The following is a 113545-nucleotide window of genomic DNA, read 5'->3' on the forward strand; positions in this document are numbered from 1 at the left end:
TGACGCTCGAGGCGCTGCTCGAGTACGGGTACCGGGAGGAGGCCAACGAGTGGCGGCAGTGGCTGCTCCGCGCCGTGGCCGGCTCCCCCGCCGACCTGCAGATCATGTACGGCGTCGACGGACGCCGGGACCTGCCCGAGCGAGAGCTCACGCACCTGCCCGGGTACGGCGGCTCACGACCGGTCCGGATCGGCAACGGCGCCGTCGACCAGGTCCAGCACGACGTCCTCGGCGAGGTGATGTGCGCGCTCGCCCTGGCCCGCTCGGTCGGGCTCAAGGACCGCGCACCGGGCTGGGCGCTGCAGCGGGCGCTCGTGGACGACCTCGCCGAGCACTGGCGTGAGCCGGACCGCGGCATCTGGGAGGTCCGCGGCGAGCTGCAGCACTTCACGCACTCGAAGGTGATGGCGTGGGCGGCGCTGGACCGGGCCGTGCACGCCGTGGAGGACCACGGGCTGGAGGGTCCGCTCGAGCGGTGGCGTGCCGAGCGCGACGCGATCCGCGAGGACGTCCTCGCGCACGGCTACGACGCCGAGCGCAACACGTTCGTCCAGACCTACGGCGCCACGAACACCGACGCCTCGCTGCTGCAGATGGTGCAGGTCGGCTTCCTGCCGGCCGACGACCCGCGGTTCGTCGGGACCGTCCGGGCGATCCGGGAGGAGCTCGAGGTCGCCGACGGGCTCGTGCACCGGTACCACACGCAGGCCACCGACGACGGGCTGGCCGGCGGGGAGCACCCGTTCCTGGCGTGCAGCTTCTGGCTGGCGGACGCGCTGGCCCGGATGGGCGACACCGACGAGTCCGGCCGCCTGCTGGACCGGCTGATCGGCCTGTCGAACGACCTCGGGCTGCTGGCGGAGGAGTACGACGTCGACCGCGGGCAGATGATGGGGAACGTCCCGCAGGCGCTGTCGCACCTGGCCCTCGTGCGCGCCGTCTTCAGCCACGACCAGGCCGTGCAGCGCCGCGACGGGGGCGACGGGACGGCGGAGGACGCGAGGGACACCCGTGCCGTACACCGGTGACGTCGTCCCGGGCGGGCCGACGGCCGTCCGGGAGCTCGACGAGGTCGTCATCCGCAAGGCGTCCGTCGGCGCCACGGACAACAACGCCTACCTGGTGACCTGCCGGGCCAGCGGCGCGCAGCTGCTGGTCGACGCGGCCGACGACCCGGACCGGCTCCTCGAGCTGGTCCGGGAGGGCTCGCGCGGCGCGCGCCTGGACCTGGTGGTGACCACGCACCGCCACGCCGACCACCACCGCGCCCTGGAGTCGGTCGTCGCGGTCACCGGAGCCACGACGGCGGCCGGCGCCGACGACGCGGCCGGCATCCCGGTGCCCACCCGCCGCCGGCTGCACCACGGCGACGTCCTGACGGTCGGGCACGTGACCCTGGAGGTCGTCGCGCTGCGCGGGCACACGCCCGGCTCCGTCGCGCTGGTCTACCGGGAGCCCGCCGGGCCGCCGGCCGGTGGCCACCGCGGCGCCGACGGCGCCGTGCCGGGCCGGGTCCACCTGTTCACCGGCGACAGCCTGTTCCCCGGCGGGGTCGGGAACACGGGCGAGGACGCGGAGCGCTTCACCCAGCTGCTCACGGACGTCACCGAGCGCCTGTTCGACCCGTTCGACGACGCCGGCTGGGTGTACCCGGGGCACGGCGCCGACACCACGCTGGGCGCCGAGCGCCCGCACCTGCCGGAGTGGCGCGACCGGGGCTGGTGAGCCGCGCCGACCGGCCGCGCCGCGTCCCCGCGCGGGTCCGCGCGCGTCCTCGCCCGCCCGCCCGTCGGGCGGGGCTGCGGCGGCGCGGCCGGGCCGGGTCGCCGCGGCGGCCCGGCCGGGCGCGGTCAGGTGGGGTCGACCGGGCCCAGCCAGGCGTTCGCCACGGTCGCGTGCGCGGACTCGGGGTCGGAGGGGTGGAAGATCCCGGCGAGCACGTCGCGGTAGAGGCGGCCGAGCTCGCTGCCGGCGAAGTAGGACGACCCGCCCGCGACCCGGATCGCCTGGTCCACGACGAACCGCGCGTTCTCGGTGGCCCGGTGCTTGAGCCCGACGACCTTGGCGAACCACAGCGCGCCGTGGTCGACGCCCTCGTCGACGTCCCGGGCCAGCGAGTCCACCTGCGGCTCGATGCCGTCCTGCGCGAGCGCGGCCTCGGCGACCCGCCACCGGATGTCCGGGTCCTGGGCGAGCGTGCGGCCGCCGTTCTTCATCGACGTGCGCCGGTGCGCCGCCGCGACCGCGAGGTCGACCGCCCGGCGTCCGATGCCGGTGTAGACCGCGGCGAGGAGCACCTCGAAGACGGCGAACAGCGCGAAGACGAACGGGTCACGGCTCGGCCCGACGGGCAGGCGGCGGTGCACCCAGGCGGCCGGCGCCACCGCGCCGTCGAGCACGGTGGTGCGGCTCTGGGTGGCGCGCATGCCGAGGGTGTCCCAGTCGTCGCGGACCTCGATGCCGCCGCCGTCCCGCCGGACCACCCCGTGCACCAGCACGGGCGCCGTCGGGTCGGTGTCGTCGCGCCCGAAGGTCGCCAGCCGCGTCCACACCGGCGACAGCGACGTGAAGATCTTCGTCCCGGTGTACCGGTACCCGCCGTCGGGATGCGGCTCGGCGCGCGTGCGCGAGTCGAACATCACCAGGTCGTTGCCGGCCTCGGAGTTGCCGAAGGCGAACACCTCGCCGCGCGCCGCCTCCTCGAGCACGAACGCCAGCGAGTCGTCGCCCCGGTCGGCGAGCAGCCGCGCGATCCCGGTGACGACGAGGTGCATGTTGACGGCCAGCGCCGTGGCGGGCGCCGCGGCGCCGAGCCGGACCTGCTCGGCCGCCACCTGCCGCAGGGTCAGGCCCGACCCGCCCAGCGCGACCGGCACGAACGCACGCAGGTACCCCGCGGCGGTGAGGTCGGCGAGGTCGTCGTGCGGGAACGTGTTGTCCCGGTCGTGCCCGGCGGCCCGGGACCGGATCGCCTGGAGGAGCTCGTCGGTCAGCAGGGTCGCCGGCCGGGGGTCGGACGACTCAGGCACCGAACTCCTCCGGGTCGGGCCCGATGCGCTCACCCCGGTCCATGCCGGCCAGCGCCTGGTGGTCCTCGTCCTGGAGGCCGAAGCCGAACACGTCGAAGTTCTCCGCGATGCGGGCCGGGGTCACCGACTTCGGGATGACGACGTTGCCGAGGTCGAGGTGCCAGCGGAGCACCACCTGGGCCGGCGTCACGCCGCGCGCCTCGGCGATCGACTGCACGACCGGGTCGTCCAGCAGGCCGGAGTCGCGTCCCAGCGGCGACCAGGCCTCGGTGACGATCCCGGTGCTGCGGTGGAACTCGCGCAGCTCGGGCTGCTGCAGCCGGGGGTGCAGCTCCACCTGGTTGACCACCGGCACCACGCCGGTCTCGCCGATGATGCGCTCGAGGTGCGCCGGAACGAAGTTGGAGACGCCGACGGAGCGGATCGCGCCCTGCTCCTTGAGGAGCAGCAGCGCGCGCCAGGTGTCGAGGTAGAGGTCCTGCCCGGGGAACGGCCAGTGGATGAGGTAGAGGTCGACGGTGCCCACGTCGAGCCGGGAGGTGGACGCGTCGAACGCGCGCAGGGTGGCGTCGTAGCCCTGGTCGTCGTTCCACACCTTGGTGGTCACGTAGACGTCCTCGCGCGGCAGTCCGGACGCGCGGATCGCCCGCCCGACGCCGGCCTCGTTCCCGTACAGCTTCGCGGTGTCGATGAGCCGGTAGCCGGTCTCCAGGGCGGCGCTGACGGCGCGCTCGGCACCGTCGTCGTCCACCTTGAAGACGCCGAACCCGAGCTGAGGGATCGAGGTGCCGTCGAGCAGGTCGACGCGCGGCACCGAGGAGAGAGAGGGAGTGGTCATGGCTCCACCCTCTCCCACGGCGGCGTCGCACCGCGACTCGCGACGCGCTGGGGCAAGATGCGTCCATGACCGTCTTCGCCGTCCAGTACATCTACGACGAGCAGGCCCGGCGGCGGGACAAGGTGCGCCCGGAGCACCGCACGTTCCTCTCCGACCTCCTGCACCAGGGGGCCCTGCTGGCGTCCGGCCCCTTGGCCGACGACGGCGCCCCCGGCGCCCTGCTCATCATGTCCGCCGCGTCCGCCCGCGAGGTCGCCACCTTCCTCGACGACGACCCTTTCAACCGCGAGGGCCTGATCAAGGCGCGGGTGGTCCGGCAGTGGACGCCGGTGTTCGGGCCGTGGACCGCGCAGTGACCGCCCGGTCCGGCGGGACGCGCTGACCGGCTGCGCCTCCCCTCCCGCCCTCAGGCGGTCGCGGCGTGCATCTGCCGCAGCTCCTTCTTCAGCCCCGAGATCTCGTCGCGCAGCCGTGCCGCCAGCTCGAACTGCAGCTCTGCCGCAGCGGCGTGCATCTGGTCGTTGAGCTCCTGGATGAGGTCGGCCAGCTCGCCGGACGCCGCACCGACGAGCTTGGTGCGGGCGTTCGGCGCGCCCTTGGCCCCCGGCGTCGGCGCCTTGCCACGGGAGGAGTTGCGGTACCCACCGGCGAGCAGCTCGGCGGTGTCGACGTCCTCGCGGGCGAGCATGTCGGTGATGTCGCCGATCTTCTTGCGCAGCGGGGTCGGGTCGATGCCGTTCGCGAGGTTATAGGCGACCTGCTTCTCGCGACGCCGCGTCGTCTCCTCGATGGCCGTGGACATGGCAGCCGTGACCTTGTCGGCGTACATGTGGACCTCGCCGGAGACGTTGCGCGCGGCGCGCCCGATCGTCTGGATGAGCGACGTGCCGGAGCGCAGGAAGCCCTCCTTGTCGGCGTCGAGGATCGCGACCAGCGACACCTCGGGCAGGTCGAGCCCCTCCCGCAGCAGGTTGATGCCGACCAGGACGTCGAACTGGCCCAGGCGCAGCTCGCGCAGCAGCTCCACGCGCCGCAGGGTGTCGACCTCCGAGTGCAGGTAGCGCACCCGGACGTCCTTCTCCAGCAGGTAGTCGGTGAGGTCCTCGGACATCTTCTTCGTCAGCGTCGTGACGAGCACGCGCTCGTCCCGCTCCACCCGCAGCCGGATCTCCTCGAGCAGGTCGTCGATCTGGCCCGTGGTCGGCTTGACCACGATCTGCGGGTCGACGAGCCCCGTGGGCCGGATGATCTGCTCCACCACGCCGTCGGCCATGGACAGCTCGTAGGTCCCCGGCGTCGCGGACAGGTACACCGTCTGCCCGATGCGGTCGGCGAACTCCTCCCACCGCAGCGGCCGGTTGTCCATCGCGCTCGGGAGCCGGAAGCCGTGGTCCACCAGGGCGCGCTTGCGCGACATGTCGCCCTCGAACATCGCCCCGATCTGCGGGACGGTGACGTGCGACTCGTCGATGACCAGGAGGAAGTCCTCCGGGAAGTAGTCCAGCAGCGTGTTCGGCGCGGTGCCGGCGACCCGGCCGTCGATGTGCCGGGAGTAGTTCTCGATCCCCGAGCACGAGCCGATCTGGCGCATCATCTCGATGTCGTAGGTGGTGCGCATGCGCAGCCGCTGGGCCTCGAGCAGCTTGCTCTGCCGCTCCAGGTCCTTCAGCCGCTCCTCGAGCTCGTGCTCGATGGTCGCGATCGCGCGCTCCATGCGCTCGGGCCCGGCGACGTAGTGGGTCGCCGGGAACACGTGGATGTCCTGCTCGTTGCGCACCACGTCCCCGGTGAGGGGGTGCAGGGTCTGGATCGCCTCGATCTCGTCGCCGAAGAACTCGATCCGGATCGCGAGCTCCTCGTACACCGGGATGATCTCGACCGTGTCGCCACGCACCCGGAACGTCCCGCGGGTGAACGCCAGGTCGTTGCGGCTGTACTGCATGGACACGAACTGGCGCAGCAGCGCGTCGCGCTCCACCTGGTCCCCGACCGACAGCCGGACCATCCGGTCCACGTACTCCTGCGGGGTGCCCAGGCCGTAGATGCAGGACACGGAGGCGACCACCACGACGTCCCTGCGGGTGAGCAGGGAGCTCGTCGCCGAGTGCCGCAGCCGCTCGACCTCGTCGTTGATGGACGAGTCCTTCTCGATGAAGGTGTCCGTCTGCGCGATGTACGCCTCGGGCTGGTAGTAGTCGTAGTACGACACGAAGTACTCGACCGCGTTGTTGGGCAGCAGCTCGCGGAACTCGGTGGCGAGCTGGGCGGCGAGCGTCTTGTTGGGCGCCATCACCAGCGTCGGCCGCTGCAGCTTCTCGATGAGCCAGGCGGTGGTCGCCGACTTGCCGGTGCCGGTGGCACCGAGCAGCACGACGTCCTTCTCGCCGGCGGTGATCCGACGGGAGAGGTCCTCGATGGCGGTGGGCTGGTCACCCGAGGGCGTGTACTCCGAGATGACCTCGAACGGGGCCACGGTCCGCTGCAGATCGGTCACTGGGCGCATGGGTCAACGGTACGACGCACCACCGACACGCCCGGTGCCGCGAGCCGCCCGGCAGCCACCCGGCGCGCCGCCGGACGCCGTGTCGCTGGTCACAGCCCTGCGTCGGCCTCCGCCAGGCGCTCCTCGTCGATGCGCTGCCACAGCGCGTCGACCTGCGCGCGCAGGTGCTCCACGGTCCCGGTCCCGTCCAGGACGACGTCCGCGACCGCACGACGGGCCTCGTCCGGCGCCTGGGCCGCGACTCGGCGCTCCGCCTCCTCGACGGTCAGCCCACGCCCCTCGACCAGGCGCCGGACGCGCTGCTCGGGCGGCGCGTCGACCACCACGAGCATGCCGAACGCCTCTGCCTGACCCGTCTCGACGAGCAGCGGGATGTCGTGGACGACGACCGCGCCCGGGCCGGCGGCCGCTGCGGCCGCGTCGTGCTCGGCCGAGAGCCGGCGGATCTCGGGGTGCAGGATCGCGTTGAGCCGCTCCCGCTGCGCCGCGTCGGCGAAGACCAGGGCCCCGAGCGCGGCCCGGTCGAGCGTGCCGTCCGCGGCCAGCACGCCCGGGCCGAACGCGTCAGCCACCGCGTCGAGCCCGGCGGATCCCGGCCGGACGGCGTCGCGGGCCAGCACGTCGTGGTCGATGACGGTCGCGCCCAGCTCGGCCAGCCGGCCGGCCACGACCGACTTGCCGGAGGCGATCCCACCCGTGAGCCCGATCCGCTGCATCGCGCCACTCTGCCGCACGTCGCGTCCGGGCCGCGACCCCCGGACCACGGCGCGGGACCGGGACCACGCCGGCACGTGCCGGACGGCACCGGGCGGTGTCACGGGCACCGCCGCACCGCCGCACGCAGCACCGACCACCACGCACGACGGCCACGGGCCGGCCACCCGAGGGTGACCGGCCCGTGGCCGTGGCGTGGAGCTCGATCGGGCGCCCTGAGGGGCGCGGACGATCAGGCGCCGGTGAGCTTCTCCCGCAGCGCGGCGAGCGCCTCGTCGGACGCGAGCGTGCCCGCGGCCTCCTCGGTCGCCGGAGCCGACGAGTAGGACGAGGCGGTCGGGGCGGCCCCAGCCGTGTCGCCGCCACCGTTCGCGGCCTCGAGGTCCGCACGGGCGGCCTCGGCGACCTGCTTGCGGTGCGCCTCCCAGCGCTCGTGGGCCTGCGCGTACTGCGCCTCCCACACCTCGCGCTGGGCCTCGAAGCCCTCGAGCCACTCGTTCGTGGTCGAGTCGAAGCCCTCGGGGTACTTGTAGTTGCCCTGCTCGTCGTACTCGGCGGCCATGCCGTACAGCGCCGGGTCGAAGTCGTCGCTGGCGGGGTCGACGCCCTCGTTGGCCTGCTTGAGCGACAGCGAGATGCGCCGACGCTCCAGGTCGATGTCGATGACCTTGACGAAGACGTCGTCGCCGACCTGGACGACCTGCTCCGGGATCTCGACGTGGCGCACGGCCAGCTCCGAGATGTGCACGAGGCCCTCGATGCCGTCCTCGACGCGCACGAACGCACCGAACGGGACGAGCTTGGTGACCTTGCCGGGGACGACCTGGCCGATGGCGTGCGTCCGGGCGAAGGCCTGCCACGGGTCCTCCTGCGTCGCCTTCAGCGACAGGGAGACACGCTCGCGGTCGAAGTCGACGTCGAGCACCTCGACGGTGACCTCCTGGCCGACCTCGACGACCTCGGACGGGTGGTCGATGTGCTTCCAGGACAGCTCGGAGACGTGCACGAGCCCGTCGACGCCGCCGAGGTCCACGAACGCACCGAAGTTGACGATCGAGGAGACGACACCGGGGCGGACCTGGCCCTTCTGCAGGGTCTGCAGGAAGGTCGAGCGCACCTCGGACTGCGTCTGCTCGAGCCAGGCACGGCGGGACAGGACCACGTTGTTGCGGTTCTTGTCGAGCTCGATGATCTTGGCCTCGATCTCCTTGCCGACGTACGGCTGGAGGTCGCGGACGCGACGCATCTCCACCAGCGAGGCGGGCAGGAAGCCGCGCAGGCCGATGTCGAGGATGAGGCCGCCCTTGACGACCTCGATGACGGTGCCGGTGACGACGCCGTCCTCCTCCTTGATCCTCTCGATCGTGCCCCACGCGCGCTCGTACTGCGCACGCTTCTTGGACAGGATCAGCCGGCCTTCCTTGTCCTCCTTCTGGAGGACCAGGGCCTCGACCGCGTCGCCGACCTTGACGACCTCACCGGGGTCCACGTCGTGCTTGATGGACAGCTCACGGGAGGGGATGACGCCCTCGGTCTTGTAGCCGATGTCGAGCAGGACCTCGTCGCGGTCGACCTTGACGATGACGCCCTCGACGATGTCGCCATCGTTGAAGTACTTGATGGTGGCGTCGATGGCGGCCATGAAGTCCTCGGCCGAACCGATGTCGTTGATCGCGACCTGCGGCGTGGCGGGCTTCGCGGGGGTGGAGATGGTCATTGAGTGATGTGCTCCGATGCGGACAAGGAGTAGTCGGATTGGGATCTCGTGCGGGATTGCTGGTGCGGTGCTCTCGCACGGTCGCGGCCTGCGACCGGCGCGACGAACGCCCTCGGGCGCGCCACACCGCGTGCAATCGTACCGTCCCGCGGAGCGTGCGTGAACCGCGGCGTCCGGCGCCGCCCGGCGCGCCGCCCCGGACCCGCCGGGGCTTGGCCGGACGGTCGGCCGGGACCCGCGATCAACCGGCGAGCCCGAGCTCCAGACCGGCCCCGGGGATCGCGTCGATGAGCATCTGCGTGTACTCCTGCTGCGGCTGGTCGAAGACGTCGTCGGCCGGCCCCTGCTCCACGATGCGCCCGTTCTCCATCACGCACACGTGGTCCGCGATCTGCCGGACCACGGCCAGGTCGTGGCTGATGAACAGGTAGCTCAGGCCCAGCCGGTGCTGCAGGTCGGCGAGCAGGTGCAGGATCTGGGACTGCACGATGACGTCGAGCGCGGAGACCGCCTCGTCGCAGACCACCAGGTCCGGGTTCAGGGCGAGCGCCCGGGCGATGGCCACGCGCTGGCGCTGCCCGCCGGACAGCTCGGCGGGGTAGCGACGCAGCAGGTTCGACGGCAGCGCGACGTCGTCCATGAGCTGGTGCACGCGCTCACGACGCTCCGCCGCCGAGGCGCTGCCGTGCGCGCGCAGCGGCTCCTCGATCGTGCGGTAGATCGTGTAGAGCGGGTCCAGCGACGCGTACGGGTCCTGGAAGATCGGCTGCACCTGCCGGCGGAACCGGGTCTCCGCCGCCCGGTCGGCGCCGCCGACGGGCTGCCCGTTGAACCGGATCTCGCCGGACGTCGGCTTGACCAGGTCCAGCATCATCCGCGCGACGGTCGACTTGCCCGACCCGGACTCCCCCACGATCGCGACCGTCTGCCCGCGCGGGATGACGAAGCTGACGTCGTCCACCGCGGTGAAGTCGGTGCTCCTCGAGAAGAGCCCCTTGCCGCGGATCGGGAACACCTTGCTGACGTGCGCGACCTCGATGATGTGGTCCGGCAGGCCGCCCGCGTCGCCGGGCGAGCCGGCCGCGGACGCTCCGGAGGGCCCGGACGACGTCACCGTCCCGTCACCGGCCCCGACGACGCTCAGCGCGGGCGTCGTGGTCGTCCCCGGGTCGCCGCCGGAGACGGCGAGCAGGTCGTCCACGTCGTCGGTGCCGTGCTGCTTGGCGAGCTGGATGCGGCGGGACGCCAGCGACGGTGCGGCTGCGAGCAGCCGGCGGGTGTACTCGTGCTGCGGCGTGCGCAGGATCTCCAGCGCGGGCCCGGTCTCCACCACCTCGCCGCGGTACATCACCACGATCCGGTCGGCGCGCTCGGCCGCCAGCCCCAGGTCGTGGGTGATGAGCAGGACGGCCGTGCCGAGCTGGTCGGTCAGCACGTCGAGCCGGTCGAGGATGGTGCGCTGCACCGTGACGTCCAGCGCCGACGTCGGCTCGTCGGCGATGAGCAGCCGCGGCCGGCAGGCCAGCCCCATGGCGATCAGCGCCCGCTGACGCATGCCGCCGGAGAACTCGTGCGGGTACTGCTGCGCGCGGCGCGCGGCGTCCGGCAGGCCGGCCTCCTCGAGCAGCTCGACCGCGCGGCGGCGGGCCGCGTCACCCCTGGCGACCCCGTTGTCCTCCAGGGCCTCGACGATCTGCGCCCCCACCCGCAGCACCGGGTTGAGGTTGGACATCGGGTCCTGCGGGACCAGGCCGATCTCGCGCCCGCGGAGGGCGGCCGCCGCCCGGGTCCCCTGCCCGACGAGCTCCTGCCCGTCGAAGACGATCCGGCCGGCGGTCACCCGGCCGTTCTCGGCCAGCAGCCCGATGACCGCGGCCGCCGTCGTGGACTTGCCGGACCCGGACTCGCCGACGATCGCGACCGTCTCCCCCGGCATCACGTCGAAGGTCACGCCGCGGGCCGCGGTGGCCGGCCCGGCCTCGGTCGTGAAGGTGACCTCCACGTCACGCAGGCTCAGCAGCGGCGTCGCACCTGTGCTCACCACCGGGGTCACCTCTTCCTCGTCTTGGGGTCCAGCGCCTCGCGCAGCGCCTCGCCGAACAGGGTGAAGCCCAGCGCGGTGACCGCGATGCAGACGCCCGGCCACATCGCCAGCCGCGGGGCCACCTCGAGCTCGTTCTGGGCCGCGGTCAGCATGCGGCCCCACTCCGCGCTCGTCGGCGAGCCGCCACCGAGCCCCAGGAAGGACAACGCCGCGGCCTCGATCACCGCGGTCGCCAGCATGAGGGTGGCCTGCACGATCACCGGGCTGAGGCTGTTCGGCAGGATGTGGCTCATCACGACCGTGCGGCGCCCCAGCCCCAGCGACGACGCCGCGAGGACGTAGTCCTGGTCGCGCTGCGCCAGCATCGACCCGCGCAGCAGCCGCGCGAAGATCGGGACCTGCACCACGCCGATCGCGATGATGATCGCGCTCGGCGTCTGACCGATGACCGCGGCGACGGACACGGCCAGCAGCAGGGACGGCACCGACAGCATGAGGTCCACGAGCCGCATCGTCACCGTGTCGACCCAGCCGCCGAACGCCCCGGCCAGCAGGCCCAGCAGCGCCCCGCCGAGCAGGCCGAGCACCGTGGAGAGGATGCCGATGAGCAGGGACGCGCGCGCCCCCCAGATGAGTTGGCTGAGCAGGTCGGCCCCGTAGCGGTCCAGCCCGAGCGGGAAGGCGTCGGACGGTCCGGGGATGACGGTGGGCCGGATCTCGGCGCGTCCCGGCAGGGCGCCCGCGCCGTACGGGGCGAGCACGGGCGCGAGCAGCGCCACCAGGACGAAGAGCAGCACGATGACGGCGCCGACGATCGCGCCGGGGTTGCGACGCAGGCGACGCGCCGCCACCCGCCAGAGGCTGGCGCCGGCGTCGTCGGGCTCGCGCGGCGTGCGGGGGCCGCGGGGCACGGTCTGCCGCACCACGTCCTGGGCGGCCGGTTCGGTGGTCATCGCGCGCGCATCCTCGGGTCGATGAGGCCGTAGGACACGTCCACCGCCAGGTTGGCGAGCGCGTAGACGACGGCGACGAACAGGATGAAGCCCTGCAGGACGGCGTAGTCGAGGGCGAAGATCGCCTCCGCCAGGAAGCTGCCGATGCCGTTGAACGCGAACACGGTCTCGGTCAGGACCGCGCCGGACAGCAGCAGCCCGACCTGCAGCCCGATGGTCGTGGCCACCGGCAGCATCGCGTTGCGGATCACGACCCGGCGGCGCAGCCGCGGCGGCCGCAGCCCCTTGGCGCGGGCGGTCCGGACGTAGTCGGCGCCCTGGACCTCGATCACCGAGGCGCGGGTGATGCGCGCGATGATCGCCAGCGGGATCGACCCGAGCGCCACCGCCGGGAGGACCAGGTGCAGCAGCGCGTCCCAGGACGCGTCCCACTCCCGGGTCAGCAGACCGTCCAGGACGTAGAAGCCGGTGGGGTGGGTGGCGATCATCGACGGGTCGATCCGGCCCGCGGACGGGAACCAGCCGAGCTGCACCGCGAAGAGGTACTTCAGCAGGAACGCCAGGAAGAACACCGGGATGGTGACGCCCAGCAGGGACAGGACGACCGTCCCGTGGTCGAGCGCGCGTCCCTGGTGGCGGGCGGCGACGTAGCCGAGCGGGATGCCGACACCGATCGCGATGAGCAGCGCGACGACCGTCAGCTCGATGGTCGCGGGGAACCGCGCGAGGAACTCCTCCATCACCGGCACCCCGGTGCGGGTCGACACCCCGAAGTTGCCGCGGACGAGCTCACCGATCCAGGTGACGTACTGCTCGAGGATCGGCCGGTCGAAGCCGTACAGCTCGTTGATGCGCGCGACCGCCTCGGGGGTGGCGCGCTCCCCCAGGAGGGCCGTTGCCGGCCCTCCCGGGAGGGCGCGCACCCACAGGAACAGCAGGATCGACAGTCCGAGCAGGGTCGGGATCAGCAGCGCCAGGCGGCGCAGGACAAGTCGGGCCATCGATCCGATCTACCCTCAGCCGTCGATCGTGACGACGTTGTAGACCTCGTCCTGCACCGGCGACGCCGGGTAGTTCTTGACCTCGGGCCGGAAGGCCAGCGACGGCACCGGGTGGGCCAGCGGCACGCCGGGCAGCTTCTCGAGGAGCAGCTCGTTCGCCGCCTCGTAGGCCGCGACCTGCTCGTCCTGGCTCGTCTTGTACCGGGCGTCGTTGACGGCCTGGAAGATCGCCGGGTCGTTGAAGCCCCACTCGTTGGACGGCGCACCGAAGAAGACGCCGATGAAGTTGTAGGTGTCGTTGTAGTCCCCGGTCCAGCCCAGCAGGTGCAGGCCGTGGGCGCTGGTGCCCTGGATCTTGTCCAGGTAGTCCGGGTTCCAGACGTCGGGGACGGCGTTGACGGTGATGCCGACCTCCTCGAGGTCCGCGGCGATCGCCTGGAACGTCTGCTCAGGCGACGGCATGTACGGCCGCGACACGTTGGTCGGGTAGTTGAAGTCGATGGTCAGGTTCGACTTGCCGACCGACGCCAGCAGGTCGCGGGCGGCCTGCGGGTCGTAGTCGTACGTCGCGACCTCGTCGCTCCACCCGGCCACCGACGGCGGGACGAAGTTGGTGGCGATCTCGGTGCCCTCGGGCAGCGTCGAGGCGACCAGCGCCTCCTTGTTGATCGCGTGCGCGATGGCCTGGCGCACCTCGGGGATCGCCAGGTCGGGGTTCGCCTGGTTCATCGCGAGGTAGAGGATGTTGAACGGGTCGCGGTTGACGATCTCGAACCCGGCCTCCTCCAGGGCGGCGACGTCGGCGGGCCCGACGAGGTCGTAGCCGTCGATGTCACCGGCCTGCAGCGCCTGCCGCCGCGCGGTCGGGTCGGAGATGATCGGGAAGACGATCCGCCGGATCTGACCCTGCTCGCCCCAGTAGTCGTCGTAGGCGGTGAGGGTGACCTCCTGGTCACGCGTCCACCCCTCGAACTGGTACGGGCCGGTGCCCGTCGGGTGCGACGTGGCGTACTCGGTCAGGACGGGTGCCTCCGCGTCACCGCCGACCTCGTCGGCCGCGAACTCCTCCAACGCGGCGGGCGACTGCATGGACAGCGCGGGCAGCGACAGGGCCGAGATGAGCTCGGGCAGCGGGCTCTTGAGGTGGATCACGGCGGTCGCGTCGTCCGGCGCCTCGCAGCTGTCGTACTTGCCGGTGCCGTTGAGGGTCTCGACGTCGCTGGTGGCGAAGCCGCCGTTCACCTTCGCGTAGTAGTAGGCGAGGCTGTCGGACTGCAGGATCCCGGTGAAGTTGTCCCACCGCTCGAAGTTGAAGCAGACGGCGTCGGCGTTGAACGGCGTGCCGTCGTGGAAAGTCACGCCCTCCTTCAGGGCGAAGGTGTAGGTCAGGCCGTCGTCGCTGATCTCCCACGACTCGGCGAGCAGCGGTGCGGGGTCGGGGGTGCCCGGCTCCGTGCCGACCAGGCCCTCGAAGATCTGCCGCGCGACACGGAAGGTCTCCCCGTCGTTCGCCAGCGCGGGGTCGAGCCCGGCGGGGTCGCCCGAGGCCGCGAAGATGAAGCTGTCCGGCCCTTCACTGGTCGCCGCGTCCGTGGCGTCGTCGCCACCGGAGTCGCGCTCGCTCGCGGCGCACGCCGTCAGCGCCAGCGCCAGTGCGACGCTCGCGCCGCCTACCCTCACCCAATTCTTCACCGGGATCACCCTCCGTTGACGCGCCCATGGGGCGCGTGCCAGCAGCAGAAGTCGAAGGCTAGACCATTCAGGTCACGCAGCCGTTACGGGACAAAATGGACGCATGTCGCCCTCCGAGCTCTCCTCCGCCGGCTTCCACGACGTCCCTGCCGAGGCCGGCGGACGGGCCGGCCGGGCGTGGTGGGACGCCAATGCCGAGGAGTACCTGGCGGAGCACGGGGAGTTCCTCGGGCCGGCCGACTTCTGCTGGTGCCCGGAGGGTCTGCGCGAGGCCGACGCCCGGCTGCTGGGCGACGTCGTCGGGCGGGACGTCCTGGAGGTCGGCGCGGGCGCCGCGCAGTGCTCGCGGTGGCTGGTCGCCCAGGGGGCCCGGGCGGTGGCGACCGACGTGTCCGCCGGCATGCTCCACGCGGGGCGCCTGCTGGACCTGCGGACCGGCGTCGTGACGCCCGCGCTGCAGTCCGACGCCCGCGCCCTGCCGTTCGCCGACGGCTCCTTCGACACCGCGTTCACCGCCTTCGGCGCGCTGCCGTTCGTCCCCGACACCGCCCGCGTGCACGCCGAGGTGGCCCGGGTCCTGCGGCCGGGGGGTCGGTGGGTGTTCGCGGTGACCCACCCGATCCGCTGGGCGTTCCCGGACGACCCGACCGAGCGTGGCCTGACCGCCGTCCGCTCCTACTTCGACCGCCGCCCGTACGTGGAGACCGGCGACGACGGTGCGGTGCTGTACGCCGAGTACCACCGGACCCTCGGGGACCACGTGGCCGACGTGGTGGCGGCCGGGCTCCTGCTGGAGCGGCTCGTGGAGCCCGAGTGGCCGGCCGGGCACACCCGGACCTGGGGCGGCTGGGGCCCGGTCCGGGGGGCGCTCCTGCCCGGGACCGCGATCCTGGTCACGCGCCGGCCCTAGGTCCCGCGTCGCAGCCCGCCCGCCCGTCCCCCCGCCGCCGCCGCCCGCCCCGCCTCGTCCTCGCAGGGACGGGGCGGGGCGGGCGCAGGGGGGCACGACCGGACGGCCGGGCCACGCGTCAGTGCGCGACGGTGGCCTTCTCCGAGCCGGCGCCGGTGAGGGACCGGACCTCCATCTCGGCGAACTTCTCGGGCGACTCGTCCTTCTTCCCCAGGTGCGTCCCGATGAAGCCGAGCAGGAACGCCAGCGGGATGGAGACGATGCCGGGGTTCTCCAGCGGGAAGATCGCGAAGTCGACCGACGTGTTCTTGATCATCGACAGGCTCGCCCCGGTGACTGGGTCGACCTTGCCCGACACGACCGGCGAGAACGCGATGAGCACGATGCACGAGATCAGCCCGCCGTACATGCTCCACAGCGCCCCGGTGGTGTTGAACTTCTTCCAGAACAGCGAGTAGAGGATGGTCGGCAGGTTCGCGCTGGCAGCCACCGCGAAGGCGAGGGCGACCAGGAACGCGATGTTCTGGCCCTGGGCGAAGATCCCGCCGATGATCGCCAGGACCCCGATCACCACGACGGTGATCCGCGCGACCCGGACCTCCCCATCGGGGTTCACCTCGCCGTGCTTGATGACCGACGCGTAGATGTCGTGGGCGAAGGTGGCTGCCGCGGTGATCGTCAACCCGGCGACCACCGCGAGGATCGTCGCGAACGCGACGGCTGCGATGATCCCGAGCAGGATCTCCCCGCCGAGCGCGAACGCGAGCAGCGGTGCGGCGGAGTTCACACCGCCGGGTGCGGCCAGGATCGTGTCCGTGCCGACCAGGGCGCCGGCGCCGTAGCCCAGCACCAGCGTGAACAGGTAGAAGATGCCGATGAGCCAGATGGCCCAGACCACCGAGCGACGGGCCTCCTTGGCGGTCGGCACGGTGTAGAAGCGCATGAGCACGTGCGGCAGGCCGGCCGTCCCGAGGACGAGCGCCAGGCCGAGCGACAGGAAGTTCAGCTTGCTCGTCGCGGTGGCGCCGTACTGCTTGCCGGGCTCGATCAGCGCCTCGCCGCCCTCGCCGAAGCGGTCGACCGCGCCCTGGATGACGTCGGACAGGTTGAACCCGAACTTCGCCAAGACCCAGATCGTCATCACCGCGGCGCCCGCGATGAGCAGCACCGCCTTGATGATCTGGACCCAGGTGGTGCCCTTCATCCCGCCGACGAGGACGTAGAGGATCATCAGCGCGCCGACCACGACGACGACCAGGCTCTGGCCCGCCGACGACGAGATCCCGAGCAGCAGCGCGACGAGGCCGCCGGCGCCCGCCATCTGGGCGAGCAGGTAGAAGAAGATCACCGCGAGCGTGGCGATCGCCGCCGCCATGCGCACCGGGCGCTGCTTGAGGCGGAACGACAGCACGTCGGCCATCGTGAACTTGCCGGTGTTGCGCAGCAGCTCGGCGACCAGGAGCAGCGCAACGAGCCACGCCACCAGGAAGCCGATCGAGTACATGAACCCGTCGTAGCCGTTGACGGCGATCGCACCGGCGATGCCGAGGAAGCTCGCGGCCGACAGGTAGTCGCCCGCGATCGCCGTGCCGTTCTGCGGTCCGGTGAAGGACCGCCCCCCGGCGTAGTAGTCGGCCGCCGTCCGGTTGTTCTTCGACGCGCGGAACACGATCACGAGCGTGACCGCGACGAAGAGCCCGAAGATGCCGATGTTCACGGCCGGGTTGCCGACCTCGGTCGCCTCGGCGGCGAGCAGGGTGCCGTTCACAGGTCACGCCCCTCGATGCGCTGGCGGAGCTCGTCCGCGATGGGGTCCTGGTGGGTGTTGGCCCAGCGGGCGTAGAGCATCGTGATGACGAACGTCGACACGAACTGCCCGAGGCCGAACACCAGCCCGACGGTGATGTTGCCGGCCAGCCGCGTGCTCATGAAGTCCGTGGCGTACGCGGCGAGCAGCACGTAGACGAGGTACCAGGCCAGGAACAGCCCGGTCATGGGGAACACGAAGGTGCGGAACCTGCGGCGCAGGGCCTGGAACTCCGCGGAGCGCTGCACGCGTTCGTAGTCGGTCTCGGCGCGGTCGGCGCCGGGCGGGTGGGTCAGCTCGGACATGCTGTCTCCGGTTCGCGGGTGGGTGGCAGCGTTGCCACCGGGCCCACTGTGACGCACCGCCGCGGGCGAGCCCCGGCGAACCGCCGCGGCACGCCGGAGACCTCACGTCCCCGGCGCCCGTGCGGTCAGTGACCGGCTTCGTGCCAGCTCGAGCCGGTCCCGACGGACACGTCCAGCGGCACCGACAGGTCGCCGCCCGCCGACCCCATCTGCTCGCGGACCAGTGCCTCGACCTCCGCCCGCTCCCCCGGCGCGACCTCCAGCACGAGCTCGTCGTGGACCTGGAGCAGCAGCCTCGAGCCGAGGCCGCGGGTGGTCAGCTCGCGGTCGACGCCGAGCATCGCGACCTTGATGAGGTCCGCCGCGCTGCCCTGGATCGGGGCGTTGAGGGCCATCCGCTCGGCGGTGTCCCGCCGCTGCCGGTTGTCGCTGGTGAGGTCGGGCAGGTAGCGGCGGCGGCCGAGGATCGTCGCGGTGTACCCCGTGGCCCGGGCCTCGTCCACGACCCCGGTGAGGTAGTCGCGCACGCCGCCGAACCGCCCGAAGTAGTCCTCCATGAGCCCCGCGGCCTCGCCCACGGCGATGTCGAGCTGCTTGGACAGCCCGAAGGACGACAGCCCGTACGCCAGGCCGTAGGACATCGCCTTGATCTTGGAGCGCATCTCGCTCGTGACGTCCTCGGTCGCGACGCCGAACACCCGCGACCCGACGTAGCGGTGCAGGTCCTCCCCCGACCGGAACGCCTCGATGAGGCCCTCGTCGCCGGACAGGTGCGCCATGATCCGCATCTCGATCTGGCTGTAGTCCGCGGTGAGCAGCGTCTCGTAGCCGGGGCCGACGACGAAGGCGCGGCGGATCCGGCGACCGTCCTCGGTGCGGATCGGGATGTTCTGCAGGTTGGGGTCCGTCGACGACAGGCGCCCGGTCGCGGCGATCGTCTGCATGAACGTCGTGTGGATGCGACCGTCGTCGGCGACCGACCTCAGCAGCCCCTCGACCGTCTGCCGCAGCCGGATCGCGTCCCGGTGCGCGAGCAGGTGCTGCAGGAACGGGTGCTCCGTCCGCGCGTACAGGTCGGTGAGGGCGGCCGCGTCGGTGGTCCAGCCGGACTTGATCTTCTTGGTCTTCGGCATGCCGAGCTGGTCGAAGAGGACCTCCTGCAGCTGCTTCGGCGAGCCGAGGTTCACCTCCCGGCCGATCGCGGCGTAGGCGTCGGCGGCCTCGCTGGTGACGATGCCGTCGAAGTACCGCTCGAGCTCCACGAGGTGCTCGCGGTCCGCCGCGATGCCGGTGCGCTCCAGGCGTCCGAGCACGTCCACCAGCGGCAGCTCGACCTCGGTGAGCAGCCGGGCGGCACCCCGCTTGCCGAGCTCGGAGGACAGCACGTCGGTGAGGTCGGCGACGGCCGCGGCCCGTACCGCCGCCCGTCGGGCGTCGTCGCTGCCGTCCAGCTCCAGGTCCAGCGCGCCCTGCGCGCCGGACCCCGCGTCGGCCGTGAGCTCGCGGCGCAGGTAGGAGAAGGTCAGCTCCGCCAGGTCGTAGGCGCGCCGGTCCGGCTCGCAGAGGTAGGCCGCGAGCTCGACGTCGAAGGTCACGCCGGCCAGCAGCAAGCCGCGCCCCGCGAGCGCGTGCCCCGCCGCCTTGGCGCCGTGCACCGTCTTCGCCGCCGCCGGGTCGGCCAGCCACTCGGCGAGGGCCTTCTCGTCCGCGGGGGACACCTCCGCGAGGTCGACGACGGTCGCCTCCCCGCCGTCGTCCACCACCGCGACGGACCACGCGTCCGCGCCGACCGGCGTCCCCTTGCCCCGGACGTCGAGGGCGAGCCGGCGCCCGGCGCGTTCGCGCAGCCAGTCGCCCAGCGTCCCCTCCGCGGGCGTGACGAGCGTGAGCTCACCGGCCTCGACCGGCTCGGGGGGCGACGCCTCCGCGGCGACCATGGCGAACATCCGCTCGCGCAGGACCCGGAACTCCAGCGCGTCGAAGACGGTGAGCATCTCCTCGCGGTCCCAGGGCTGGACGGTGAGGTCGGCGGGCGTCAGCGGCAGCTCCACGTCGGTGAGCAGGCGGTTGAGCCGACGGTTGAGCAGCACCTGGTCGAGGTTGGCGCGCAGGGCCTCCCCCGCCTTCCCGGTGATCCGGTCCACGTGCGCGACGACGCCCTCCAGGCCGCCGTACGTGGTGATCCACTTCGCCGCGGTCTTCGGCCCGACGCCCGGGATGCCGGGGAGGTTGTCGCTGGACTCCCCGACCAGCGCGGCGAGGTCGGAGTAGCGCTCCGGCCCGACGCCGTAGCGCTCGGTGACGGCCTCCGGCGTCATGCGCCAGAGATCGCTCACCCCGCGGACCGGGTACAGGATCGTGACCTGGTCGTTCACGAGCTGGAACATGTCCCGGTCGCCCGAGCTGATCAGGACGTCCATCCCGGCGGCCTGGGCCTGGACCGACAGCGTGGCGAGGATGTCGTCGGCCTCGATGTTCGGCTTCTCCAGGACGGCGATGCGCATCGCGGCGAGCACCTTGCGGATGAGTGCCACCTGCCCGCGGAACGGCTCCGGCGTCGCGTCCCGGGTGCCCTTGTACTCGGCGTACTGCTCGGTGCGGAAGGTCGACCGGCCGGCGTCGAACGCGACGGCGACGTGCGTCGGCGACTCGTCCCGCAGGAGGTTGGCGAGCATGGACGTGAAGCCGTACACCGCGTTCGTCGGCTCGCCGTTCACCGTGGAGAACTTGTCGACCGGCAGGGCGAAGAACGCCCGGAACGCCATGGAGTGCCCGTCGACGAGGAGCAGACGCGGTCGGGGACCGGTCGGGGCGGTCGCGGCAGGGGCGGCGTCTGGCTGGTTGTCGCTCACGGGTGCCAACCTATCCGCCATGACCGACACCGACGTCCTCGCCCGCCTCGCCACGGAGGCGGCCGGGTCCCTGCTCGAGCGGATGGGCATCAGGCTGCTGGAGGTGGGCGCGCAGCGGACGGTGGGGACCATGCCCGTGGCGGGCAACACCACGCCGTACGGGCTGCTGCACGGCGGCGCTTCGGTCGTGCTGGCCGAGACGCTCGGCTCCTACGCCGCCGGGGCGCACGCCGGGCCCGGCCGGGTGGCCGTCGGGATCGAGGTCGGCGCGACGCACCACCGGTCCGCCCGGGAGGGTCTGGTCACCGGGACCGCGACCGCACTCCACCTGGGCCGGACGACGGCGTCCTACGAGATCGTGGTCGAGGACTCCACGTCCCGGCGGCTGGCCACCGCACGCCTGACGTGCATGCTGATCGAGGACCGGCGCGGCTCCTGACCGGCCGTGCCGTCCGCGCGCGTCCCCTCCGCCAGGGCCGTCGCCTCGGCCTGCGCCCGCGCTGCGGCCAGCTGCTCCGGGAGCCCGCGCAGGTCGACCGGACCGCTGACGGTGGCCGACCGCACCTGGCGGCGACGCGCGATCAGGTCCTCCAGGCCGCGGCCCGAGCCGCGGCGCGCGACGCCGGCGCCGACGGGGTCGCTCGCGAGCCGGCGCTGGAGCGCCTCGGTGGACACCACGCGGTGCGCCGCGGCGGGGGCGAACCCGAGCCGGGCGAGGAACCGCTGGACGCCGCGCGAGCCGGGCAGCGGGACGGCGAAGACCTGGGTGGCGCCGGTCTCGTCGGCGATGCCGAGCGCGCCGGACAGCAGGGCGTGCCCCAGCCCGCGGCGGCGGTCCCGCGGCCGCACGAACAGCGCCTCGACATGCAGGCTGACGTCCTCGGTGAAAGGGCTCGGCCCGACGACCCGCGCGAGCAGCAGGCCGGCGACGTCGCCGTCGAGCAGGCCGACGAGGGCGCGGCCACCGGGGGCCGCGAGCAGCGTCCCGAGCTGGTGCCGGAGCCGGTCGGCGTCGTTGCTGCACAGCTGTGCCCCGACCGCCGCCTCCGCGCGCGCCTGGAGGCACAGGTCGACGAGACCGTCGAGGTCCTCCGGGACCGCCACGCGCACCTGCACACCGGGACGCACGTCAGCGAGCCTCCTTCGTTCGGGTATCACGGTCGGGCCGACCGCAGAAGGTCCGCCACGCGGGTCGATCATGACAAATGCATAACGGTTCCGCACGGTGGGCTCGACGAGCCTAGAGCCTCGCAGACCCCGGACCATCACTCCACCAGGTGACACGGGCGCGCGAGGGCACGACGCCGGCCGCGTGGCAGGTGACATCCGCGACACAATCCGCACCTATGCTCCGTGTCCTCGACGGCCACGGCTGCTCGGCAACGGCGTCGAGACCCCTGTCAACCGATGGCCCCCATGACCGGACGGAGGTCCCAGGTGCGCCCACCCGCGACCATGGACCGATCCCGCGCTGCCCGTCAGGGCCTGCTCGCGCTGCTCCTCGCGCTCCTGGCGTGCCTGCCCCTGGTGCTCGGTTCCGCGTCCCCGGCCGGCGCGACCACGACGCCGTGCGCCGCCGACCCGGAGACCGCGTGCATCAACGGGACCCTGCGCACCGCCGCCGGTGCCCCGGCCGTCGGCGTCACGCTGACCGTCGAGGGGCCGGCCGGCGCCTCCACCGTCACCAGCGGGCCGGACGGCCGCTGGTCGGCAGCGGTCACCGAGGCCGGCGACTACACCGTCACCCTGCAGGAGGAGTCGCTGCCGGCCGGGGAGACGCTGCGCGACCCGGCGAACAACCCCCGCACCGTGACCGTCGAGCTGGGCAGCAGCGGCGCCGCGCTGTTCCCGCTGGGCACGCCGACCGCAGGCGGCTCCGGCGGCTCGGGCGGCTCGGGACCTGCGGCCACCCCGGCCCCGGGCGACAGCTCGGCCGATCCCGAGGGCGCCGAGCCCGGCGTGGACACCACCGCCACCGGCTCCTCCAGCGGCGGCAGCATCACGTGGGGCCGCGTCGCGCAGCAGGCGACCGCCGGCCTGGTGTTCGGCAGCCTGCTCGCCCTGGCGTCCATCGGGCTCTCGCTCATCTTCGGCACCACCGGGCTGAGCAATTTCGCCCACGGCGAGCAGGTGACCCTCGGCGGGATCCTGGCCTACGTCGGCGTGCAGACCCTGCACCTGCCGCTGCTCGTCGCCGGCGCGCTCGCGGTCGCGCTGGCGGGCCTGTCCGGCTACGTGCAGGACCGGTTCCTGTGGCACCCGCTGCGCCGGCGACGGGTCGGCATGACCCAGCAGCTCATCGTCACGATCGGGCTCGCGATCGCCCTGCAGTACACCTACCAGTTCTTCTTCGGCGCCAGTTCGCTGCGCATCGTCACGACGTCCCCGGAGACGGTCCGACTCGGGCCGGTGTTCCTCACCCAGCAGTCCGTCATCTCGATGGTCATCGCCGCGCTCGTGCTCGGCGGGGTCGCGTACTTCCTGGTCGGCACCCGCACCGGACGTGCGACGCGGGCCGTGTCGGACAACCCCGCGCTCGCCGCGGCGTCCGGCATCTCGGTGGACCGCATCATCCGGCTGGTCTGGACGGTCGGCGCGGCCCTGGCAGGCCTGGGCGGGGTCCTCATGGGCCTGTACCTCAACGCCACCGCCTGGAACATGGGCGGCACGCTGCTGCTGCTCATGTTCGCGGCGGTCACCCTCGGCGGTCTGGGCACCGCGTTCGGCGCGCTCGTCGGGTCGCTGGTGATCGGGCTGGTCGTGGAGATGTCCAACCTGGTGATCCCGTCGGACATGCGGTACGCCGGCGCGCTCGTCATCCTCATCGTCATCCTGCTGTTCCGTCCACAAGGCATCCTCGGCCGCGCCGAGCGCATCGGTTAAGCGGAGGTCGTCACCATGGACTGGACCCGGATCCTCACCAACGTCTTCGGCGAGCTGCTCGCGCCGACGACCGCCGCCTACGCGCTCGCCGCCGTCGGCCTCAACATCCACTTCGGCCTCACCGGGCTGCTCAACTTCGGCCAGGCCGGCTTCATGCTCCTGGGGGCGTACGGGTTCGCGATCTCCACGATCGCGGGCCTCCCGATCTGGGCGGCGCTGCTCGTCGCGATCGCGTGCTCGGTCGTCTTCGCCCTGATCCTCGGCATCCCCACGCTGAAGCTGCGGGGCGACTACCTCGCGATCGTCACCATCGCCGCGGCGGAGATCGTCCGCATCGTCGGCCGGTCCACCGCGCTGACGGACCTGACCGGGGCGTCCTCGGGCCTGCGCGGCAACAGCTACAAGGAGTCCTTCCAAGCGCTGTCGCCGTTCCCCGACGGCACCACCGACATCGGGCCGCTGTCGTACTCCAACAACGCCTCGAACAGCTGGTGGATCCGCCTGGTCGGCTGGGCGCTGGTCGCCCTGGCGTGCCTGCTGGTGTGGCGGCTGACCAACAGCCCGTGGGGTCGCGTGCTCAAGGGCATCCGCGAGGACGAGGACGCCGTCCGCTCGCTCGGCAAGAACGTCTACGCCTACAAGATGCAGGCGCTGGTGCTCGGCGGCGTGATCGGCGCGGTGGCTGGGATCGTCTACGTCCTGCCACGAGCGGTCCAGCCGGACTCCATGGGCCGGCCGATGACCTTCTTCGTGTGGACCATCCTGCTGCTCGGGGGCGCGGCGACGGTGTGGGGCCCCGTGCTCGGGTCGATGATCTTCTGGGCCGCGCTCATGCTGATCAAGTCCGTCATGCGCTCCACCGTCCCGGACACCGTCATGCGCACCGAGCAGATCGAGCAGTTCGGCTGGATCGTCGTGGGCGTCACGCTGATGATGCTGGTGATCTTCCGACCACAGGGGCTGCTCGGCGACAAGAAGGAGCTGGCGATCAATGTCCGCTGACCCGACCGTCCCGGTCACCCACGGCGCGACGGCCCTCGCGGCGCCGTCGTCCCCCTCGCGCGCGGCCGACCTGCGCACCCGGTTCGCCGCCGTCGAGCAGGCGCCCGGCGCACCCAAGCCGGACCCGATCGTCGTCGCCGACGGCGTCACGCGGCACTTCGGAGGGATGACCGCCGTCGACGTCGACCACCTCGAGGTCGAGCGCGGGGCGATCACCGCCCTGATCGGCCCCAACGGCGCCGGCAAGACGACGCTGTTCAACCTGCTCACCGGGTTCGACAAGCCCAGCACCGGCACCTGGACGTTCGAGGGCCGGTCGCTGTCGGGTGTGCCCGCGGCCAAGGTGGCACGGTCCGGCATGGTGCGGACCTTCCAGCTGACCAAGGCGCTGAGCCGCATGACGGTCATCGAGAACATGCGGCTGGGTGCCGCCGCGCAGCCCGGGGAGAACCTCGGCCGCGCCCTACTGCCGGGGCTGTGGCGCTCGCGCGAGCGGGAGATCACCGAGCAGGCCGAGGAGCTCCTCGCCCGGTTCAAGCTCGACGCCAAGCGCGACGACTTCGCCGGCAGCCTGTCCGGCGGGCAGCGCAAGCTGCTGGAGATGGCGCGCGCGCTCATGAGCAAGCCGACGATGGTCATGCTGGACGAGCCGATGGCCGGGGTGAACCCGGCGCTGACGCAGTCCCTGCTGGGCCACATCCAGGCCCTGCGCGACGACGGCACCACCGTGCTGTTCGTCGAGCACGACATGCACATGGTCCGGCACATCTCCGACTGGGTCGTGGTGATGGCCGAGGGCCGCATCGTGGCCGAGGGGCCGCCGGAGTCCGTGATGAGCGACCAGGCCGTCATCGACGCGTACCTCGGTGCGCACCACGACACGGACCTGGGCGACGACTCCCTGCTCACCGACGACGTCACCACCGCCCTGGAGGGGAAGCCGTGACCGCTCCCGTGACCAGCACCGCCGACCGCGACTCCACGCACCGTGGGGCGCCCGCCGGTGAGCCGCTGCTGGCCGCCACCGACCTGGTGGCGGGGTACCTGCCCGGCGTCGACATCCTCGGCGGCTGCGACCTCGTGGTGCACCCCGGGGAGCTCGTCGGCATCATCGGGCCCAACGGGGCGGGCAAGTCCACGCTGCTCAAGGCGCTGTTCGGGCTGGTGACCGTGCGCTCCGGCTCGGTCACGCTCAAGGGCGAGGACATCACCAACCACCGCGCCGACTCCCTCGTGCGCCGCGGCGTCGGCTTCGTGCCGCAGAACAACAACGTGTTCCCCTCGCTCAGCATCGAGGAGAACCTGCAGATGGGCCTGTACCAGGCCCCCAAGCGGTTCGACGAGCGGTTCGACTTCATCGTCGACCTGTTCCCCACACTCGGGGAGCGTCGCAAGCAGCGTGCCGGGTCGCTGTCCGGCGGCGAGCGGCAGATGGTCGCGATGGCGCGTGCGCTGATGATGGACCCGTCCGTGCTGCTCCTCGACGAGCCGTCGGCGGGCCTGTCCCCCGTCCGGCAGGACGAGACGTTCATCCGCACCCGCAAGATCAACAAGGCGGGCGTCTCGATCGTCATCGTCGAGCAGAACGCCCGCCGGTGCCTGCAGATCTGCGACCGCGCCTACGTCCTGGACCAGGGCCGCAACGCCTACTCCGGGCCGGGCCGCGAGCTGATGAACGACCCCAAGGTCATCGAGCTGTACCTGGGGACGCTGGCGACCGACGTCGAGGCGGCCACCGGAGGTCACTGACCTGGCCGTGCGGCGGACGCGACGAAGGGCCCGGTGGACGTCCACCGGGCCCTTCGTCATGCGCCCCGCCGGCCGCCGGGTGCCCTCACCCGGCGGCCGACCGCGCAGATCACGCCGCGGCTTCGCCCTCCTCGGCCTTCACCCAGGCGTTCTTGTTGTCCGGGCCGAACTGGTAGATCCCGATGAACGCCGACGACGGGTCGTTGCTGTCGTTGAACGCCCCGGCACCGGAGACGGTCTCGTAGTCGATCTCCTCGCCGTCCTCGAGCAGCTGCGCGCACTCCTCGAACGTCGAGCAGGCCGTGCCGCCCTCCGCACCGGACACCGCGGCCATGTTCTCCTGGATCGTCGGGCCGTCGGTGCCCTCGCCGCGGATCGCGGCCAGCGCGGACAGGATCACGGCGTCGTAGGACTCGGCCGCGTAGGAGTAGTCCGTCAGGTCCGGGTTGACGCCGAGCAGGCGCTCCTGGAAGTCCTCGCTCGGGAACGCGCCCGGCAGCGTGCCCTGCGCGCCCTCCAGCGTGCCGGGCTCGAAGTCCGCGCTGTAGTCGGCCAGGTTGCCGTCGACGAAGTAGAGCTTCGACGTGTCGAACCCGGCGGTCTGCAGCGCCGGGACGATGAGCTTGGTCTGGTCGAACGCGATGACGACGATCGCCTCGGGGCTGGTCGCCATGGCCGCCGTGACGGCGGACGGGATGACGTCGTCCGACGCGGGGTCGAACTCCTCACCCGGGTTGCCGTAGCTGACCTCGACGCCGGCCTCCTCCAGCGTGGCCGACGCGACGTCGCGCAGGCTCGTGCCGTAGTCGTCGTTGAAGACCAGGAACGCCACGCGGGTGTGGCCGTCGCCGATGATGAGGTTCGCCAGCGCGTTGCCCTGGACGATGTCCGACGGCGCCGTGCGGAAGTAGAACGGCGAGTAGCCGGACAGGTCGGTGGCGGTGTTGGCCGGCGAGATCTGCACGATCTCGGCGCCCGTGATGTCGTCGATGACGTTCCGGGTGACCGAGGAGGACGCCGCGCCGACGATGACGGAGACGTCCTGGCTGATGAGGTCGGTGACCGACTGGGTGGCGACCTCGGCGTTATCGGCGTCGGAGGAGTCGGTGTGCACGACCTCGACGTCCTGGCCCAGGACGCCGCCGGCTGCGTTGATCTCCTCCTTGGCGAGGTCCACGCCGGCGATCTCGGGCGGGCCGAGGAACGCGAGCGAACCGGTCTGCGGCAGGAGGGAGCCGACCTTGAGGGGTGCCGAGCCGGCCGCGGCGTCCTCGGTCTCGGTGCTGCCGGCGTCGTCGGTGCCGCCGCTCGAGCATGCGGTCAGCACCAGCGCGACGGTGCCCGCCAGGGCGGCCGCGCGCACTGCGTGGGTGGATCGGAACATAGAAGTGGTACTCCTCTGCTGAGCACTGCCGGGCGCGAGGCGGTCAGGGGGGACCGCCTCGGACTGTGCCGAGAAGGTACCTGGTGGATGTGTCCACCCTGTGACGCTTCTCATCTCACGGTGCGTCGTTGCGCAGTTGTGACCAAATGCCGCGGGCCCGGTCCCCCGCATGGGTGACCGGGCCCGGGTGTGCTCAGCCGCAGGTCAGCTCCCGCCGCCGACCTGCTCGATGACGGCGTCCGCGACCTCACGCATCGTGAGGCGGCGGTCCATCGACGTCTTCTGGATCCACCGGAACGACTCGGGCTCGGACAGGCCCATCTTGGTCATGAGCAGGCCCTTGGCCCGGTCCACGCGCTTGCGGGTCTCGAACCGCTCGGTCAGGTCGGCGACCTCGGACTCGAGCGCCGAGATCTGCGAGTACCGCGAGATCGCGATCTCCAGGGCCGGCAGCAGGTCCGCGGGGCTGAACGGCTTGACGACGTACGCCATGGCGCCCGCGTCGCGCGCCCGCTCGACGAGCTCGGTCTGCGAGAACGCGGTGAGCAGGACGACCGGGGCGACGTGGGCCTTGCCGATCCGCTCCGCCGCCGAGATGCCGTCCAGGACGGGCATCTTCACGTCCATGACGACGACGTCCGGCCGCAGCTCGGTGGCGAGCCGGACGGCGGTCTCGCCGTCGCCGGCCTCCCCCACGACGTCGAAACCCGCCTCGCGCAACGTCTCCACGACGTCCATGCGGATGAGGGCCTCGTCCTCGGCGACGACGGCGCGTCGGGCGGGCCGCTTGGGTGCGGCGGGCTCCGCCTGCTCCTCCAGGAGCGGCGGGAGGTCGAGCGGGACAGGCGTCGTCGCGTCCGGGTTCGAATCGCTGGTGGTCACGGGCACACCTTAGCGGCGGGCGGGACGCCAGGCCCCGAACCCCCGCGTCGCGTGGCGCACACGGTGCGCCGGACGCGGTGCGCCGGGGCGCGTCCGGCATTCGGTAACGTGGTCCGCGCGCGCCGCCCGCGGTGCGCGTGCCCCGATAGCCCAACCGGCAGAGGCGTTCGGCTCAAACCCGATCCAGTGTGGGTTCGAATCCCACTCGGGGCACCCCGCTCCGCACGGACCCTGCGGCCGGTGGCGGCCGAGCGCCGGCCTCCGTCAGTGGAGCGGTTGCACACCGATGACGGAGAGCAGCTGGAGCTTCTCGTAGCTCTCGGTACCCGGAGCGGCGGTGTAGACCAGCAGCGAGTGCGACCCGGCAGGGTCGATCAGGGTCTGGCAGGTGAGGTCGAGCGACCCGAGCTCGCGGTGGACGAAGTGCTTGACCTCGGGGGGCCGGACGCCGACCTCGTGCAGGTCCCAGATGTCGCGGAACTCCGCGCTGCGGGCGAGGAGGTCGTCGGCGAGCGCGGCCGCCCGCGAGGGCCGGCCGCGCAGCGTGATCACACCGCGAAGCCCGGAGACCCACAGCCGTGAGAGGAAGGCATGGTCCTCCCCGGCGTAGAGGTCGCGGCTGGACGGGTCGGTGAACCACCGGTACCCGATGCTGCGGGCGGGACCGGTCAGGCCGGCGGTGTCCCCGGTGAGTGCGACACCGAGCGGGGTCTGGCGCAGGGTCTCACCGAGCTCGGTGACGATCTCGGCGGGCGTGTCCTCCAGGCGGTCGAGGATGCGCAGCAGGCCGGGGCTGATGTGGTCGCCAGGCGTGCCCCGGTCGGGCGGGCGGTGCCCCGCCAACCGGTACAGGTGGTCACGCTCGGCGACCGACAGGCGCAGGCCCTGGGCGATCGACGCGATCATCTGCTCCGAGGGCTGGGGCCCGGCGCCACGCTCGAGGCGGGCGTAGTAGTCGGGCGACATGTGGCAGAGCACGGCGACCTCTTCGCGGCGCAGGCCGTCGGTCCGACGACGTCGACCGCGCAGCAGGCCCACGTCCTCGGGCTGCAGCGCGTGGCGGCGGTGGCGCAGGAACTGCGCCACTCCCGGTCGGTCGATCGCCATGCATCCTCCTGGGGTCGTCGTGACCGTTCTACGCCCCGGCCCTCGCCGGTAACCACTGACCGACCGGTCCTGGTTAACGCTCGCCATCGGGGCGAGTGTCGTCGTGTCATCACCACGACCCGGGAGCACACCCATGGCACGCAGACCTCTCGACATCACCGTCCCCACCCTGACCGGCAAGCGGGCGGTCGTGACGGGGGCCAGCGACGGCATCGGCCTGCGCATCGCCACCGCGCTGGCCGCCGCGGGCGCCGAGCTCGTGCTGCCCGTCCGCGACCTCGGCAAGGGCGGGGCGGCCCTCACGGCCATCCGCGCGACGGCGCCGGCCGCCACCGTGTCGCTGCACCCGATGGACCTCGCGTCCCTGGAGTCCGTCGCCACGTTCGGTGACGCGCTGCGAAGGGAGGGAGACCCCGTCCACCTGCTGATCAACAACGCCGGCGTCATGACCCCACCCGACAGGCGGACCACGGTCGACGGCTTCGAGCTCCAGCTCGGCACCAACCACCTCGGACACGTCGCCCTCGTCGCGCACCTCCTGCCCCTGCTCCGCGCCGGGCGTGCGCGCGTCACGTCCCAGGTCAGCGTCGCGGCGAACCAGGGCTCCATCAATTGGGACGACCTCAACTGGGAGCGCTCGTACGACGGCATGCGCGCCTACAGCCAGTCGAAGATCGCCTTCGGGCTCTTCGGGGTCGAGCTCGCCCGACGGAGCGCGACCGACGGGTGGGGAATCACCAGCAACCTGTCGCACCCCGGTGTCGCGCCCACGAGCCTGCTGTCCGCCCGCCCCGAGCTCGGACGCGCCGGGGACACCCGCAGCGTGCGCGTGATCCGCTGGCTGTCCGCCCGCGGCATCCTCGTCGGCACCCCGGAGACCGCCGCGCTCCCCGCGCTCTACGCGGCGACCTCGCCGGACGCGAAGGACGGCCACCTCTACGGACCCCGCGGTCCCGGCCACCTCGGCGGCGCACCTGCCGAGCAGTCGCTCTACACCCGCCTCCGCGATCAGGACGAGGCGCGCCGGGTCTGGCAGGTGTCCGAGAGGCTGACGACGACAAGCCTCACCCTCGGCTGAGGGTCGCCGGTGTGCGGCGACGCGTCCCTGATCCCGACGTGGGTCGCCCTGACGATCGCCTGCGCGGGCAGAGGCTCTCAGCGGTGCGGCACCGCGGCCCGGCTCTCGGCGGGCACGGGAGGCGAGGGGTGGTCGCGCTCGAGCTGCGCGCCCTCGACGTCGACGTCCGGGAGCACGCGGTCGAGCCAGCGCGGCAGCCACCACGCCTTCTCCCCCACCAGGTGCAGGAACGCCGGCACGAGCATCATGCGGACGACGAAGGCGTCGACGAGCACGCCGAACGCGAGCGCGAAGCCCATGGGCCGGATGACCGCGATGTGCGAGAAGACGAAGCCGGCGAACACGGAGACCATGATGATCGCCGCGGCGGTGACGACGGCCCGGCCGGCCCGGACACCCTCGGCCACCGACTGCCGTGCGGTCGCCCCGTGTGCGTACGCCTCGCGCACGCCGGAGGTCAGGAATAGCTGGTAGTCCATCGCGAGGCCGAAGAGGATGCCGATCACGATCGTCGGCAGGAAGCTCAGCACAGGACCCGGGTCGTGCACCCCGAACAGGTCACCCAACCAGCCCCACTGGAACACCGCCGTGACGGCACCGAACGTCGCCTGCAGCGACAGCACGAACCCGAGGGTCGCGACCACGGGCACGAGGATCGAGCGGAACACCATGACGAGGATGAGCATCGACAGGCCGACGACCAGTGCGAGGTAGCCCGGCAGCGCGTCGCTGAGCTTCTCGGAGATGTCGATGTTCGCGCTCGCGACGCCGGCGACGGAGAACGTCGCCTCCGGCTCGTCGACGGTCGTGGCGCGCAGCGTGTGGACGAGGTCCTCGGTCGACGGATCGTTGGGGCCGTCCTCCGGCAGCACCTGGAACGCCAGGACGGTCCCGTCCTCGTTCGCGCCGATCGGCGCCACCCCGCGCACGGTGTCCTGCTGCAGGAGCGCCGTGCCGAGCGCCGCCTGCGCGGTCGTGAGCTCCTGCTCGCTGACCCCGGCCGGCACGTCCGCGACGACGAGCAGCGGACCGTTGGCCCCTTCTCCGAACTCGTCGGCGGTCGTCCTGTACGCGGCGTACTGGGTGCTGTCGGTCGCCTCCTGGGACCCGTCCGGCAGGCCGAGGCGCATCGAGGAGGCGGGCAGGGCCGCGACGAGCAGCACCGCGACGCCCGCGACCAGCGAGAGCACCGCGCGCGGCGTCGACATCGGCCGGGCCGGTGCGCGCTTCCCGGCGACGGTCGCGGCACGCACCCGGCGCGGCAGCACGCGGTCGCCCGCGAGGCGCAGCAGCGCCGGGGTGAGGGTCACGGCGAGCAGCACCGCGACCGCGACGCTCGCCGCGGCCGCCGTGCCCATGAGCCCGAGGAAGGGAATCCCCGTGACGTTGAGGGCGAGGAGCGCGATGAGGACCGTGCTGCCGGCGAAGACGACGGCGTTGCCGGACGTCCCGGTGGCCAGTCCGATCGACTCCTCGACGGGCACGCCGCGGCCCAGCTGCCGGCGGTGGCGGTTCAGCAGGAACAGCGAGTAGTCGATGCCCACCGCCAGCCCGAGCATGAGCCCCAGGACCGGCGTCACGGACGACATCTCCACGACGCTGGAGAAGGTCAGGGTGGCCAGGGCGGCGACGCCGACGCCGAGGAGCGCGTTGAGCAGCGGCAGACCGGCCGCGACGACCGATCCGAGCATGACGAGCAGCACCACCACCGCGACAGCGACACCGATCACCTCGGACGCGCCACCCAGCACCGGCACGCCCGACGCCAGCTCGTTGGAGAAGGCGACGTCGACACCGTCGGGGGCGGCGGCCTCGACCGCCGCCATCACCGCGTCCTTGGTCTCCGGCGTGACGTCGAACTGCGGGTCCTCGAACACGACGGTGGCCAGAGCCGCCGAACCGTCGGGCGAGACCTGACGGATCTCGGCCGCCATCTCGAGCAGTGTCCGCCCCGCCTCGAGCTGCGGCTCCTGCGCCCGGAGCTGCGTGCGCCCCGCCTCCAGCTCGGTGAGCCCGGCCTCGATCTGGGCACGGCCCGCGTCCACCTGCGCCTGCTGCGCCTCCAGCTGGGCGCGCGCAGCCTCGAGGGCAGCCTCCGGAGTCCCCTGGGCCGAGCTCGCCTCGAGCTGCGCGCGGGCGGCGTCGATCTGCGCCTGCGCAGAGTCGAGCTGCGCGCCGCTCGCGTCGAGCTGCGCCTGCCCCGCATCGAGCTCCGAGCGCCCCTGCTCGAGCTGCCCCGCTCCCTCGACGAGCTGCGCTGCCTGCTGCCCGCGCTGGGCCTCCGTCGCGAGCGGGTCCACCACCGTCTCCACGCCGTCGACCCCGGCCGCGTCGGCGAGGGCCGCCGTGATGCCGGCGCGCTGGGCATCGTCGAGCGCCACGCCGCTCGCGGAGGAGAAGACGACGGTCCCGGTGCCACCGCTGCTGTCCGGCAGCTCGTCCTGGAGCCGCTGCGTCAGCCGGTCGGTCGCGGTGCCGGGGATGCTCACCGTCGACACGAGCGCCCCGCCGAAGCCGAGGAACGCCGCACCGGCGATCAGTAGGGCGACGAGCCACGCCCCGATCACGCGCCCGGGGTGGCGTGCCGAGGACCGGCCGAGTCGGTAGAGCAGTCGTGCCATGGCGGTCTCCGCGGGATTCGTCGGGCTCACACGACGCTGCGACGTCGAGATGGATCCCCACGATCGTAGGACGCTAAGTTGATACGTGACATCAGGTCGCTGCGCCCGCGGACGTGAACTTGATCTCATCCATCAGCGATAGCCTCCCCACGTGACGGACGACGGGGCGGCGCTGACGCCGGCGGGCGGGCTGCGCCGCGACGCGCAGCGCAACCGTGACCGCATCGTCGCGGCCGCGCGGGAGCTGTTCGCCGCGCGTGGACTGACCGTCGGCTTCAACGAGATCGCCCACCACGCCGGGGTGGGGGTCGGCACGGTCTACAACCGGTTCGCCGACAAGGACGAGCTCATCCGCGCGGCTCTGCAGGAGCCTGCGCGCGAGCTGCTGCGGGTCGCCGCGGAGGCACGCGCGACCGAACGCGCCCGCGACGGCCTCAGGCTCCTGCTGGACCGGATCGTCGCTCTTCTCGCCGCGAACCTCGGCCTGCGCGACATCGTCCTCACCTTCGACGAGCGCACCGTGCCCGAGCCGGGCCCCGCGATCGGCGAGGCTCTCGGGGACCTGCTCGCGCGCGCCGCGGCGGAGGGCGACCTGCGTGACGACGTGACGACGCACGACCTCGTCGTGCTCTTCTGGATGGTCACCGAGGTCGCCCGGCACACGCCCGACCACCCCACGACCTACCGCCGCTACCTCCAGCTGCTCGTGGACGGACTGACGACCAGCGGGGCACCGCTGGACGTGCCTGCCTCGCCCGAAGCCACCGGCGAGCTGTCGCGGCTCTGGGCGTCGCGGGGCCGGTGAGCAGCACGCCGCAGCCGGGCGCGGCCGCCATGCGAGTCCCGCGGTGGGCACACCGACGACCGCTGGTCAGCCGGCGACGGGCACACGCTCCCAGGTGAAGAGCGGGCCGCGCACCGGGTTCACGGTCAGTCGCAGGTACTCGAAGGGCAGCGTCTCGCCGTGCACGACGATCCGGGTGAAGTTGTCCAGCCCGAGCGGGTTGTCGGCGAGGTAGACGTGGGAGTCGCCCTGCAGCAGCAGCACCTCGCCGTCGAACGACGCGGTCCTGGCGGCGATCCGGTCGACGATCTCCTGCTGCCCGCTGGTCGGCTGCGGGAACCACGTGTCGGCCTGCATCGCGAGCACCACACCGCGGAGCCGGGCTTCCTGCGCCGCGTCGAACGTCTCGTCGACCCAGGCCACGGTTGCGGCGACGCGCGCCTGCACCTCGGCCGTCTGCTCGGCGGTCGGCGTGGACAGGCCCAGTCCGGACCACGGCGCGAGGCCGTTGTCGCTGCCGACGACGTGGAGGGTGGCCACGGCGACGCGCGACTCGAGGATCCGGACGTTCTCCACCAGCTGGGCCTGGTGCTCCGCGCGGGCGGGGCGTCGTCCGAGCAGCTCACCGGGCTCGGCGAAGAACGTCCGACGCACGGCGTCGAGGCGCTCGAGAGGCTGGTACGCGCCGTTGTTGACGCGGTGGCAGTCGGTCCACTCGTTGTCGCCGGGAGTGTAGACGACGGGGTCCTTGAAGTCCCGGAACATCGCGAGCGCAGCGGCGAAGCGCTCGTCGGTGCAGGTGGTGCTGCCGCTCTTGATGTCACCGACGTGGAGCGCGAGCCGAACATGGGTGTCGTGATTGATCGCGTCGACGAGAGACCCGACCGACGCCTCCTGCTCGATCCCGTACGGGACGTCACCGACCACGGCGATAGTCAGCGGGCGCGCGGACCGCTGCGCGGCCGTGCGGTCGTCCACGGCGTGGGCGGAGGTCCCGCCCACGAGGGTGATCACCACAGCGGCGACGACCGCGAGGGAGTGACGGGCTGACGGCATGACGTGGTTCTCCTCGGTTCGGGGCTGGGACGGGGCGTGCACCGCTGCGGGTCGGGAACGCTCGAGGACCGGTCGCACGGGGGTCACTCGTCGACCGGCACGGGGATCGTGAGCGTCGCGAGGACGGCGCCAGGGGCGTCGACCGAGACGGGGAAGGCCGACCGGTCCTGGGCGACGGCCGCCCCGGTGCCCGTCACGACCAGCGTCGACCCAGCCACCGGTGCACTGGCAGCGCCGACCCACGTCCTCGTCCGTCCGAGCACGGGACTCCCCTTCGTCGGGTGCCCGCGGCGTGCGAGCACCGCCCACGGTAGGAACGGCCGGTGGCGGGACCATGCCGTCCGGGTGAACGGACAGCGGCTGCCTCCCGTCGGTGCGGGGCGAGGCCGGAGGCGTAGCCGCGCCCTGCTGCATCGCCCGGGGCGACGCCCCGACCCGACCCGGTTCTCGGCTGGTCCTGGCGCCACGCGCTCAACGGCGCGAGAGGTCCGTGATGCTGGTCGGCTGGGGGTGGAGGTCCCTCGCGCTCGCCGGGCGGGCGATGAGGTATCCCTGCACGTAGTCGCACCCCAGGGTGCGCAGGTGCTCCATCTGCTCGTGGCGCTCGACGCCCTCTGCCACGACGGTGATGCCCATGGCATGCGCAGCGCCGATCACCCCGGCGAGCAGCAACGCCGAGGCGGGGTCGGTGTCGATCCGCGCGACGAGGCCTTGATCGATCTTCAGCGCGCTGAGCGGGAGCCGGCGCAGCATCGACAGCGACGAGTAGCCGGTGCCGAAGTCGTCCAGGTGCACCTGCACCCCGGCCGAGCGCAAGGCGGAGAGCTGCTCGGTGGCGGCGGCGACGTTGACCATCGTCGCCGTCTCGGTGACCTCGACCTGCAGTCGCCACGGCGCGAGGCCGTGCTGGCTGATGGCGTCCAGGACGTCGGAGGCCAGCCGCGGAGACGCCAGCTGCACCGGTGAGACGTTGATGGCGATCGACCACGCGACGCCCTCGTCCTGCCATCGCCGCGCCTGGGCGCAGGCGGCCGTCAGCACCCACCGTCCGAGTGCCGCGATCTGCCCGGACTGCTCCGCGACAGGGATGAACTCCCCCGGTGAGACGACCCCCAGCTCGGCGTCCGTCCACCGCACGAGCGCCTCGACCGAGACCACCTCCTGCGTACCGAGGTGCAGCTTGGGCTGGAAGTGGAGCTCCAGTCCGCCGCGGTCCAGTGCCGCACCCAGGCGCCGGCGGATGTCGGCATGGCGTCGCAGGACGGCGTCACCGTCTAGAAGTCGGCGAGCACGACCCTTGCCGTCACGCTTCGCCTCGAGCATCCCGGCGTCCGCGTGACGCAGCAGGACCTCCACGGTCGTCAGACCGGACTCGTCCGGCGCCGGCCGGCCGACGGCGACACCGACGGAGGACGAGACGTGCACCGGCATGCCCTGGATGACGAACGGGGTCTGTGCCAGGTGCACGACCCGGTCGGCCACGACCTGAGCCTCGTCGACGCTGACATCGACGAGGATGATCGCGAACTCGTCGCCGCCCAGGCGTCCGACCATGTCGCCGGTGCGCACGGTCCGAGCGAGCCGTTGACCGAACTGGACGAGCACCTGATCGCCCACAGCGTGCCCGAGCGTGTCGTTGACGACCTTGAAGCCGTCGAGGTCCATGAACAGCACCCCGACACGGTCCGCGGCCACGCCGCGTCCGAGCACCTCGGTGCCGTACTGCTGGAGCAGGAGCCGGTTGGGCAACCCGGTGAGCGGGTCGCGCATCGCGATGTCCTCGAACATGGTGCCGACCACGCGGAACAGCTCGGCCACCGGGACACCGCCGGGCGTGCCGTCCGCGCCCAGCACCAGGACGTCGTCGTACCGGACCTCCTCGTCCCGGTCCAGGATCGAGCGGGCGGCCACCCGCGGGTCGGCGTCCCAGGTCAGGACGATGTCGCCGGTCGCCAGCACATCGCTGATCCGCGCCCGCGCCAGCAGGGGGCGGCCATAGCCCAGGCGCCCGCTGAGCAAGGTGCTCAGCCGGGCCCGCGACAGCAGCACAGGTTCGCCGTCGACCACCACCACCACGGCACGCAGCCGAGGATCGTCACGCAGGGCCTGCTCGGCGTCGGCGACCCGTGCGGTGCTGTCGAGCTCTGGGCACCGGTACGCCAGATCGCCCACGGCGAGCACGCCGCCGGCACGCCCGGTCGGCTCGAGGATCGGCGTCGCGCTGCGGCTGCTCACGCCGACCTCATCGACAGGAGGTCCCGCCAGGCGCACGAACGCGACTCGTTTCGCTCGTTCGGGGCAGCGCCCCCGTGCGACGGGCTGCGCACACCGGCGCCTAGGCGGTGACGCACGGCGCCTCGACCTCGTGTCGTGCGAGCCTGCCCGTGCGGACACCCCACGCGCGTCGTCGCCGACCACCTCGCTCGGCACGGCCGAGCCGAGCCGAGGCACTCCCGGTGGTCCTGGTGCGGTGCGCCCGCCGACGTGCTGGAGGCGGCTCGGTGAGCGCGCCGGCGTCGGGTGCTCGGGGAGCGCCTCAGCGTGGATCGGGTCCGTCAGCGCCGGTGGGGCCCGAGGTGCTCGAGGAGAGCCCCTTGACGTTGCTCATCGGGTTCTTGCTCCGGGCAGGGGTGGAACCGGGCGGTCAGGCCTGCGCCGGCAGCAGCTCGGCCAGCAGGGTCTCGATACGGCCGCGGATGTCGTCGCGGACGCGGCGGACGGTGTCGAGGTCCTTGCCGGCGGGGTCCTCCAGCTCCCAGTCCTCGTACCGCACGCCGGGGAAGTACGGGCAGGCGTCACCGCACCCCATGGTGATGACGACGTCGGAGGCCTGGACGGCGTCCGCGGTGAGGACCTTGGGCTTCTCGGCGGTGATGTCGATGCCCTCCTCGGCCATGGCGGCCACGGCGGTCGGGTTGATCTGCTCAGCAGGCATGGAGCCGGCCGAACGGACCTCGACGCGCCCACCCGACAGCGCCGCGGCGTAGCCGGCGGCCATCTGGGAGCGGCCGGCGTTGTGGACGCAGACGAACATGACGGACGGACGATCGGACATGGGGGGCTCCTTGCCGGGTGGGCCCGCGGTGCACGGGCCGGTGACTGTGGTCAGGACGTGGGGACGAGAGAGGGGGCCAGGTGCTCGACGCGGTGGGCGATCTCCTGCAGTGCCTCGTCGAAGGCCTCGGGTCGGCCGGTGCGGAGCGGGTCCGGGATGGACCAGTGGACGTCGACCGGGATGGTGAGCTCCTCGTGCGCACGGTCGCACACGGTGACGACCAGGTCCTCCGGCCCGTGCGCGTCGGCCACGTGCTGCGGCCGGACCTCGGGTACGTCCAGCCCGTGCCTGCGAGCGGTGTCCAGGACCCCGGGCGCGATGGCGGCGGCAGGGTGGGTGCCGGCCGACTCGGCAGGGATCGCACTGGCGCGCCGCCACAGTGCCACCGCGAGGTGGGACCGGGCGGAGTTCGCGGTGCACACGAAGAGCACCCGCCTGGCCGGGCGCACCAGCGGGGATGCGAGGCGGTCCAGACTTCCCGAGACCAGGTGCACGTAGGACCGTCGCCGATCCCCTTCCGACCGCGACCGCCCCACGACACCCTCGCGCTCCAGCACCTTCAGGTGATGCGCGAGCAGGTTCGACGGCATGCCCAGCGCCTGAGCCAGCTCGGACGGCGACGCGTCCCCCAGCGCGAGGGTGTCGACGATCCCCAGCCTGGCTGGATCGGCGAGGGCGGCGTGCAGCACCGCACGCTGTCGCAGGTTCTCGGCTCGGTCAGTGCTCATTGCCTCAATATTGACTGACCTACCTCCGGTGGTCAAGCATGTCGCCCATGCCCGCAGAGCCGGTCCCACCACCCCAGCCCACCTGGTCGCGGCGCCTCGGCGCGGAGTTCGCGGGCACCGGCCTCCTGGTCACGGTGGTCGTCGGGTCCGGCATCGCGGCTGAGCGGCTCTCCCCGGACGACGTGGGGCTGCAGCTGCTGCAGAACAGCCTCGCGACCACCCTCGGTCTCGCGGTCCTCATCCTCGTCCTCGGCCCGGTGTCCGGGGCTCACCTCAACCCGGTCGTCTCACTGGCCGACTGGTGCCTCGGACGCCACACCGGTGGTCTGTCGCTCCGCGGTGCCGGCGCGTACATCGCGGCGCAGACCGCCGGGGCGATCAGTGGTGCCGTACTGGCCAATGCCATGTTCGGTGTGCCCCCAGCACTGGCCACGACCGTACGCACGGGTGGCGGCCTGCTGGTCGCCGAGGTCGTAGCCACCGCTGGGCTCCTGGTCGTGATCCTCTCCCTGACCCGCACCGAACGAGGCAGCCTCGTCGCCCCGGCGGTCGGCGCGTACATCGGCGCCGCCTACTGGTTCACGAGCTCCACCTCGTTCGCGAACCCCGCCGTGACGGTCGGCCGGATCTTCACCGACAGCTTCGCCGGGATCGCACCCGGCTCGACCCCGGCCTTCGTCGTCGCCCAACTCCTGGGCGCCACCATCGGCGTCGCGGCGGCCGTCGCTCTCTACCCGCTCTCGCAGGCGCGCAGCCGCGCAGGGGCGCGACCCGGATCCGAGACCGTCGCACGCCACTCGTAATCGAGGCCCGCCGCTTCCGCGCTTCGGCTGCCCGCATCTCGGCGGACGTCGAGTTGACGCGCTGCGGCGGGGACACCCCGCTCACCCTTAGCCCGGGGCGCACGGTCGTGGACACGGGCGGGCTCCCCGCACACGCGCCGGGGGGCCGCCGGCGGCTCAGGCGCGCAGGGCGTCGTCGATGCTGTCGTGGACGGTGAAGACCCGGTCCAGCGAGGTCATCCGCAGGATCTTGAGGACGACGGGCGCGGGTGCGGCCAGCTCCAGGCGAGCCTCACGTCGCACCGCCTTCTTCAGCGCGCCGACCAGGACTCCCAGCCCCGTGGAGTCGGCGAACCTCACCGCTGCCAGGTCCAGCAGCAGGTCGACGTGGCCGGCGTGCAGAAGGTCCTCGAGCCCGGCGCGCAGCGAGGGTGCGGTGTGGGCGTCGAGCTCGCCGGCGAGGTGGACGATGGTCCGCTCCCCCGGTTCAATGCTCCGGATCGGGTCCAGGTCGCTCACCACTGCACATCCTCGCTCTCGGCCGGCCACTCCCACCGGCGTCACCACACGTGCCTGTGGTCGAGTGTGCCGCCAGGGGGCGACGCGGCGGGTTCGACTGCTCCGGGTGCGCGTGGAAGTCACCCGGGGCCGACCCCGATCGGCCCAGCCGCACCCGTCGCAGACGGCGGCCGCGTCCGACGTCGAACAGGCCCGGGACGGCGGCGGCGTACCGGGCGACCGGTGCGGGGGTCGGGGTCGACGGTGGCGGGTGCCGAGCGGCCGTTTCGCACCGCGATGGGGCGATGCCGCACAATCAGGTCATCCACACCGCTCCGTCGGGTGACGCACGCACGATCGTCGTTCCCGCCACCGGAGAGTCATCGGCGGGATCGAGCACCCGGACGTCGGTGCCCGTCACGGATGTCAGGGCGGATGGCCCTGGCTCCGCAGCACCGACCACCGAAGAAGGGCTTGTCTTGACCAGTCGCACCGAATGCCAGACGGAGGGCAGCGACGCGCGCCAGGCGAGCGCTCCGCTGGTCGCGGCCGAGGCCGGGACCGCCCGTGTCGCCGCGCCGGCGGACAGGCTCTCGCGCCAGCACCGCCTCGTGATCGCGGTGCTGATGGTGGCTGCGTTCACGGTGATCCTCAACGAGACGGTCATGAGCGTCGCGTTGCCGGTGCTGCAGGACGACCTCGGCGTCGCGCTGAGCGTCGCCCAGTGGCTGACGACGGCCTACATGCTGACCATGGCCGTCGTGATCCCGCTCACAGGGTTCTTCATCCAGCGCGTGCCCACCCGAAGGCTCTTCGTGCTGGCGATGAGCCTGTTCAGCGCCGGCACCCTCGCGGCAGCGGTGGCCCCCGGGTTCGTGGTGCTCCTGGCGGCGCGGGTCGTCCAGGCGTCCGGCACGGCGATCATGATGCCGCTGCTGATGACGACCGTGATGACGCTCGTCCCGGCCGCGCGACGCGGCCTGATGATGGGCAACATCTCGATCGTCATCTCGGTCGCGCCGGCCCTGGGGCCGACTCTCTCCGGCTTCGTCATCGGCCGGTTCGGCTGGCGAGGGATCTTCCTCGTCGTGCTGCCGATCGCCCTGGCCACGCTCGCGCTCGGGGCGAGGTGGTTGGTCACCGTCTCCGAGACGTCGCGCGCTCGCGTGGACCTCGTGTCGGTACCGCTCGCCGCGCTCGGCTTCGGCGGTCTCGTCTACGGGATGGCGAGCATCGGCGAGGCAGCGGAAGGAGGGGCGGCCATCCCGGTCTGGGCGCTGTTCACCGTCGGCGGCGTCTCGCTCGTGCTGTTCGTCGTCCGGCAGCTGGCCCTGCAGCGCGAGGACCGCGCCCTGCTGGACCTGCGGGTCTTCCGGTCGTCGCTGTTCGCCATCTCGATGGGCGCGATGCTGCTCGCCACCGCGACGATGTTCGGGGCCTTCATCCTCCTGCCCCTGTTCGCCCAGCGCGGGCTCGGGTTGGCGCCGCTGCAGACCGGCCTGATCACGCTGCCCGGTGGCTTGATGATGGGCCTCGCCAGCCCCTTCGTGGGCCGCATCTACGACGCCCACGGACCGCGCGTCCTGCTGGTGCCTGGCGTCACCTTGATCAGCGGTGCCCTGTGGGTCCTGACGACCGTCAGTGCGACCACCTCCACGGCGCTGCTGGTGGCCACGAACGTCGCGCTCATGGTGGGCCTGGCCGCCACCTTCACGCCCCTGATGACAGCCGGCCTCGGATCGCTCCCGCCCCGGCTCTACTCGCACGGCAGCGCAGTGCTGGGCACCTTCCAGCAGGTCGCCGCCGCGGCCGGCACAGCGCTCTTCATCACCGTGGTCGCCGTCGTCGCGACAGCCGCAGGCAGCGACACCGCCGAGGCCGCAGGGACGATCGCCGGCGTCCGCGCTGCGTTCCTCGTCGCCGCGATCCTCTCGCTCACCCTGGTCCCCGCGGTGCTCTTCGTCCGCAGGCCGGCGTCGGGCACGCCGACCGCCTCCCTCCCGCACTGACGGCCCACGGCGCTCGACGCAGACTGCGCTCCGCCTGGGCACGACGCGCCCGCGGGACGGGCACGTCGCGCTCCGGCCGGCCGAGTCGCTGCCGGTGCGGGTGAGGCCTCACGCGCACCCGTCATCGGGGACGAGTCGCCCGGGCGGCCCACCCTGGTGGGCGCCGTGTGGTCAGCGGCCGGGACGTGGCGCTCTCAGCCGGCAGCGACGAACCCGTCCTCGTCGGGCGAGGCGGAGACGGCCCATACCCGGACGTCCTTGCCCGTCCCGTGATGGTCCTTCTCGTGGACGCGCACGACGCCGTCGTGGACGTCCTCGCCGTCGCCGCAGATCTCGTGGTCCCCGGTGGATCCTTGGGTGTGCATCGTGATGGGTCCGGCGAACGCCTCGAGCGTGGCCGGTTCCTTGCCCTCGAGCTCGGTCACCGCGTACGGAACTCCCGAGACGATCATGGCCGGTCTGGAACTCGTCATCGCGCTGCCTCTTCCCTAGCCGGCGTCGGAGGCAGCTGCCTCGTCGACCGTGCGTCGCCAGGGTGCGCCCCCGCGTCGCCGATAGCAAAGATCGCCCGGCACGGATCCTCGACGACGGCCCTGGGCCGGGGGCGCACGGATGTGGGTGCGGTCGGGCGCCGGTGCTGCGACGGGACACGACGTCGTGGCGGCCGGCGCGGGGAGCGAGCAGCCCACGACGCCACCCTTCGCCATCCCCGGCGGCGTCCTGGGTGGCCGCGGTCCGCCCGACGGCGCACCCTGGACGTGCGTCCCGCACCCCGCGAGCCACCTCGACCGACCCGCTGGAGACCCATGTCCCTCGCCATCAGCGCGCGAACGGAGCTCGTGCGCGAGGGACGCCGCTGGGTGACCGCGCAGGCGGTCCGCTGCGGCGCCTCACCGGCGGCCCTGGCGACGATCACCCTCCTGTCGAGCGAGCTGGTCGCGAACGCGGTGCTCCACGGGCCCGCCGACGGCGCCATCGTCGTACGAGCCCGCGCCGCCGGTCCGGTGTTCCGGGTCGAGGTGGACGACGACGGACACGCCTCACCGCGGGTGCGGCACGCTGCCCCGGGCGACGCGGGGGGTCGCGGCATGTTCCTCGTCGACGCCCGCGCCGCGCGGTGGGGCTGCTACCAGCGCTCCCCGTCCGGGAAGACGGTGTGGTTCGAGGCCCGGATGTGACGACGGCCGGGTCGGCGAGCGATGACTCCCCGACGCGGCACGGGTCTTCCCCGGTGACACCGCGACGAGGTCCGTCCTGCGGTCGCCGCCTCACGGTGGGCGGCGGGCGGGGACCCGTCACAGCGCGAAGGAGCGGACATGGCTGCCACCGGGCCCCTGGACATCACCTTCACCGCACGGCTGGGCAAGGTGCGGCCGGGCGACACGTGGACGTGCGTCCAGCTGCCGGGGTCGGCGGAGGTCTTCGGCACGCGTGGTCTGGTCAAGGTCGCCGGCACCGTGGACGGTCACCCGTTCACCGGAGCGTTCATGGCGCTGGGCGACGGCACCCACAAGCTCCCGGTGGCAGCCGCCATCCGCAGGGCCGCCGGCAAGGACGACGGCGACGAGGTCGAGGTGCACCTCACCGAGCGGCTGAGCTGAGCACACCACCTCGGCGGCACCTGCCGCCCGTCCCGACCGTCTCGACAGGGAGGCGTGCGGCGCCGACCGGGTCCGCTCAGCCGGGCAGGCGGTCGACGACCAGGTGCAGGCCGGCGGGGCTCCGCATCCCGTAGACGTCACGCAGGGTGGCCACGACGAGGCGGGCGGCGTCCGCGGCAGTGGCCGGCGGCACCGGGGCGGCGTCGTCCACCCTCTGCCGCAACCGATCAGGCAGACCGTCGGGCGCCGGCCCGTACCACCGGTACATGTGCCAGTCGTCGAGCTCCTCGGGCGGCTGCCAGCCGAGCGCGAGCAGCCGGCGCTGCTGCTCCTCGTCCCAGGGGTAGCCGCCGTCCACCCCCGGGTCCCCCACGGGACCGCTGCACTCGGCGTCGAGGTACTCGTTCTCGCGCGCGAGCTGGACGAGCGGCCGGTCGCGGACCGTGATCCGCTGCCTGCGCAGCCGGCCGAGGACTCCGCGGCTCGGCGGGTCCTGCGGGGGCGGACCCGGGGGCGGCTCCGGCGGCTCGAGGGTGACGAACCCTTGTCGGTGCAGGCCGGCGAGGTGACCGACGAGCACCGACTCGACCTCGGCCCAGTCGTCGGTGCGCAGGACCTCGTCGATCGTCACGCCCGACCCCCCGGGACGCCGTCGGCACCGGAGGGCGCCGGCACGACCGGCGAGACGTCGGAGTCCGGCGCGACCTCGCCGTCGGCCGGCAGGAGCTCCACGAGCATCGACCACACCTCCGTGGAGCGGACCGGTCGCAGACCCGAGCGCCCGTCCTCCAGCGCGACGACCTCCGCGAGGCCGTGCGGGGTGGCGAGCACGGAGAACCGGCGACCGGCCGGCTCGCCCGCGGGGTCCACCCACAGCGCGGCGAGGCCGTGCAGGCGCACCCGACCGGCGCGCACGTCGTCGACGGCCGCCTCCCAGCCGTCCGGCACGTGGGCGAGCAGCGCGTTGGCCGCGAACGCCCGCTCCGGACCCACGAGGGCGCCGACCGTGTCCTGCGGGACGTCGAGCACGTCACCGGGGAGCAGCGGGCGCGGCGCGAGCGGCATGAGCCGGGCGAGCGTGGGGACCACGAGCGAGGGCGGCACGGCGAGGAGGTCGTAGGCGTCCTCCCCCACCTGCGCGGCGAGCGTCGCGGTGTCCGCCGCGGCCCACACCCGGTGCAGCTCGGAGCCGGACGGGCGCGTCATCGCGAGCTCGACGTGGACGCCGGCTCGGGACAGGCCCGCGAGCACGGCGACGACGTCGCCGTCGATGCCGTCCGTGGTGAGGACCCCTGCCGTCCGCAGCGCGGCGACGTCGCCCGCGTGGAGGGAGTCTGGGGCCACCCCCTGTGCGAGGGCGAGGAGGGCCGCCAGCTCCGCCGTGGAGGCCCGCAGGCGCCCGGTCGGCCGGTCCAGGACCACGCTCACCGCAGGCTCAGGCTCTCGGCGCACGCGCGGAGAACGGGCGCGACGGCGGGGTAGTCCGCGGTCGCCACGGTGCCGGTGAGGGTGACGCCCTGGTCCGCGAAGATGACCGCCCACTGCTCCATCGTGAGACTGCTCGCGCCGTCGACGACGTGGGTGGCCAGCCGCCGCACGCCGTCGGCGCCGGAGAGCGCCACCCGCTCGAGGTCGAGGAGCTGGTAGGCGTCGAGCGTGCCGGCCATGAGCCGGTCCGACCCCTGCTGCCAGTCGCGCAGGCCGGCGAGGCCCGAGACGTCGTCGACCGTGACGACGAGGTTCGGCCGGACGCCGGACGAGGCCGTCGGCGCGACGGCGAGCAGGGCGACCCCGACCGGCGGGCTGTCGAGGACGTCCCAGCCCAGCGGCAGTCCCACGGTCAGCGTCCCGACGGCGAGCGGGACCTCGGCCCTCATCGTGCGCCCTCCCGCTTCCCGGCGCGCCGCCGGCGGCGGTCCTCGCGCCGCTCCCGCACCTCACGCCTCTCCCGCGCGACGACGGGGCGGAGCCACGCGGGTAGTGCCCAGGCCGGGGCCGGCAGGAAGAGCGCACCCCAGAAGAACACCGCGGCACCGACGAAGAAGGCGACGACGGCGACGACGGTCAGCGCCACCAGGTCGACGGCCCCACCGATCCGCAGCAGGGCGGCCGCCACGAGCATCAGCCCGATCCCGGGCATGCAGAACAGCCAGCCCTGCCGGGAGAACTGCTCCTGGGCCCACGCCCGTCCACCGCTTCGCCCACGGCGTCGCCGGACGGACGCGGCGAGCACGCCGGCGCCGGCGGCGAGGAGGACGACGTCGAGCAGCATCAGTCCCACAGCCCGTCCCACGCGTCGCCGATGGCGTCGCCCGCGCCGGAGGCGGCGTCGCCGAGGAACTCCCCCACGTCCTCCGCGGCGTCGCCGACCACCTCACCGGCGTCGCCGGCCACGTCGACGAGCTGGTCCCCGACCCACTCCCCGACGCCGGCGCCGATCGCGCCACCGATGACACCGCCGACGACACCACCCACGACGGTGCCGACCGGCCCGGCGAGGCTGCCGATCCCGGCACCGAGCTGCGCGCCGGCCACACCGCCGGCCCACGCCCCCGCGCCGGTCGTGGCGCCCTTGGTGGCCGCGCGGGTGGTCCGCTCGGCGGTGCCCATGCTCGGGTCGTCGCTGTCCTCCCGCCACTGGCCGACGGCGCTGGTCACGGAGGTGAGGCCGACACCGAGCCGCCCGGTCCACCTGCCCACCGCGTTCCACCGTCCCCGGGGGGCGGTCATGCCCTGCTGTGCCTGGTAGTTCGTCTTCCGGGCCCCGTCCCGGGCCCGCTCGTACCACGGCCGGCTGCGGAACTCGCCCATGTCCCGGTACCGGCCGCCGATCCCGCCCGGTGCGCCCGCGGGGTGGCGGGGCCGGAAGGTGCCGTACCGGACCGTGGTGAAGTAGGACGCCGCCCATCCTGCGCCGGACAGACCGCTGCCGAGCGCGAAGGCTCCGAGCCCCCACGGGGACGTCGAGCTGGGCAGGAAGCCGAGCTTCTCCAGGAGCGTCACGATGATCGGGGCGGCCGTCAGGTCCTTGGTGGCGCTCGTGACGCGCTCGTGGGCGGACTCCTCCCTCGTGCGCGCCTCCTCGGCGCGCTGCACCAGACCGTTGTAGGCCCGCACCCGGTTCTCGTACGTCCCGTCGTCCTCGGCATCAGCGGCCGGCGCGGTGGGCGGCAGGATCGACCCGCCCGAGAGGGACAGCCCGGCCGCCGCAGCGTCCGCGCGCAGGCCCGCGAACGAGCTGCGCACGCGCGTCAACGACTCGGCGAAGTCGGTGAGCTTCTCCCGGAAGCGGGAGGACCGCTCCCGCAGGGTGGCGACCTCGGACCGCAGGCCGGTGAGCTCCGCGGCGAACCTGTCCGAGGCCAGCCCGTCCCACGCCCCGTCGGCCTGGGCGCGGCCGGCGGTGAGCGCGTCGACCGTGCCCTCGAGGGCGCTCTCGTACGACTGCAGCGAGGCGGCGAGCGAGTGGCACGCCGACGGATCGCCGTGCACCCGGGTGTCGATCACCGCGGGCCCACCGGGCCCGCGGACGGCGCAGGGGTGCGGGCGCCGTCGTAGTCGCGCGCCGAGCCCTCGTCGGTGGCCCGGTACCGGTCCGCGACTCCCTGGAGGTTGTCGGCGAGGGCGTCCAGGGAGGTCGTGGCCTTCTCCAGCTCCTCGCCGAGCCACTTGACCGCCTTGGCGATCTCGCCCGACGACCGGCCGGCGTCGACGCGACCGCCGAGCCCGTAGGTGCCGGGGCTGCCGTTGGCATCGGCCCGCGACCGCAGGGTGCCCGCGACCGAGCGCAGCACCTCCGGATCGACGACGTACCCATCCGTCATGGGGCCGTGTCTAGCGAACGGCGTCGGCCGCTCGCAAGTCGGCGTGCCGACGCCTCACCCGACCGGGTCGACCCATGCCGTCTGCACCACCTGGAAGCCGGGGTCGCGCGTGACGAGTCGGCCACGACCGGGGGGCTGGTGCACCGGCCGGACCGTGCGGAGCAGAGCCCCCTCGCCGGGGTCGCCGCTGAGGACGATCCCGGGCGGGGCGAGGTCGGCGAGGGCGGCGAGGAAGCCGTCGTAGGCGCGCGTGGACCCCGCCGCGCGGCGTGCCAGCACGACGTGCAGCCCGACGTCCTGCGCCTGGGCGAGCAGCGGCAGGAGCGGTGCCAGCGGGTTGCCCGACGCCGTGGCCACGAGCTCGTAGTCGTCGACGACGACGAACGCCTCCCGCCCCGACCACCACGACCGCTCCCGCAGCTGCTGGGGCGTGACGTCGGCGCCGGGGATGCGGGTGCGGAGGAACTCGGCGAGCTCCTCGAGGTCCGCCGCAGCCTGGCCGGCGTTGGAGCTGAAGGACGCGAGGTACTCCTCGGGCACGAACCCGAGGTGGGCGCGCCGGTAGTCGACGAGGAAGATCGCCGCCTCGCGAGGCGTGCGGGTGCGCATGACCTCGCTGAGGTAGGTGCGCAGCACCGCGGACTTCCCCGCGCGGCCGTCGCCGTAGACGAGCAGGTGGGGGTCGGACCGGACGTCGAGGACCACCGGGGCGAGCGCCCGCTCGTCGAGGCCGAGCAGGAGGCCCGACGTCGTCGCCGGTGCGGCGGCCCGGACGTCCTCGAGCGGGACCCGGCCGGGCAGCAGCCGCAGCTTCGGCCCGGCGGGGCCGTGCCACGCCGCGGCGACCGAGCTCACGAGGTGGTCGACGCCGGCTCGCAAGGTGCTCGGCTGCGGGCGGGCGTCGATGCGCGGCAGGGCACCGAGGAAGTGCAGTCCCGACGCCACGACCCCGCGGCCGGGGCGGTCGGTGGGGACGTTGACCGCGACCTTGCGGTCGATCCCGGAGTCGAACGGGTCACCCAGGCGCAGCTCGTACCGGGTGGCAATGATGTCCCGCACCGCGGGGCGGTAGTCGGTCCACCGGGTGGCGGAGGTCAGCAGGTGCACGCCGTAGGTCAGCGCCCGCTGCGCGAGCAGCTGCAGCTCGGACTCCAGCGCCTCGAAGTCGCTGCGCAACGTGGCCCAGCCGTCGACCACCAGGAAGACGTCGCCGTACCCGTCGTCGACCTCGGCGCGCCGGGACCGGTAGTTCTCGATGCCGTCGATCCGGTGTCGCCGGAAACCCCGCTCGCGGGCCTCGACGATCCCGGAGACCTCGGCGACGACCCGGCGCACGACGTCGGGCTCGGCGCGCGTCCCGATCCCCGCGACGTGCGGCAGACCGGACAGGGCGGCGAAGGTGCCGCCACCGAAGTCCAGGACGTAGACCTGGGCCTCCTGCGGCGTGTGGGTCAGCGCCAGGCCGGTGACGATGCTCCGCAGCAGCGTCGAGCGCCCGCTGTGCGGCCCGCCGACGACGCCGACGTGGCCCCCGGCGCCGGCCAGCCGGCACACGACGGGCTCGCGGCGCTGCTCCCTGGGGACGTCGACCGTGCCGATCGGGAAGGTCAGCACCCCGTGCTCGCGCCACGCCCGGGAGACGAGCCCGAGCTCGGGGTCGGCGGCCAGGTCGGGCATGAGCGCGTCGAAGGTGTCCGGCACGTCCAGCGGCGGCAGCCAGACCTCGTGGGCGGCCGGGCCCCGGCCGACCATGGCGCGGACGGCCAGGTCGAAGGTGGTCACCTTCTCGGCGCGGGTCCTCGCGGGGCCTGTGGCCGGACCGCCGGCAGGTCCGTGACCGGAGGAGCCGCCCACGAGCGGGTCGGCGCCGCGGCGGCGGGCGGCACCGTCGTCCGCGGGAGCCACCGCGCCCGCGCCCACGACCGCGCCGGTGGCCACGCCGGTGGCCAGGAGATCGTCCTCGGCGTGGACCGGCGCGGCCCGGAAGGGCAGGACCTGGACACGTGCGGGGCCGGTGTCGTGGTCGTCGACCGTGCCGCCCCGCGACGGCGGCGGGCCGGAGACGTACGCCGCCTGGAAGGCCTGCAGCGTGGCCTGGTCCCCCTTGAGGTACCCGCGACCCGGCACCGGCGGCAGCTCGTAGGCGTCGGTGACGCCCAGGACGGCCCGGGACTCGGCGGCGGAGAAGGTGCGCAGGCCGACCCGGTACGACAGGTGGGACTCCAGTCCGCGCAGCCGGCCCTCGTCCAGGCGCTGGGAGGAGAGCAGGAGGTGGATGCCGAGCGAGCGGCCCAGTCGACCGATGACGACGAAGAGGTCGGCGAACTCCTGCTTGGCGGCGAGAAGCTCGGAGAACTCGTCCACCACGACGAGCAGGCTCGGCAGCGGCTCGAAGTCCGCCCCGGCGGCGCGGTCGCGCTCGTAGTCGCGGACCGACTGGTAGTTCCCCGACCGCCGCAGGATCTCCTGCCGCCGGACCATCTCCCCGCTCAGCGCGTCCTGCATGCGGTCGACGAGCGAGAGCTCCTCGCTGAGGTTGGTGATGACCGCCGAGACGTGGGGCAGCCCCGCCATCCCGGCGAAGGACGCGCCGCCCTTGAAGTCGACCAGCACGAAGTTCAGGGTCTCGGAGGAGTGCGTCATCGCGAGGGCGAGGACCAGGGTGCGCAGCAGCTCGGACTTGCCCGAGCCGGTCGCCCCGATGACGAGTCCGTGGGGGCCCATGCCCTGCTGGGCGGACTCCTTGAGGTCCAGGTAGACCGGGGTGCCGTCGGGCGAGACGCCGATCGGCACCCGCAGGCGGTCACGCTCGGGGCGGGGGCGCCACGCCCGGCGGACGTCGAGGTCGCGGACGTCACCGAGGCCCAGCAGGTCCGTGAGCTCCTGCGCCTGCCGGACGCCGTCGCCCTCCCCCACCCGGTGGTCGTCCCCGAGCGGCGTGAGCCGCCGGGCCACCGCCTGGGCGACCGTCACCGACATCGCGTCCGCCTCGCCGCTGACAGGCTCCATCCGGGGCCGCACCGCCGAGACCATCACCTTGTCGTGGTGCGGTGACCTCTCCACGTGCAGCCGCAGCCGGGCGGCCTCCGCGAGCTCCCCCCACGCCTCGGGCAGCTCCATGACCGTGATGCCCGCGACCCCCTCGGGCGGGAGCAGCGGGCTCGTGGCGGGGGCGTGCCCGCCGTCGACGACCAGGAGCAGGTGGGGCAGGCTCGACTCGTCCCCGTACACGAAGCGGCCCCGGTTCGGCACCTCCGGGGGGAGCAGCGCCAGGAGGTCGTCGACGTCGTCGACGACGAGGCGGGCCGGCCCGGCGGCGTCGACCGCGACCGGGGAGTGCGCGTGCGGCAGCCACTTGACCCACTCCCACTGCTCGCGCTCCTGCGACCCGGCGACGACCGCGACCAGGAGGTCGGCCGGGGCCGTCGACACCGCGGCCGAGCACACCATCGCCCGGGCCAGGGCGCGGACGTCCTCCGCCCCACCGGTGACCTCGATGCGGGCGAAGCCGCGCAGCAGGACGGTCGAGGGCAGGTCGGGCTGGACGCGGTGGGTCTTGAGCAGCCGGTGCAGGGCCGACGCGGTGACCGGGTCGAGGGTGTCCATCGCGTCGGTGTCCGGCGGGACGAGCTCGGTGGCGAGCTGCTGCGGACCGGTGCCGTAGCGCACGAGCAGGAAGTTCGGGTCCTCCGGCTCGTGCGTCCACACCCGCGCCGGCTCGGCGGCCACGAAGGGCAGCGCGTGCGGGGCGGGGAACCGCCACGTGAGGGCCTGGCGCTGCTGGGCGGCGGCACGGCGAGCCTGCTCGCGGACCTTGCCGAGGTAGCGGAGGTAGGAGCGGCGGTTGTCCGTCACGCGTGCGCGGCGCATCGCGACGTTGCGCCAGAGGGTCACGCCGACGAACCCCGCCATCGTGACGAAGAACAGCCCGCCGGCGATGAGGCCCAGCGGCCCCGGGTTCGCGACGGCGACGAAGACGACGCTGCCGAGGCCACCCAGCATGGGGAGCAGCATCATGAGGGAGCCGCCGAGGCCTTCGCCCTGGTAGAGCTCGGGCGGCGGGTCGAGCTCGATGCGGCCGGTGGGCAGCTGCGGCGGCCGCAGCTGCTCGTCGGTCCCGTGCGCCATCCGCTCCCCCGCCTCTGCCCGGGGCGCTGCGCTCCGGCGGCCCTCAATATAGGCGCGGGCGGTCGTGGGCGAGCCGCGGCACCGGAGGGGTCACCCGGGGGGGGGCGTCGCCCGTCCGGCCACTAGGGTGTGCGCGGGTGGAGGGGGTGTCATGACCGACGACGCCGGGACCGAGCTGCGCCGGTTCTCCGTCATGGGTGCCGGCCGGGTGCGCGACGTGGTCGTCGACCCCCGTGCCCGGCTGGGTGACGTCCTCGACCAGCTCGGGCTGCCCACGACCACGGAGGCCCTCTCCCCCGGTGGGCAGCGGCTGCGCCGCACCGCCGTGCTGACCGGCGCCGGCATCCCGGACGGAGCCGTCCTCGTCGCCGTCGACGCCGGGGGCCTCGCCCCGAGCCGGGTGCAGCCGTCCGGGCCGCTGTCCGCCGCGCACGCGCCCGGGTCGAGGACGACGGGGCAGGTCGTCGCCGGCGCCACCACCGCGGCCGTGCCTGCGCCCGTCCCGGTGCCCGTGCCGCTGCCCGGGGGGGCCACCACCCGGTCGGGGACCGCCCACCGCGGGACCGAGGGCTCGGCGTGGCGCGGGGCCAGGACGGCGGCCACCTCCGCACCAGCGGCGACCCGCACATCCTGGTTCGCGCCGGTGACCGGCCTGGGCCTGACCGCGCTGACGGCGGCGACCGTGCTGCTCCCGGGTGCCGCGTCCGACGGCGCCGTGCCGGGGGCCGTGCTCCTCCTCGCGGCGCTCGCCGCCTCCTGGGCCGGCCGCGGCGTGCGCGTCCGGCTCTCCGCCGCCGTCGGTGCGGGCGTCGGCGCCGGCCTCCTCCTGCTCGGCCTCGTGCCGGGGCTGCCGACCGGCGCGGGCCACCTGGCCGTGGCCGCCGGCGGGCTCGGAGCCGCCGTCAGCGCCGTCGTGGGCCGCAGCGGCACGCCGCTCCTCCGACGGCTCGCCGCGACCACCGTGGTGGTGGGGCTGACCGTGACCGCCACGGCGGTCCTGGCGCTCGTGGCGTCGTGGCCGGTGACGGTGGTCGCCGTGGGTGCGGTGGCCGTGGCCGTGCCGCTCGCCCGCGTCCTGCCCGACGTCGTCGTGGACGTGGACACCGCCGCGCTGGTGGACCTCGACCGGCTCTCGACGACGGCCTGGTCCCCGCGCCCCCGCCGTGCGCACCCGCGGTGGCGCCCCATCCGCCGGGACGACGTCGTCGGGCAGGTCCGGGACGCCGTCCGCCATCAGCGGGTGGTGCTGGCCGGCGTGCTCGCCGGCGTCTGCGTGTCCAGCGCGGCCCTCGTCGCCGCGTCCCCGGGCTCCGCTCTCGCGACCACGCTGCTGCTGGGGACGGCCGGCACCGGTCTCGCGCTCGTGGCGCGCCGGTACCAGGACCGCACGGACCGCTGGCTGCTCCGGTGGAGCGGCCTCGCGGCCGTCGCCGCCGCCGCGGTGGTGCTCGCCGGACGGGTGCCCGGCGGCGTCGGCGCCGCCGTCGGCGTCGGGCTTGCCGCCGTGACGGTCGCCCTGGTGCTGCTCGCGCCCGTCGTCGGCCGGGGCTGGACGTCCCTGGGGCTGGGCCGGCTGGCGGACGTGCTCGAGGCGCTGTGCGTCGCCGGGGCGCTGCCCCTCGCGGTCTGGGCCGCCGCCCTCGTGCCGTGGATCCGGGGGCTCGTGACCTGAATGGCCACCGCCGGGCCCGGCCGGCGCGCTCAGTCCGTGGCGTCGCGCCGCCCGCGCCCCAGGGCCCGCGCGAGGGCGACCGCGGCGACCAGCCCGACGCCCCCGGCGGCCAGCAGCAGGCCCGTCCGGCGCGCCGGGGCCCAGGGCTCCGACCGTGGGCCGGCGACCGCGGGCCCGACGACGTCCGTGCCGGTCTGCGCCGGGGGGTGCCCGGGGACCGGGGGGCCTGGACGGGACGCGTCGATCGTCAGGGTGAGGGCGTCGTGCGGCGAGACGGCGCCCCAGCCGAGGACGTCGTCGCGCGACCCCTGCCTCGGGCGCTCCGCGCTCATCATGATCCGGTGCGCCCACAGGTCGGGACCCTCGTCCGGGAACTGCTCGGCCAGGAGGGCCGCGGTCGCGGCGACGTAGGGGACGGCGTAGCTGGGCGTCGGCTCCTCGCTGAGGTAGCAGTCGAGCAGCCCGCGGTAGGCGGTGGCGACCAGCTGCCCGGGAGCCGCGACGTCGACGTGGGACCCCGTGAAGGTCTGCTCCGAGGGCCGGCCGTCGGAGCCGACCGGCGCGACCCCGAGCACCCCGGGGAAGCCGGCCGGGTAGTGCACGCCCCCCGGGTCGCCCGCGGGAGCCGTCAGCGCGCTGCCGGCGCTGGCGACGACCAGGGCGCCCCTGCTGCCGGCGTAGGCGACGGCGTCCTCCAGGCGCGGATCGGGCTCGGCGACGCTCATCGACACGGCGATGACCTGCACCCCGGCGTCGGCCGCCCAGCGGATCCCGTCGGCGAGCCGACCGGTGTCCGGCAGGAGCTCGGGATCCTGCTCGGTGGGGTCCTCCACGGCGCCGAACACCTGCACCGGCACGATGGTCGCGTAGGGCGCCAGGCCGACGACGCCGGAGCCCTCCGCCGGTCGGGCCCCGATGATGCCGGCGACGGCCGTGCCGTGACCCGAGGGGTCGGCCCAGCCGTGCGGCTCGTAGACGTTGACGTACTCCTGCTCGAGCGAGGCGGGCAGGAACGAGGTGCCCTCGGCGTAGGCGTCGCCGTACGGGCCACCGTTGACGAAGTGCGGGTTGGCGACGTTGATGCCGGAGTCGACGACGGCGACCCGCACCCCCCGTCCCGTGGCACGGGTCCACACGCGACTGACGTCGTAGCGGTCGAGCGCCTCCGGCAGGCCGGTGACGGCGTAGCCGCCCTCCTGGTCGCAGTCCTGCGACGACTCGTCGTCCGCGACGGCGTCGGCGACCGGGCGCACCCCCTGCGCGACGGGCGCGGCGTCCGGCGCGGCCCCGGGTGGCCCGGTGACGACGATCCCGGCGACGGGGAGCATCGCTGCGAGGGCGACGGGCGCGACGCCGAGCCGGCGGACCGCACTCCTCACGCGTCTGCCCCGGTGAGCCCCCGGGAGACCGCGCGACGAGCGTCGTCGACGTCGAGCTCGGGACCGTCGCCGAGGTGCGCCAACCACGACGCGGGCACCCGCACCGGCTCGACGCCCGGGTAGCCGAGCCGGGCGAGGATCTCCCCGGAGGGCACCGTGACGCCGAACCGGGTCGCCGTCTGGTCCACGAGGAACACCGGACCCGTCCCCGTGCCGGTGCTGCTCATCCGCACCAGCGCCCCGCTGCCGGCGGCGACCGTCACCCGGCGCCCGGCGAACATCTCGTGGGTGGGAGGGACGGTGGCGAGCGTGGTCCCGGCGCGCTGGTCCCCGGCGGTGTGCAGGGCGGCGCACGGCTGCTCGGTGGTGGTGCGGGGCAGGTCCGACGGCCAGTTCTCCGGGGCGTAGGGATCGGTGTCGTTCGGGACGCCGCTGAGGTCCGCGTTGGTCACGTCCTTCGCGTTGCCCAGCCCGCCCGGGGCCTGGATCGAGTAGAGCGCCGCCGCGAACGGCGTGATCGGCGCCGCCCCGGTCCGCGTCAGGATCGACGTCGCCCCGCCCACGTCGACGTTGCGCACGAGCTGGCCGACGCTCGCCGCGCCGCCCGGACCGCCGATGGCGGCGGGCAACGGCTCACCGAGGCCGGGGATCGTCTCCAACGGCCACTGCAGCACGCTGCCCGGGGTGTAGAGGTCGACGAACGTGCCGGGGGCGGCGACGGCGGGCACGGTGTCCAGTCCCAGGATGCGTCGCACGCTCGGCTGGGCCTGCGCCGGGATCTCGTAGCGCACGCCACCGGTCACGAGCACCTGGCCGCCGTCGTGCTGCAGGACCACGCCGGACTCGGTGTCCTCCTCCAGGCGCGTCGCCGGGTCGATCGCCAGGTAGGTCGACCCGTTCGGCGCCAGGCACGCCGTCCATCCCGACTGCTGGAGCTGGTCCGGCGCCGGGAGGTCGTCCGGGGCGCCGACGATGCCGATGGTCGCCCCGCGAGGCGCCGCGGCGACGGCCTCGTCGGGCACCACCTCCACCCGGAACCCCGAGTCGGACGGCAGGAGGAGCCTCGCCGAGGCGGTGTTGATCACCGGGTAGAGGGTGCCGTCCAGGGCGAGGAAGCGTTCGCCGCTCCCTTCGGTGATGACGACGCCCTGCTGGTCCCAGTCGTCCGGCAGACCTGGGCTGAGCAGCCCGCTCAGGGCTGCCGCGGCGACCATGAGCGCCGACAGCACCACTCCGGCGACGACAGGACGCCCCTGCGGCAGGCTCTCGACCTCCTTGCCCCGCGGGGTGCCGCTGACGAACGCGGAGACCAGACGCCGCCGGCTGTACTTGTGCGCCTCGATGAGGTCACGCTTGCTCGCCACCGGCTGCTCCGGCCCCCCTGCTCCACGTCATGGTCGAACGCTCGTCAGGCCCGACGCCGGTCGCGCCGGCTCGTGGCCGCGACGCGGACCAGCGTCATGCCGGCGGCGATGCTCGCGCCGGCGACCGCCAGAAGGCTGTGCGGGTCCGCCCCGGTGTCGGCCAGCCGGTCGGTGCCCGTCGTCGCGTCGCCCGACGTCCGGGTGTCCGCGGCCCGCGCCGCCTGCTGGCGCCGGATGAGCTCAGCGGTCAGCACGCGCGACGCCGGGGCGTCGGCCACCGGGTTGGCGGGGAGCTCGCGGGAGCGGACGTCGCCGGTGGGCAGGCCGCGGGTCGCGAGCACATCGGAGGTCTGCTGACCGGGCCCCTGCACGGGTTGCGGCGCGGGCTCCGGGCGCGGCTCGGGCTCCGGGCGCGGCTCGGCGGGCGGGTCCACCGGGGGGTCGACCGGTGGGTCCACGGGCGGGTCGACCGGCGGGTCCACGGGCGGGTCGACCGGGGGGTCCACGGGCGGGTCGACCGGCGGGTCCACGGGTGGATCGACCGGTGGGTCCACCGGGGGGTCCACGGGCGGCTCGACCGGCGGGTCCACGGGCGGCTCGACCGGCGGGTCCACCGGCGGGTCCACCGGCGGGTCCACCGGCGGCTCCACCGGGGGGTCCACCGGCGGCTCCACCGGCGGGTCCACGGGCGGCTCGACCGGTGGGTCCACCGGCGGCTCCACCGGCGGGTCCACGGGCGGCTCGACCGGGGGGTCGACAGGCGGCTCGACCGGCGGGTCGACAGGCGGCTCAGGCAGATCGACCAGGGGCACGACCAGCAGGTCCACCGAGGTCTCGACCGGACGATCGACCGCCGGCTCCGCCGGCAGGTCCAGCGAGGGCTCGAGCGGGACGTCCACGGCCCGCGCCACCGGCAGCTCCTCCGAGAGTGCGACCGTGACGTCCACGGGCTGCGCCACCGCGAGGTCCGGGCAGAGCGGGAACAGCGGCTGGCCGCAGCCCTCGACGACGACGGGCTCGACGCGCGGTGCGCCGTCCACCACGGCAGCGGAGGCCGCCGTGCCGGGGACGAGGACGATGGCGGCGGCGAAGGCACCGGCTCCGGCCAGCCGCGCACCGCCCAGCAGTGCGCCCGGCACGAGGAGCTGTCGAGGTGCCGGAGCGGCGAGGTGGCGTCCGGCGTAGGAGCGCGTGCGCGCGGTTCTGCTCATAACGACTGAATCACTCCGAGCGCCAGGACCGTCAGGGGAACAAGCAGGACGAGCAGGACGGATTCCACCACATCGGTCGCCCGGGCACGGGCAAGGACTGACCGCGGCGGGAAGGCCATGAGGAGATTCACCCCGACGGCGGACATCGCGACGACGGCCGCGAGGACCGGCGCCCATGCCGGCTCCGCGAGCACCGCACCGATCGTGGCCGTGGCGACGGAGAGCACTCCACCGGCCACCGACACGACGACGTCGACGGCCCGGGCGTCGCGCCGAGCCGCGAGGACGAGCAGCACCGACACGAGCCAGCTCACCGCGAAGGCGAGCGGGTTCATCGGGGCGACGACGGGCGCGACCAGGACGTGGAGGACCGCCAGGGTCAGCCGGAGACCGTGCACGAGCCGCGCAGAGAGCTCCACGCGGTCACGGACCGCCGTCCCGTCGATCGGGTCGGGGTCCCGCAGGATCGCGTCCTCCGACTGGAGCGGCGGTGGCGCGGTGCGGGTGAGCTGCAGCGCGTACCGCGGCGCCAGCCCGGCGACGAGGACCAGCAGCACCGTGAGCACCAGCAGGACGCGGCCGGGGTCCAGCCCTGTGCCGACGACCAGGCCTCCCGCCGCCGCCCCCACGACACCCACCGTGACGGCGGGCAGGAGCGGCCACCCTCGCTCCCGGAGCACCGCCAGACCCACCGCTCCGACGAGCGCGACGCCCAGGCCGGCGACCACGCCGGTGGCACCCGGGCCGGAGACCAGGTCACGGGACGCAGCGACGAGGGCGAATGCGACCGCGGTGCCGAAGAGCACCAGCGCGCCCTCCACGTCCTGGCGCACCCGGGCCAGGACCGCACCGCCGAGGGTGGCGATCACGGCGACACCCGCGGCGGTCAGGGCCGCCGGCAGCGGGGGGATCGCCGCGGCGTGGAGGGTCCACGCGCCCAGGAGGGCGAGGACGCCCGCGACGGACAGCATGGTGCGCCGTGAGCTCTCCGCCGTCCAGGTGCCGGCCTGCTCCTCGACGACGTCGGCGATCGCCTCGACCAGGTCGTCGTAGACCTTCGGCGGCTTCTCGTCGACGCCGACGCTGACGGACAGCACCGCGCCGTCGCGCACACCCTGGGCCAGCAGGCTCGCGTCGAGGTCGAGGGCATGCCCGTCGGCGGTGTGCACGCGGCAACCGCCGTGGACCTCGTCGGGCTCGAGGACCCCCAGGGTGCGCACGACGCCGGGCAGCACCTCGGCGAGCGGCAGGAGCGCGGGCAGCGTGAGGTCCGCCGTGCGCGAGCGTGCGACGACGGTGAGCCGGACGATCTCGTTCGGCGTCACGGCCGGTGCGGCGGCCGACGCCTGCTGGTCGACGGCGGTCACCGGACGACTCCGTCCCCGGCGAAGTCGCCGCCGTCGAGCCAGTCCTCGCCCACCTCGACGTCCGAGGTCCACGTCCGCTCGTCGTCCAGGCCCCGGCCGGCCGGGCGGCCCCCGACGACGAGACCTCCGGCAGCACCCCCTGCTCGACCGCCGGCGGCGGGACCTGCGCCGGCAGCTCCGGTGCCCTCTGCGCCGCGGCCCCCTGCGCCCGCCGCGCCTGTCCGGCCCATCGCGCCCCGGGCACCCGCCTGGGCCGCGCCGTCCGCACGACCGGCACCCGCGTCCTGGTGTCCTGCACCACGCGGCCCGGCCGCGACGCCGGGTCGTCCGGCACCGGCGGGGGCCACGCCCGCCTGCCCCGCGCCCGGGTGGAGCGGGGCGCCCGACGGGCGCGCGGCCGCACCGGAGCCCGGTGCCGCAGCGCCGGCAGCCGAGGAACCCGCTGCACGACCCACTGCCGAGGAGCTCGACACACCGCCCGCGGCCCGGGCGCCCGCCGGGCCACCCGCACCTCGCGGTCCCGCCGCACTGCCCGTCCCGGTGGTGACGCCCGTGACTCCGCCCACCGGACGCGCACCCGCCGCACCACCGGCCGCGCCACGAGAACCCGCTGCCCCACCGGACCCCGTCGAGCCGCCCGGCACACCACCGGCCGCGCCACGAGAACCCGCCGCACCACCGGTCCCGGTCGTCACACCTGCCATTCCGCCCACCGGACGAGCACCCGCCGCACCACCGGAGCCCGCCGTCACACCAGCCACCCCGCCCACGGGGCGAGCACCCGCCGCACCACCGGACCCCGCCGTCACGCCAGCCACGCCACCCACCGGACGGGCACCCGCCGCACCACCGGACGCCGTCGAGCCGCCCGGCACACCACCGGCCGCGCCACGAGAACCGGCCGCACCACCAGACCCCGTCGTCACACCGGCCACCCCGCCCACCGGACGGGCACCCGCCGCACCACCAGACCCGGTCGTCACGCCAGCCACCCCGCCCACCGGACGAGCACCCGCCGCACCACCGGACCCCGTCGTCACACCAGCCACCCCGCCCACCGGACGGGCACCCGCCGCACTACCGGACCCCGTGGTCACACCGGCCACGCCGCCTGCCACGCGAGAGCCCGCTGCGCCGCCCGTCCCCGTGGTGACGCCCGACATGCCGCCCGCCGCACCACCGCGGATCGCGCCGCCGGGGGCCGCGATCCCGGGGGCCGCACTCCCCCCGAGCCGAGCCGAGACCGGGCCGAGGGGCGCCGCGGCCCCGACCGCACCGCCACCCGCAAGCAGCCCGCTGCCGCCCGCCAGACCGACCAGCCCGGCGGCCGCCGCGCCGGCGCCACCGGCGAGGACACCACCCGACGAGCCACCGAGGGCACCGGCGGCACCGACGCCGTCGCCCGCGACGGTCGGCGGGACACCCGCGACGGTCGGCGGGAGGCCTCCGACGGTCGGCGGGACGCCCGCGCCTCCGCCGGCCGCAACGGGACCGACGACGGGTGTGATCACGCCGTCGACGGCCGGCGCACCGTCCGGAGCGGATGCCGGCGCCGGGACGCTCGCGGGCTCGTGGACGATGTCTCGCGGGACCACCGGTCCGATGGCACCCGGAACCGCCGCCGAGGCTGCACCGGCGCCGCTGCCGGTGCGCGCACCGAAGCGTGTCGTGCCCGCGGCACCGGTCGCGGCACCGCGCGCGGCGACAGCCGAGGACCCACCGGCGGAGGCACCGCCGGCCGTGACCCCTTCGCTCCCCGCCGTGGCGTGGACCTGCCGCTCGGAGCTCCCGTAGCCCAGATCTGCGGCGAGCGTGCCCGACGACGCCTCGAGCTGACGCTGGAGGGTGTCGAACGCCTGCCCGGCCGCCCGCTCGCGCTCGTCCTTCGCCGCCTCGAAGGAGTCGACGGCCTGCCGGTGCGCGGTCCATGCCGGCCCGGGAGTCCCTGCTGCCTCCTCGGTGCGGGCGGCGTCGGTCATCGTCGGAGGAGAGCCGACGGGCGGCAGGGCCGCACGACGCCGCTCGGCCGCATCGAAGGCCGCCCGGACGCCGGCGAGCGCCGCGATGGAGGTCTCCACCTCGGCGAGCTTGCCGTCGACCGCCGCAGCGAACCGTCGGGTGGCCTCCGCCGCCGCCGACCCGCCGGCGCTGGGGTAGGCGTCCTCGAGCCCCGGCCCAATGGTCATGGCGAGCTCGTCCTTCACGGCGGTGAGCTCGGTGCGCACCTCGGTCAAGGCGCGGTGCGCCGCGTCGAGGCTCGCGTCGTCCTGGGTGACCGCCATGGCGAGCCGTACCTCGTTGGGACCCATCGACCCACCGCCCCCGCTGTCCATCGCCACGTTCATGCGTCTGATCCTCCCCCGGCGGCGACGCCGTCCGGGATGTCGTCGGTCTTCCGTCGGGCACGCGCCCACAGTCCGGCGCCCACGAGTGCGGCGCCGAGGACTCCCGCCGCCCCGAGCCGGCCCCACGGCGGGCCGTCCGCCTCGACCCCCGAGGCCGACTCCTGCCCGGCGGCGTCCGCCTGGACCGACCCGCCGTCGTCCGCGCGGGCTGCCGGCGGCGTGGCCGTCGACCCGTCCGACGGGAGGGCGGGTCCGAGCGGCCACGGCAGCTGCAGCTCGTCCTGCGTGTACGTCGGCTCCCAGAGCTCCACGACGCCGTCGGGCCCGCGCTCGGTCATGGTCGGCGCCGGCGGGTCGTCCTCGAAGGCCCACCGGACGCCGCCGTAGAAGGGGTGCACGTCGGGGTACCCGGCCGGGTCCTCGGCGAGCATCGTCGGGAGCGAGAGACCACCGAAGCCGTACGACGTGGCGAAGCCGACGTCGTTCGGGTGGTTGGCGTTGCGGACGAGCGACTGGAGCACCTGGTTACCGGTCGCCGCGGGCCAGCGCTCCATCACCAGCGCGAGCGCACCGGCGGTGAGCGCCGACGCCCCCGACGTGCCGCTGTTCATGACGTCGGACTCCCATCTGCCGTCCACGAGGCCACCAGCGGTGAGGTCCACGCCGGGAGCCATGATCGTCGCCCGCCCTGCCCCACCCTCGTAGGGAGCGACCGCGACCGCTGCGCCCGGGTCCGTCGTGACGGACCGGCTCTCGGTGACGTAGTCGACCGGCCGCCAGTCGGCGGAGTTGAACTCCGCAGCGAGACCGTCCTGGTCCCCGGCGACGACGTTGACCACGCCGTCGAGGTCGCCGAAGCCGAGGATGGACCCGTCCGGACCCTCGTTGCCCGCGCCGTTGACGAAGACGACCCCGTCCGCGATGCCCTCGTTGACGACGTCCTGGACGTCGGCTCGCCAACCCACCGTGACCAGGACGACGTCGGGGTCGGCGGCGAGCACCTCGCGGAGGAACTCGCCGTCGTCGCGCTCACCGTGCAGGCAGGCGAACGACGGCCCCGTGCGTCGCTCCTCCCGCGTGTCGTACACGGCGTACGTCCGGAGCGTCGCGCCCGGGGCGATGCCGGCGAGGCCGCGTCCGTCGGGCGGCCGGGTGCCCTGGCCGTTGCCCACGAGCATCGCGGCCATCGAGGCGGTGTGCCAGGTGACCTCCGAGATCGGACCGGACGGGACCGACGCGGGCCCGTCGGTGCCGGACATCGGCTGCTCGCACCGCGTGCCGCTGGGGACGACGTCCTGGCCCTGGAGCTCGGGGGCGTCGGGGTAGATCGGGGCGTCGAGGAGGGCGATGGTGACGCCGTCGCCGGTCACCTGCTGGTGCGCGTCCCGGACACCCATCGCGTCGATCCACCACTGCCCGGCGTCGAACTGCTCCGACCGATCCGCCGCGGCCGCCTGCGCCGCCGGGAGGGTACCGGCGAGACCGGCTGCCGCGAGGGCGACGGCGGCGCGCGCACCTCGACCCACGGCACGCCTCCCGCCGGTCGGTGCACCTCCCCCGGCGTCGTGCGCGGAGGTGACCCGGTCCGGGCACCCGCGGCCCCGATGCACCGTCCACGTCATCCGTACGGCCGGCTCTCGTCCTCCGGACCGTGGGTACCCCGCTCGTCCGCCGGTCCACGCGCACCCGGCTCGCCCGCCGGTCCGTGCAGATCGCGCTCGTCCGCCGGTGCGTGCGAACCCTGCTCGCCCGCCGGTGCGTGCGAACCCCGCTCGCCCGCCGGTCCGTGCGTACCGCGCTCGTCCGCCGGTCCGTACGCACCCCGCTCGTCCGCCGGTCCGCGCGTACCCGGCTCGTCGCTCCTGGCCGCATCGGCCGCGTCGGCCGGCCCTCCGCGCGAGCCGTCGACGCGCTCGCTCCCCGGGGCGGCGTGCTCCTGGGCGGCCTCGTCCGCCAGCGCGGACGGGTGCGCCTCGACGAACGCCGTCGCCGTGCCGGCGACGTCCGCCGCGTTCCTCTCGGCCGCCGCGGCGTAGGCGTCCACCGCCGCTGCGTAGCTCGAGGCGGCGTCGGTCTCCAGGGTCTCGACCCTGCTCACCGCCGTGCGGAGTGCCTCGCGCAGCTCGACGAGGTCCTCGCGGACCTGGTCGGCCGCGAGCCGGTGGTGGGCGACGGCGAGCTGCCACGTCTCCGCGAGCGACGTGGCAGCCGGTGAGCTCCCGAAGATGTGGCCGGTGGGCACGGTCCGTGCCCGGTCCGCGGCCGCTTCCCCTCGGTCGACCGGTATCCGGCCGGCGACGGCCGCGACGGCCTGGAGGTCGACCTCCAGGCCGTCACCGGCGACGCTCACTGGAACGTGGCGGCGTTCGCCCGCTCGGTCTCGATGGAGGTCGTACGGACCTGCTCGACGGCGACGGGGATCTTCGCGAGGGCGTCCGCCATCTCCAGGAAGGCGCGGTCGCAGCGCGTCTTGAACTGGTCGTACGCGGCGCGGGAGTCCGTGTCGTCGCCCCACTCGGCCATCGTCGAGCGGAGCTCGCCGGTGAGCTGCTCGTAGCCCGCGCGCAGCTGGCTGTCCGTGGCCCGCAGCTTCGCAGCGATGGCCTCGAGACCGGAGAACGGGATCTTCGTGATCATGGGTCAAGCCTTTCCGTGGTCGGGTCCGGTGGTCACTGCATCTCCGGTGGTCACTGCATGCGAGCGGAGAGCGGGGTGACGTTCTGGCGGAACACCGAGCTGCTCTCCTCCTCGGACGCGGACGCCTTCGTGTCGACCGAGGCGAGACGGGACGAGAAGACCTCGAACTCCCGGATGAGGCGGTTGGCGTCCTCGATCCACGAGTTCGCGAGCTGGAAGAACGCGTTGGCGCCCTGGCCCGCGTACTGGCCCTGCAGCCCGCTCACCTCACCGGTGAGGCTGCTGACCTGGCCGTTGAACTCGCTCTGCTTCGCGCTGACCTTCTGGGCGGCGCGCGATTGTGCGCCGATCTCCAGCTGTGTCCTGTCCGCCATGCTTTCCTCCCCAGTTCGCCGAGAACGAGTGCGTCCGCCCCGCTCCCACGTCCGTCGAGCGCGACACCGCCGCCCAGCGGGGAGCGTACCGACGAGGGCACCCGTCGGCCACGTCAACCACCCCACGGGATGACGGGTGACCTCACGACGCCGCTGATCGCGTACCGGCCGTGGACCGCGTGCGCGCCGCGCCGGCCCGATGGCGACGTGCCTACGAGGCGCCGCCCTGCTGCGCCGTCGCCCACACCTGTCCCCATCCCGGCGCGAGCTCGGCGGCCCGGCGGGTGGCCAGGACGAGGCTCGCCTCGCGGGCGATGCCCTGCCCGGCGATGTCGAACGCCGTCCCGTGGTCGACCGAGACCCGCACGACGGGCAGCCCGACGGTGATGTTCACGCCGTCGTCGCCGTACACGGCCTTGAACGGGGCGTGGCCCTGGTCGTGGTAGCACACGACCACGAGCTTCCAGCGGCCCTTCACGGCCGCGGGGATCAGGGCGTCGGCAGGCAGCGGCCCGACGGCGTTGATGCCCTGCTCCCGCGCCGCCGCGATGGCCGGCGCGAGCACGTCGGCGTCCTCGTCGCCGAAGAGGCGCTCCTCACCGGCGTGCGGGTTGAGCCCGGCGACCCCGATCGGCTCGTCGGGGCGGCCCAGCGCGCGGGCGAAGGCGCCGACGAGCTGCAGCACGTCCCCGGTGCGCTGGACGGTGACGTCCTCGATGGCCCGGCGCAGGGACACGTGGGTGGTCAGGTGGAAGAAGTACAGCTCCCCCGCCGACAGCACGAGGCTGAAGTTGGCGACGCCGAACTCGTGGGCGAGCAGCTCGGTGTGCCCCGGCCAGCGGTGCCCACCGGCGTGCATCGCCGCCTTGTTCAGCGGCGGCGTGACGATGCCGTCGACCACGCCGTCCCGGGCCAGGGCGCAGGCGGTGATCACCGACCGGGCCGCGGCGTCCCCGGCCTCCGGGCTGATCCTGCCGTAGGGCACGTGGGCGAGCGAGGGCCCGTCCTGGACCACCTCGATGGTGCCGGGCTCGTTCGTGGCGTCCTGCGGTGAGGCCACCACGCGCACCGCACCGGGGTCGCCCCCCACCGCCTCGGCCCCCTTGCGGAGGGAGTCGGCGTCCCCGATCACGACCGGCCGGCAGAGGCTGCGCAGGTCCTCGTGACCCAGCAGGGTGCGGGCGGTGATCTCCGGGCCGATCCCCGCCACGTCCCCGAGGGTGACGGCCAGGGTCGGCAGCTGCTGCTCGCTCACTCGAAGCTCCTGTCCCGCCGCACGTCCTGCGCGGCTGTGATCAACACGTCGGTGTCCCCGAAGCCGCCGGCCTTGGTGGCGACGGCCAGTCCAGCGGCCCAGCCGCCCACGAGCCTGCCGAGCGGCACCCCCGGGGCGATCTGGCCGTGCAGGCGGATGCCGGTGGCCTCGAGCTCGGCCATGACGGCTCGTGCCCCGTCACCCCCGGTCACGACCAGTCCGGCGACGGTCGCCCGGCGCAGCACCGCGGTCGCGGCGCCGGCCAGCCGGTCGGCGACCAGCACCGGGGTCACCGCTGCCCCGCCCCGCTCCGGTGCCCTCAGCAGCAGCACCTCCGGCTGCTGCTCGGCGGAGGCGAGCACGGCGTCGACGAACTGCGCCCAGGCGGTGTCGTCGAGCAGCTGCTCGCCGGTCGGCTCGTGGCAGACGGCGCCGGCGGCGACGAGGGCGCGGGACTGCTCGCGAGCGGCGTCGTGCAGCGACGTGACCACGACCAGCGCGGTGAGCGTGGGCGCCTCGCCCCGCCACATCTCGGCCAGCGGCTCGGCGAGCCCGGCGGAGCCGACGGCGACGGCCCGCTCGCCCAGCTCCACCACCGCGGTGGCCACCCGGTGCAGGTCGGCGTCGTCCTGGGCGTCGACGACGACCACCGGCCCCGCGGACAGGAGGGTGCGCGCCCAGTCGGCCGGTGACCCCTGCGGGTCCAGGGCCACGAGCGGGGCGTCGAGGAGCGCCGGGATGCTGCTCGTGGTCAGCGGCGTCACCGGATCGGTGCCGACCGCGGTCTCGCTGACCGGCGTGCCGCTCACCAGCAGCGTGCCGTCCCGCACGGTGCGCCCGACCGCCGGGAAGGCGGGGCACACGACGGCCACGACCCCCGGGGGCAGCGCTGACAGCACCGCGTGGATCTCGGCGGCCAGCTGCCCGCGCAGGGTCGAGTCGATCTTCTTGTACAGGTGACGCGCGCCCGCCGCCCTCAGGTCGCTGGTGGCCGCGCTCACGCGCCGGGCCGCCTCGTCCGGCGTGCACGCGCGCGAGTCCGTCGTGACCGCCAGCACCTCGGCAGCGGTCTCCGCCGGCACCAGCTGCAGCTCGGCCGTCCATCCGGCCCGGGCGAACTGGACGGCGGTGTCGCCGGCGCCGGTGAGGTCGTCGGCGAGGACGGCGATGCGCAGGCTCATGCGTCCACGTGGACGGGGACGGGCGCGAGCCCGCCCTCGCGCCTCAGCACGGCGGCGGCCACCACGGGCGCCAGGATCGCCGTCACGAGGACCGCCGCGGCGACCTGCGCGGTCGCGGTCCCCACGAAGGGCTCGAAGCTCGGGTCGGCGGCGGCGACGATCGCCGGCGTCGCCACGGCGTTGCCCGCCGTGGTCCCCGCGGCGAACCCGATCCCCGCCTTCGGCCCGCGGCGCAGGATGAACCGGTACGCGAGGTACAGCAGCCCGCCGGTGAAGAGGACGACACCCACGCCGATGACCAGGCCCGTCAGTCCGCCGGTGATCACGTTGCGGATGTTGATGCCGGCGCCGAGGGCGAACGCGAAGAAGGGGATCACGATGTTCGGCACCGGCTCGACCACCCGGCGCCACTCGGGGTCCACGTTGCCCACGACCACTCCCAGCAGGAAGGGGACCACCGCTGCCAGCAGGGTGAGCAGCGGGATGTCCCCGAGCCCGGACGCGCCGAGGAAGAGCAGGACGAGGAACGGGCCGTCGTCGAAGGCGCTCGCGATGTAGGCCCCGCGGTCACGCTCGTCGCCGTACTGACCGGCGAAGGCCAGCCAGAGGCCACCGTTGCTGTTCGCGAAGCAGGTGATCAGCGCGAGGATCGAGACGGTCCAGAACCCTTCGATCCCGGTGACCTGCCCGATCAGGACGACCACGGTCGCCGGGATGAGCGTCTTGAAGATCAGGACGACGAGCGTGTGGCCGGCGACCGCGCCGCCGGTGCCGCCGGTGACCTGGGTGCCGGTCGCGAAGATGAGCAGCGCGATGAGCGCCAGGGCGCCGTCCTTGAACAACGCCGTGGTGAAGCTGCCGATCCCCAGGGCGTCCGGGGCGAAGGTCCCGACGAGCGACCCGAGCACCAGCGGTATGAGCATCAGCCCGCCCGGTATCCGCTGCATGGTGGCGAACATGGGGAACCTCGACCGACCGTGCTCGCTCATGCCGACCTCCTCGTCGCGGCCCTGCGACGACAGGTCGCAGATCCCTGGCACGTGGTGCGCGCGTCAACGTGGCACGGGGTGGTGGGCCGCGCAACCGGGAGCGGAGCGCGCGCGTCGGGGCCGGTCCCTCAGCCCACGCCCTCCGCGGCGAGCGCGTCCGTGAGCAGCCCGACCAGGGCCTCGAGCTGCACGGTCGTGGACGGCGAGACGTCCTCCTCCTCCGCTCCGTCCAGCGCTCGGGCGGCCAGCCCGGACTTGCTGTCGATCAGCTTCGCGATCCGGGCGTCGACGGTCTGGGCGGCGATGATCCGCCACGCGGTGACGGGCTCGGTCTGGCCGATCCGGTGGATCCGGTCGATGGCCTGGGTCTGCTCCGCGTCGGTCCAGGACAGCTCGGCCAGGACAAGGTTCGACGCGACCTGCAGGTTCAGCCCCACACCCGCGGCCATGAGGGAGCACACCACGATCGACACGTCCGGGTCGCCGGTGAAGGCCGCGATGTTCTTCTCGCGGGCCTTGGGCGTCTGGTCGCCGCGGATGGACGCGTAGCGGATGCCCCGGTCCGCGAAGGTCTGCTCGGCCTGGTCCATCACGTCGACGTGCTTGGCGAAGAACACCACCTTGCCGACGTTGCGGGCGAGCTGGGCGGCGTAGTCCGCGGCCAGCCCGGCCTTGGCCTGGCCGATCCGCCGGACCACCGTGAACACGTTCTCGCCACCGGCGTTCGAGGTCGAGTCCTTGAGCTCGGCCGCGGCCACCCGGCGCGCGAGCTCGTGGTCGATCCCGTCCACGACGGCGTCGTCACGCGCCTCCAGGGCTGACCGGTACCGCGAGACGAGCCGGCGGGCGAGCGCGACCTCCGCGGCGCGGATCGAGCGGCCGGCGGCGCCCTCGAGCTCGACCGGAAGGTCCGCCACCCGGCGGGCGGGGATGTCGGCCACCACGTCGACCTTGCGGCGGCGCACGATGCCCATGTCGATCACGCAGGTACGCGCGGCGGCGTAGAACCCCAGGTCGGCCGGGGTCAGCCCGGTCGCCTCGAGCGCGGCCTGCAGCGCACCCAGCGGCTGTGTGTCGTCGATCCAGCCGAGGAACTGCCAGATCGCCCGGAAGTCCTCGATGTCGTTGATCAGCGGGGTGCCGGTGAGCGCCATCAGCAGCGGCCGGCCGGCGCGGGCGCGGATCCGCTCCGAGAGCGCCAGGACGTGCTGCGAGCGCTGGGAGGTCTTGTTCTTGATGAAGTGGGCCTCGTCGACGACCATGCCGCGGAAGCCGAGGTCGCCGAGCCAGCCGACGTGCCGGTCCAGCAGCTCGTAGTTGACGATCACGACGTCGGCGAACCCGTCGACGCGTTCGCCGTCGCCGTGGACGACCGTGGACCGCCGCTGGGGCGTCCACAGCCCGACCTCGTTGGCCCAGTTCGCCTTGACGACGTTGGGCGCCACGACGAGCAGCGGGTAGGCGTCGGCCGCCTGGGCGGCGAGCAGGGCCTGCGCGGTCTTGCCGAGACCGGGCTCGTCCGCGAGCAGGAACGTCCGGTGGCCGGCCGCCGTCGCCGCGACGACCTGCGCCTGGTGCGGCATCAGCTCCCGCCCGTGGGGGGCGGTCCTGGACCGTGCCTCGGGCAGCGGCATGCAGGCGGGCGCTCCGGTGGCGGCGTGCTCGAAGGACCGGAAGAGAGGCTCCAGCAGCTCCCAGCCGGCCAGTCGTCGCGTGCGCGGAGCGGCCCGCTCCGCGGCGGCCTCGAAGTCCGGGGCGAGGAACGGGTTCGCGAGCTGGCGGGAGATGACCGACCGCGGGACCACCCGGGCCTCGGCGCCGGGCGCCGGTGCGGCAGGCGCGGCGGGCTCCGGCTCCTCGGGCGGCTCCAGCCCGCCCGCGCGCATCACGGTCGCCTTGAAGGCCCGCGCCGCGTCGGAGACCCGGGCGTCCTCGGCGAGCAGCGCGAGCAGCGAGGTGTCCCGGGCCGCGGTCCTGGCCAGCATCGTCGCGACCCCGTCGAGCCGCTTGAGCTCCTGGGTGCGCCGCGACGCGCTCGGGCCGCCGTCGGCCATCAACCGGGCTCGCTCCTCGCGCACCAGGAGTGCCACGACCTGGAACTTCGTGCGGACCGCCGGCCGCGTCGGCGGGCGCTGCACCGCGCTGTCCACCTCGCGGGCGAGCTCGGCGAGCACGGGGATGATCCCCTGCTCGGCGGCACGCGGGGCCCGGGCGCGCTGAGCGCCGCGGTCGGTGCGCGGGGCACCGGCGCCACGTCGGCCTGGTCGTGCCACATCTCCTCCTTCTGAGCAGCTCCACCGAGGTCGGCGCAGCGCTGTCGTGCCACGGTCGCCCACGACCCGTCGAGCGCCGGGCACCGGCCCGGTGCCGCAGCCACTCCCGGGCGGGGACGTGGGACCAGGCGCCGATCACGCCCGGCGTCGCCGTGCGATCCCGGTGGACGGCGCGTGCTCGCCGCCGTGACGACCGCCGGGCGTCCGGGGCACCTCGCAGCGGGGGCCCGGTCGTGACGCCGGAGGCACCGCGTACCGCACACGCTATCGGGCCGACCGCCCCCGGTCCTGCGGCGACCCAGCCTCTCACGCGACGGTCGGCCGGCACGACGACGGCACGCCCGGGGACGTTCCCTTGACAGGCAAGCGATCACTTGCATCAGACTGGGCGCGTGGACGACGACGCCGACCTCTTCAGGGCGATCGGCGACGCCACGCGACGCATGATCCTCGACGAGCTGACCGACAGGGACGGCCAGACGCTGTTCGAGATCTGCGGCCGACTGGCCATGAAGCACGGCGTGGCCTCCACCCGCCAGGCCATCTCCCAGCACCTCGTGGTGCTCGAGGAGGCGGGCCTGGTGCACACGCGGCGGCAGGGCCGCTACAAGCTCCACCACCTCGACACGAGCCCGCTGCGCTCGGTCGTCGACCGGTGGCCCGTCGAACGAGAGGGACCGAACCCGTGATCCGCATCAACCTCACCAGCGTGCTCGTGGACGACCAGGCCAAGGCGCTCGCCTTCTACACCGAGAAGCTGGGGTTCGTCACGAAGACCGACGTGCCCACCGGCGACGCTCGCTGGCTCACCGTGGTGTCCCCCGCCGCCCCGGACGGCGTCGAGCTCCTGCTGGAGCCGGACGGCCACCCGGCGGCCGGCACGTTCAAGAGGGCGCTCGCGGCGGACGGCATCCCCTTCACGCAGTTCGCCGTCGACGACGTGCACGCCGAGGTGGAGCGCCTCAAGGGGCTGGGCGTGCAGTTCACCCAGGACGCGACGGACCTGGGTCCGGTGGTCACCGCCGTCTTCGACGACACCTGCGGCAACCTCATCCAGATCGCCGCCCTGAAGTGATCGCCGGCCCGCGCCCGGGGCGGGCCCGCGGGTCTACCGCCCGGTGCCCGGTCGCCGGCCGGCCAGGACCGCGGCGCGGGCGCCGGTCAGGACGAGGTCGGCGTTGATCGCCGCACCCGCCATGACGCCCTGGGCCGCCGAGGCACCGACCATGGCGGTGAGGTCGCCGACGTTGCCCGCGGCCCACACCCCGGGCAGCTCGGTCGCGCCCGCAGGGTCCCTGGTGATGTGCCGTCCCATCGGGTTCTCGGTCAGCGTGCCACCCAGCTGCTCGTAGAGGTCGCCCCGGGCGACGAACGTCGGCTGCACGGCCACGGCGTCGACCGGGACGGCGGACCCGTCGGCGAGGACGACGGCGCGCAGGCGGTCGCCGTCGCGGGACAGCTCGCGGACGCGCCCCCTGACCACGCGGACACCGAGCGCCGCCAGCTGCTCACGGCCCTCGTCGTCGGGCTCCGGGACGTCGTGGAGGAAGAGCGTGACATCCGGGCTGAGCTGGCGCAGGAGCAGGGTCTGGTGCAGGACGTTCGGGCTCGTGCCGAGCACGCCGATGCGACGACCGCGCACCTCGTAGCCGTGGCAGTACGGGCAGTGCAGCACGTGGCTGCCCCACAGCTCGCGGACACCCGGGACGTCGGGGAGCTCGTCCACCAGTCCGGTCGCCAGCAGCAGCCGCCGGGCGGTCACCGTGTCGCCGTCGGCCAGCGTGAGCGTGAAGCCGTCGGCGGTGCGGCGCGCCGTTGTCACGCGGCCGGGTCGGACCTGCGCGCCGTAGGACAGCGCCTCCCGGCGCCCCGCCTCGAGCAGCTCGAGCGGTGGGACGCCCTCCCGCCCGAGCAGGTTGTGCGCGCCCTCGGCGGGCGCGTTGCGGGGCCGGCCCGCGTCGATCACGAGGACGTCGCGCAGTGAGCGGGCGAGGGTCACCGCGGCGCTGAGCCCGGCCGCTCCCCCGCCGACGACGACGACGTCGTGACGGTGCTGGTGGGACGGGCCGGGTGCGGCGGCGCGCAGGTCGGCGGGGGTGGTCAGGGACGACATGGTGGGGCTCCTTCGACGGGCAGGGGTGGGGCCGGTGGGCGGCGGGCTCTCAGGGACGGCGCGCGACCCAGGCGGTGCGGCTGCCACGCACGGTCAGCCGGGCAGCGGTGAGCGGGGCGTCCGGGCCGTGATCGGCCAGCACGCGGTCCAGGATGGCCAGGTCCTGCGCCGCGAGGACGCCGGTGAGCGCGGGGCGCCGGTGGCGCAGGGCCGCGCGGGCGTACTCCTCGACCCGCGGGTCCCCGGGTGCGGCGGTGACGGGGAACCGGCGCCTGGCGACGACGTCGAGCCCGGCTGCCTCGAGGGCGGGCGCCCAGTCCGGGACGGCGTTCCAGCCGGCAGCGGCGAGGGCGGCGTGGCAGCGGGACTCCAGGCCCGGGCGGCCCCCGCCGACGTCGTCCGGCAGCAGGTGGGGCAGGGAGTCCATCTCGACGACCACCGCGACCCCGTCGGGACGCAGGGCGTCGTGGACGGCGCGGAGCACCCGGGCGGGGTCGGCGACCTCGTGCAGGGAGCTCGAGGCCCACACGACGTCGGCGGGACCGACGTCGGGCCAGTCCGCGTCCAGGTCGGCGGGGACGATGCGGAGGCGGCCGGTCAGGCCGTGGGCGCGGCCTGTGGCGGTGAGGCGGTCGATCATCGCCGGCGACCGTTCGAGGGCCACGACCTGCGCGTCGGTGAAGCGCTCCGCGAGCGCCACCGAGCCGGCGCCGGTCCCTGCGCCGAGGTCGAGGACCGTCCGGACGTCGGTGACGTGCTCCGCGGTCCACGCGGTGACCGCCGGCAGGTAGGCGCCGAGGACCTGGGCGTCGAGGTCGAGCAGGTCGGGGAGGCCTCGCAGGTGGGCCTCGTGGTCGGTGCCGGCGTGGGCGTGGTGGTCGTGGTGCGGCATGGTGCCAGGGTAGGCAGCGCTTGTCGCACAAGCATAGGATCTTGCGTATGACGCAAGAACTCGACCTCGATGCGGTGATCCGGCAGCGGATCCGTGGGCTGCGGCTCGCCCGCGGCTGGTCGCTCGACGCCCTCGCCGCCCGCTGCTACCTCAGCCCCTCGACCCTGAGCCGGATCGAGACCGGCCACCGGCGCATCGCGCTCGACCAGCTGGTGCCCATCGCCCGCGCCCTCGACACCACCCTGGACCACCTCGTCGAGGCGGTCGCGGACGACGACGTCGTCATCCGCCCCGAGCCCCGGCACGAGGCGGGGGTCACGACCTGGCTGATGTCCCGCGAGAGCACCGTGCGCGGGGTGACCGTCGCCAAGATGCGGTTCTCCCCCGAGCACCCGTCCGGACCGGACCGCCAGGGCGTGCACCCCGGGCGCGAGTGGTTCACGGTGCTGTCCGGGACGATCCGGCTGTACCTGGGCGACCGCGTGATGCTGGTCGAGGCCGGCGACGCCGCCGAGTTCTCCACGATGGTCCCGCACTCGCTGGGTGCGGCGGGCGGGCCGGCGGAGATCCTGACGATCTTCGACCAGGACGGGGAGCGGGCCCACGTGCCGGCGCCGGGGCGGGGCGCCGCGGCCGAGGGCGTGCCGGAGCCCGCGGCACCGGGGACGCCGGCCTGATCGACGTCCTGCCCGACCGGGTCGCCCGGCGGTGGCCCGCGCGGACCAGGCCGCCGGAGACGGCGCCGGTCAGGCCGGACGCGGCGCCGGCGCCGCGGTCGACTGCCGGACCACGACCGTCGTGGCGAGCTCGATGCGCGACGCGGGCCGGACACCGGCCCGCGCGAGCTCCACGACCATGCGCGTCGCCTCACGGGCCATGTCGGCGAGCGGCTGACGCACGGTGGTCAGCTGCGGCGAGACCCACTGGCAGAGCTCGACGTCGTCGAACCCGACGACGGACAGGTCGTCCGGGATGCGCAGGCCCAGCGCCCGGGCGGCCTGGTAGACGCCGTAGGCCTGCTCGTCCGAGCCGCTGATGATCGCCGTCGGGCGGTCCGCCAGGGCGAGCAGGTCGGCCCCGTGGCGTAGGCCGCCGCTGACGAGCGAGTCGCCGTTGCGGACGAGCGCCGGGTCGTGGGCCAGGCCGGCTCGCAGCAGGGCGGCCCGGTAGCCGTCGAGCCGGTCCCGGTGGCACTCCTGCTCGGCGGGCCCGGTGATGAACCCGATGCGGCGGTGGCCGAGCTCGAGCAGGTGCTGGGTGGCGTCCCGCCCGCCGGCCCAGTCCGTGGCCACCACGGTGGCGAGCGGGGCGGACCCGCTGCGCACGGGGTCCACCAGCACGACCGGGGTGCGCAGGCGCTCCAGCTCCTGACGCCCGGCGTCGAGGAGCTCCGAGACGACCAGGACGACGCCGTCCGACCCGCGCTGGGCCAGGTGCTCGACCCAGTCGGGCGTCCCGACCGGCTTGCCGTGCGTCGTGGTGACGACGAGGTCGAGCCCGAGCCGCGCCGCCTCCGCCTGGGCACCACGCAGCAGCGCGGTCGCCCACTGGGTGTCGAGGTCGCTGATGACGAAGTCGACGAGGCCGCTGCTGGCACGCGGTCGGCCACGGCGCTCGTACCCGCGCTCCTCCAGGAGCTGCTCGACCTGCTCGCGCGTCGACGAGGAAACGCCCGGTCGGCCGTTCAGGACCTTGGACACGGTCGGCACGGACACCCCCGCCGCCGTGGCGATCTCCGCGATGGTCACGCCACGACTGGCCACCGATCCCCCTTCACCTCCGGACCGTTGACGTGCCGCCACGGTGCGCCTATCTTAACCGCCTAGAAAGTTGCGCGGAAAGTTGCTTGCGGACTTTCCTTCCGTCCGCCTCGTCGGCGGGCGGCCGGCTCTGGGCCGGGCATCCCGGGGGCTCACGCGGTCGACGCCGTCCGCGCGGACCCTCGCCAGAGCAGACGTGGGCCGGCACCGGAGCGGGCCCGCGTGCGGTCGGCGGCAGCCGCCGACCGGTGACAGCACGAGCCCGTACGCGGGCGGAATGGAGCACCATGCGGACGTCGACGACACCCCGCCCCCGGCTGATGGCCACGGCCGCCGTGGCCGGTCTCGCTCTCCTCGGCCTGAGCGCGTGCTCCGGCGGCGGCCAGGAGGCAGCGGCCCCCACCGGAGGCGCGGACTCCGGCGACCTCACCTGGTGGGGATGGACCCCGGACGCCGTGAACGCGGAGAAGCTGATCGCGGCCTTCAACGAGGAGTACCCCGACATCGCGGTCACCTTCGTCTCCAAGCCGATCGACTCCTACGACTCGGTCCTCGGCCCGGCCATCACGTCCAGCGACGGCCCCGACGTGTTCAACGTCGCCCCCGGCTCGGCCAACGGTGGTGTCGACACCTTCGGCGCCGGCGCCCTCGACCTGACCCCCGCGGTCGCGGCGGCCCTGGGCGACGACTGGAAGGACAAGCTCGCCCCGGCCGGCGTCGAGCCGCTCACGGTCGACGACAAGCTCGTCGGGGTCTCGGCGGGCGCGGTCTACTCCGGCGGCCTGTGGGTCAACCAGGACCTCTTCGACCAGTACGGCCTGACTGCACCCACCGACCTGGACGAGTGGAAGCAGGTGTGCGCGACGCTCGAGGTCAACGGCGTCACCTGCTTCGTCCAGGGTGCGGGCCAGCACGCGTTCGACATGGACACCTTCGAGGCGGTCATGGAGAACGTCGAGCCCGGCCTGTACGTCGACGCCAGCGAGGGCGAGGTCCCGTACACCGACGAGCGCTTCGTCCAGGGGATGGAGATCTGGAAGTCGCTGTTCGACGAGGGGATCATGCAGGAGGGCGCGATCGGCCTGCAGCAGTACCCCGACGCGAACAACCAGTTCATGTCCGGCAAGGCCGCCATGGTCATGATGGGCACCTGGTACACGCAGTACGCCGTCAAGGACAGCATGGTGGCCGCCATGGAGGCGGCCGGCGTCGCCGACCCGACCCCGTTCGCGATCACGCCGGCCGACTTCCCGGACCTCGCGGGCACCGGTGACACCGGCTCGCTGTTCGGCGACGCCGACTACGGCCTTGCCGTCAGCGGGAAGACCGACCAGCCCGACGCCGCGACGACGTTCGCGCTGTGGCTCGGCACGAGCGAGGCGGGTCAGCAGGCCGTCGCCAACACGCTGAACAACGTCCCGGCGCTCAAGGGCGTCACGCCGCAGTGGGAGCAGATCGACCTGGTGGACCCGGCGCGCCAGCTCGAGCCGCTGCAGGAGTACACCGAGCGGGCCGGCCAGGCGACCGAGCCCCGCTTCGCCTCGGTCAGCTCGGACCTCAACTCCGCGTTCGAGGACGTCCTGATCGGGGTCGCCTCCGACGACATGACCATCGACGAGGCCCTCGGCGCCCTGCAGGCCGTGCAGGACGAGGAGAAGTGACCCCCGCCCTCGCCGCGGTGCCCGGGGCACGGTGCCCGGGCACCGCGGCGGGGACCCGACCTCAGCAAGGGACACACCGATGAGCACCACTGCAGCAGCACGGCAGACCCCGGGGCGCTCCGCCCCGGTGCCGGGCCGGGCCGACGACGGCGCGGTCACGCGACGTCGCGGCGTGCGGCAGGCCTCGGGCCTGCCGTGGATCCTCCCGGCCGTCGTCCTGGTGATCGGCCTGGTCTACTTCTCGATCGGCTACACCGGGTACGTCTCCACGCTCGACTGGAACGGCTTCATCCTCTCGCCGTCCGAGCCGGTCGGCGGGGCCAACTACACCGAGATGGTCGGCGACCCGGTGTTCTGGCGGTCGCTGTGGCACACGGCCTACTTCTTCGTCATCACCTTCACGGTGCAGACGGTCCTGGGCTTCGTGTTCGCGGCGCTCATGCACTCCAAGCTCCGCTTCGGGACGCTGTTCAAGGTCGTCGTGTTCGTCCCGACCGTGCTCGCCCCGGCGATCATGGCGCCGGTGTTCCGGCAGATCTTCGACGCCGACGGCCAGCTCAACCGGCTGCTGGACGCCGTCGGGCTCGACGCGGTCTCCCGGCCGTGGCTCGCCGACGCGACCACCGCGATGGGCGTGGTCATGGTCGTCACCGTCTGGCAGTGGACCGGCCTGACGTTCATCCTGTTCTTCGCCGCGATGAGCCAGGTCGACCCCGAGGTCATGGAGGCCGCGCGGATCGACGGCGCCGGCAACATCCGGGCGCTGCGCTCCATCGTGTGGCCGATGGTCCGCGGCACCACCGCGGCCCTGGCGCTGCTGGGCCTCATCGGCGCCCTCAAGACGTTCGACGTGCCGTACCTGGTGACCAAGGGCGGTCCCAACCACGGCACCGAGTTCCTGGGCACGTACATCTACCAGGTCATGGTCGCGGAGAAGCACTTCGGGTACGCGGCGGCGATCTCCGTCGCGCTCCTGGTCCTCGCCATCACCGGCGGCGTGCTCATGAGCATCCGCAACCGCCGCGCCGAGAGGAGCTGAGCCATGTTCGAGGCACGCACCACCCGGGACCGGATCGGGCTGCACGTGCTCGCGGTCGTCCTGGCCCTGCCGTTCCTGGCCCCGCTGGTCGTCATGGTGTCGGGCTCCTTCGCCGGACGCGGCTGGAGCAACTACGAGAAGGTCTTCGCCACCGGCGTCGTCGGCACCTACTTCCGCAACAGCCTCATCATCGCCGTGTCGACGATCGCCCTGGTGTACGTCGTCACGATGCTCGCGGCGTTCGGCTTCGCCAAGCTGCGCATCGCCGGCAAGGAGGTCTGGTTCTGGCTGCTGCTCGCGGCGCTGACCATGCCCGAGGCGGTCCTGCTGACCCCGCTGTTCGTGACGGCGTCGACCTTCGACCTCTACAACGAGCACATCGCGGTCATCCTGCCGCTGGCCGCCCTGCAGGTGCCGTTCACGGTCCTGCTGGCGCGCAGCTTCTTCCAGGGGATCCCGTCGGAGCTCATGGAGGCCGGACGCGTGGACGGCGCGTCGATCCTGCAGGTCTTCTGGCGCATCGTGATGCCGCTCACCCGGCCCATCGCCGCGGCGATCGTCGTGCTGACGCTCATCTCCGCGTGGAACGCCTACCTGCTGCCGCTGCTCATGCTCAACGACCCGGACCGGCAGGTCGTCACGCTGCTGCCGTCCTTCTTCACCAGCCAGTACACGAACGACCAGACCGGCGTCCTGGCCGCGGCCGTCATCACGGCGGTGCCGCAGATCATCGCGTACCTGTCGCTGCAGAAGTACTTCGAGCGCGGCCTCGCGGCCGGTGCGCTCAAGTGACCGCCGCCCCCAGGACGTCCCACCCCATCGAAGGGAACACCCCCGTGCAGGGACCCGTGCAGTTCGTCGTCATCGGCAGCGGCTGGCGCTCCGAGTTCTTCCTCCGGCTGGCGCAGGCGGCCCCCGAGCAGCTGCAGGTGGTGGCCGTCGTGGCGCGCCGCCCGAGCGAGGCCGAGCGCCTGAGCGCCCGGTGGGGCGTCCGGACGGTCGGCACCGTCGACGAGGCACTGGCCCTGCGCCCGGAGTTCGTCGTCCCCGCGGTGTCCTGGCCGGCCATGCCGGTCGTGACGCGCGAGCTCGTCGCCGCCGGGGTCAAGGTCCTCGCCGAGACGCCGCCGGCGCCGGACCTCGACGGCCTGCGGTCGCTGTGGGAGGAGGTCGGCTCGTCCGGCCTGGTCCAGGTGGCCGAGCAGTACACCCGGATGCCCGGCCACGCGGCGCGGCTGGCGGTCGTGGGCGACGGCGTCATCGGCGCCCCTACCAGCGTCGAGGTCGCCTCCACGCACCTGTACCACGCGGTGTCGCTCGTCCGCGGCTACCTCGGGGTCGACATGGCCGAGACCGTGGTCGACGCCCGGACGTTCGTCGCGCCGCTCGCGGACCCGCTCAGCTTCCACGGGTGGGTGCCGGACGCCCAGCCCGAGCCGCGCACGACGACGGTCGCCACCCTGGACTTCGGCGACGGCCGGATGGGGCTCTACGACTTCGTCGACAACCAGTGGTGGAACCCGCTGCGCGCGCGGCGCGTCGTCGTCCGCGGCTCGCTCGGCGAGATCGTCGACGACGAGGTCACGCGGCTGACGCCCGAGGGCCCGATCACCTCACCGGTCGTCTACCGCCGCACCGGGGTCGACATGAACCTCGAGGGCAACGACGTGGTGCACGCGTCGTTCGACGGCCGGGTCGTGTGGCGCAACGCGTGGGTCGGCACCCGCTTCTCCGAGGACGACCTCGCCGTCGCCGACCACCTCGTCGCCACCGGTGCCTGGGCCCGGGACGAGGCCCCGGGCCCGTACCCGCTCGCGCAGGCGTGCCAGGACCACGCGATCGGCCTGGCGATCGAGGAGTCGGCGCGGACCCGCACCGACGTGCGCGTGGCCAAGGAGCCGTGGGCGGCCGGCGCGTGAGCCCACCGCAGGGTCGGACCCGGCCGGACGGCCGCAGCATCACCACCACCACCACATCGAGCAGGGGACAGACCGACATGGGACAGCTGGACGGCGCGCTGGCAGTGGTGACCGGGGGGTCGCAGGGCATCGGCCGGGCGATCGCGGCGCGGTTCGTCGCCGAGGGCGCGGACGTCGTCCTCACCGGACGACGCAAGGACGTCCTCGACGAGGCGGTCGCGGAGCTCGGGCCGCGGGTCACCGGCGTGCCGGGCGACGCCTCCTCGCTGGAGGACCTGGACGCGCTGATGGACGCGGTCCGCGCCACCGGCCGGCCGGTGGACGTGCTGGTCGCCAACGCCGGCGGCGGCAGCGAGGCGCCCCTGGCGGAGATGACCCCGGACCTGTTCGACGGCGTCACGGACCTGAACATCCGCGGCACCTTCTTCACCGTGCAGAAGGCCCTCCCGCTGCTGGCCGACGGCGCCCGCGTGGTGCTCGTCTCCTCGATCTCGGGCAGCAACGGCGACCGGAACCACGCCACCTACAACGCGAGCAAGGCCGCCGTGCGGTCCTTCGCCCGCACCATGACCAACGACCTGCGCGAGCGCAGCATCCGGGTCAACGCGCTCAGCCCGGGGCCGACCATGTCGGTCGGGTTCTCCGACTTCGTCGGCGGCGAGGAGAGCATCCGGCGCATCGCCGAGGCGGTGCCGGTCGGACGCATCGGCCGCCCCGAGGAGGTCGCCGCCGCCGCGCTGTTCCTGGCCTCCCAGGAGAGCAGCTTCGTCGCGGGCGCCGAGCTCGTCGTCGACGGCGGCATGAGCCAGGTCTGAGCCCGACGGGGCGGGCGACGGCCCCCTCGGCCGTCGCCCGCCTCCCCCTCCCCTGCGCGCCCCATCCGCGCCACCCACCGGCGCCACCCACCGGCGCCACCCATCCGCGCCACCGACCCGAGAGAGACCCCCCATGCAGAACCGCGTCCCCCTGACCGGGATGATCCAGATCGCCGTCGTCGTCGAGGACATCGAGCGTGCGCTCGACCACTGGTGCGAGCTCCTCGGGGTCGACCGCCCCGAGGTGCGCGTCAGCAGCGCCGAGCCCAACCCCGACGAGACCTACCGCGGCGAGGTCGCTGCGTACAGCCTCAAGCTCGCCGTGATCGAGTGCCCGGAGCGCGGGTTCGTCCTGGAGGTGCAGGAGCCCGACCAGAACCCCTCGACGTTCCGGGAGTTCCTCAAGGCCCACGGCCCCGGCGTGCACCACATCGGCTTCGCCGTCGGCGACGCCCGGGACGCCGTCGTCTCCGAGCTGGAGACCATGGGGTACGAGATGCGCACCGTGGGCTTCTACCCCGGCGGCAGCTGGACCATCGTGGACGGCGAGGACCGCCTCGGGGTCAACCTCAACATCAAGCCGCACGTGTGACCGCTGATCTGCCCGTCGTCGACACCCACGTGCACTTCTGGGACCGGCGACGCACGGACCTGGAGTACGGGTGGCTCGACGGCGACGGCGCCGAGGCGACCCTCGGCGACCTCGACGGGCTGCGCGCGGTGCGGTACTCCGTCCCCGAGTTGCGGGCCGACACCCGGATGCACGGGGTGACCCAGGTGGTGCACATGAGCGCGGCGACGTCCGGGCACCTGGCCGAGACGCGGTGGCTGCAGGGCCTGGGCGACGAGACCGGGTGGCCCGACGCGATCGTGGCCGGCGTTGACCTGGCGGCGCCCGACGCCGCCGCGACGCTCGACCGCCACCGCGAGCACGACCGGCTGCGCGGCGTCCGGGACATGCGCGACGGGTCGGTCCTGGGCGACCCGGCGTTCCGCCGCGGGTACGCACGGCTCGCCGGCACCGGCCTGGTGCTCTGCCACTCGGTGGGCGTCGACCACGTCGCGGCCGCCGTCGCGCTCGTGCGCGCGGTGCCCGACGTCGTCCTGTGCGTGGACCAGAGCGGCATGCCGGAGTCGCGCAGCCCGGAGTACCTGCGCACGTGGAGGGCTGCCCTGGGCACGCTCGCCGCGGAGCCGAACGTGGTCGTCAAGATCTCCAGCCTCGGCGTGCACGACCACGACTGGACCCCCGCGAGCCGGCGGCCCTGGATCCGGGCGCTGGTCGACGCCTTCGGGCCCGACCGGTGCCTGTACGGCTCCAACTGGCCGGTCGAGCGGCTGTACAGCGGCTACGGCGACGCGCTGGGCGTGTTCCGGGCGGCGATCGGCGACCTCTCCGGGGCGGAGCAGGCGGCCGTCCTGGCCGGCAACGCCCGGCGCGTGTTCCGCCTCGAGCCGGTCCCCGCCGGACCCTGACCGTCCGCGGACCGTTCCCCGGTCCGTCCCCCGGTCCGCGACCACGCACGACGCGTGCGAACCTTGTCCCCGGCGACGGCGCCGGGGACCGACACCGACACCGAAGGAGCAGACAGTGAAGGCAGCGGTCCTGCGCGAGCCCGGGCAGCCGATGACCATCGAGGACGTCGAGCTCGACGAGCCGCGCGCCGGAGAGGTCCTGGTCCGGGTGCAGGCGGCCGGCGTCTGCCACAGCGACCTGCACTACATGACGGGCGACCTGCCCACGCGCCTGCCGATCGTCCTCGGCCACGAGGGCGCCGGGGTGGTCGAGGCCGTCGGGGCGGGCGTCACCCGGGTCGCGCCCGGTGACCAGGTCGTCCTCATGTGGCGCCCCCGCTGCGGCCACTGCGCGTTCTGCTCGTCGGGCCGTCCGGCCCTGTGCACGTCGGCCAAGCGGCAGGTCTCCACCGGCGGCCTGCTGGACGGGACGAGCCGGCTGTCCGCCGGCGGCGACACCGTCCACCACTTCCTGGGCGTGTCGTGCTTCGCCGAACGTGCGGTCCTCGCCCAGGAGTCCGTCATCCGGATCCCGGACGGCACCCCGCCGGCCGTCGCCGCGCTGATCGGGTGCGCGGTGGTGACGGGGGTCGGGGCGGTCCTCAACGTGCTGGGCGCCGGCGCGGGCCGCAGCGTGCTCGTCATGGGCGCCGGCGGCGTCGGCCTGTCGACCGTCATGGGCGCCGACCTGGTCGGCGCGTACCCGGTCGTGGTGGCCGACGTCGCCCCGGACAAGCTGGACCTGGCCCGTCGCCTCGGCGCGACGCACACGATCACCGTGGGCGACGGCGCCGTCGACGAGGCGGTGCGGGCGATCTGCCCGGACGGCGTGGACTGGGCGTTCGACGCCGTCGGCAAGGCCGAGACGGTGCAAGCCGCGATGGCGAGCCTGCGCACGGGCGGCACGACGGTCGCCATCGGGCTCGGCCGCGCCGGTGCGACCGTCGCCATCCCGCTCAACGACCTCGTCCAGCGCGAGAAGCGGCTGGTCGGCAGCCTGTACGGCTCCTCGAACACGGTGAGCCAGGTCCCCCGGCTGCTCGAGATGTACGCCGCGGGCCGGCTGGACCTGGACGCCCTGCTCGGCCGGACCTACCCGCTCGAGCGGATCAACGACGCCTACGACGCCCTGGTGGCCGGAGCGGTCGGTCGCGCCGTCATCCTCCCGGGGGCCGCCGCATGAGCGCGCCCGCGACGACGACGGACGCCGGGTTCGCGACGTACCCGAGCCTGCGTGAGCGGCCGGTGTTCGTGACCGGCGGGGCGACCGGGATCGGCGCCGAGCTCGTGGCGCAGCTGGCGCACCAGGGCGCCCGCGTCGCCTTCGTCGACCTGGACGAGGCGGCCGGCGCCGCACTGGCTGCCGGGCTCGAGGCGGCGACCGGGCGCGCGCCCTGGTTCGGCCGCTGCGACGTCGGTGACGTCGGTGCGCTGCAGTCCGCGCTGCGCACCGCCGCGGACGCCCTCGGGCCGATCGAGGCGCTGGTGAACAACGCCGCCAACGACGAGCGGCACGCCGTCGGGGACGTGACGGTCGACTACTGGGACGAGAAGCTCGCCGTCAACCTGCGCGCGCACTTCTTCGCCGCCCAGGCGGTCGCCCCGGGCATGGCCGCCGCCGGGCGGGGCTCGGTCATCAACATGGGCTCGATCATCTGGCACGCCAAGTTCGCCCGGAGCAGCGGGTACGCGACCGCCAAGGCGGGTATCGAGGGCCTGACCCGCTCGCTCGCCCGCGACCTCGGCCCGGACGGCATCCGGGTCAACTGCGTCGTCCCCGGCTGGGTGATGACCGACCGGCAGCTGCGGGACTGGGTGACGCCGGAGGCGGAGCGCGAGATCGAGCGCTCGCAGTGCCTGCCGCAACGCCTGCAGCCCGCCGACGTCGCCCGGCTCGTGCTGTGGCTCGCGGCGGACGACTCCACGATGTGCACGGCTCAACGATGGGTGGTCGACGGTGGCTGGATCTGACATGACCGAGAACGAGCGCACGCCCGCGTCGGCCGGGCCCGAGGTGCCCCCCGTGCCGGCGGGGACGGGGCCCGGCTCGTCCGGGGCGGGTGCCCCGCAGGGACCCGCGGCGGGTGAGCACGACGCGGTGCAGGAGGCGCAGGACCGTGCCGCGGGCCGACCCCGACGGCGCAGCCAGGCCTGGTTCGGCGCGAGCGGGCGCGGCGGGATGCTCTACCGCTCGTGGCTGCGCACGCAGGGCACGGGGCCGGAGGTGTTCGACGGCCGCCCGGTCATCGGGATCGCCACCACGTGGTCCGAGCTGAACCCGTGCAACGCCCACCTGGACAAGGTGGCCGAGGCGGTCAAGCGCGGCGTGTGGCAGGCCGGCGGCTTCCCGCTGGTGTTCCCCGTGGTGTCCACCGGCGAGACGCTCATCCGGCCCACGGCCATGCTTTACCGCAACATGATCGCCATGTCGGCCGAGGAGCTGATCCGGGCCAACCCGCTGGACGGCGTGGTGCTGCTGGGCGGGTGCGACAAGACCACGCCCGGCCTGCTCATGGGGGCGGCGAGCGTCGACCTGCCGGCGATCATGGTGACCGGCGGGCCGCAGCTCAACGGCAAGTTCCGTGGGCAGGACGTCGGCTCGGGCACGCACCTGTGGAAGTTCGAGGCCGAGATGGCGGCCGGGCGCATGACGGAGGCCGACTGCCACGTCGCCGAGGGCTGCATGGCCCGGTCCGCCGGGCACTGCATGACCATGGGGACGGCCTCGACCATGGCGAGCGTCGCCGAGGCGCTCGGGATGCAGCTTTCGGGCTCCGCGAGCTGGCCGGCCGTGGACGCCCGCCGCTACGAGATCGCGCAGGCGGCCGGGCAGCGGATCGTCACGATGGTCGACGAGGACCTGCGCCCCAGCCAGATCATGACGCGGGAGGCGTTCGAGAACGCGATCCGCACGGTCGCGGCCATCGGCGGGTCGACCAACGCGATCATCCACCTGCTGGCGATCGCGGGTCGGGTGGGCGTGCCGTTGGAGCTGGAGGACTTCGACCGGCTGGCCTCGGTAGTGCCGACCATCGTCGACCTGCTGCCCAGCGGCCGGTTCCTCATGGAGGACTTCTGCTACGCCGGCGGACTGCCCGTGGTGCTGCGCGAGCTGTCCGTCGCGGGCCTGCTGAACGACGACGCGCTCACCGTCAGCGGGCAGAGCATCGCCAAGGACGTGGCCGCCGCCGAGTGCTGGAACCGCGACGTCATCCGCACCATCGCCGAGCCGCTGCAGGAGGCCGGCAGCACCGCGGTGCTGCGCGGCAACCTGGCCCCCGGCGGGGCGGTCGTCAAGCAGTCCGCCGCGTCCCCGCACCTGCTGGTGCACCGGGGGCGAGCGGTGGTGTTCGACTCCCCGGAGGAGTACCACCACCAGGTCGACGACCTGGACCTGTCCCCCGACGACGTCATCGTCGTGCGGGGTGCCGGGCCCAAGGGGTACCCCGGCATGCCGGAGGTCGCCAACGTCCCGCTGCCGACCAAGCTGCTCAAGGCCGGCGTCACCGACATGGTCCGCATCTCCGACGGCCGGATGAGCGGGACCGCCTTCGGCACCGTGATCCTGCACGTCACGCCGGAGGCGGCGCTCGGCGGACCGCTCGGGCTGGTGCGGACCGGCGACGAGATCGTCCTCGACGTGCCGGGCCGTAGCCTCTCGGTGGACCTGCCCGACGACGAGCTCGAGCGGCGCCGTGCCGAGTGGCAGGCGCCGGTCCGCGAGTCCGAGAGCGGCTACGTCTGGCTGTACCGCGAGTTCGTCCAGGGCGCCGACCAGGGCGCGGACCTGTCCTTCCTGCGGGGCTCGCGCGGGTCCGCCGTACCGCGCGACTCGCACTGACCCCCAGGCACATCCGATGCACGGCCCGACTGACGTGGTGAAGGAGTCCCGGCGATGACCGTGGTGGAGAGCATCGACCCCCGCACCGGCGAGGCGGTCGAGGAGGTGGCGCCGGAGTCCTCGGCGGACGACGTCGCCCGGGCGTGCGCGGCGGCGGCGGACGCAGCGCCGGCGCTGGACGCCCTGGGCCGCGACGGCCGGGCCCGCATGCTGCGGCTCATGGCCGACGCGCTGGAGGAGGACCGCGAAGTGCTCGTCGAGGTCACCGACCGGGAGACCGCCCTCGGGGCGACCCGCCTGAACGGCGAGCTGACGCGCACGACGTACCAGCTGCGGTTCTTCGCCGAGGTGCTCGACGACGGCGGCTACCTCGAGGCGACGATCGACCACGCGGGCATCACCGCGATGGGTCCCCGGCCCGACCTGCGCCGGATGCTGCGGCCCCTGGGACCGGTCGGCGTCTTCGGCGCCAGCAACTTCCCGTTCGCGTTCTCGGTCTCCGGCGGGGACACGGCGTCCGCGCTGGCGGCCGGCTGCCCCGTGGTGGTGAAGGCGCACGAGTCGCACCCCGCGTCCTCGGCCCGTCAGCTCGCTGCGCTGCAGCGCGGCGCCGAGGCGGCCGGCGCACCGTCCGCGACGGTCGCCGCGGTGTTCGGCCGCGACGCGGGGGTCGGCGTCGTGGAGGACCCGCGCATCACCGCCGTCGGCTTCACGGGGTCCGTCGCCGGGGGGCGGGCCCTGCACGACCGGGCGTCGATGCGCTCCCGGCCGATCCCGTTCTACGGGGAGCTCGGCGCGCTCAACGCGCTCACCGTGACCCCGGCGGCGGCCCGGGATCGGGCGGGGGCGATCGGCGACGGGCTGGCCGCGTCGTTCACGCTGGGCGTCGGCCAGTTCTGCACCAAGCCCGGACTGGCGCTGGTGCCGTCGGGGCCGGACGGCGACACGCTCGTCGCCGCCCTGACGGACCGGGTGCGTGGGACCACCGCGGCGGTGATGCTCAACCAGCGCACCCGCGAGGGGTTCGCGTCCGGCACGCAGGAGCTGCGCGGCTCCCCCGGCGTCCGCGTGCTCGTGGGGTCCCCGGTGGACCCGACGGCCGCCGCCGTCTCCCCCGTCCTGCTCGAGGCCGACGCCGGGCAGGTGTCGCAGGCGATGCTCGAGGAGTGCTTCGGCCCGGTCCTGGTCGTCGCGCGCTACTCCACCCGCGACGAGCTGTTCGCCACCCTGAGCGCCGTCGGGCCCGCCCTGACCGCGACCGTGCACAGCGGCGACGACGACGAGCTGGCCGCACCGCTGCTCGACCACCTGTCCGCCCGGACCGGGCGGGTCGTGTGGAACGGCTACCCGACCGGTGTCGCGGTGAGCTGGGCCATGCACCACGGCGGCGTCTACCCGGCGACGACCAGCCCGCTGCACACCTCCGTCGGGGCCGGCGCCATCCGCCGCTGGCTGCGCCCGGTCAGCCTGCAGGACGTCCCGGCGCACCTGCTGCCCGCCGAGCTCCGTGAGGACTTCACCGGCATCCCGCGCCGGGTCGACGGGGTCCTCGTGGTGTGAGCCGCCGGCTCCCCCGGCCCCGGCCCGACGTCAGCCGGCGAACGCCGGGACCGGGGCGCCGCGCACGCCGACGTCCGCCACGAACACCGCGCCGGCGCCCGGCTCGGCGTCCTCCAGGCCGAGCCGCGACGTCGTCACGAACAGCCGGTCGCGGTCCGGACCGCCGAACGCGCAGGCCGTCACCTGCCGGGCCGGCAGCTCCACCACCGCGTCCAGCCGGCCGTCGGCGGTGTAGCGGTGCACCGCCCCGCCCTGCCACAGCGCGACCCAGATGCCGCCCTCGGCGTCCAGGGCCAGCCCGTCCGGCATGCCGTGCCCGGGGTCGACGTCGACCAGCGGCCGCCGGTCCGACAGGGTCGCGGTGGCCACGTCGTAGTCGAACGTGTCGACCCGCCCGGTCCCGGTGTCGACGTAGACGCACCTCGAGCCGTCCGGGCTCCACGCGATCCCGTTGGAGATCGTCAGCCCGTCCAGCACGCGGGTCACCGTCCCGTCCGGGTCGAACCGGAACAGCGAGCCCCGACCCGGCGACTCGTCGTAGGCCATGGAGCCGCAGAAGAAGCGGCCGGCCGGGTCGCAGCCGCCGTCGTTCATCCGCACGCCGGGATCGGAGAAGGCCTCGTGGACCGGGCCGACGCGGCCGTCGGCGTCGACGAGCGCGAACCCGCGCTCGACGGCGACCACCATCCCGCCGCTCGCGCGCGGCCGGAACGCCGCCGCCACGTCGCCGACGTGCGACCGGGTCACGGCGCCGGTCGGCTCCAGCGTCAGGACGTCCCCGGCCAGCATGTCGACCCAGCGCAGGACACCCGCCGCCGCGTCCCAGACCGGCCCCTCGCCGTGCCCGGCGACGGCGTCGGTCAGCGCCTGAGCCCTCACCGGCCGCCCTCACCCTCGGGGCGCAGCGCCGCGAAGGCCTTCTCCGCCGCGTGGTAGCCCTCCACGAGCCGGTCCAGGACGGCGTCGGTGGCCGGGTCGGGGGCGGTCTGGTCCGGGTGCGCGGCACGCCACGCGAGCATGCGCCGCACCGCCCGGTGGAACGTCAGCGCCGGCACGTACGAGGGCACGTACCGCCGGATCTTGGTGTTGTCGAAGACGGCGCTGTGGGACAGGTCCCCGACGATGAGCTCCGTCCAGAACCAGTCCGGGGCGCCGACCGTCAGCAGGTCGGACGGGACGTGCACCAGCCGCGGCTCGACCCCGAGAGCCTGGGCGATGGCCGTGTAGATCCCGTCCCAGGTGTGGACGTCGTCGGACGTGATGTGGAACGCCTCGCCGACCGCCCGCGGGTTGCCGAGCAGCCCCACCAGGCCCTGCGCGAGGTCGTCGGCGTGGGTCAGCGTCCACAGCGACGTCCCGTCCCCGTGCACGACGACCTCGTCACCGCGCGCGATCCGGTCCACCACGGTCCAGCCGCCGGGCAGCGGGGGGTTGGCGTCGTCGTACGTGTGCGACGGGCGGACGACGGTCAGCGGGAAGCCCCGCTCGGCGTGCGCGCGCAGCAGCGCACGCTCGGCGTCGAGCTTGTCGCGCGAGTACGCCGTGAAGCGGTTGTGCAGCTGCGTGGACTCCACGATCGGCCACTGGAGCACCGGCTTGCCGTACACGGAGGCCGAGCTGATGTGGACGTACTGGGCGGTCCGGCCGGTGAAGACCTCGACCATGCGCTCCGCGTCCTCGGCGGTGTAGGAGAGGAAGTTAACCACGGCGTCGAAGCGGCGGTCCCCCAGGGCCTCGGCGAGGCTCGCCGGGTCGGTGACGTCACCGTGCAGCCACGTGACGTCGTCCGGCAGGTCGCGGTCGTTGGTGTTGTGCCCACGGTTCAGCACGGCCACGCGCATGCCGGCCGCGACGGAGCGGCGCACGCACGACGCGCTGATCGTCCCCGTGCCGCCGAGGTACAGGACGTCCAGGGGCGCGGGGTCGACCCCGGCCGCGGCGGGGACGGCGACGTCGGGTGCGGGCGCAGAAGGTGGTGTGGACATCGTCTCTCCGTGGTCGTCGCGCGGGCGGGTCGCCGCGCGTAGGGACGAGTCTGCGGACTCGGGCCCCTCCGGCGCGCGGCGAGACGGTACCGCCGCCGGCTGAGCCCGGTCCCCCACGCACGCGCCGCCCACCGCGCGGCCGGCGACCGGCCGACCGACGCGCGACGGGGGACCCGGGTGCCGACGCGCCGGGTCCCCCGTGCAGCGACCGTCAGAGGTCGACCGGCCGCAGGACGGCGGTGAGGCCGTGGGCGATCTGGACGTTCCCCGCGTTGAGGTCCAGCTGCCGGCGTGCGAGGAACGGGTCGCGGTCGCTCGGGTCGGCGTCCTGCAGCCGGACGACCCGACGGCTCAGGACGTCGACCTCCACCGTGCCGCCCGAGGCCGTGCGCAGCGCGGCGCCGTCGGAGCCGAGCGCGGCCGCGGAGTCGATCGTCGCGCCCGGTACGACGTGGTACAGCAGGACCGCTTCGACGGTGTCGATGCCGAGCGACGCGACCGTCGCGAACACCGCGGCCTCGTCGCGGTCCCAGTGGCCCGTCACGTCCGCGGCCAGGATCCGGAACGCGCGGTCGTCCGGCAGGAACGCCGTCAGGGGGACCGTCCCGTCGGTGAGGACGGCGACCGGGCTGCCCGGCTTCGCGTCGAGGACCGCCAGCACGGCCTGCGTGACGACGTCGTAGTCGGACCAGTCGCGGTCGAACGTGTCGCCGTCGGCGAGGAGCACCGACGCGAGGCTGGACGTGCCGGTCGGGGCTGTCGCCGCGGACGCGGTGGACACGCTGGACACGGTCGCGAGGGTCGTGACGGCGAGTGCGCCGGCGGTGAGGGCGAGACGACGGTGGCTCATGGGACAGCTCCTCGGGTGCGGGACGGGCGCGGGCTGCGGCCGCGCGGGACGCCGCGCGGCGTCCTGCCACCCCTACCGCGGCCGCGGCGGTGCCGGATGCACGCAGGTCAGGCCGGCACGCCGTCCTGGTCGTCGTCGCGGGCGCGGCCCTTGTCCGTGTACTGCAGCACGTCCGCCGCGGCGATCCAGGACTCGAGGTCCTGCCCGGCCCACGCCGCAATGCCGGCCGCGAAGGTGACGGACACGCTCGACGCGCGCAGCCGGTCCACCACGGCGGCGGCCTCCGCCTGCTCCGTCCCGGGCATGAGCAGCGCGAACTCGTCGCCACCCAGGCGTCCCAGGACGTCCCGCGGGCGCAGGCTGGGCGCCCACGCCTGCGGCAGCCCGGCCAGCACCGCGTCGCCGGCCGCGTGCCCGTACCGGTCGTTGATGCCCTTGAAGCCGTTGAGGTCGATCACCACGAGGGTGAGCGGGCTGCCCGTGCGGCCGGCCCAGGCCAGCTCGCGCCGCGCCACGTCGAGGAAGCCGCGTCGGGTGAGCGCGCCGGTGAGCTCGTCGCGGGTGGCGTCCTGCCGCAGCCCGGCCACCTTGCCGTTGAGGACCCACGCCACCCCGGTGATGGTGCTCATGAGGAACAGCCAGCTCTGGACGACCGACGGGGGCGAGGCCGCCCACAGCCCGTAGCCCAGAGCGGCGCCGACCAGCGCGAGGTGCACGACCATCTCGGTGCGGCTCCCGAACACCGCGACGTACATCGCCACCCAGAAGAAGCTCACAGCGGTGACCACCGCCCCGGTCGGGGTCGTCGAGCCGGCGACGCACCACGCCATCACGGCCGTGACGACGACGAGGAACAGGTGCACGTGGCCCGCGGTGAGGCGGTGCGCGTTCCGGCGCAGCAGGCCGGCCAGCCCGAACCCCACCACGGACAGGACGGCGGCGAGCCCGCGGGGGGCGGTGTCGCTGAACGGGACGAGGACCGTCACGCCGCACACCGCGGCGGTGAGTCCGGTGGCGGTGCTCAGGACCCGGGCCTGCCCGGCGCCGACCGACCTCGAGAGCAGCCGCCCTGCCACACCACTCTCCTGACCCTGTCGACAGCCCGCTCCCAGCCTGGGGCGCCGCACAGCCTGGCAGAGCAGGCCCAGGGCGTGCGCGGCCTGCGACGGAGAGTCCCCCGAACGCGTCGGTGCGGGCGCCGGTGGGCGCGACGGGTGGTGGCCAGGGTCACCGCCGACGTGGTTGCCGCTTCCCCGGGCCCGTGCCACCGTGACGTCGAGGCCCGACGGCGGGCCCCGGACGAGGGAGCCGTACCCGGATCGCGACAAGACGGCCGCTGGAGGCCCGTCATGTCCTGGTCTGTGCTCGTCCTGTCCGGTGTGCTGGAGGCCGTCTGGGCCACGGCGCTCGGGAGGTCCGACGGCCTGAGCCGCCCCGGTCCGTCCGCCGTCTTCCTCGCGGCGCTCGCGCTGAGCATGGCCGGTCTGGCGTACGCGATGCGTGACCTGCCGGTCGGCACCGCGTACGCGGTGTGGGTGGGGATCGGCGCCGTCCTGACCGTCACCTACGCGATGGCCACCGGAGCCGAGTCGGTCTCCGTGGTGAAGGTCCTCCTGCTCGCCGGGATCGTCGGCTGCGTGGTGGGGCTCAAGGTCCTGCACTGACGGTCCCGCACCGACAACCGCACCCCGGGTCGGCCGCGCGGTATCTTCACGGTCGCCCACACTGCGCCGGTCGGGGGGACTGCCAGGCATGAGTGGCTCGGAGCTCGACGACCAGTTCGCGTCGGTGGAGAACCTGTCGGGGCCCGACGGGTACGAGGAGGCGTGCGGGCGCCTGCTGCAGGTCCTGCGCCGTCAGGTCGGGATGCAGGTCGGCTGGACGAGCGAGTTCGTCGGGACGCAGCAGGTCTTCAGGTTCGTCGACGCCGAGGACGGGCACACCGGACCGCAGGTCGGCGCCTCGACGCCGCTGAACGACGCCTACTGCGCACGGGTCCTGCAGGGGACCATGCCGGCCCTCATCCCCAACACGCACGACGAGCCGACGGCGATCTGGCTCGACGTGACCCTCAACCTCAGCATCGGGTCGTACCTGGGCGTGCCGCTGCACGACGTCGCCGGCGTCCCCAACGGCATGCTCTGCCTGGTCAGCAGCGGTCCGGCACCGTACCTGGACGACCACTCGCTGAGCACGGCGCGGCTGGTGGCCCAGGTCCTGGACGACCTGCACCACCGCTCCCTCGGGGAGGTCGCCGCGCGCGAGCGGGCGGCCCGGCTGCGGAGCCAGGTCGAGGACGTCTGCGCCGGGGTGGGCCGCCGGACCGTGTTCCAGCCGGTCGTCACCCTGACCGGCGGAGACGTCGTGGGGGCCGAGGCGCTCACCCGGTTCGACGACACCAGCCGGAACCCGGCGGGGTGGTTCGCGGCGGCGCACGCCAGCGGGCTGGGGCCCGAGCTGGAGCTGGCCACCGCCCGCGACGCCCTGGACGTCCTGTCCCGGCCGGACGGTCCTGCCGCCGTCGGCATGAACCTGTCCCCCGACGTGATCACCTCGAACCTCGCGGACGTGCTGCGGGACGTCGACCCCGCGCGCGTGGTGCTCGAGCTCACCGAGCACGCCCCGGTGCGCGACTACGAGCGCCTGCTCGCGGTCCTGGCGCCCTTCCGGCGGGCGGGCCTGCGGGTGGCCGTCGACGACGCCGGCGCCGGCTACGCCAGCATGAGCCACGTCCTGCAGCTGCGGCCGGACATCCTCAAGATCGACATGTCCCTGGTGCGCAACGTCGACGCGGACCCCATCCGCCGGGCCCTCGTCGGCGCGCTCGTCCGGTTCGCGGGCGAGACGGGTACCCATGTCGTCGCCGAGGGCATCGAGACGGCGGCGGAGGTGGCCACGCTGGTCGAGCTCGGCGTCCGGCTGGGGCAGGGGTACCTGCTGGGCAGGCCGCGTCCCTGGGCCGGGTCCGGCTCCGGGTCCCCGGACGTCGCCCTGGTGCAGGCGATCCTGCGCCGACGCCGTCCGACGGTGGGACCGGTCAGGACTCGGTGATCGTCAGGACCTTCTCCAGGCCGCTCAGCACGAGGAGGTCACGGGTCAGGCCGGTGGCGTTCAGGACGCGGACCTCCGCCCCGCTGTCGATGCCCAGGCGGGCGAGGAAGCCGATGCCGCTGGAGTCGAGGAACGTGACCGCGGCGAGGTCCACGTCCACGGGCCGCCTCTCGACGGCGACCTCCTCGAGCACCTGGTCCAGGCGCGCACTCATCTCCGTGCTGATCTCCCCGGTGAGCCGCAGCAGCCACCGTCCGTCGGCCGCAGTGATCCCCACGTGGCCGAACTCCTCGGTCGCATCCTGCTCGCTCACCCGCTGACCTGCCCCTCCGTCGATGTGGAACCTCTGCCCGTGCGGGGCCGCTGCAGCTAGACGCCGCCGGGGCCGCCCGTCAGCGGCGGTCCGGGGAGCAGGGTCCGGTGCCGGCCGCTGCGCCATTCGACCATGAGCAACGTCGCGTCGTCACTGAAGTGCCCCTGCTGGTGCACCATGAGCGCGCGCACCAGGCGCCGCACCGCCTCCGGCGCCGGCACGTCGTCGTCGGCCTGGCCGTTCAGGAAGCCGACGAGCCGCTCGACGCCGAACTGCGAGCCGTCCGGCGCCCGTGCCTCGGTGATGCCGTCGCTGTAGATCACCACCCGGTCGCCCGGCTCCAGGTGCTCGGTCCCGACCTCGAACGCCCGCCCGGCACCGAGGGCCGCCTCGAGCCCGAACGGCAGCGACGGCTGGACGTGCAGCGCCCGCGCGTCCGCCCCGTCGCGCAGCAGGAGCGGCTGCGGGTGCCCGGCGGAGAGCCACCTCAGCAGCCCCGACTCCGTGTCGAGCTCGGCCAGGATGCCGGTGGTGAACGCCGCCGTCCCGTGCAGCGAGTGGACCGCGGTGTCGATGTCCAGAGCGGTGTCCACGAGCGGCGTGCCCGCCCGCCGGGCGTTCCGGTACGCGGCGACGGTGAGCGACGCCAGCAGCGCGCTCTCCAACCCGTGGCCCATGCCGTCGAAGACCGCCAGCCGGGCGTACCCGGGGTCGACGGCGTAGTCGATGCTGTCGCCGGCGACGGTGTACGCGGGCTCCAGGGCGCCGGCGATGATCACGTCCGGGCTGGCGAAGGCCAGCGGCGGCAGGAGGGCCCACTGGATCTCGGCCGCCAGGCTCATCGGCACCTGCCGGCGGGTCTGGACGATCGTGTCCCCGTAGGACGACTTGGTCATGACCAGCTCGGCGACGACGGCGGCCAGCCGACGGAGCCGCAGCTCCAGGAGCCCGAACCCCGGGTCGGTGACGACGTGCTCGGCCACGGTCACGCACAGGACACCCAGCCGCTCGGTCCCGTCCAGGACCGGGATCCACATCATCGCGCCGGCCGCGCCGTGACCCAGTCGCTGGAGCAGCACCTCGACGGTCTGGTAGCACCGGCCGGCCAGGCTCGAGTCCACCGGGAGCGCCTCGTGCTGGTGCTCGGTCTGCGCGGACGACCCGTGGAACGGCACCAGCACCGTCTGCTGGAGGTCGGCCAGGTACACGACCGCGTCACGGGCGCCGAGCCGGTGCGCGTGGTCGGCGATCAGCGCCGGCAGCTCGTGCGGCGCCGCGAGGTGGGCGGCGTTGAGCAGCGAGTCGAACACCAGCTCAGCCGCGGACACGGGGGCGTGACCGGCGCCGAGCTCGCCGTTCACGGTCGGGTCACCTGCCGTCTGGACACGCACGCACCGTACCCGCTCGCGGCGCCGTCGGCCGGAGGCGACCTCGCGGGCGAGCTCCACGTCGAAGGGGTGTCAGACCGCGCCGCGCGGTGCACCATGGTCGGGCCGGCGTCGGGCGGGCGTCGGGCACGGGAGCCGGCCCGGCCGGTGCGGGGCACACGGGGGTGCGCCATGGACCAGCGACGCAGGACCGAGCCCGGGGTCGAGCTCGTGGGCCGACCGGCCGTCCAGATGCCGTCCCCACGGGGTACCCGACCGGCGTCCCTCGCCGCCCCGCCGGGGCCGTTCGTCCCGCACCGCGCGCGCGAGCTCACGCGGGCGGCGTGCCGCGCGTGGCGGCTCCCCGAGGTGACGGACCTGGCGTGCCTGGTCGCGGACGAGCTCGTCACCAACGCCGTCGTCCACGCCCAGACGTTCCTGGAGCTGCAGCTGACCCTGGCCGACGGGGAGCTCGTCGTCGCCGTCCACGACCGTGACCCCGGGTGGGACGCCGCGTGGTGGGACTGCACGCCCGACGACGTCGACGCGCCCCGCGGGGCCCGGTACGGCCTCTGCCTGGTGCGGACGCTCGCCCACCGCTACGGCGTGTACCCGCACCCGAGCGGCGGCAAGGTGGTGTGGGCGACGCTCCCCGCCGACGGTGGGACCCGTCCGCACGCACCCGACGACCGGGCAGGCACCGACACGGCACCCCGACCCGGCCCGCCGCCGGCTCCCGTCCGCCGGACGATCGTCGTCAACCGCGCCCGGCCGGGCCCGGCCGACCGGGAGCGGTGGCGACTGGAGCTCGTGCTGGGTTGGCTGCCCACGGACCCGGACCACGTCGACCTCACCCTGCGGCCGACGCCGCTGCACCCCGCGCTCCCGGCCGGCAACTGGCGGGCCCGCCTGGACACGCTGCGCCGCGGGCTGGGGGGCTCGGGGTGCGACGACGACGTCCACATCCACCCGCACCCGGCCGGTCGCACGGTGATCTTCGAGCTGGCGGCGAAGCCGCCGCACCTCGTGCAGTGCCCCTTCCCCCCGCTGCGGGGCTTCCTCGACGCCGTCGACGCCGCCACGCGCACCGGGCAGCGCGACCCCGCGACGAGCGACCGGCTCACCTGAGCGCCGCTCCCCCGGGCGGGCGCTGCACGCCGCAGGACATCGCGCCGGGCAGCGCCGGTGCGCCGGACCGCGCAGGGTCAGCGCGCGTCGCCGAGGACGCTCATCCGACCCCGGTCGTCGTACCCCACGACCCGGTGGCCGTGGACCGCGAGGGACACGGGGCCCCCCACGTCGCTCGACCACCGCACGCGTCCGTCGTCCAGGTCGAAGGCGACCACCTCGCCCCCGGGCCGGGTGGCCCCGTCGCTGGCAACGACGACCTGTCCGTCGGTCACGATGCTCGACGCGGCACCGAGGCGGTCGTCCGCGACGGACCACCGCTCGGCCCCGGTCCGCCCGTCGAGCGCGAGCAGCCGACCACCGTCCAGCAGCACCACCGTGCCGTCGAGGACCATGGGCCACGAGCCCACCTGCGCCTCGACGGTCCACAGCTGCTCGCCCGTCGCGCCGTCCACCGCGCTCACCGCCGTGCCGTCCGGCGACCCGACGAACAGGGTCCCCGGGAGGGACCCGTCGTCGGGTAGCGCCCCGACGACGAAGCCGGGCGCGTCGTACGACCTCCCCGTCACCAGGTCCGTGACGCGCGACCGCACGCGCGGATCACCCCGCGGGTCCTCCTCGAACCGGACCAGCCACTGCCCGCCCGCCGCGCGCGACGGTCCGGGGAGCGCCTGCGGGTCGCGGTCGAGCGTGTGCGACAGCACGCCCGCCCCGGAGAGCACCCACCGGGTGCCGGACTCGACCACGACGACGTCGCCGGGCGCCTGCAGCCACACCGGACGCAGCCCGAACCTGTCGGCCGGAGCCGGGTCGGGGCTCGTGAAGGTCCAGGACGTCTCCCCCGTCCGCGGGTCCAGCCGGGACACCCGCACGTGGTCGTCGCCCCCGACCTCGGCGAGCAGCAGGTCCTGGCCGGCCGTCGCCAGCCGCGCACCCGGTGTCGTCGCCCTGTCGGACACGAGCCGCCCGGTCCGCGCGTCCAGCACCACCAGGTGGGCCGCCACGGGGTACGTCGTCCATCCCTCCGGCTGCTCCGGGGTGGTCGCGACGCGGTCGGTGACCACGCACGCCAGCACGGGGCGGTCGGCGCCGTCCGGCTCGCCGGGCGCCCCGGGGACGACGCACCCGACCGGCCCGTCGGTCGCCACCGCGGACCCGATCGTGGTCCGCCACGCCTCCTGGCCCGTGCCGGCGTCGAGGGCGACGGCGTCGACCGTCCCGGCACCCGACAGCACCGTCAGCAGCCGCTCGCCGACCTCCAGGACGTCACCGACCGGGCTCTCCACCTCCCACAGGGGCTGGATCGCACCCCGCAGGGGCGCCGCCACGCCCCGGACGTCGGCCAGCGCCCGCACCCGCGCCGCGTCACGCCAGCTCTCCACACCCGCCGTCACGGAGACCACCGTCGCCACGGCTGCCGCCACGACCAGCACGCCACGACGGCGTCGGCGGACGCGCGGCGAGGTCGGTGGACGGCCGGCGCCGTCGGTCCCCGGCACCCCGGCGCCGGGCTCGGCGCCGGCGGGGCCTCCGGCCGGCGGCTCGTCCCACGACTCGACCAGGTGGACGTCGCGCATGTCGCGTCCCCCGGCTGCCATGCGCCGACCCTAACGAGCGGCCGGCCGGCCGTGGCCGCGACCGCGTCACGGCAGGGCGGGCCGCCGTCTGGCAGGGTGCCCACGTGCGTCCCACCCTGGCCCGCCTGCGCTGGTGGCAGTGGGCGCTGCTGCACGCCGCGTGGTTCGCGGCCGGCACCTTCCTCGTCCTGTCCGTGCTCGACGACGGGCCCGTGACCACCCGGGCGATCGGGTCGGCGGCCGGCGGCGTGCTGCTCGGCGCGATCCTCGGTCCGGCCAGCGCGGCGCTCGCGCGGTGGTCGGCCACGGCGGACCCGCCGACGACCGCCCGACGACACCTGCCCCAGCTGCCGGGGGCCGGGTACCGCCAGGCGACCCGGGCGGCGCGCGGTGGGCCGGTTCCCACCGACCCGATCGTGCTGCGGGTGGCCCTCGAGACCGCACGCGCGACCCTGCCCCGCACGACCCGGTTCCGCGTCCCGGCCTGCCTCGTCTTCGCGGTCAACACTGCCGTCCACGCGGCGATCACCGTGCAGACACCGCACCGGTGGTGGGGATGGCTCCTGGCGGCCGCGTTCGCGGTCCTGACCGTGAGCTTCTGGACGCAGCCGGAGCGGACGCGCCGGCGCATCGAGGTGCTCGAGGCGGCCTCGGGACCCAGCGGGTCCCCGGCCGCCTGAGCCAGCCCGGCGCCGCGAGGCGTCAGGAGGCGTCGGCAGCCGTCGGTCGGCGTCAGAACGCCGAGATGTCCCGGCCCCGCTCGCTGCGGGTGAGCGCGCCGATGACCGCCGACTGACCGTGACGGTGCTCGGCCAGGCGCACCAGCAGGTCCCGGACGGGCCCGAACACCTCCTCCGGGAAGGTCGGCGTCGGGACGCCGACGCTCACGGCGAGGTCGTCGCAGTGGACGACGACCTCCAGCTGGCGCGTGAGCAGGAAGTCGCCCCGGCGCAGCGCCCAGCCCTGCCACGGGATCGGCACGACGTCCCGGGCCCCCTGGGTCAGCAGCTCGCGGACGGTCTGGGTCGCCCGTGCGGTGCGCGCCTGCAGGTCGGCCGGTCCGCGGGCGGCATCCGCCTCGTCGGGGTCGTCCTCGGACGGGCCGGCCGGCGGTCCGGCGGTGACCCAGGCAGCACGGTGGTAGTGCTCGTCGGCGGACGCCAGCACCGGCAGCTCGACCGGCGGTGGGGCCGGCTGGTCGCCCGGCTGCCGAGCGGGACCGTCGGCGGGGACCGCCAGCCCTTCGGCGGCCCGCACCGCCTGCCGTCCCAGGTGGCAGGCCAGCGCGCCGACCGACAGGTGCGGCAGCGCGCTGGGCGTCGACCACCGCTCGGCGACCTCGGGGCGCCGGATGAGGTCCAGCGCGATCAGGGCGGCGGCGGGGAACGCGGCGTCCAGCGCGTCGGTGGCTCGAGGCACGCCCGCAGTCTGGCACCGCGTGAGGCGGACCGGGCGCGGACGGACGCGCAGAGTCGTCCTTCCTCGCGGACGCCCGCCGGGTCCACGCGTCGCGGCTCGCCGTCAGGCCTCCAGCACCGACAGCACGTTGCCTGCCGGGTCCGTGAACCAGGCGATGAGCGGGCCGCCGCCGCGGAAGATCCCGCGCGCGTCCGTCTCGATCGGCGTGCCCTCGTAGTGCTCGAAGCGCACGCCGCGTGCCGCCAGCCGGTCGACCACCGCCTCGAGGTCGGGCACCGGGAAGTTGAGCACCGTGAACGTCGCCGGTGCGTGGTCGGGCTTGGGGTAGATCAGCACGCGCCCGCCGCCGCGCAGGGCCAGCGTGAGCATGCCGTTCTCCTCGGTGACGTCCAGCCCGAGGGTCCCGGCGTAGAAGGCGTGGGCACGGGGGACGTCGTCGACCGAGAACCCGCTGAAGGCGTCGGACTCCTGCAGCACGGGTGCTCCCTTCCGGTGCCGCCGGCACCTGTCGCGTCCCGCACCGGACGGGCGGGCTCGCGGGGTGGACCGTCGCACCGGTCGTGACTCATCGCAGGCGCCCGCCCCGGACGCCGCGGCGGCGAACCGGAGGCACGGCCCGGTCGGCGCGGCAGACTGCTGGCATGAGCGAGCCCGCCGTCCCGTGGGTCCTGCACGTCGACCTGGACCAGTTCGTCGCCGCCGTCGAGGTGCTGCGGCGTCCCGAGCTGGTGGGCCGGCCGGTCATCGTCGGAGGCCGGGGCGACCCGACCGAGCGGGCCGTCGTCTCGACCGCGTCCTACGAGGCCCGCCGGTACGGCGCGCACTCCGGGATGCCGCTGCGCACCGCCGTCCGCAAGGTGCCCGACGCCGTCGTCCTGCCCGTCGACGCCCCCGCCTACGAGGCGGCGTCGGAGCAGGTCATGGCCACGCTGCGCACGCTCGGGGCCGTCGTGGAGGTGCTCGGGTGGGACGAGGCGTTCCTCGGCGCGGTGGTCGCCGACCCGGAGGACCTGGCCCGGCGCGCCCGGGCGGCCGTGCTGGCGGCGACCGACCTGCACTGCTCGGTCGGCATCGGGGACAACAAGGTCCGGGCGAAGATCGCCACCGGCTTCGCGAAGCCGGCCGGGATCTACCGGCTGACGGCGGCGACCTGGTTCGACGTCATGGGCGACCACCCCACCATCGACCTGTGGGGGGTCGGGACGAAGGTGTCCCGACGTCTGGCCGGGCTGGGGGTGCACACCGTGCGCGAGCTCGCGGCGGCCCCCCGGGACGCGCTGGTCGCGGAGTTCGGGCCGCGGATGGGCGTCTGGTACCACGAGCTGGGCCAGGGTCTGGGTCCCGCCGTGGTGGACGACACGCCGTGGGTGCCCCGCGGGCACAGCCGCGAGGTGACGTTCCAGCAGAACCTCACGAGCCGCGAGCAGGTCCGCGACGCCGTGGCCGGGCTGGCACGGGACGTCGCCGGGGACGTCGCCGCCGACGGGCGTCCGGTGCTCCGGGTCGGGCTGAAGGTCCGGTACGCGCCGTTCCTCACCAAGGTGATGAGCCGCAAGCTCCCCGCACCGACCCGGGACACGGCCGACGTCGTCCGCGCCGCGGTCGCGCTCGCCGCCGAGCTGGAGGACCGCGAGGTGCGCCTGCTCGGCGTCCGCGCCGAGATGGTCATGCCCGCCGAGGCCGACGGCGTGGAGCGGACCCCGGTGCGCGGCCGGATCTGAGCCGCTGCCGCCGAGCCGCTGCCGCCCGTGCCGCTGCCGCCGAGCCGCGGCCGGAGCCCAGCCGCTGCCGCCCGGGGTCGTCAGTCGGTGCTGCGCCCGCTCAGCTTGTCCCGGAGCCGGTCCACCATGCCGACCCCCGGCCCGATGGTCTTGTGGAACAGCTCGGAGTGCGGGGCGTGCGGGTGCGGCCTCGTGGGGGCGAGCTTCTTCGCGGCCTCCACCTTGCGGCCCATCGTCACGAGCGTGTCGGCCGGGATGTGGGCCCGCAGCTGCGGGAACTGGTCGGCCTCCTCGTCGGCGATGTGGTGGCTCAGCTGGGCCTGCAGCTCGGACGTCACCGCCAGGAACCGCGGGTCGGCCGCGTCGACGTCCTCCAGCTGCTTAATGAGCTGCACGATCCCGTCGTGCTCCTGCTTGTCGTGCTCGACCTCCGCGGCCCCGTCCGGGACGTGCTCCTCGATCTCCGGGTAGACGTACATCTCCTCGGCGACCGCGTGCCGCATCACCTCCGCGATGACGGTGTCGGCGAGGTCCCGGCGGGTGTCGGGGTCACCCGCCACCTGGATCTGGGCCAGGAGCTCGAGCATCTCCCGGTGGTCGGTGGTCAGGATGTCGATGACGTCGGTGGCTCGGTCACCGGTGCGGGTCTCGGTCATGGTCCGTCCTCCCTCGGCTCGTCCTCGAGCGTAGGCGCGTGGCCCGCGGGGCAGCCAGACCCTGCCGGCCGCGGTGGTGGTGCGGACAGGGGTCGCGGGCCCATGCTCACAGCATGACCATCGGGGTCGGCCGCCGGTTGACGGTCCCGCTCCGCGCCGGGGCGCTCCTCGGCGTGCCCGTCGGCGCGCCGTCCGGCGCGCCGGACGACGCGGGCGGGTGCGGTGCCTGACCGTGCGCCGCGCCGGCCCGGCCCGCCGCACCGGCCCGGCCCGGCGCACCGGCCGGGGCGCCGCCACCGCCTGGTGCGGGCTGCGATCGCGGCCGCCGCGCTGGGACTGCCGTTCGTGGTGCTCGCACTCGTCGTGCGGGCTCGCCTCGCCGCGGTGCAGCCGTTCGACGAGTCGGTGATCCGGGCCGCCACCGACCTGACCCGCGCGCAGCCCGGCCTGCGGGGAGCCCTGCTCGTGTGGCAGGAGTGCTTCCGCGCCGGCTGGGTCAACCTGGCCGTCACGGGGCTGTGCGTGTGGGCGTGGCGGCGGCACGGGCTGCGCACCCGGGCGGTGTGGGCGTTCGTGACGCTCATGGTGGCGTGGGGCCTCCAGCTGGTCGCGAAGCAGCTCGTCCAGCGCGCGCGGCCGGTCGTGGAGGACGCGGTCGCGCACGCGCCGGGGTACAGCTTCCCGTCCGGTCACGCCGCGAACACCGCGGCGGCGTGCGCCGTGGTGACGGTGCTGGTGTGGCCGCTGCTGGGTCCGCGCGGGCGCCTCGCCGCCGCGGCCGGGGCGGCCGTCGTCGTCCTGGTGACCGCGGCGGACCGGGTGCTGCTCGGGGTGCACTACCCCTCCGACGTGGTCGCCGGGGTGCTCCTGGGGGTCGCCGTGACGGGCGCGTCCTACGCCGGGTACGTCGGGACGACGCCGCGCGTCGCCCCGTCCGACACCGCCCCGTCCGACACCGCCCCGTCCGACACCGCCCCGTCCGACACCGCCCACGCAGCCGACGCCGCCGACGCGAGCGACGCGACCCACCCGGCGCGAGGGGGCTGACGTGACGTCCGCCGACCGCTGGGCCGACGACGGGGCACGCCCCACGGCGCGACGGGTGGGCCGTGACCTCGTGCGGCGGGCACTGGCCCCCGCGGCGGCGTGGTGGGCCGTCGTCGTGGGGACCGGGACGCTGATCGTCGGGCCGCTCGGGGACCCGGCGGGCGAGGACGCGGCCGTGCGCGCCATGGAGCCGGGCCGCACCCCGGTCCTGGACACGCTGACGTCGCTGTGGTCGAACGTCGGCGCCACCGAGTTCATCATCGGGGCGTGCCTGGCGGTGATGGCGGTCCTGTGGTGGCGCACGCGGCGGTGGTGGTTCGCGATCGTCCCCGGTATCGCGGTCGCCGTGCAGGCCGCCGTGTTCGTCACCGCGGCCTTCGTGGTGCAGCGCGACCGTCCGGAGGCCGACGCGCTGGACGTCGCCCCGCCGACGTCGAGCTTCCCCAGCGGGCACGTCGGTGCCTCGACGGCGTTCTACGTGGTCCTGGCGGTGCTGAGCCGCCGCATCCGGCGTCCGGCCCTGCGGTGGGCGGCGACCGCCGCGTGCCTGCTCGTGCCGGTCCTGGTCGCCTACGCGCGGCTGTACCGCGGGATGCACCACCCGAGCGACGTCGTCGTCGGCGTGCTCAACGGCCTGGTGTGCGCGTGGCTGGCGTGGCACTACCTGCGGCCGCAGAGCGCCGCCGCCGGCGGCGACCAGGGGCGGTGAGCCGTCCCGGCGCGGTCAGGCGTCCGGCCGCCTCTCGGCTCCGGCGTCCGGAGGCGGCACGTGCCCGGGCGCCGGCGTGGCTCCCGGCGCGCCACCCGCTCGCGCGCCAGGCATAGTGGTGCCCCCGACCGGGTCCCCGGCCGGCTCCGGGTCGCAGCTGCACCCGGACGAGGTGACGAGGGAGGCCCGGTGCTCGGACGCGTCGCGGTGGCAGTGGTCGGCGGCGCGCTCACGCTGGCCGGGGTGGCCCTGCTCGTCCTCCCGGGTCCCGGGTTCGTGCTCGTCGCCGCCGGGCTGGCGATCCTGGCGACGAAGTTCGCCTGGGCGGCGCGGCCGCTGGCGTACGCCAAGGACAAGGCGCAGGTCGGGCTGGACGAGGTCGCGCAGAGCAAGCGCCGGACGGCGCTCGCGCTGGTCGGGGCCGTCTCCCTGCTGGCCGCCGGCATCCTCGAGGTCGCCGGCGTGGACCTGCCGCTCGTCAACCTGCTGACCGCCTCGATGCTGCTGCTCAGCGGTCTGGGCCTGCTCGGGACCATCGTCTACGCACGGCGCCGCGGTGTCTCCGGCAGCGCGAGCCCCGGTGCCGCGCCTGCGCCCGAGGCCGGTCGCGGGCCGTCGGCGGACGTCGGGGCCTGACGTCCGGACGCCCCGTGGTGGGCCGCGGTCGGTCGTCCCGGGCGCCCGACGCGCCGACGGTCCGGCGCCGTCCACCTCCCGGCGCGTCGCGGTGAAAGCCTAAGATCGCGGGGCGCCGGGTCGAAGAGTCCCCTGAGCGGCGCGAACGACGTCGCAACGGATCGACGGGGAGTCACCACCATGAGCAGCTGGCGCCGCACGGCCACCACCACCGCCCTTCGCATCACCACGAGCTCGGCCACCATGGTCGCCGTCGTCGCCCTGGTCGGCGCCGGGCACAAGTGGGTCTAGCCGTCACATGACCGAGCAGGGGGCAGCTCGACGTCCGGCGGTGCCGTGGCGTCTGCACGCCTTCCTGGCCTCCGTCTGCGTCCTCGGCGCCCTGGGCCTCGTCCTGACGCTGTGGCTCGCGCCCTGGCCCTCGCTCAGCGGGACCCAGGCCTGGTCCATCGCCTTCCTCGCGGTCGCCGCGATCGTCGGCGAGGTCCGGCCGGTCCCGATCTCCCGTGGCACGGAGACCGCCGAGAACATCTCCACCTCCGCGCCGTTCGTCCTGGCCTCGGTCGCGGTGGGCGGCGTGGGCGTCGCCGTCGTCGTCCAGGTCGTGGCGAGCCTCTGCGACGACGTCGTGCACCGGCGTCCGCTGCTGAAGTCCGCCTTCAACACGGCGCAGTACGTGCTCAGCGTCCTGGCGGCCCGAGCGGTCTTCTGCGCCCTGACGGGCCTGCCCTACTTCGCGGACCCGGTGCCGGTCGGCCCGCGCCACCTCGGGGCGCTCCTGCTCGCCGGGGTCACCATGGTCGCCGTCAACCGGCTCCTGGTCGCGGTCGTCGTCAGCCTCGCCACCACCCTGCCGCTCGACGCCGTCGTGCGCGACGACGCGCGGTTCGTGCTGGCCACCCACGCGGTGCTGCTGTGCATCGGCGGGGTCGCGGCCGCGGTGGCGCAGGACGGCGTGACCGTCCTCGCTCTGCTCGTCGCCCCCGTGGTCGCCGTGTACGCCACCGCCGCCGCCGCGTCCCGCCACGCGCACCAGGCGTCCCACGACGCGCTGACCGGCCTGGGCAACCGCGAGCGCCTGCACCGGCAGCTGGACGCCCACCTCGCCGCCGCGCAGGGACCCGGGTCCGGTCCCGGCCTCGTGCTGCTGGACCTGGACCACTTCAAGACCATCAACGACTCGCTCGGCCACCCGGTGGGCGACGTCCTGCTGCGGGAGGTCGCGGCGCGGCTGTGCGCCGCGCTGGGCGACGACGTCAGCGCGCACCGGCTCGGCGGCGACGAGTTCGCCGTCGTCGTCGACGGCGACCTCCCCCAGACCCTGGCGGTCGCCCACCGGCTGCTCACCTCGCTCGAGGCGCCGATGCGCGTGGACCGGCTCGAGCTGCTGGTCCGTGCCAGCGCCGGCGTCGCCGTCGCCCCCGACCACGGCACCACGAGCGACGCGCTGATGAAGAACGCGGACATCGCGCTCTACCACGCCAAGCTCGAGCGCGACCGCATCAGCACCTACTCCCCCGCCCTGGACGTCAACAGCGTCGACCGGCTGCAGCTGCTCGCGGACCTGCGCGTGGCGATCGACACCGGCCAGCTCGACGTCGCCTACCAGGTGCAGGTCGACCTGACGTCCGGGCACGTCGTCGCGGTCGAGGCCCTCATCCGCTGGCGGCACCCGCAGCGCGGGCCGGTCGCACCGGACGACTTCATCCCGCTGGCCGAGAACTCCGGACTCATCGCCGAGCTCACCTCCTACGTGCTCGACAACGCCCTGGCCGCACTGGCGGGCTGGCGGGCCGCCGGGCACGACCTGCGCATGTCGGTGAACCTGTCCACGCGGCACCTGTCCGACCTCGCGCTGCCCCGCCAGGTCGCCGAGGCGCTGGCCCGGCACGGCGTCGAGCCCGGCGCCCTCGTCCTGGAGGTCACCGAGACCGGGATCCTGTCCGACCCCGCGCGCGTGGACGTCGTCATCGCGGCCCTGCGCGAGCAGGGTGTCGCGATCGCCGTCGACGACTACGGCACCGGGCACGCGTCGCTGGGCTACCTCAAGCGGCTGGAGATCGACGAGCTCAAGGTGGACCGGTCCTTCGTCAGCGACATGCGCCGCAACCACCAGGACTTCGTCATCGTCCGGTCGACGATCGCCCTGGCGCGCGACCTGGGCCTGCGGGTGGTCGCCGAGGGCATCGAGGACGCGGACACCGCCCGGTCGCTGGCGGAGCTCGGCTGCGACGTCGGGCAGGGGTACCACCTGGGACGCCCGACGTCGGCCGCGGAGATCGTCGCGCGCCTGTCGGACGAGCGGCGCGCGGCCGGCGCCGCCGCCGCGGCCCGGATCGTGCCGGGGCGGTGACGCGACCGTGCTGATGATCGCCGCCTGCCTCCTGGCCCTGCTGTCCCCGCTGGCCGCGGGACGGTGGTCCCGCTCCCTGCTGCTGCACCGCTGGCGCAGCCCCTGGACGATCTGGACAGCGCTGGCGCTGCAGGTCGTGCTCGTCCAGGCGGTGCTCCCCCAGGCGCTGGCGCCCGTCCTGCACGTCGCGACCTACGCCGTCGGGCTGGGGTTCCTCTGGGCGAACCGGCGGACCGCCGGGGTGCTCGTCGTGGGCGCCGGCGCCGCCCTCAACGGGGTGACGATCACGCTCAACGGCGGCGTGCTCCCGGCGTCGCCGTCCGCGGTCGCGGCTGCCGGCCTGCAGCACGACGCGAGCTTCGACAACTCGGCCGTCGTCCCGGACGCCGTCCTGCCGTGGCTCGGCGACGTGCTCGCGTGGCCCCAGCCGCTGCCGCTGGCGAACACGTTCAGCGTCGGGGACGTGCTCATCGTCCTCGGCGTCGTCGTCGCCGCCTGGACCGGCACCGGGCCCCTGCGGCGAGCCGTGCAGGGCGCACCCGAGCCCGACGCCGTCGCGACCGCCGCCGCGTGACGTCCGGCCGGGGAACACCGGCCCTCCCCGGCGCGTTGCCGCCGACGACGAGAGAGGTGGTCGGCATGAACCGCACGCGAGTGGGCTTCCTGTCCTTCGGGCACTGGCAGCCGATCCCGGGGTCGCAGGTGCGCACCGCGCGGGACGCCCTGGTGCAGACCGTCGAGCTGGCCGTCGCGGCCGAGGAGCTCGGCGTCGACGGGGCGTACGTCCGCGTGCACCACTTCGCCCGGCAGCTGGCGTCGCCGTTCCCGCTGCTGACGGCGATGGCGATGCGGACGAGCCGGATCGAAGTCGGCACCGGCGTCATCGACATGCGCTACGAGAACCCGCTCTACATGGCCGAGGAGGCCGCCGCGGCCGACCTCCTCGCCGACGGGCGGCTCCAGCTCGGCGTCAGCCGCGGGTCACCGGAGACCGCGCTGCACGGCTCGCGCGCCTTCGGGTTCGTGCCCGCCGACGGCCAGGACGACGGCGACCTCGCGCGGGAGCACACCGCGCTGTTCCGCGCCGCCGTCGCCGGGGCGGCCGTCGTCGACGCCGACCCCCGGATGACCGGTGGCGCCACCGGCCGGCTCGCCGTCCAACCGCGGTCCCCGGGCCTCGCCGACCGGATCTGGTGGGGCTCGGGCACCCGGGCGTCGGCGGTGTGGACCGCGGAGCAGGGCATGAACCTCATGTCCTCCACCTTGCTGTCGGAGGACACCGGCGTGCCGTTCGACCAGCTCCAGGCCGAGCAGATCCGCCTGTACCGCGAGGCCTGGGACGAGGCCGGGTGGGAGCGCCGGCCACGCGTGTCGGTGAGCCGCAGCGTCATGCCGATCACCACCGACCTGGACCGGCAGTACTTCGGCACCGGCCGCGGCGAGGGCGACCAGGTGGGCCTCCTCGAGGGCGTCCGGGCCCGGTTCGGCCGGTCGTACGTCGGCGAGCCGGACCGGCTCGCCGAGGAGCTGGCCCGGGACGTCGCCGTGCAGGAGGCCGACACGCTGCTGCTGACGGTGCCGAACATGCTGGGCGTGGACTACAACGCCCACCTGCTCGGCACGGTCATGCGCGAGATCGCCCCGGCGATCGGGTGGTCCCCGGCACGGGCCGGCGCCGCGTCCGCCTGACGCGGCGCGCGCACGGGGTGACGTAGCGTGCGGTGACCCGTCACCCGTGACCCCCACCGTGACCCCCACCGTCACCCTCACCCGGGAGCCGCAGCGTGCAGGTGCCCCTGCTCCAGATCGACGCGTTCGCCGAGCGGCCGTTCGAGGGGAACCCGGCCGCGGTGATGCCGCTGCCGCACTGGCCGTCGGACGTCGTCCTCCAGCAGGTCGCCGCCGAGAACAACCTGTCCGAGACGGCCTTCGTCGTCGCGGCGCTGCCCGACGGGGTGAGCGCCCCGGACGCGTCCCTCCCGGCCCTGCACCTGCGCTGGTTCACCCCGGCGACCGAGGTCGACCTGTGCGGGCACGCGACCCTGGCGACCGGCGCGCACCTGCTCCAGGACGTCCATCCCGACGCCGCCACGGTGCAGCTGTTCACGCGCAGCGGCTGGCTGCTCGTGCACCGGGACCCCGACGGCGGGTACACGATGGACCTCCCGTCCGTCCCGCTGACGCGGGTCGACGTCGACCCGGTGGTCCAGGCCGCGCTCGGCGTCCCGGTCCTGGAGGCGTGGGCCGGGATGGACCTCGTCCTGGTCGTCCGGGACGCCGCGACCGTCGCGGCGCTGCAGCCGGACCTGGCCGCCCTCGCCGGTCTGCCCGTGCGCGGCGTCGTCGTGACGGCGCCGGGCACCGGGACGGGGTTCGACCTCGTCTCCCGGTGGTTCGGCGGGGAGGCGGGCATCGCCGAGGACCCGGTCACCGGGTCCGCGCACTGCCAGATCGGGCCGCTGTGGGCCCAGCGGCTCGGGAGCGACGACCTCGTGGCGCGCCAGCTCTCCGCGCGCGGCGGGACGGTGCGGGTGGCGGTCCGTGGGGACCGCACCCTGCTGACCGGCACGTGCGTGCGCTACCTGACCGGCACGGCCGTCCTGCCGGACTGAGCCGGCGGCGTCACGCGGTGGAGTCCTCGCGGGAGACGGCCGCACGGCCCGCCTCGAGACGGGCGATCGGCACGCGGAACGGCGAGCACGAGACGTAGTCGAGCCCGGCGTCGTGGAAGAAGTGGATGGACTCCGGGTCCCCTCCGTGCTCGCCGCAGACGCCGAGCTTGAGGTCGGGCCTGGTGGAACGGCCGCCCTCCACCCCCGCACGCACCAGCGCTCCCACCCCGTCGGCGTCGAGCGTCTCGAACGGGGAGATCGTCAGGACGCCGTTCTCCAGGTAGTCGGCGAAGAACGCGCCCTCGACGTCGTCCCGGGAGAAGCCCCACGTGGTCTGCGTGAGGTCGTTGGTGCCGAAGGAGAAGAAGTCCGCCGCCTCGGCGATCCGGTGGGCCGTGAGCGCGGCGCGCGGCAGCTCGATCATGCAGCCGATCGGCACGTCCAGGGGCACCCCGGTCGCCTCGCTCACCTCGGCGAGGACGTGCTCGGTCTCGTCCCGGACGATCTGCAGCTCCCGGACCGATCCGACGAGCGGCACCATGATCTCCGGCCGCGGGTCGCGGCCCGCCCGCCTGAGCTCGACGGTCGCCTCGGCGATCGCCCGCACCTGCAGCGCGAACAGACCGGGCAGCTTCAGCCCCAGCCGGACGCCGCGCAGCCCGAGCATTGGGTTCTGCTCGTGCATCCGCTGCACCGCCGCCAGCAGCGCGACCTCGCGCTCGTCGGTCTCCCCGCGCTCCCGGGCGACCGCGACGCGGACGGCGAGCTCGGTCAGGTCAGGCAGGAACTCGTGCAGCGGCGGGTCGATGAGCCGGATCGTCGTCGGCAGCCCGTCCATCGCCTCGAGCAGCTCGGTGAAGTCGGCGCGCTGCAGCGGCAGCAGCTCGGCGAGCGCGGCGGCGCGCTCGCCCGGGTCCGAGGCGAGCACCACTCGCTCGATGTTCCGGCGCCGGTCGCCGAGGAACTGGTGCTCGGTGCGGCACAGGCCGACCCCCTGCGCCCCGCGCTCGCGCGCACGCCGGGCGTCGTGGGCGGTGTCGGCGTTGGCGCGCACCTGCATGCGGCGCACCCGGTCGGCATGGGTGACCACCCGGTCGACGGCGAGGACCAGCGCGCGCACGTCCGGGTCGTCCGTCGCGGCGAGCCCGGCCTCGAGCCCCTGGGCGATGTAGACCATCACCGGGGAGTCCACGACCGGGACCCGGCCCAGGAACACCTCCCCGGTCGCGCCGTCGATCGCGATCGTGTCTCCGGCGTGCAGGACCAACCCGTCCACGCGCACCTCGCCGCGAGCGCGGTCCACCTCGAGCGCGTCGGCGCCGACGACGGCGCACTTGCCCATCCCGCGGGCCACGACGGCGGCGTGCGACGTCTTCCCGCCCCGCACGGTCAGCACGCCGTCGGCGGCGATCATGCCCTGCAGGTCGTCCGGGCTGGTCTCCCGTCGCACGAGGACGACCGCGGCACCGGCCGAGGTCCGCTCGACCGCCTGCGCGTTGTCCAGCACGATCTCGCCCACCGCCGCCCCCGGCGAGGCCGGCATGCCCCTGGTCAGCAGGCGCCGCTCCGCCGCGGAGTCGAAGCGCGGGAAGAGCAGCTGGCCGAGCTGCGCCCCGGTGCAGCGCGAGATCGCCTCGTCCATGGTGATGAGGCTCTCGTCGACGAGCTCGGTGGCGATCCGGAACGCCGCGCCGGCGGTCCGCTTGCCGACCCGGGTCTGGAGCAGCCACAGCTTGCCGCGCTCGATGGTGAACTCGATGTCGCACAGGTCCCGGTAGTGCGTCTCGAGCCGCCGCATCGCCTGGCGCAGCGCCGCGTACGACGCCGGGTCCAGCACCTCGAGCTCCGCCAGCGGCAGGGTGTTGCGGATGCCGGCGACGACGTCCTCCCCCTGCGCGTTGGGCAGGTAGTCGCCGTAGACGCCGCTCTCCCCGGTCGCCGGGTCGCGCGTGAAGCACACACCGGTCCCGGAGGTCTCCCCCAGGTTCCCGAACACCATGCTCACCACGTTGACCGCGGTGCCCAGGTCGTTCGGGATCCGCTCGCGGCGCCGGTACAGACGAGCCCGGTCGGTGTTCCACGAGTCCAGGACCGCCTCGATCGCCAGGTCGAGCTGCTCGCGCGGGTGCTGGGGGAACTCCCGACCGCACTCGGACCGCACGAGCGCCTTGTAGGTCTCCACCAGGTCGCGCAGGTCGTGCGCGGACAGCTCGACGTCGGTCCGGGCGCCGACCGCGGCCTTCCTCTCCTCCAGCGCCTCGGCGAACAGGTCGCCGTCGATGCCGAGCACCGTCTTGCCGAACATCTGGATGAGCCGGCGGTAGGAGTCCCACGCGAACCGCTCGTCCCCGGAGAACTCGGCGAGACCCTTGACCGAGGCGTCGTTGAGGCCGATGTTCAGGACCGTCTCCATCATCCCCGGCATGGAGAACTTGGCGCCGGACCGCACCGAGACCAGCAGCGGCTCGTGGAAGTCGCCCAGCCGCCGGCCGATCGAGTCCTCGATCTCGCGGAGCGCGAGCGTCACCTCGACCCGCAGACCCGGTGGCACGTGGCCGTCGCGCATGTACGCCCGGCACGCCTCGGTGGTGATGGTGAAGCCCGGTGGCACCGGCAGCCCCAGCTTGGTCATCTCCGCCAGGTTGGCCCCCTTGCCGCCCAGCAGGTCCTTCTGGTCCTTGTCGCCCTCGCTGAAACGGGACACGTACGCGGTCATCGTCGACCTCCGGTCAGGACGTGCCGGCGTCGAGCCCAGCACCGGCGCACCCATCCTTCTCGCGTCCGGCGGGGCAGATCAACGCCCTGACCGTCCCGGTCCGGCGTCGTCCTGCGGCCGCCGGACGTGAACCGCGGGGCACCCCGGTGCGTGTTCACGGTGTGGTGGCCGGCAGGGGCGCGCACCTCGTGAGCCGATCAGTCGGCGGACGACCCCGGGACGGGTCACCATGGCGACAGGCCGCCGGCGCGCGCGCCGACGTGACGCCCACAGACCCCAGGAGACCGACGTGCCCACCACCACCGACCACGCCACCCGCCGGAGCACGCGAACCGGGATGGCCCTGCGGGTCATCGGAGCCCTCGCGCTGGGCTACTCCGCGTACCTGCACCTGGACATCGCCCTCGACCGGCCGCCGCTGTTCGCCGACGGTCAGGTGACCCTCATGGGGCTGTTCATCGCCCAGGCCGTCGCCGCGGCGGTCGTCGCCCTGTGGGTGCTGGTGCGCGGCACGCTGCTCGCCTGGCTCGCCTTCGGCGCCGTGGCGCTCGGCTCCCTCGCGGCGCTGCTCGTGAGCTCCTACGTCCAGATCCCGTCGGTCGGGCCGTTCCCGGTGATCTTCGACCCGCAGTGGTACAGCGAGAAGTACCTGGCGGCGATCTCCGCCGGGATCGCCGCCCTGGTCGCGCTGGTCGCCGTCCTCGGTCTGCTGCGCCGGTCCCGCCGGTAGGACCGCAGGGCGCGCCCGAACGCGGCGAGAGCCCCGGACCGACGGGTCCGGGGCTCTCGACGTGCAGCGGGCGAGCGGTCGGCTCAGACGACCGTGAACGACCCGGTCATCGGCGGGTGCGGGTCGCACTTGAAGGTGTACTCCCCGGGCTCGAGGGTCACCTCCCACGTGGTCTCCTCGAGCTCCGGGACGGAGGTCGTCTCGTCGACCGACCCGCCCGTGAGGTGGAAGTTGTGCGTCTCGGCCGGGTCGGTGACCTGGATCGTGTAGTCACCGGCGGGCAGCTCGGTGACCTCGGCGCCGGACTCGTCCGTCAGCGTGATGACGAAGGCCTCCGGGTCCTCCTCGGTGCCGACCATGGCGGTCAGGACGGTGGACGCGCCCCCGGCGGCCTCCGTGGCCTCCTCCGTGGGCTCCGCGGCCTCCGACGCCTCGCCGGCGGCGTCGCCCGCCGCCTCCGACGCCTCGCCGGCCGCCTCGGACGCCTCGCCGGCGACGGACTCGGCGGTGTCCTCGGCAGACCCGCTGCAGGCGGCGGTGAACAGGGCGAGCGACGCGATGGCCGCCCCCAGGACTCGTCTCTTGATGAGCATGAGCAGACCTTCCGAAGAATGGTTGAGGCTGCAACCTTCGCCTTTGCGAGGACCGAAAAGCAAGCGTTTGTCCGACCGTGATCAGTCTGTGACCACGGCTGTGACTCCTCCCCGGGGCCGGTCCGGCGCGCCCAGGGCCACCAGCCTGCCGCTCGACGACCCGAGCAGCTGCCCGTCGGCGCTGGTCAGCACCACCTCCTGGGGCAGTCCGACCGACCACGTGCGCCGTCCGTCGGACAGCCCGAACGCGACGAGCTCGCCGCCGCCGCGACCGTCCGGCAGGCTCACCAGCACCGACCGCCCGTCCGTCATCAGCGGGCTCCCGGTCCGCGCGGGCAGCGCCGCGGACCACAGGACCTCGCCGGTCCGGCCGTCGCGCGCCAGCAGGGACCGCCTCTCCGCGCGCACGACGCGACCGTCCATCACCACCGGCAACCCGCCGGAGCCGGCCGGCACGGACCACCGCACGCGGCCGGAGGCGACGTCGAGCACCAGCAGGTCGAGCCCCTCGACGGAGAGCATCACCACGGACCCGGCCAGCGAGCCGTCGTCGGGCCGCACCGGGAGCGGGTACCCGGGGGCGCCGGCCTCCCGACCGGAGGCGAGCTCGACGACCCGGGTGCCCCAGCCGCCGTCGGACGTCGCCGCGGGGCGGGCGAGCAGCGTCCCGCCGCCCAGGACCTGCACCTGGCCGCCGGTGTCCAGGCTCGCGTCGCGGCGCCAGGAGTCGACGAGGGAGCCGTCCGAGGCCCGCAGCACCCGCACCGAGCCGCCGTCCACGGCGACGAGGTCGCCGGCCGCCTCGATCCGCACGGTCCGCTGCCGGAACTCGTCGGCCGGCAGGGCGTCCGGCCCGGTCCGGGACCACCGCCGGTGGCCGCTGCGCGGGTCGAGGCGCACGACGTGCGGGCGACCCTCCGGCGCCACCTCCGCCAGCAGGACGTCGTCGTCCACCGTGGCGAGGACGCCCGTGGGCAGGGTGGGCTCGTCCCGTCGGATGTCACCACTCACGGCGTCCACCACGACCAGCCGCGCGCGCGTCGGGTAGGTGCGGGTGCCCAGCGCGCTGGCCTCGGTGGTCGTCGTCTCGTCGACGACGACGCACACGACCACGGGCGTGCCGGGCGTCGAGCCGCCGTCGCCCCCGCCGTCGTCGGTGCTGTCGTCCGTGGCGTCGTCCGTGCCGGCGCCGGGCCCAGGGCGGTGCCGGCCGGGGACGACGCAGCTCGTCCAGCGCGCGTCGGCCCGGCCGGTCCCGACCGCGGTCCGCCACACGTCCTCACCGGTCGCCAACGCGAGCGCGACGACGTCGACGCCGCCGCCGCCCTCCCGCGCGACCGCTCCCACCAGGCGGTCGCCGACCAGGTGCAGGTCGTCGACGGGA

The 113545-nt window shown here is 74.3% G+C and carries 102 protein-coding genes, 1 tRNA gene and 1 riboswitch (2 of these 104 only partly in view); of the genes, 44 read left to right on the forward strand and 59 right to left on the reverse strand.

Features of this window, described 5'->3' with window-relative positions; all coding sequences use genetic code 11:
- On the forward strand, nucleotides 1-1028 hold the 3' portion of the coding sequence (locus CAE01nite_RS14595; protein WP_246131234.1) for a glycoside hydrolase family 15 protein. It extends 1003 nt beyond the left edge of the window; 1028 of the gene's 2031 nt are visible here — the last part of the coding sequence; its start codon lies off the left edge, out of view; its stop codon occupies nucleotides 1026-1028.
- Nucleotides 1012-1725, forward strand: a complete 714-nt coding sequence (locus CAE01nite_RS14600; protein WP_146906024.1) for an MBL fold metallo-hydrolase — start codon at nucleotides 1012-1014, stop codon at nucleotides 1723-1725. Before CAE01nite_RS14595 ends, CAE01nite_RS14600 begins: the two co-directional genes overlap by 17 nt.
- Before the next feature lie 125 nt (nucleotides 1726-1850).
- Here CAE01nite_RS14600 and CAE01nite_RS14605 read toward each other — a convergent pair whose 3' ends face one another.
- Nucleotides 1851-3029, reverse strand: a complete 1179-nt coding sequence (locus CAE01nite_RS14605) for an acyl-CoA dehydrogenase family protein (protein WP_146906026.1) — start codon at nucleotides 3027-3029, stop codon at nucleotides 1851-1853.
- Complete coding sequence (locus CAE01nite_RS14610; RefSeq protein ID WP_146906028.1) at nucleotides 3022-3867, reverse strand: aldo/keto reductase; 846 nt, start codon at nucleotides 3865-3867, stop codon at nucleotides 3022-3024. The genes CAE01nite_RS14605 and CAE01nite_RS14610 overlap by 8 nt, the downstream gene beginning before the upstream one ends.
- A gap of 65 nt (nucleotides 3868-3932) precedes the next feature.
- Between CAE01nite_RS14610 and CAE01nite_RS14615 the strand changes: the two genes are divergently transcribed.
- The gene (locus CAE01nite_RS14615) at nucleotides 3933-4223 is read left to right on the forward strand and encodes a YciI family protein (RefSeq protein WP_146906030.1); all 291 of its coding nucleotides are present in this window, start codon (nucleotides 3933-3935) and stop codon (nucleotides 4221-4223) included.
- A 50-nt stretch (nucleotides 4224-4273) separates the two neighbouring features.
- Here CAE01nite_RS14615 and uvrB read toward each other — a convergent pair whose 3' ends face one another.
- The 7 genes from uvrB to CAE01nite_RS14650 all read right to left on the reverse strand — a co-directional run bounded on the left by uvrB (nucleotide 4274) and on the right by CAE01nite_RS14650 (nucleotide 14491).
- Nucleotides 4274-6370, reverse strand: coding sequence for an excinuclease ABC subunit UvrB (uvrB, locus tag CAE01nite_RS14620; protein ID WP_146906032.1), 2097 nt, complete (start codon nucleotides 6368-6370; stop codon nucleotides 4274-4276).
- A gap of 89 nt (nucleotides 6371-6459) precedes the next feature.
- Entirely contained in the window at nucleotides 6460-7086 is a 627-nt protein-coding gene (gene coaE, locus CAE01nite_RS14625; RefSeq protein ID WP_146906034.1) for a dephospho-CoA kinase, read from the reverse strand.
- 230 nt (nucleotides 7087-7316) lie between these two features.
- Entirely contained in the window at nucleotides 7317-8801 is a 1485-nt protein-coding gene (gene rpsA / locus CAE01nite_RS14630; protein WP_146906036.1) for a 30S ribosomal protein S1, read from the reverse strand.
- A 241-nt stretch (nucleotides 8802-9042) separates the two neighbouring features.
- A complete protein-coding gene (locus CAE01nite_RS14635; protein ID WP_246131235.1) occupies nucleotides 9043-10845 on the reverse strand; it encodes a dipeptide ABC transporter ATP-binding protein in 1803 nt (600 codons plus the stop codon).
- A gap of 5 nt (nucleotides 10846-10850) precedes the next feature.
- Nucleotides 10851-11798 (reverse strand): ABC transporter permease, encoded by a 948-nt coding sequence (locus CAE01nite_RS14640; RefSeq protein ID WP_146906040.1) that lies wholly within the window; start codon nucleotides 11796-11798, stop codon nucleotides 10851-10853.
- Nucleotides 11795-12799 carry an ABC transporter permease gene (locus CAE01nite_RS14645; protein ID WP_146906042.1) on the reverse strand — a complete coding sequence of 335 codons (1005 nt, stop codon included), beginning with the start codon at nucleotides 12797-12799 and terminating at the stop codon, nucleotides 11795-11797. Before CAE01nite_RS14645 ends, CAE01nite_RS14640 begins: the two co-directional genes overlap by 4 nt.
- Nucleotides 12800-12814: 15 nt before the next feature.
- Nucleotides 12815-14491 carry an ABC transporter substrate-binding protein gene (locus tag CAE01nite_RS14650; protein WP_146906044.1) on the reverse strand — a complete coding sequence of 559 codons (1677 nt, stop codon included), beginning with the start codon at nucleotides 14489-14491 and terminating at the stop codon, nucleotides 12815-12817.
- Between the two features lie 103 nt (nucleotides 14492-14594).
- Between CAE01nite_RS14650 and CAE01nite_RS14655 the strand changes: the two genes are divergently transcribed.
- The gene (locus CAE01nite_RS14655) at nucleotides 14595-15401 is read left to right on the forward strand and encodes a class I SAM-dependent methyltransferase (RefSeq protein ID WP_146906046.1); all 807 of its coding nucleotides are present in this window, start codon (nucleotides 14595-14597) and stop codon (nucleotides 15399-15401) included.
- Nucleotides 15402-15519: 118 nt separating this feature from the next.
- Here CAE01nite_RS14655 and CAE01nite_RS14660 read toward each other — a convergent pair whose 3' ends face one another.
- The 3 genes from CAE01nite_RS14660 to polA form a co-directional block, all read right to left on the reverse strand.
- The gene (locus CAE01nite_RS14660) at nucleotides 15520-17169 is read right to left on the reverse strand and encodes a monocarboxylic acid transporter (RefSeq protein WP_146906048.1); all 1650 of its coding nucleotides are present in this window, start codon (nucleotides 17167-17169) and stop codon (nucleotides 15520-15522) included.
- Nucleotides 17166-17513 (reverse strand): DUF485 domain-containing protein, encoded by a 348-nt coding sequence (locus CAE01nite_RS14665; RefSeq protein WP_146906050.1) that lies wholly within the window; start codon nucleotides 17511-17513, stop codon nucleotides 17166-17168. Before CAE01nite_RS14665 ends, CAE01nite_RS14660 begins: the two co-directional genes overlap by 4 nt.
- A 125-nt stretch (nucleotides 17514-17638) precedes the next feature.
- A complete protein-coding gene (gene polA / locus CAE01nite_RS14670; RefSeq protein WP_146906052.1) occupies nucleotides 17639-20386 on the reverse strand; it encodes a DNA polymerase I in 2748 nt (915 codons plus the stop codon).
- Between polA and CAE01nite_RS14675 the strand changes: the two genes are divergently transcribed.
- On the forward strand, nucleotides 20385-20804 hold the full coding sequence (locus tag CAE01nite_RS14675) for a hotdog fold thioesterase (RefSeq protein WP_146906054.1): 420 nt from the start codon (nucleotides 20385-20387) through the stop codon (nucleotides 20802-20804). The two genes, polA and CAE01nite_RS14675, sit on opposite strands and share 2 nt — an antisense overlap.
- Here the strand turns inward: CAE01nite_RS14675 and CAE01nite_RS14680 are convergent.
- On the reverse strand, nucleotides 20714-21493 hold the full coding sequence (locus CAE01nite_RS14680) for a GNAT family N-acetyltransferase (RefSeq protein WP_246131236.1): 780 nt from the start codon (nucleotides 21491-21493) through the stop codon (nucleotides 20714-20716). The genes CAE01nite_RS14675 and CAE01nite_RS14680 overlap by 91 nt on opposite strands.
- Nucleotides 21494-21820: 327 nt before the next feature.
- Between CAE01nite_RS14680 and CAE01nite_RS14685 the strand changes: the two genes are divergently transcribed.
- The 4 genes from CAE01nite_RS14685 to CAE01nite_RS14700 all read left to right on the forward strand — a co-directional run bounded on the left by CAE01nite_RS14685 (nucleotide 21821) and on the right by CAE01nite_RS14700 (nucleotide 25999).
- The gene (locus CAE01nite_RS14685; protein ID WP_146906058.1) at nucleotides 21821-23248 is read left to right on the forward strand and encodes a branched-chain amino acid ABC transporter permease; all 1428 of its coding nucleotides are present in this window, start codon (nucleotides 21821-21823) and stop codon (nucleotides 23246-23248) included.
- Nucleotides 23249-23263: 15 nt separating this feature from the next.
- On the forward strand, nucleotides 23264-24250 hold the full coding sequence (locus tag CAE01nite_RS14690) for a branched-chain amino acid ABC transporter permease (protein ID WP_146906060.1): 987 nt from the start codon (nucleotides 23264-23266) through the stop codon (nucleotides 24248-24250).
- Nucleotides 24240-25196: an ABC transporter ATP-binding protein gene (locus CAE01nite_RS14695; RefSeq protein ID WP_146906062.1), complete on the forward strand. Its 957-nt coding sequence runs from the start codon at nucleotides 24240-24242 to the stop codon at nucleotides 25194-25196. The genes CAE01nite_RS14690 and CAE01nite_RS14695 overlap by 11 nt, the downstream gene beginning before the upstream one ends.
- A 65-nt stretch (nucleotides 25197-25261) precedes the next feature.
- The gene (locus CAE01nite_RS14700) at nucleotides 25262-25999 is read left to right on the forward strand and encodes an ABC transporter ATP-binding protein (protein ID WP_371862907.1); all 738 of its coding nucleotides are present in this window, start codon (nucleotides 25262-25264) and stop codon (nucleotides 25997-25999) included.
- A 109-nt stretch (nucleotides 26000-26108) separates the two neighbouring features.
- Here CAE01nite_RS14700 and CAE01nite_RS14705 read toward each other — a convergent pair whose 3' ends face one another.
- On the reverse strand, nucleotides 26109-27383 hold the full coding sequence (locus CAE01nite_RS14705; protein ID WP_146906064.1) for an ABC transporter substrate-binding protein: 1275 nt from the start codon (nucleotides 27381-27383) through the stop codon (nucleotides 26109-26111).
- Nucleotides 27384-27587: 204 nt separating this feature from the next.
- Nucleotides 27588-28265 (reverse strand): ANTAR domain-containing response regulator, encoded by a 678-nt coding sequence (locus tag CAE01nite_RS14710; protein ID WP_146906066.1) that lies wholly within the window; start codon nucleotides 28263-28265, stop codon nucleotides 27588-27590.
- A gap of 139 nt (nucleotides 28266-28404) precedes the next feature.
- On the opposite strand from CAE01nite_RS14710, the gene CAE01nite_RS14715 reads away from it, so the two are divergent.
- Nucleotides 28405-28478, forward strand: a tRNA-Leu gene (locus CAE01nite_RS14715).
- Between the two features lie 51 nt (nucleotides 28479-28529).
- Here the strand turns inward: CAE01nite_RS14715 and CAE01nite_RS14720 are convergent.
- On the reverse strand, nucleotides 28530-29372 hold the full coding sequence (locus CAE01nite_RS14720) for a helix-turn-helix transcriptional regulator (RefSeq protein WP_146906068.1): 843 nt from the start codon (nucleotides 29370-29372) through the stop codon (nucleotides 28530-28532).
- A 133-nt stretch (nucleotides 29373-29505) separates the two neighbouring features.
- Between CAE01nite_RS14720 and CAE01nite_RS14725 the strand changes: the two genes are divergently transcribed.
- The gene (locus CAE01nite_RS14725; protein ID WP_146906069.1) at nucleotides 29506-30450 is read left to right on the forward strand and encodes an SDR family oxidoreductase; all 945 of its coding nucleotides are present in this window, start codon (nucleotides 29506-29508) and stop codon (nucleotides 30448-30450) included.
- 77 nt (nucleotides 30451-30527) lie between these two features.
- On the opposite strand, the gene CAE01nite_RS14730 is transcribed toward CAE01nite_RS14725, so the two are convergent.
- Entirely contained in the window at nucleotides 30528-33071 is a 2544-nt protein-coding gene (locus CAE01nite_RS14730) for an MMPL family transporter (protein ID WP_146906071.1), read from the reverse strand.
- Nucleotides 33072-33222: 151 nt separating this feature from the next.
- Here CAE01nite_RS14730 and CAE01nite_RS14735 point away from each other — a divergent pair, with 151 nt between their 5' ends.
- Nucleotides 33223-33876, forward strand: coding sequence for a TetR/AcrR family transcriptional regulator (locus CAE01nite_RS14735; protein WP_146906073.1), 654 nt, complete (start codon nucleotides 33223-33225; stop codon nucleotides 33874-33876).
- Between the two features lie 66 nt (nucleotides 33877-33942).
- Here CAE01nite_RS14735 and CAE01nite_RS14740 read toward each other — a convergent pair whose 3' ends face one another.
- The 5 genes from CAE01nite_RS14740 to CAE01nite_RS14755 all read right to left on the reverse strand — a co-directional run bounded on the left by CAE01nite_RS14740 (nucleotide 33943) and on the right by CAE01nite_RS14755 (nucleotide 38694).
- On the reverse strand, nucleotides 33943-34911 hold the full coding sequence (locus CAE01nite_RS14740) for a hypothetical protein (RefSeq protein ID WP_222595946.1): 969 nt from the start codon (nucleotides 34909-34911) through the stop codon (nucleotides 33943-33945).
- 83 nt (nucleotides 34912-34994) lie between these two features.
- Nucleotides 34995-35129, reverse strand: a complete 135-nt coding sequence (locus tag CAE01nite_RS18835) for a hypothetical protein (protein WP_281285608.1) — start codon at nucleotides 35127-35129, stop codon at nucleotides 34995-34997.
- A gap of 253 nt (nucleotides 35130-35382) precedes the next feature.
- Nucleotides 35383-37146 carry a putative bifunctional diguanylate cyclase/phosphodiesterase gene (locus CAE01nite_RS14745; protein ID WP_146906075.1) on the reverse strand — a complete coding sequence of 588 codons (1764 nt, stop codon included), beginning with the start codon at nucleotides 37144-37146 and terminating at the stop codon, nucleotides 35383-35385.
- A gap of 409 nt (nucleotides 37147-37555) precedes the next feature.
- Nucleotides 37556-37966 carry an arsenate reductase ArsC gene (locus CAE01nite_RS14750; protein WP_146906077.1) on the reverse strand — a complete coding sequence of 137 codons (411 nt, stop codon included), beginning with the start codon at nucleotides 37964-37966 and terminating at the stop codon, nucleotides 37556-37558.
- A 50-nt stretch (nucleotides 37967-38016) separates the two neighbouring features.
- Entirely contained in the window at nucleotides 38017-38694 is a 678-nt protein-coding gene (locus tag CAE01nite_RS14755) for an arsenate reductase/protein-tyrosine-phosphatase family protein (protein WP_146906079.1), read from the reverse strand.
- A gap of 47 nt (nucleotides 38695-38741) precedes the next feature.
- Here CAE01nite_RS14755 and CAE01nite_RS14760 point away from each other — a divergent pair, with 47 nt between their 5' ends.
- Nucleotides 38742-39497, forward strand: a complete 756-nt coding sequence (locus CAE01nite_RS14760; RefSeq protein WP_146906081.1) for an aquaporin — start codon at nucleotides 38742-38744, stop codon at nucleotides 39495-39497.
- A gap of 156 nt (nucleotides 39498-39653) precedes the next feature.
- On the opposite strand, the gene CAE01nite_RS14765 is transcribed toward CAE01nite_RS14760, so the two are convergent.
- The gene (locus tag CAE01nite_RS14765) at nucleotides 39654-39995 is read right to left on the reverse strand and encodes an STAS domain-containing protein (RefSeq protein WP_186816602.1); all 342 of its coding nucleotides are present in this window, start codon (nucleotides 39993-39995) and stop codon (nucleotides 39654-39656) included.
- Between the two features lie 458 nt (nucleotides 39996-40453).
- On the opposite strand from CAE01nite_RS14765, the gene CAE01nite_RS14770 reads away from it, so the two are divergent.
- A complete protein-coding gene (locus CAE01nite_RS14770) occupies nucleotides 40454-41983 on the forward strand; it encodes an MDR family MFS transporter (protein ID WP_246131237.1) in 1530 nt (509 codons plus the stop codon).
- A gap of 194 nt (nucleotides 41984-42177) precedes the next feature.
- Here CAE01nite_RS14770 and CAE01nite_RS18245 read toward each other — a convergent pair whose 3' ends face one another.
- Nucleotides 42178-42456 carry a hypothetical protein gene (locus CAE01nite_RS18245; protein WP_186816603.1) on the reverse strand — a complete coding sequence of 93 codons (279 nt, stop codon included), beginning with the start codon at nucleotides 42454-42456 and terminating at the stop codon, nucleotides 42178-42180.
- A gap of 333 nt (nucleotides 42457-42789) precedes the next feature.
- On the opposite strand from CAE01nite_RS18245, the gene CAE01nite_RS18250 reads away from it, so the two are divergent.
- Complete coding sequence (locus CAE01nite_RS18250) at nucleotides 42790-43161, forward strand: ATP-binding protein (RefSeq protein WP_186816604.1); 372 nt, start codon at nucleotides 42790-42792, stop codon at nucleotides 43159-43161.
- Nucleotides 43162-43299: 138 nt separating this feature from the next.
- A complete protein-coding gene (locus tag CAE01nite_RS14780) occupies nucleotides 43300-43584 on the forward strand; it encodes a DUF1905 domain-containing protein (protein ID WP_146906087.1) in 285 nt (94 codons plus the stop codon).
- A gap of 76 nt (nucleotides 43585-43660) precedes the next feature.
- Here the strand turns inward: CAE01nite_RS14780 and CAE01nite_RS14785 are convergent, their stop codons facing one another.
- The 7 genes from CAE01nite_RS14785 to eccCa are packed head-to-tail and all read right to left on the reverse strand — an operon-like array spanning nucleotide 43661 to nucleotide 51536.
- Nucleotides 43661-44215, reverse strand: a complete 555-nt coding sequence (locus tag CAE01nite_RS14785) for a TY-Chap domain-containing protein (protein WP_146906089.1) — start codon at nucleotides 44213-44215, stop codon at nucleotides 43661-43663.
- Nucleotides 44212-45012: a hypothetical protein gene (locus CAE01nite_RS14790; protein WP_146906091.1), complete on the reverse strand. Its 801-nt coding sequence runs from the start codon at nucleotides 45010-45012 to the stop codon at nucleotides 44212-44214. The genes CAE01nite_RS14785 and CAE01nite_RS14790 overlap by 4 nt, the downstream gene beginning before the upstream one ends.
- Nucleotides 45009-45461 (reverse strand): hypothetical protein, encoded by a 453-nt coding sequence (locus CAE01nite_RS14795; RefSeq protein ID WP_146906093.1) that lies wholly within the window; start codon nucleotides 45459-45461, stop codon nucleotides 45009-45011. Before CAE01nite_RS14795 ends, CAE01nite_RS14790 begins: the two co-directional genes overlap by 4 nt.
- Entirely contained in the window at nucleotides 45458-45865 is a 408-nt protein-coding gene (locus CAE01nite_RS14800; RefSeq protein ID WP_146906095.1) for a hypothetical protein, read from the reverse strand. The genes CAE01nite_RS14795 and CAE01nite_RS14800 overlap by 4 nt, the downstream gene beginning before the upstream one ends.
- The gene (locus CAE01nite_RS14805) at nucleotides 45856-47091 is read right to left on the reverse strand and encodes a WXG100 family type VII secretion target (RefSeq protein WP_146906097.1); all 1236 of its coding nucleotides are present in this window, start codon (nucleotides 47089-47091) and stop codon (nucleotides 45856-45858) included. Before CAE01nite_RS14805 ends, CAE01nite_RS14800 begins: the two co-directional genes overlap by 10 nt.
- Nucleotides 47088-47408, reverse strand: a complete 321-nt coding sequence (locus tag CAE01nite_RS14810) for a WXG100 family type VII secretion target (protein WP_146906099.1) — start codon at nucleotides 47406-47408, stop codon at nucleotides 47088-47090. Before CAE01nite_RS14810 ends, CAE01nite_RS14805 begins: the two co-directional genes overlap by 4 nt.
- A gap of 54 nt (nucleotides 47409-47462) precedes the next feature.
- Nucleotides 47463-51536 (reverse strand): type VII secretion protein EccCa, encoded by a 4074-nt coding sequence (gene eccCa / locus CAE01nite_RS14815; RefSeq protein ID WP_146906101.1) that lies wholly within the window; start codon nucleotides 51534-51536, stop codon nucleotides 47463-47465.
- Between the two features lie 151 nt (nucleotides 51537-51687).
- Between eccCa and CAE01nite_RS14820 the strand changes: the two genes are divergently transcribed.
- Complete coding sequence (locus CAE01nite_RS14820) at nucleotides 51688-53208, forward strand: hypothetical protein (protein WP_146906103.1); 1521 nt, start codon at nucleotides 51688-51690, stop codon at nucleotides 53206-53208.
- Nucleotides 53209-53237: 29 nt separating this feature from the next.
- On the opposite strand, the gene CAE01nite_RS14825 is transcribed toward CAE01nite_RS14820, so the two are convergent.
- From CAE01nite_RS14825 to CAE01nite_RS14880, 12 genes are all read right to left on the reverse strand, one after another.
- A complete protein-coding gene (locus CAE01nite_RS14825) occupies nucleotides 53238-54587 on the reverse strand; it encodes a S8 family serine peptidase (RefSeq protein WP_146906105.1) in 1350 nt (449 codons plus the stop codon).
- Nucleotides 54584-55951, reverse strand: a complete 1368-nt coding sequence (gene eccB / locus CAE01nite_RS14830; protein ID WP_146906107.1) for a type VII secretion protein EccB — start codon at nucleotides 55949-55951, stop codon at nucleotides 54584-54586. Before eccB ends, CAE01nite_RS14825 begins: the two co-directional genes overlap by 4 nt.
- A gap of 44 nt (nucleotides 55952-55995) precedes the next feature.
- The gene (locus CAE01nite_RS18255) at nucleotides 55996-57162 is read right to left on the reverse strand and encodes a hypothetical protein (protein ID WP_186816605.1); all 1167 of its coding nucleotides are present in this window, start codon (nucleotides 57160-57162) and stop codon (nucleotides 55996-55998) included.
- Complete coding sequence (gene eccD / locus CAE01nite_RS14840; protein ID WP_186816606.1) at nucleotides 57159-58529, reverse strand: type VII secretion integral membrane protein EccD; 1371 nt, start codon at nucleotides 58527-58529, stop codon at nucleotides 57159-57161. Before eccD ends, CAE01nite_RS18255 begins: the two co-directional genes overlap by 4 nt.
- A 2341-nt stretch (nucleotides 58530-60870) precedes the next feature.
- Nucleotides 60871-62400, reverse strand: coding sequence for a S8 family serine peptidase (locus CAE01nite_RS14845; RefSeq protein ID WP_186816607.1), 1530 nt, complete (start codon nucleotides 62398-62400; stop codon nucleotides 60871-60873).
- A 92-nt stretch (nucleotides 62401-62492) separates the two neighbouring features.
- Nucleotides 62493-63224, reverse strand: coding sequence for a collagen-like domain-containing protein (locus tag CAE01nite_RS14850; RefSeq protein WP_146906112.1), 732 nt, complete (start codon nucleotides 63222-63224; stop codon nucleotides 62493-62495).
- Nucleotides 63221-63511 carry a WXG100 family type VII secretion target gene (locus CAE01nite_RS14855; RefSeq protein WP_146906114.1) on the reverse strand — a complete coding sequence of 97 codons (291 nt, stop codon included), beginning with the start codon at nucleotides 63509-63511 and terminating at the stop codon, nucleotides 63221-63223. Before CAE01nite_RS14855 ends, CAE01nite_RS14850 begins: the two co-directional genes overlap by 4 nt.
- 50 nt (nucleotides 63512-63561) lie before the next feature.
- Entirely contained in the window at nucleotides 63562-63885 is a 324-nt protein-coding gene (locus tag CAE01nite_RS14860; protein ID WP_146906121.1) for a WXG100 family type VII secretion target, read from the reverse strand.
- 211 nt (nucleotides 63886-64096) lie between these two features.
- Nucleotides 64097-65140 carry a 4-hydroxythreonine-4-phosphate dehydrogenase PdxA gene (pdxA, locus tag CAE01nite_RS14865; RefSeq protein WP_146906123.1) on the reverse strand — a complete coding sequence of 348 codons (1044 nt, stop codon included), beginning with the start codon at nucleotides 65138-65140 and terminating at the stop codon, nucleotides 64097-64099.
- Complete coding sequence (locus CAE01nite_RS14870) at nucleotides 65137-66321, reverse strand: four-carbon acid sugar kinase family protein (protein WP_146906126.1); 1185 nt, start codon at nucleotides 66319-66321, stop codon at nucleotides 65137-65139. The genes pdxA and CAE01nite_RS14870 overlap by 4 nt, the downstream gene beginning before the upstream one ends.
- Complete coding sequence (locus tag CAE01nite_RS14875) at nucleotides 66318-67310, reverse strand: 2-keto-3-deoxygluconate permease (RefSeq protein ID WP_146906127.1); 993 nt, start codon at nucleotides 67308-67310, stop codon at nucleotides 66318-66320. The genes CAE01nite_RS14870 and CAE01nite_RS14875 overlap by 4 nt, the downstream gene beginning before the upstream one ends.
- Before the next feature lie 128 nt (nucleotides 67311-67438).
- A complete protein-coding gene (locus CAE01nite_RS14880) occupies nucleotides 67439-69583 on the reverse strand; it encodes a DEAD/DEAH box helicase (protein ID WP_146906129.1) in 2145 nt (714 codons plus the stop codon).
- Nucleotides 69584-69975: 392 nt separating this feature from the next.
- Between CAE01nite_RS14880 and CAE01nite_RS14885 the strand changes: the two genes are divergently transcribed.
- A complete protein-coding gene (locus CAE01nite_RS14885) occupies nucleotides 69976-70272 on the forward strand; it encodes an ArsR/SmtB family transcription factor (protein WP_146906131.1) in 297 nt (98 codons plus the stop codon).
- Nucleotides 70272-70658 carry a VOC family protein gene (locus tag CAE01nite_RS14890; protein ID WP_186816614.1) on the forward strand — a complete coding sequence of 129 codons (387 nt, stop codon included), beginning with the start codon at nucleotides 70272-70274 and terminating at the stop codon, nucleotides 70656-70658. Before CAE01nite_RS14885 ends, CAE01nite_RS14890 begins: the two co-directional genes overlap by 1 nt.
- Nucleotides 70659-70691: 33 nt before the next feature.
- Here CAE01nite_RS14890 and CAE01nite_RS14895 read toward each other — a convergent pair whose 3' ends face one another.
- Both CAE01nite_RS14895 and CAE01nite_RS14900 read right to left on the reverse strand, forming a co-directional pair.
- Nucleotides 70692-71696, reverse strand: coding sequence for an NAD(P)/FAD-dependent oxidoreductase (locus tag CAE01nite_RS14895; RefSeq protein WP_146906135.1), 1005 nt, complete (start codon nucleotides 71694-71696; stop codon nucleotides 70692-70694).
- Between the two features lie 49 nt (nucleotides 71697-71745).
- Nucleotides 71746-72588, reverse strand: a complete 843-nt coding sequence (locus CAE01nite_RS14900) for a class I SAM-dependent methyltransferase (protein ID WP_146906136.1) — start codon at nucleotides 72586-72588, stop codon at nucleotides 71746-71748.
- A 47-nt stretch (nucleotides 72589-72635) separates the two neighbouring features.
- Here CAE01nite_RS14900 and CAE01nite_RS14905 point away from each other — a divergent pair, with 47 nt between their 5' ends.
- Complete coding sequence (locus CAE01nite_RS14905) at nucleotides 72636-73265, forward strand: helix-turn-helix domain-containing protein (protein ID WP_146906138.1); 630 nt, start codon at nucleotides 72636-72638, stop codon at nucleotides 73263-73265.
- A 69-nt stretch (nucleotides 73266-73334) separates the two neighbouring features.
- Here CAE01nite_RS14905 and CAE01nite_RS14910 read toward each other — a convergent pair whose 3' ends face one another.
- Nucleotides 73335-74336, reverse strand: coding sequence for a LacI family DNA-binding transcriptional regulator (locus CAE01nite_RS14910; RefSeq protein WP_246131238.1), 1002 nt, complete (start codon nucleotides 74334-74336; stop codon nucleotides 73335-73337).
- Nucleotides 74337-74635: 299 nt separating this feature from the next.
- Here CAE01nite_RS14910 and CAE01nite_RS14915 point away from each other — a divergent pair, with 299 nt between their 5' ends.
- From CAE01nite_RS14915 to CAE01nite_RS14965, 11 genes are all read left to right on the forward strand, one after another.
- The gene (locus tag CAE01nite_RS14915; protein WP_146906142.1) at nucleotides 74636-76009 is read left to right on the forward strand and encodes an ABC transporter substrate-binding protein; all 1374 of its coding nucleotides are present in this window, start codon (nucleotides 74636-74638) and stop codon (nucleotides 76007-76009) included.
- Nucleotides 76010-76088: 79 nt separating this feature from the next.
- Nucleotides 76089-77048, forward strand: a complete 960-nt coding sequence (locus CAE01nite_RS14920; RefSeq protein WP_146906144.1) for a carbohydrate ABC transporter permease — start codon at nucleotides 76089-76091, stop codon at nucleotides 77046-77048.
- Nucleotides 77049-77051: 3 nt separating this feature from the next.
- Nucleotides 77052-77840: a carbohydrate ABC transporter permease gene (locus CAE01nite_RS14925; RefSeq protein WP_146906146.1), complete on the forward strand. Its 789-nt coding sequence runs from the start codon at nucleotides 77052-77054 to the stop codon at nucleotides 77838-77840.
- Nucleotides 77841-77884: 44 nt separating this feature from the next.
- The gene (locus CAE01nite_RS14930; protein WP_146906148.1) at nucleotides 77885-78967 is read left to right on the forward strand and encodes a Gfo/Idh/MocA family protein; all 1083 of its coding nucleotides are present in this window, start codon (nucleotides 77885-77887) and stop codon (nucleotides 78965-78967) included.
- Nucleotides 78968-79044: 77 nt separating this feature from the next.
- On the forward strand, nucleotides 79045-79782 hold the full coding sequence (locus CAE01nite_RS14935; protein WP_146906150.1) for an SDR family NAD(P)-dependent oxidoreductase: 738 nt from the start codon (nucleotides 79045-79047) through the stop codon (nucleotides 79780-79782).
- Nucleotides 79783-79915: 133 nt separating this feature from the next.
- Complete coding sequence (locus CAE01nite_RS14940; protein ID WP_146906152.1) at nucleotides 79916-80374, forward strand: VOC family protein; 459 nt, start codon at nucleotides 79916-79918, stop codon at nucleotides 80372-80374.
- Nucleotides 80371-81258: an amidohydrolase family protein gene (locus CAE01nite_RS14945; protein ID WP_186816608.1), complete on the forward strand. Its 888-nt coding sequence runs from the start codon at nucleotides 80371-80373 to the stop codon at nucleotides 81256-81258. The genes CAE01nite_RS14940 and CAE01nite_RS14945 overlap by 4 nt, the downstream gene beginning before the upstream one ends.
- 115 nt (nucleotides 81259-81373) lie before the next feature.
- The gene (locus tag CAE01nite_RS14950; RefSeq protein WP_246131239.1) at nucleotides 81374-82480 is read left to right on the forward strand and encodes a zinc-binding dehydrogenase; all 1107 of its coding nucleotides are present in this window, start codon (nucleotides 81374-81376) and stop codon (nucleotides 82478-82480) included.
- Complete coding sequence (locus CAE01nite_RS14955; RefSeq protein ID WP_146906156.1) at nucleotides 82477-83268, forward strand: SDR family NAD(P)-dependent oxidoreductase; 792 nt, start codon at nucleotides 82477-82479, stop codon at nucleotides 83266-83268. The genes CAE01nite_RS14950 and CAE01nite_RS14955 overlap by 4 nt, the downstream gene beginning before the upstream one ends.
- 1 nt (nucleotide 83269) lies before the next feature.
- The gene (locus CAE01nite_RS14960) at nucleotides 83270-85138 is read left to right on the forward strand and encodes an IlvD/Edd family dehydratase (RefSeq protein ID WP_146906158.1); all 1869 of its coding nucleotides are present in this window, start codon (nucleotides 83270-83272) and stop codon (nucleotides 85136-85138) included.
- A 54-nt stretch (nucleotides 85139-85192) separates the two neighbouring features.
- A complete protein-coding gene (locus CAE01nite_RS14965) occupies nucleotides 85193-86698 on the forward strand; it encodes an aldehyde dehydrogenase (NADP(+)) (RefSeq protein ID WP_146906160.1) in 1506 nt (501 codons plus the stop codon).
- 30 nt (nucleotides 86699-86728) lie between these two features.
- Here CAE01nite_RS14965 and CAE01nite_RS14970 read toward each other — a convergent pair whose 3' ends face one another.
- The 4 genes from CAE01nite_RS14970 to CAE01nite_RS14985 form a co-directional block, all read right to left on the reverse strand.
- Nucleotides 86729-87577 carry an SMP-30/gluconolactonase/LRE family protein gene (locus CAE01nite_RS14970; protein ID WP_146906162.1) on the reverse strand — a complete coding sequence of 283 codons (849 nt, stop codon included), beginning with the start codon at nucleotides 87575-87577 and terminating at the stop codon, nucleotides 86729-86731.
- A complete protein-coding gene (locus tag CAE01nite_RS14975) occupies nucleotides 87574-88683 on the reverse strand; it encodes an NAD-dependent epimerase/dehydratase family protein (protein WP_146906164.1) in 1110 nt (369 codons plus the stop codon). The genes CAE01nite_RS14970 and CAE01nite_RS14975 overlap by 4 nt, the downstream gene beginning before the upstream one ends.
- 211 nt (nucleotides 88684-88894) lie before the next feature.
- Nucleotides 88895-89533: a fasciclin domain-containing protein gene (locus CAE01nite_RS14980; protein WP_146906165.1), complete on the reverse strand. Its 639-nt coding sequence runs from the start codon at nucleotides 89531-89533 to the stop codon at nucleotides 88895-88897.
- A 107-nt stretch (nucleotides 89534-89640) separates the two neighbouring features.
- On the reverse strand, nucleotides 89641-90609 hold the full coding sequence (locus CAE01nite_RS14985; RefSeq protein WP_146906167.1) for a GGDEF domain-containing protein: 969 nt from the start codon (nucleotides 90607-90609) through the stop codon (nucleotides 89641-89643).
- A gap of 199 nt (nucleotides 90610-90808) precedes the next feature.
- Nucleotides 90809-90871: riboswitch (guanidine-III (ykkC-III) riboswitch) on the forward strand.
- Between the two features lie 11 nt (nucleotides 90872-90882).
- Here CAE01nite_RS14985 and CAE01nite_RS14990 point away from each other — a divergent pair.
- The gene (locus CAE01nite_RS14990) at nucleotides 90883-91197 is read left to right on the forward strand and encodes a DMT family transporter (protein WP_146906169.1); all 315 of its coding nucleotides are present in this window, start codon (nucleotides 90883-90885) and stop codon (nucleotides 91195-91197) included.
- Between the two features lie 88 nt (nucleotides 91198-91285).
- Nucleotides 91286-92584: a sensor domain-containing phosphodiesterase gene (locus tag CAE01nite_RS14995; protein ID WP_146906171.1), complete on the forward strand. Its 1299-nt coding sequence runs from the start codon at nucleotides 91286-91288 to the stop codon at nucleotides 92582-92584.
- Here CAE01nite_RS14995 and CAE01nite_RS15000 read toward each other — a convergent pair.
- Nucleotides 92571-92897 (reverse strand): STAS domain-containing protein, encoded by a 327-nt coding sequence (locus tag CAE01nite_RS15000; protein ID WP_186816609.1) that lies wholly within the window; start codon nucleotides 92895-92897, stop codon nucleotides 92571-92573. The genes CAE01nite_RS14995 and CAE01nite_RS15000 overlap by 14 nt on opposite strands.
- A 56-nt stretch (nucleotides 92898-92953) precedes the next feature.
- Nucleotides 92954-94258 (reverse strand): PP2C family protein-serine/threonine phosphatase, encoded by a 1305-nt coding sequence (locus CAE01nite_RS15005; protein WP_146906175.1) that lies wholly within the window; start codon nucleotides 94256-94258, stop codon nucleotides 92954-92956.
- A gap of 198 nt (nucleotides 94259-94456) precedes the next feature.
- Here CAE01nite_RS15005 and CAE01nite_RS15010 point away from each other — a divergent pair, with 198 nt between their 5' ends.
- On the forward strand, nucleotides 94457-95392 hold the full coding sequence (locus tag CAE01nite_RS15010; protein WP_186816610.1) for an ATP-binding protein: 936 nt from the start codon (nucleotides 94457-94459) through the stop codon (nucleotides 95390-95392).
- Between the two features lie 77 nt (nucleotides 95393-95469).
- On the opposite strand, the gene CAE01nite_RS15015 is transcribed toward CAE01nite_RS15010, so the two are convergent.
- A complete protein-coding gene (locus CAE01nite_RS15015; protein ID WP_146906179.1) occupies nucleotides 95470-96990 on the reverse strand; it encodes an outer membrane protein assembly factor BamB family protein in 1521 nt (506 codons plus the stop codon).
- An 83-nt stretch (nucleotides 96991-97073) separates the two neighbouring features.
- Here CAE01nite_RS15015 and CAE01nite_RS15020 point away from each other — a divergent pair, with 83 nt between their 5' ends.
- Nucleotides 97074-97649 carry a hypothetical protein gene (locus CAE01nite_RS15020; protein WP_146906181.1) on the forward strand — a complete coding sequence of 192 codons (576 nt, stop codon included), beginning with the start codon at nucleotides 97074-97076 and terminating at the stop codon, nucleotides 97647-97649.
- 52 nt (nucleotides 97650-97701) lie between these two features.
- On the opposite strand, the gene CAE01nite_RS15025 is transcribed toward CAE01nite_RS15020, so the two are convergent.
- Both CAE01nite_RS15025 and CAE01nite_RS15030 read right to left on the reverse strand, forming a co-directional pair.
- The gene (locus tag CAE01nite_RS15025; protein WP_246131240.1) at nucleotides 97702-98388 is read right to left on the reverse strand and encodes a maleylpyruvate isomerase N-terminal domain-containing protein; all 687 of its coding nucleotides are present in this window, start codon (nucleotides 98386-98388) and stop codon (nucleotides 97702-97704) included.
- 102 nt (nucleotides 98389-98490) lie between these two features.
- Nucleotides 98491-98865, reverse strand: a complete 375-nt coding sequence (locus CAE01nite_RS15030) for a VOC family protein (RefSeq protein WP_146906183.1) — start codon at nucleotides 98863-98865, stop codon at nucleotides 98491-98493.
- Between the two features lie 164 nt (nucleotides 98866-99029).
- Between CAE01nite_RS15030 and CAE01nite_RS15035 the strand changes: the two genes are divergently transcribed.
- Nucleotides 99030-100109, forward strand: coding sequence for a DNA polymerase IV (locus CAE01nite_RS15035; RefSeq protein WP_146906185.1), 1080 nt, complete (start codon nucleotides 99030-99032; stop codon nucleotides 100107-100109).
- A gap of 80 nt (nucleotides 100110-100189) precedes the next feature.
- On the opposite strand, the gene CAE01nite_RS15040 is transcribed toward CAE01nite_RS15035, so the two are convergent.
- A complete protein-coding gene (locus tag CAE01nite_RS15040; RefSeq protein ID WP_146906187.1) occupies nucleotides 100190-100765 on the reverse strand; it encodes a hemerythrin domain-containing protein in 576 nt (191 codons plus the stop codon).
- A gap of 303 nt (nucleotides 100766-101068) precedes the next feature.
- Between CAE01nite_RS15040 and CAE01nite_RS15045 the strand changes: the two genes are divergently transcribed.
- The 7 genes from CAE01nite_RS15045 to CAE01nite_RS15075 all read left to right on the forward strand — a co-directional run bounded on the left by CAE01nite_RS15045 (nucleotide 101069) and on the right by CAE01nite_RS15075 (nucleotide 108122).
- A complete protein-coding gene (locus CAE01nite_RS15045; RefSeq protein ID WP_246131241.1) occupies nucleotides 101069-101812 on the forward strand; it encodes a phosphatase PAP2 family protein in 744 nt (247 codons plus the stop codon).
- Nucleotide 101813: 1 nt separating this feature from the next.
- Nucleotides 101814-102521: a phosphatase PAP2 family protein gene (locus tag CAE01nite_RS15050; RefSeq protein ID WP_146906189.1), complete on the forward strand. Its 708-nt coding sequence runs from the start codon at nucleotides 101814-101816 to the stop codon at nucleotides 102519-102521.
- A gap of 189 nt (nucleotides 102522-102710) precedes the next feature.
- Nucleotides 102711-103157, forward strand: a complete 447-nt coding sequence (locus tag CAE01nite_RS15055) for a PGPGW domain-containing protein (protein ID WP_146906191.1) — start codon at nucleotides 102711-102713, stop codon at nucleotides 103155-103157.
- 298 nt (nucleotides 103158-103455) lie between these two features.
- Nucleotides 103456-105510, forward strand: coding sequence for a putative bifunctional diguanylate cyclase/phosphodiesterase (locus CAE01nite_RS15060; RefSeq protein WP_146906193.1), 2055 nt, complete (start codon nucleotides 103456-103458; stop codon nucleotides 105508-105510).
- A 13-nt stretch (nucleotides 105511-105523) separates the two neighbouring features.
- Nucleotides 105524-106084 carry a DUF5317 family protein gene (locus tag CAE01nite_RS15065; protein ID WP_146906195.1) on the forward strand — a complete coding sequence of 187 codons (561 nt, stop codon included), beginning with the start codon at nucleotides 105524-105526 and terminating at the stop codon, nucleotides 106082-106084.
- A 65-nt stretch (nucleotides 106085-106149) separates the two neighbouring features.
- The gene (locus tag CAE01nite_RS15070; protein WP_146906197.1) at nucleotides 106150-107199 is read left to right on the forward strand and encodes an LLM class flavin-dependent oxidoreductase; all 1050 of its coding nucleotides are present in this window, start codon (nucleotides 106150-106152) and stop codon (nucleotides 107197-107199) included.
- Between the two features lie 95 nt (nucleotides 107200-107294).
- Complete coding sequence (locus CAE01nite_RS15075) at nucleotides 107295-108122, forward strand: PhzF family phenazine biosynthesis protein (RefSeq protein WP_146906199.1); 828 nt, start codon at nucleotides 107295-107297, stop codon at nucleotides 108120-108122.
- A gap of 10 nt (nucleotides 108123-108132) precedes the next feature.
- Here CAE01nite_RS15075 and ppdK read toward each other — a convergent pair whose 3' ends face one another.
- The gene (ppdK, locus tag CAE01nite_RS15080; RefSeq protein ID WP_146906201.1) at nucleotides 108133-110838 is read right to left on the reverse strand and encodes a pyruvate, phosphate dikinase; all 2706 of its coding nucleotides are present in this window, start codon (nucleotides 110836-110838) and stop codon (nucleotides 108133-108135) included.
- A gap of 289 nt (nucleotides 110839-111127) precedes the next feature.
- On the opposite strand from ppdK, the gene CAE01nite_RS15085 reads away from it, so the two are divergent.
- Entirely contained in the window at nucleotides 111128-111568 is a 441-nt protein-coding gene (locus tag CAE01nite_RS15085; protein ID WP_146906203.1) for a hypothetical protein, read from the forward strand.
- Between the two features lie 83 nt (nucleotides 111569-111651).
- On the opposite strand, the gene CAE01nite_RS15090 is transcribed toward CAE01nite_RS15085, so the two are convergent.
- Both CAE01nite_RS15090 and CAE01nite_RS15095 read right to left on the reverse strand, forming a co-directional pair.
- Complete coding sequence (locus CAE01nite_RS15090) at nucleotides 111652-112161, reverse strand: cupredoxin domain-containing protein (RefSeq protein WP_146906205.1); 510 nt, start codon at nucleotides 112159-112161, stop codon at nucleotides 111652-111654.
- An 81-nt stretch (nucleotides 112162-112242) separates the two neighbouring features.
- Nucleotides 112243-113545 carry the 3' portion of an outer membrane protein assembly factor BamB family protein gene (locus tag CAE01nite_RS15095; protein ID WP_146906207.1) on the reverse strand. The gene runs 332 nt beyond the window's last position, so 1303 of the gene's 1635 nt are visible here — the last part of the coding sequence; its start codon lies beyond the right edge, outside the window — the gene reads right to left on this strand; it ends in the stop codon at nucleotides 112243-112245.

This window comes from Cellulomonas aerilata, from assembly GCF_007991755.1.
Taxonomy (GTDB): domain Bacteria; phylum Actinomycetota; class Actinomycetes; order Actinomycetales; family Cellulomonadaceae; genus Pengzhenrongella; species Pengzhenrongella aerilata.

Bases quoted from the DNA above. Each gene is read 5' to 3' on its own strand.
- CAE01nite_RS14610 (WP_146906028.1), bottom strand. From the start codon at position 3,867: ATGACCACTCCCTCTCTCTCCTCGGTGCCGCGCGTCGACCTGCTCGAC.
- CAE01nite_RS14615 (WP_146906030.1), top strand. From the start codon at position 3,933: ATGACCGTCTTCGCCGTCCAGTACATCTACGACGAGCAGGCCCGGCGG.
- uvrB (WP_146906032.1), bottom strand. From the start codon at position 6,370: ATGCGCCCAGTGACCGATCTGCAGCGGACCGTGGCCCCGTTCGAGGTC.
- coaE (WP_146906034.1), bottom strand. From the start codon at position 7,086: ATGCAGCGGATCGGGCTCACGGGTGGGATCGCCTCCGGCAAGTCGGTC.
- rpsA (WP_146906036.1), bottom strand. From the start codon at position 8,801: ATGACCATCTCCACCCCCGCGAAGCCCGCCACGCCGCAGGTCGCGATC.
- CAE01nite_RS14640 (WP_146906040.1), bottom strand. From the start codon at position 11,798: ATGACCACCGAACCGGCCGCCCAGGACGTGGTGCGGCAGACCGTGCCC.
- CAE01nite_RS14645 (WP_146906042.1), bottom strand. From the start codon at position 12,799: ATGGCCCGACTTGTCCTGCGCCGCCTGGCGCTGCTGATCCCGACCCTG.
- CAE01nite_RS14655 (WP_146906046.1), top strand. From the start codon at position 14,595: ATGTCGCCCTCCGAGCTCTCCTCCGCCGGCTTCCACGACGTCCCTGCC.
- CAE01nite_RS14665 (WP_146906050.1), bottom strand. From the start codon at position 17,513: ATGTCCGAGCTGACCCACCCGCCCGGCGCCGACCGCGCCGAGACCGAC.
- CAE01nite_RS14675 (WP_146906054.1), top strand. From the start codon at position 20,385: ATGACCGACACCGACGTCCTCGCCCGCCTCGCCACGGAGGCGGCCGGG.
- polA (WP_146906052.1), bottom strand. From the start codon at position 20,386: ATGGCGGATAGGTTGGCACCCGTGAGCGACAACCAGCCAGACGCCGCC.
- CAE01nite_RS14685 (WP_146906058.1), top strand. From the start codon at position 21,821: ATGGACCGATCCCGCGCTGCCCGTCAGGGCCTGCTCGCGCTGCTCCTC.
- CAE01nite_RS14690 (WP_146906060.1), top strand. From the start codon at position 23,264: ATGGACTGGACCCGGATCCTCACCAACGTCTTCGGCGAGCTGCTCGCG.
- CAE01nite_RS14695 (WP_146906062.1), top strand. From the start codon at position 24,240: ATGTCCGCTGACCCGACCGTCCCGGTCACCCACGGCGCGACGGCCCTC.
- CAE01nite_RS14705 (WP_146906064.1), bottom strand. From the start codon at position 27,383: ATGTTCCGATCCACCCACGCAGTGCGCGCGGCCGCCCTGGCGGGCACC.
- CAE01nite_RS14720 (WP_146906068.1), bottom strand. From the start codon at position 29,372: ATGGCGATCGACCGACCGGGAGTGGCGCAGTTCCTGCGCCACCGCCGC.
- CAE01nite_RS14725 (WP_146906069.1), top strand. From the start codon at position 29,506: ATGGCACGCAGACCTCTCGACATCACCGTCCCCACCCTGACCGGCAAG.
- CAE01nite_RS14730 (WP_146906071.1), bottom strand. From the start codon at position 33,071: ATGGCACGACTGCTCTACCGACTCGGCCGGTCCTCGGCACGCCACCCC.
- CAE01nite_RS14740 (WP_222595946.1), bottom strand. From the start codon at position 34,911: ATGCCGTCAGCCCGTCACTCCCTCGCGGTCGTCGCCGCTGTGGTGATC.
- CAE01nite_RS14750 (WP_146906077.1), bottom strand. From the start codon at position 37,966: ATGTCCGATCGTCCGTCCGTCATGTTCGTCTGCGTCCACAACGCCGGC.
- CAE01nite_RS14755 (WP_146906079.1), bottom strand. From the start codon at position 38,694: ATGAGCACTGACCGAGCCGAGAACCTGCGACAGCGTGCGGTGCTGCAC.
- CAE01nite_RS14760 (WP_146906081.1), top strand. From the start codon at position 38,742: ATGCCCGCAGAGCCGGTCCCACCACCCCAGCCCACCTGGTCGCGGCGC.
- CAE01nite_RS18245 (WP_186816603.1), bottom strand. From the start codon at position 42,456: ATGACGAGTTCCAGACCGGCCATGATCGTCTCGGGAGTTCCGTACGCG.
- CAE01nite_RS18250 (WP_186816604.1), top strand. From the start codon at position 42,790: ATGTCCCTCGCCATCAGCGCGCGAACGGAGCTCGTGCGCGAGGGACGC.
- CAE01nite_RS14780 (WP_146906087.1), top strand. From the start codon at position 43,300: ATGGCTGCCACCGGGCCCCTGGACATCACCTTCACCGCACGGCTGGGC.
- CAE01nite_RS14795 (WP_146906093.1), bottom strand. From the start codon at position 45,461: ATGAGGGCCGAGGTCCCGCTCGCCGTCGGGACGCTGACCGTGGGACTG.
- CAE01nite_RS14810 (WP_146906099.1), bottom strand. From the start codon at position 47,408: ATGACGGATGGGTACGTCGTCGATCCGGAGGTGCTGCGCTCGGTCGCG.
- eccCa (WP_146906101.1), bottom strand. From the start codon at position 51,536: ATGGCGCACGGGACCGACGAGCAGCTGCGGCCGCCGCAGCTGCCCACC.
- CAE01nite_RS14820 (WP_146906103.1), top strand. From the start codon at position 51,688: ATGACCGACGACGCCGGGACCGAGCTGCGCCGGTTCTCCGTCATGGGT.
- CAE01nite_RS18255 (WP_186816605.1), bottom strand. From the start codon at position 57,162: ATGAGCAGAACCGCGCGCACGCGCTCCTACGCCGGACGCCACCTCGCC.
- CAE01nite_RS14855 (WP_146906114.1), bottom strand. From the start codon at position 63,511: ATGATCACGAAGATCCCGTTCTCCGGTCTCGAGGCCATCGCTGCGAAG.
- CAE01nite_RS14860 (WP_146906121.1), bottom strand. From the start codon at position 63,885: ATGGCGGACAGGACACAGCTGGAGATCGGCGCACAATCGCGCGCCGCC.
- CAE01nite_RS14870 (WP_146906126.1), bottom strand. From the start codon at position 66,321: ATGAGCCTGCGCATCGCCGTCCTCGCCGACGACCTCACCGGCGCCGGC.
- CAE01nite_RS14875 (WP_146906127.1), bottom strand. From the start codon at position 67,310: ATGAGCGAGCACGGTCGGTCGAGGTTCCCCATGTTCGCCACCATGCAG.
- CAE01nite_RS14895 (WP_146906135.1), bottom strand. From the start codon at position 71,696: ATGTCGTCCCTGACCACCCCCGCCGACCTGCGCGCCGCCGCACCCGGC.
- CAE01nite_RS14900 (WP_146906136.1), bottom strand. From the start codon at position 72,588: ATGCCGCACCACGACCACCACGCCCACGCCGGCACCGACCACGAGGCC.
- CAE01nite_RS14905 (WP_146906138.1), top strand. From the start codon at position 72,636: ATGACGCAAGAACTCGACCTCGATGCGGTGATCCGGCAGCGGATCCGT.
- CAE01nite_RS14915 (WP_146906142.1), top strand. From the start codon at position 74,636: ATGCGGACGTCGACGACACCCCGCCCCCGGCTGATGGCCACGGCCGCC.
- CAE01nite_RS14920 (WP_146906144.1), top strand. From the start codon at position 76,089: ATGAGCACCACTGCAGCAGCACGGCAGACCCCGGGGCGCTCCGCCCCG.
- CAE01nite_RS14925 (WP_146906146.1), top strand. From the start codon at position 77,052: ATGTTCGAGGCACGCACCACCCGGGACCGGATCGGGCTGCACGTGCTC.
- CAE01nite_RS14935 (WP_146906150.1), top strand. From the start codon at position 79,045: ATGGGACAGCTGGACGGCGCGCTGGCAGTGGTGACCGGGGGGTCGCAG.
- CAE01nite_RS14940 (WP_146906152.1), top strand. From the start codon at position 79,916: ATGCAGAACCGCGTCCCCCTGACCGGGATGATCCAGATCGCCGTCGTC.
- CAE01nite_RS14955 (WP_146906156.1), top strand. From the start codon at position 82,477: ATGAGCGCGCCCGCGACGACGACGGACGCCGGGTTCGCGACGTACCCG.
- CAE01nite_RS14960 (WP_146906158.1), top strand. From the start codon at position 83,270: ATGACCGAGAACGAGCGCACGCCCGCGTCGGCCGGGCCCGAGGTGCCC.
- CAE01nite_RS14965 (WP_146906160.1), top strand. From the start codon at position 85,193: ATGACCGTGGTGGAGAGCATCGACCCCCGCACCGGCGAGGCGGTCGAG.
- CAE01nite_RS14975 (WP_146906164.1), bottom strand. From the start codon at position 88,683: ATGTCCACACCACCTTCTGCGCCCGCACCCGACGTCGCCGTCCCCGCC.
- CAE01nite_RS14980 (WP_146906165.1), bottom strand. From the start codon at position 89,533: ATGAGCCACCGTCGTCTCGCCCTCACCGCCGGCGCACTCGCCGTCACG.
- CAE01nite_RS14990 (WP_146906169.1), top strand. From the start codon at position 90,883: ATGTCCTGGTCTGTGCTCGTCCTGTCCGGTGTGCTGGAGGCCGTCTGG.
- CAE01nite_RS14995 (WP_146906171.1), top strand. From the start codon at position 91,286: ATGAGTGGCTCGGAGCTCGACGACCAGTTCGCGTCGGTGGAGAACCTG.
- CAE01nite_RS15010 (WP_186816610.1), top strand. From the start codon at position 94,457: ATGGACCAGCGACGCAGGACCGAGCCCGGGGTCGAGCTCGTGGGCCGA.
- CAE01nite_RS15015 (WP_146906179.1), bottom strand. From the start codon at position 96,990: ATGGCAGCCGGGGGACGCGACATGCGCGACGTCCACCTGGTCGAGTCG.
- CAE01nite_RS15035 (WP_146906185.1), top strand. From the start codon at position 99,030: ATGAGCGAGCCCGCCGTCCCGTGGGTCCTGCACGTCGACCTGGACCAG.
- CAE01nite_RS15040 (WP_146906187.1), bottom strand. From the start codon at position 100,765: ATGACCGAGACCCGCACCGGTGACCGAGCCACCGACGTCATCGACATC.
- CAE01nite_RS15060 (WP_146906193.1), top strand. From the start codon at position 103,456: ATGACCGAGCAGGGGGCAGCTCGACGTCCGGCGGTGCCGTGGCGTCTG.
- CAE01nite_RS15065 (WP_146906195.1), top strand. From the start codon at position 105,524: ATGATCGCCGCCTGCCTCCTGGCCCTGCTGTCCCCGCTGGCCGCGGGA.
- CAE01nite_RS15070 (WP_146906197.1), top strand. From the start codon at position 106,150: ATGAACCGCACGCGAGTGGGCTTCCTGTCCTTCGGGCACTGGCAGCCG.
- ppdK (WP_146906201.1), bottom strand. From the start codon at position 110,838: ATGACCGCGTACGTGTCCCGTTTCAGCGAGGGCGACAAGGACCAGAAG.
- CAE01nite_RS15090 (WP_146906205.1), bottom strand. From the start codon at position 112,161: ATGCTCATCAAGAGACGAGTCCTGGGGGCGGCCATCGCGTCGCTCGCC.